The sequence below is a fragment of the Cytobacillus sp. FSL W7-1323 genome, assembly GCF_038595015.1.
Taxonomy (GTDB): domain Bacteria; phylum Bacillota; class Bacilli; order Bacillales; family Cytobacillaceae; genus Cytobacillus; species Cytobacillus kochii.
In genome coordinates, this window is sequence record NZ_CP151998.1 from 3,860,527 (window position 1) to 3,975,869 (window position 115,343).

110 protein-coding genes, 1 tRNA gene, 1 other RNA gene and 1 riboswitch (2 of these 113 only partly in view) are annotated in these 115,343 nt (G+C 38.0%); of the genes, 22 read left to right on the forward strand and 90 right to left on the reverse strand.

What is annotated here, in order from left to right:
- The 9 genes from MKX67_RS19680 to MKX67_RS19720 all read right to left on the reverse strand — a co-directional run.
- Positions 1-3,081: the 5' portion of an MMPL family transporter gene (locus MKX67_RS19680; RefSeq protein WP_342488628.1), read on the reverse strand. 24 nt of this gene lie to the left of the window's left edge; 3,081 of the gene's 3,105 nt are visible here — the first part of the coding sequence; its start codon is at positions 3,079-3,081; the stop codon falls past the left edge of the window.
- Between the two features lie 89 nt (positions 3,082-3,170).
- Entirely contained in the window at positions 3,171-3,746 is a 576-nt protein-coding gene (locus tag MKX67_RS19685; protein ID WP_095371956.1) for a TetR/AcrR family transcriptional regulator, read from the reverse strand.
- A gap of 207 nt (positions 3,747-3,953) precedes the next feature.
- Positions 3,954-4,244: a hypothetical protein gene (locus tag MKX67_RS19690; RefSeq protein WP_342488630.1), complete on the reverse strand. Its 291-nt coding sequence runs from the start codon at positions 4,242-4,244 to the stop codon at positions 3,954-3,956.
- A gap of 54 nt (positions 4,245-4,298) precedes the next feature.
- The gene (locus MKX67_RS19695) at positions 4,299-4,433 is read right to left on the reverse strand and encodes a hypothetical protein (RefSeq protein WP_322910475.1); all 135 of its coding nucleotides are present in this window, start codon (positions 4,431-4,433) and stop codon (positions 4,299-4,301) included.
- A 326-nt stretch (positions 4,434-4,759) separates the two neighbouring features.
- Positions 4,760-5,404, reverse strand: coding sequence for a 3-oxoacid CoA-transferase subunit B (locus MKX67_RS19700; protein WP_233435374.1), 645 nt, complete (start codon positions 5,402-5,404; stop codon positions 4,760-4,762).
- A gap of 12 nt (positions 5,405-5,416) precedes the next feature.
- Entirely contained in the window at positions 5,417-6,115 is a 699-nt protein-coding gene (locus tag MKX67_RS19705; RefSeq protein ID WP_095371954.1) for a CoA transferase subunit A, read from the reverse strand.
- Between the two features lie 39 nt (positions 6,116-6,154).
- Complete coding sequence (locus tag MKX67_RS19710) at positions 6,155-7,540, reverse strand: GntP family permease (protein ID WP_095371953.1); 1,386 nt, start codon at positions 7,538-7,540, stop codon at positions 6,155-6,157.
- Positions 7,541-8,236: 696 nt separating this feature from the next.
- The gene (locus tag MKX67_RS19715; protein ID WP_233435199.1) at positions 8,237-9,922 is read right to left on the reverse strand and encodes a sigma 54-interacting transcriptional regulator; all 1,686 of its coding nucleotides are present in this window, start codon (positions 9,920-9,922) and stop codon (positions 8,237-8,239) included.
- A gap of 127 nt (positions 9,923-10,049) precedes the next feature.
- Positions 10,050-10,979, reverse strand: a complete 930-nt coding sequence (locus MKX67_RS19720; RefSeq protein WP_307317731.1) for a 3-hydroxyacyl-CoA dehydrogenase family protein — start codon at positions 10,977-10,979, stop codon at positions 10,050-10,052.
- 185 nt (positions 10,980-11,164) lie between these two features.
- Here MKX67_RS19720 and MKX67_RS19725 point away from each other — a divergent pair, with 185 nt between their 5' ends.
- Entirely contained in the window at positions 11,165-11,941 is a 777-nt protein-coding gene (locus MKX67_RS19725; RefSeq protein ID WP_095371951.1) for a 3-hydroxybutyrate dehydrogenase, read from the forward strand.
- Between the two features lie 72 nt (positions 11,942-12,013).
- On the opposite strand, the gene MKX67_RS19730 is transcribed toward MKX67_RS19725, so the two are convergent.
- From MKX67_RS19730 to MKX67_RS19745, 4 genes are all read right to left on the reverse strand, one after another.
- Positions 12,014-12,298: a 3-isopropylmalate dehydrogenase gene (locus tag MKX67_RS19730; RefSeq protein WP_224937044.1), complete on the reverse strand. Its 285-nt coding sequence runs from the start codon at positions 12,296-12,298 to the stop codon at positions 12,014-12,016.
- Between the two features lie 25 nt (positions 12,299-12,323).
- The gene (locus MKX67_RS19735; protein WP_307317734.1) at positions 12,324-12,974 is read right to left on the reverse strand and encodes an alpha/beta hydrolase; all 651 of its coding nucleotides are present in this window, start codon (positions 12,972-12,974) and stop codon (positions 12,324-12,326) included.
- A gap of 94 nt (positions 12,975-13,068) precedes the next feature.
- Positions 13,069-13,578, reverse strand: a complete 510-nt coding sequence (locus MKX67_RS19740) for a GNAT family N-acetyltransferase (protein WP_307317736.1) — start codon at positions 13,576-13,578, stop codon at positions 13,069-13,071.
- A gap of 135 nt (positions 13,579-13,713) precedes the next feature.
- Positions 13,714-14,637 carry a helix-turn-helix transcriptional regulator gene (locus tag MKX67_RS19745; RefSeq protein ID WP_342488633.1) on the reverse strand — a complete coding sequence of 308 codons (924 nt, stop codon included), beginning with the start codon at positions 14,635-14,637 and terminating at the stop codon, positions 13,714-13,716.
- Positions 14,638-14,737: 100 nt separating this feature from the next.
- Here MKX67_RS19745 and MKX67_RS19750 point away from each other — a divergent pair, with 100 nt between their 5' ends.
- From MKX67_RS19750 to MKX67_RS19765, 4 genes are all read left to right on the forward strand, one after another.
- On the forward strand, positions 14,738-15,796 hold the full coding sequence (locus tag MKX67_RS19750) for an ABC transporter ATP-binding protein (RefSeq protein ID WP_342488635.1): 1,059 nt from the start codon (positions 14,738-14,740) through the stop codon (positions 15,794-15,796).
- A gap of 85 nt (positions 15,797-15,881) precedes the next feature.
- On the forward strand, positions 15,882-16,688 hold the full coding sequence (gene modA, locus MKX67_RS19755) for a molybdate ABC transporter substrate-binding protein (RefSeq protein WP_342488636.1): 807 nt from the start codon (positions 15,882-15,884) through the stop codon (positions 16,686-16,688).
- Positions 16,669-17,346, forward strand: a complete 678-nt coding sequence (gene modB, locus MKX67_RS19760; RefSeq protein WP_341105854.1) for a molybdate ABC transporter permease subunit — start codon at positions 16,669-16,671, stop codon at positions 17,344-17,346. The genes modA and modB overlap by 20 nt, the downstream gene beginning before the upstream one ends.
- A 163-nt stretch (positions 17,347-17,509) precedes the next feature.
- Positions 17,510-18,559: an NAD(P)/FAD-dependent oxidoreductase gene (locus MKX67_RS19765; RefSeq protein WP_341105852.1), complete on the forward strand. Its 1,050-nt coding sequence runs from the start codon at positions 17,510-17,512 to the stop codon at positions 18,557-18,559.
- Positions 18,560-18,702: 143 nt separating this feature from the next.
- On the opposite strand, the gene MKX67_RS19770 is transcribed toward MKX67_RS19765, so the two are convergent.
- Positions 18,703-19,143, reverse strand: a complete 441-nt coding sequence (locus tag MKX67_RS19770; protein WP_342488637.1) for an NUDIX domain-containing protein — start codon at positions 19,141-19,143, stop codon at positions 18,703-18,705.
- A gap of 118 nt (positions 19,144-19,261) precedes the next feature.
- Here MKX67_RS19770 and MKX67_RS19775 point away from each other — a divergent pair, with 118 nt between their 5' ends.
- Positions 19,262-19,456 (forward strand): helix-turn-helix transcriptional regulator, encoded by a 195-nt coding sequence (locus MKX67_RS19775; protein WP_224937052.1) that lies wholly within the window; start codon positions 19,262-19,264, stop codon positions 19,454-19,456.
- A gap of 41 nt (positions 19,457-19,497) precedes the next feature.
- Here the strand turns inward: MKX67_RS19775 and MKX67_RS19780 are convergent, their stop codons facing one another.
- Positions 19,498-21,831: a heavy metal translocating P-type ATPase gene (locus MKX67_RS19780; protein ID WP_342488638.1), complete on the reverse strand. Its 2,334-nt coding sequence runs from the start codon at positions 21,829-21,831 to the stop codon at positions 19,498-19,500.
- On the reverse strand, positions 21,828-22,208 hold the full coding sequence (locus MKX67_RS19785) for a metalloregulator ArsR/SmtB family transcription factor (protein ID WP_233435373.1): 381 nt from the start codon (positions 22,206-22,208) through the stop codon (positions 21,828-21,830). Before MKX67_RS19785 ends, MKX67_RS19780 begins: the two co-directional genes overlap by 4 nt.
- 247 nt (positions 22,209-22,455) lie before the next feature.
- Here MKX67_RS19785 and MKX67_RS19790 point away from each other — a divergent pair, with 247 nt between their 5' ends.
- Positions 22,456-22,692, forward strand: coding sequence for a 4Fe-4S binding protein (locus MKX67_RS19790; RefSeq protein ID WP_224937055.1), 237 nt, complete (start codon positions 22,456-22,458; stop codon positions 22,690-22,692).
- 337 nt (positions 22,693-23,029) lie between these two features.
- On the opposite strand, the gene MKX67_RS19795 is transcribed toward MKX67_RS19790, so the two are convergent.
- The 3 genes from MKX67_RS19795 to MKX67_RS19805 all read right to left on the reverse strand — a co-directional run bounded on the left by MKX67_RS19795 (position 23,030) and on the right by MKX67_RS19805 (position 25,304).
- Complete coding sequence (locus MKX67_RS19795) at positions 23,030-23,776, reverse strand: amino acid ABC transporter ATP-binding protein (protein ID WP_342488640.1); 747 nt, start codon at positions 23,774-23,776, stop codon at positions 23,030-23,032.
- A 15-nt stretch (positions 23,777-23,791) separates the two neighbouring features.
- A complete protein-coding gene (locus MKX67_RS19800; RefSeq protein WP_095371938.1) occupies positions 23,792-24,451 on the reverse strand; it encodes an amino acid ABC transporter permease in 660 nt (219 codons plus the stop codon).
- Between the two features lie 61 nt (positions 24,452-24,512).
- A complete protein-coding gene (locus MKX67_RS19805; RefSeq protein WP_342488642.1) occupies positions 24,513-25,304 on the reverse strand; it encodes an amino acid ABC transporter substrate-binding protein in 792 nt (263 codons plus the stop codon).
- Positions 25,305-25,542: 238 nt separating this feature from the next.
- Here MKX67_RS19805 and MKX67_RS19810 point away from each other — a divergent pair, with 238 nt between their 5' ends.
- On the forward strand, positions 25,543-26,058 hold the full coding sequence (locus MKX67_RS19810; protein ID WP_342488643.1) for a type 1 glutamine amidotransferase domain-containing protein: 516 nt from the start codon (positions 25,543-25,545) through the stop codon (positions 26,056-26,058).
- Positions 26,059-26,098: 40 nt separating this feature from the next.
- On the opposite strand, the gene MKX67_RS19815 is transcribed toward MKX67_RS19810, so the two are convergent.
- Positions 26,099-26,494 (reverse strand): helix-turn-helix domain-containing protein, encoded by a 396-nt coding sequence (locus MKX67_RS19815; RefSeq protein WP_095371935.1) that lies wholly within the window; start codon positions 26,492-26,494, stop codon positions 26,099-26,101.
- A gap of 229 nt (positions 26,495-26,723) precedes the next feature.
- On the opposite strand from MKX67_RS19815, the gene MKX67_RS19820 reads away from it, so the two are divergent.
- The 3 genes from MKX67_RS19820 to MKX67_RS19830 all read left to right on the forward strand — a co-directional run bounded on the left by MKX67_RS19820 (position 26,724) and on the right by MKX67_RS19830 (position 29,309).
- A complete protein-coding gene (locus MKX67_RS19820; protein ID WP_341105835.1) occupies positions 26,724-27,305 on the forward strand; it encodes a TetR/AcrR family transcriptional regulator in 582 nt (193 codons plus the stop codon).
- Positions 27,306-27,325: 20 nt separating this feature from the next.
- On the forward strand, positions 27,326-28,531 hold the full coding sequence (locus MKX67_RS19825) for an MFS transporter (RefSeq protein WP_342488644.1): 1,206 nt from the start codon (positions 27,326-27,328) through the stop codon (positions 28,529-28,531).
- A 142-nt stretch (positions 28,532-28,673) separates the two neighbouring features.
- Complete coding sequence (locus MKX67_RS19830) at positions 28,674-29,309, forward strand: VTT domain-containing protein (RefSeq protein ID WP_342488646.1); 636 nt, start codon at positions 28,674-28,676, stop codon at positions 29,307-29,309.
- 143 nt (positions 29,310-29,452) lie between these two features.
- On the opposite strand, the gene MKX67_RS19835 is transcribed toward MKX67_RS19830, so the two are convergent.
- From MKX67_RS19835 to MKX67_RS19895, 13 genes are all read right to left on the reverse strand, one after another.
- Positions 29,453-30,853 (reverse strand): MFS transporter, encoded by a 1,401-nt coding sequence (locus MKX67_RS19835; protein ID WP_251162065.1) that lies wholly within the window; start codon positions 30,851-30,853, stop codon positions 29,453-29,455.
- Positions 30,854-30,869: 16 nt separating this feature from the next.
- Positions 30,870-32,342, reverse strand: a complete 1,473-nt coding sequence (locus MKX67_RS19840) for an aldehyde dehydrogenase family protein (protein WP_342488648.1) — start codon at positions 32,340-32,342, stop codon at positions 30,870-30,872.
- Between the two features lie 23 nt (positions 32,343-32,365).
- The gene (locus MKX67_RS19845) at positions 32,366-33,499 is read right to left on the reverse strand and encodes an acyl-CoA dehydrogenase family protein (RefSeq protein ID WP_342488649.1); all 1,134 of its coding nucleotides are present in this window, start codon (positions 33,497-33,499) and stop codon (positions 32,366-32,368) included.
- 21 nt (positions 33,500-33,520) lie between these two features.
- Positions 33,521-34,717: an acyl-CoA dehydrogenase family protein gene (locus tag MKX67_RS19850; RefSeq protein ID WP_322910461.1), complete on the reverse strand. Its 1,197-nt coding sequence runs from the start codon at positions 34,715-34,717 to the stop codon at positions 33,521-33,523.
- Between the two features lie 18 nt (positions 34,718-34,735).
- Complete coding sequence (locus tag MKX67_RS19855; protein WP_095371927.1) at positions 34,736-35,146, reverse strand: OB-fold domain-containing protein; 411 nt, start codon at positions 35,144-35,146, stop codon at positions 34,736-34,738.
- Positions 35,147-35,157: 11 nt separating this feature from the next.
- Positions 35,158-36,321, reverse strand: coding sequence for a thiolase (locus MKX67_RS19860; protein ID WP_322910460.1), 1,164 nt, complete (start codon positions 36,319-36,321; stop codon positions 35,158-35,160).
- A 13-nt stretch (positions 36,322-36,334) separates the two neighbouring features.
- Entirely contained in the window at positions 36,335-36,754 is a 420-nt protein-coding gene (locus MKX67_RS19865; protein WP_307317766.1) for a MaoC/PaaZ C-terminal domain-containing protein, read from the reverse strand.
- Positions 36,755-36,774: 20 nt separating this feature from the next.
- Complete coding sequence (locus MKX67_RS19870) at positions 36,775-37,224, reverse strand: MaoC family dehydratase N-terminal domain-containing protein (RefSeq protein WP_095371924.1); 450 nt, start codon at positions 37,222-37,224, stop codon at positions 36,775-36,777.
- An 8-nt stretch (positions 37,225-37,232) separates the two neighbouring features.
- Positions 37,233-39,404 (reverse strand): acetate--CoA ligase family protein, encoded by a 2,172-nt coding sequence (locus MKX67_RS19875; protein ID WP_095371923.1) that lies wholly within the window; start codon positions 39,402-39,404, stop codon positions 37,233-37,235.
- Between the two features lie 268 nt (positions 39,405-39,672).
- Positions 39,673-41,574 carry a helix-turn-helix domain-containing protein gene (locus tag MKX67_RS19880; protein WP_322910459.1) on the reverse strand — a complete coding sequence of 634 codons (1,902 nt, stop codon included), beginning with the start codon at positions 41,572-41,574 and terminating at the stop codon, positions 39,673-39,675.
- A 161-nt stretch (positions 41,575-41,735) separates the two neighbouring features.
- On the reverse strand, positions 41,736-42,158 hold the full coding sequence (arsC, locus tag MKX67_RS19885) for an arsenate reductase (thioredoxin) (RefSeq protein ID WP_307317771.1): 423 nt from the start codon (positions 42,156-42,158) through the stop codon (positions 41,736-41,738).
- A 12-nt stretch (positions 42,159-42,170) separates the two neighbouring features.
- On the reverse strand, positions 42,171-43,472 hold the full coding sequence (locus MKX67_RS19890; protein WP_307317772.1) for an arsenic transporter: 1,302 nt from the start codon (positions 43,470-43,472) through the stop codon (positions 42,171-42,173).
- A 12-nt stretch (positions 43,473-43,484) separates the two neighbouring features.
- Positions 43,485-43,820, reverse strand: coding sequence for a metalloregulator ArsR/SmtB family transcription factor (locus MKX67_RS19895; RefSeq protein WP_307317773.1), 336 nt, complete (start codon positions 43,818-43,820; stop codon positions 43,485-43,487).
- Between the two features lie 186 nt (positions 43,821-44,006).
- On the opposite strand from MKX67_RS19895, the gene MKX67_RS19900 reads away from it, so the two are divergent.
- The 3 genes from MKX67_RS19900 to MKX67_RS19910 all read left to right on the forward strand — a co-directional run bounded on the left by MKX67_RS19900 (position 44,007) and on the right by MKX67_RS19910 (position 45,401).
- Positions 44,007-44,309, forward strand: a complete 303-nt coding sequence (locus MKX67_RS19900) for a metalloregulator ArsR/SmtB family transcription factor (RefSeq protein WP_095371917.1) — start codon at positions 44,007-44,009, stop codon at positions 44,307-44,309.
- A gap of 15 nt (positions 44,310-44,324) precedes the next feature.
- Entirely contained in the window at positions 44,325-44,726 is a 402-nt protein-coding gene (locus tag MKX67_RS19905) for an ArsI/CadI family heavy metal resistance metalloenzyme (protein ID WP_095371916.1), read from the forward strand.
- A 258-nt stretch (positions 44,727-44,984) separates the two neighbouring features.
- On the forward strand, positions 44,985-45,401 hold the full coding sequence (locus MKX67_RS19910; protein ID WP_341052141.1) for a hypothetical protein: 417 nt from the start codon (positions 44,985-44,987) through the stop codon (positions 45,399-45,401).
- Positions 45,402-45,469: 68 nt separating this feature from the next.
- Here the strand turns inward: MKX67_RS19910 and ssrA are convergent.
- The 18 genes from ssrA to MKX67_RS20000 all read right to left on the reverse strand — a co-directional run bounded on the left by ssrA (position 45,470) and on the right by MKX67_RS20000 (position 68,444).
- Positions 45,470-45,829: a transfer-messenger RNA gene (gene ssrA, locus MKX67_RS19915) on the reverse strand.
- A gap of 173 nt (positions 45,830-46,002) precedes the next feature.
- Positions 46,003-46,470, reverse strand: coding sequence for an SsrA-binding protein SmpB (smpB, locus tag MKX67_RS19920; RefSeq protein WP_095371914.1), 468 nt, complete (start codon positions 46,468-46,470; stop codon positions 46,003-46,005).
- 100 nt (positions 46,471-46,570) lie between these two features.
- Positions 46,571-48,898 (reverse strand): ribonuclease R, encoded by a 2,328-nt coding sequence (gene rnr, locus MKX67_RS19925; protein ID WP_342488651.1) that lies wholly within the window; start codon positions 48,896-48,898, stop codon positions 46,571-46,573.
- A gap of 32 nt (positions 48,899-48,930) precedes the next feature.
- Positions 48,931-49,677, reverse strand: a complete 747-nt coding sequence (locus MKX67_RS19930) for a carboxylesterase (protein WP_095371912.1) — start codon at positions 49,675-49,677, stop codon at positions 48,931-48,933.
- A 115-nt stretch (positions 49,678-49,792) separates the two neighbouring features.
- Positions 49,793-50,026, reverse strand: a complete 234-nt coding sequence (gene secG / locus MKX67_RS19935; protein WP_095371911.1) for a preprotein translocase subunit SecG — start codon at positions 50,024-50,026, stop codon at positions 49,793-49,795.
- Between the two features lie 693 nt (positions 50,027-50,719).
- Entirely contained in the window at positions 50,720-52,015 is a 1,296-nt protein-coding gene (eno, locus tag MKX67_RS19940) for a phosphopyruvate hydratase (RefSeq protein WP_342488655.1), read from the reverse strand.
- A gap of 90 nt (positions 52,016-52,105) precedes the next feature.
- Positions 52,106-53,638, reverse strand: a complete 1,533-nt coding sequence (gpmI, locus tag MKX67_RS19945; protein WP_322910454.1) for a 2,3-bisphosphoglycerate-independent phosphoglycerate mutase — start codon at positions 53,636-53,638, stop codon at positions 52,106-52,108.
- A complete protein-coding gene (tpiA, locus tag MKX67_RS19950) occupies positions 53,631-54,392 on the reverse strand; it encodes a triose-phosphate isomerase (protein WP_341052152.1) in 762 nt (253 codons plus the stop codon). The genes gpmI and tpiA overlap by 8 nt, the downstream gene beginning before the upstream one ends.
- Before the next feature lie 27 nt (positions 54,393-54,419).
- Positions 54,420-55,604: a phosphoglycerate kinase gene (locus tag MKX67_RS19955; RefSeq protein WP_307317798.1), complete on the reverse strand. Its 1,185-nt coding sequence runs from the start codon at positions 55,602-55,604 to the stop codon at positions 54,420-54,422.
- Between the two features lie 284 nt (positions 55,605-55,888).
- Entirely contained in the window at positions 55,889-56,896 is a 1,008-nt protein-coding gene (gap, locus tag MKX67_RS19960) for a type I glyceraldehyde-3-phosphate dehydrogenase (RefSeq protein ID WP_224937085.1), read from the reverse strand.
- 15 nt (positions 56,897-56,911) lie between these two features.
- Positions 56,912-57,940, reverse strand: a complete 1,029-nt coding sequence (locus tag MKX67_RS19965; RefSeq protein WP_322910453.1) for a sugar-binding domain-containing protein — start codon at positions 57,938-57,940, stop codon at positions 56,912-56,914.
- A gap of 194 nt (positions 57,941-58,134) precedes the next feature.
- Positions 58,135-58,383 (reverse strand): glutaredoxin family protein, encoded by a 249-nt coding sequence (locus MKX67_RS19970; protein ID WP_322910452.1) that lies wholly within the window; start codon positions 58,381-58,383, stop codon positions 58,135-58,137.
- Positions 58,384-58,403: 20 nt separating this feature from the next.
- Positions 58,404-59,738, reverse strand: coding sequence for an RNA polymerase factor sigma-54 (rpoN, locus tag MKX67_RS19975; RefSeq protein ID WP_307317805.1), 1,335 nt, complete (start codon positions 59,736-59,738; stop codon positions 58,404-58,406).
- A 226-nt stretch (positions 59,739-59,964) separates the two neighbouring features.
- Positions 59,965-60,050: riboswitch (cyclic di-GMP riboswitch) on the forward strand.
- A 367-nt stretch (positions 60,051-60,417) separates the two neighbouring features.
- Positions 60,418-60,885 (reverse strand): hypothetical protein, encoded by a 468-nt coding sequence (locus MKX67_RS19980; protein ID WP_095371903.1) that lies wholly within the window; start codon positions 60,883-60,885, stop codon positions 60,418-60,420.
- Between the two features lie 9 nt (positions 60,886-60,894).
- Positions 60,895-61,908 (reverse strand): DUF3231 family protein, encoded by a 1,014-nt coding sequence (locus tag MKX67_RS19985; protein ID WP_307317808.1) that lies wholly within the window; start codon positions 61,906-61,908, stop codon positions 60,895-60,897.
- Positions 61,909-61,991: 83 nt separating this feature from the next.
- The gene (locus MKX67_RS19990) at positions 61,992-63,224 is read right to left on the reverse strand and encodes a helix-turn-helix transcriptional regulator (RefSeq protein ID WP_322910450.1); all 1,233 of its coding nucleotides are present in this window, start codon (positions 63,222-63,224) and stop codon (positions 61,992-61,994) included.
- 353 nt (positions 63,225-63,577) lie between these two features.
- The gene (locus tag MKX67_RS19995) at positions 63,578-67,774 is read right to left on the reverse strand and encodes a S8 family serine peptidase (protein WP_342488657.1); all 4,197 of its coding nucleotides are present in this window, start codon (positions 67,772-67,774) and stop codon (positions 63,578-63,580) included.
- A 394-nt stretch (positions 67,775-68,168) separates the two neighbouring features.
- Positions 68,169-68,444 (reverse strand): hypothetical protein, encoded by a 276-nt coding sequence (locus tag MKX67_RS20000; RefSeq protein WP_095371899.1) that lies wholly within the window; start codon positions 68,442-68,444, stop codon positions 68,169-68,171.
- Positions 68,445-68,634: 190 nt separating this feature from the next.
- Between MKX67_RS20000 and MKX67_RS20005 the strand changes: the two genes are divergently transcribed.
- The 4 genes from MKX67_RS20005 (at position 68,635) to MKX67_RS20020 (ending at position 71,607) form a co-directional block, all read left to right on the forward strand.
- Positions 68,635-69,087 carry a hypothetical protein gene (locus MKX67_RS20005; protein WP_095371898.1) on the forward strand — a complete coding sequence of 151 codons (453 nt, stop codon included), beginning with the start codon at positions 68,635-68,637 and terminating at the stop codon, positions 69,085-69,087.
- A gap of 201 nt (positions 69,088-69,288) precedes the next feature.
- Positions 69,289-69,543, forward strand: a complete 255-nt coding sequence (locus MKX67_RS20010) for a YueH family protein (RefSeq protein ID WP_095371897.1) — start codon at positions 69,289-69,291, stop codon at positions 69,541-69,543.
- A 636-nt stretch (positions 69,544-70,179) separates the two neighbouring features.
- The gene (locus MKX67_RS20015; RefSeq protein ID WP_342488658.1) at positions 70,180-71,037 is read left to right on the forward strand and encodes a manganese catalase family protein; all 858 of its coding nucleotides are present in this window, start codon (positions 70,180-70,182) and stop codon (positions 71,035-71,037) included.
- A gap of 108 nt (positions 71,038-71,145) precedes the next feature.
- Entirely contained in the window at positions 71,146-71,607 is a 462-nt protein-coding gene (locus MKX67_RS20020; protein ID WP_342488659.1) for a hypothetical protein, read from the forward strand.
- A 441-nt stretch (positions 71,608-72,048) separates the two neighbouring features.
- On the opposite strand, the gene MKX67_RS20025 is transcribed toward MKX67_RS20020, so the two are convergent.
- Positions 72,049-72,120: transfer RNA gene (locus MKX67_RS20025), tRNA-Arg, on the reverse strand.
- Positions 72,121-72,408: 288 nt separating this feature from the next.
- On the opposite strand from MKX67_RS20025, the gene clpP reads away from it, so the two are divergent.
- Positions 72,409-73,008, forward strand: a complete 600-nt coding sequence (gene clpP / locus MKX67_RS20030; RefSeq protein ID WP_095371895.1) for an ATP-dependent Clp endopeptidase proteolytic subunit ClpP — start codon at positions 72,409-72,411, stop codon at positions 73,006-73,008.
- Positions 73,009-73,408: 400 nt separating this feature from the next.
- Here clpP and MKX67_RS20035 read toward each other — a convergent pair whose 3' ends face one another.
- The 21 genes from MKX67_RS20035 to hprK all read right to left on the reverse strand — a co-directional run bounded on the left by MKX67_RS20035 (position 73,409) and on the right by hprK (position 91,990).
- Positions 73,409-73,672, reverse strand: coding sequence for an HPr family phosphocarrier protein (locus MKX67_RS20035; RefSeq protein ID WP_095371893.1), 264 nt, complete (start codon positions 73,670-73,672; stop codon positions 73,409-73,411).
- A gap of 20 nt (positions 73,673-73,692) precedes the next feature.
- Positions 73,693-74,640, reverse strand: a complete 948-nt coding sequence (gene whiA, locus MKX67_RS20040; RefSeq protein ID WP_095371892.1) for a DNA-binding protein WhiA — start codon at positions 74,638-74,640, stop codon at positions 73,693-73,695.
- 27 nt (positions 74,641-74,667) lie between these two features.
- Complete coding sequence (locus tag MKX67_RS20045) at positions 74,668-75,636, reverse strand: YvcK family protein (protein ID WP_342488660.1); 969 nt, start codon at positions 75,634-75,636, stop codon at positions 74,668-74,670.
- Complete coding sequence (rapZ, locus tag MKX67_RS20050; RefSeq protein WP_095371890.1) at positions 75,633-76,523, reverse strand: RNase adapter RapZ; 891 nt, start codon at positions 76,521-76,523, stop codon at positions 75,633-75,635. Before rapZ ends, MKX67_RS20045 begins: the two co-directional genes overlap by 4 nt.
- Positions 76,524-76,548: 25 nt before the next feature.
- Positions 76,549-77,007: an 8-oxo-dGTP diphosphatase gene (locus tag MKX67_RS20055; protein ID WP_095371889.1), complete on the reverse strand. Its 459-nt coding sequence runs from the start codon at positions 77,005-77,007 to the stop codon at positions 76,549-76,551.
- 183 nt (positions 77,008-77,190) lie between these two features.
- A complete protein-coding gene (locus MKX67_RS20060) occupies positions 77,191-77,910 on the reverse strand; it encodes a hypothetical protein (RefSeq protein WP_342488661.1) in 720 nt (239 codons plus the stop codon).
- A gap of 185 nt (positions 77,911-78,095) precedes the next feature.
- Positions 78,096-79,049 (reverse strand): thioredoxin-disulfide reductase, encoded by a 954-nt coding sequence (trxB, locus tag MKX67_RS20065; RefSeq protein ID WP_224937097.1) that lies wholly within the window; start codon positions 79,047-79,049, stop codon positions 78,096-78,098.
- A 93-nt stretch (positions 79,050-79,142) separates the two neighbouring features.
- Positions 79,143-80,639 carry a tetratricopeptide repeat protein gene (locus MKX67_RS20070; RefSeq protein WP_224937098.1) on the reverse strand — a complete coding sequence of 499 codons (1,497 nt, stop codon included), beginning with the start codon at positions 80,637-80,639 and terminating at the stop codon, positions 79,143-79,145.
- A 414-nt stretch (positions 80,640-81,053) separates the two neighbouring features.
- Complete coding sequence (gene hisIE, locus MKX67_RS20075; RefSeq protein WP_224937099.1) at positions 81,054-81,692, reverse strand: bifunctional phosphoribosyl-AMP cyclohydrolase/phosphoribosyl-ATP diphosphatase HisIE; 639 nt, start codon at positions 81,690-81,692, stop codon at positions 81,054-81,056.
- Positions 81,689-82,447, reverse strand: a complete 759-nt coding sequence (hisF, locus tag MKX67_RS20080) for an imidazole glycerol phosphate synthase subunit HisF (protein WP_342488662.1) — start codon at positions 82,445-82,447, stop codon at positions 81,689-81,691. Before hisF ends, hisIE begins: the two co-directional genes overlap by 4 nt.
- Positions 82,437-83,168, reverse strand: coding sequence for a 1-(5-phosphoribosyl)-5-[(5-phosphoribosylamino)methylideneamino]imidazole-4-carboxamide isomerase (gene hisA / locus MKX67_RS20085; protein ID WP_342488663.1), 732 nt, complete (start codon positions 83,166-83,168; stop codon positions 82,437-82,439). Before hisA ends, hisF begins: the two co-directional genes overlap by 11 nt.
- On the reverse strand, positions 83,165-83,803 hold the full coding sequence (gene hisH / locus MKX67_RS20090) for an imidazole glycerol phosphate synthase subunit HisH (RefSeq protein ID WP_342488664.1): 639 nt from the start codon (positions 83,801-83,803) through the stop codon (positions 83,165-83,167). Before hisH ends, hisA begins: the two co-directional genes overlap by 4 nt.
- Entirely contained in the window at positions 83,804-84,391 is a 588-nt protein-coding gene (gene hisB / locus MKX67_RS20095) for an imidazoleglycerol-phosphate dehydratase HisB (RefSeq protein WP_095371881.1), read from the reverse strand.
- Complete coding sequence (gene hisD / locus MKX67_RS20100) at positions 84,388-85,677, reverse strand: histidinol dehydrogenase (protein WP_342488665.1); 1,290 nt, start codon at positions 85,675-85,677, stop codon at positions 84,388-84,390. The genes hisB and hisD overlap by 4 nt, the downstream gene beginning before the upstream one ends.
- Positions 85,678-86,322 carry an ATP phosphoribosyltransferase gene (gene hisG, locus MKX67_RS20105; protein WP_095371879.1) on the reverse strand — a complete coding sequence of 215 codons (645 nt, stop codon included), beginning with the start codon at positions 86,320-86,322 and terminating at the stop codon, positions 85,678-85,680. It lies immediately after the preceding gene.
- The gene (locus MKX67_RS20110) at positions 86,319-87,500 is read right to left on the reverse strand and encodes an ATP phosphoribosyltransferase regulatory subunit (RefSeq protein ID WP_095371878.1); all 1,182 of its coding nucleotides are present in this window, start codon (positions 87,498-87,500) and stop codon (positions 86,319-86,321) included. The genes hisG and MKX67_RS20110 overlap by 4 nt, the downstream gene beginning before the upstream one ends.
- A 574-nt stretch (positions 87,501-88,074) precedes the next feature.
- Positions 88,075-88,578 carry an acyltransferase gene (locus MKX67_RS20115; protein ID WP_224937107.1) on the reverse strand — a complete coding sequence of 168 codons (504 nt, stop codon included), beginning with the start codon at positions 88,576-88,578 and terminating at the stop codon, positions 88,075-88,077.
- A complete protein-coding gene (ppaX, locus tag MKX67_RS20120) occupies positions 88,575-89,225 on the reverse strand; it encodes a pyrophosphatase PpaX (protein WP_224937108.1) in 651 nt (216 codons plus the stop codon). The genes MKX67_RS20115 and ppaX overlap by 4 nt, the downstream gene beginning before the upstream one ends.
- Entirely contained in the window at positions 89,218-90,156 is a 939-nt protein-coding gene (locus MKX67_RS20125; RefSeq protein ID WP_224937302.1) for a nucleoside recognition domain-containing protein, read from the reverse strand. The genes ppaX and MKX67_RS20125 overlap by 8 nt, the downstream gene beginning before the upstream one ends.
- Positions 90,157-90,183: 27 nt before the next feature.
- Positions 90,184-91,020 carry a prolipoprotein diacylglyceryl transferase gene (lgt, locus tag MKX67_RS20130; RefSeq protein WP_095371875.1) on the reverse strand — a complete coding sequence of 279 codons (837 nt, stop codon included), beginning with the start codon at positions 91,018-91,020 and terminating at the stop codon, positions 90,184-90,186.
- A 34-nt stretch (positions 91,021-91,054) separates the two neighbouring features.
- Entirely contained in the window at positions 91,055-91,990 is a 936-nt protein-coding gene (gene hprK, locus MKX67_RS20135) for an HPr(Ser) kinase/phosphatase (protein ID WP_095371874.1), read from the reverse strand.
- Between the two features lie 238 nt (positions 91,991-92,228).
- Here hprK and nagA point away from each other — a divergent pair, with 238 nt between their 5' ends.
- Positions 92,229-93,386 (forward strand): N-acetylglucosamine-6-phosphate deacetylase, encoded by a 1,158-nt coding sequence (nagA, locus tag MKX67_RS20140; protein ID WP_342488666.1) that lies wholly within the window; start codon positions 92,229-92,231, stop codon positions 93,384-93,386.
- Between the two features lie 162 nt (positions 93,387-93,548).
- Here nagA and MKX67_RS20145 read toward each other — a convergent pair whose 3' ends face one another.
- Positions 93,549-94,331 carry an SDR family oxidoreductase gene (locus MKX67_RS20145; protein WP_224937111.1) on the reverse strand — a complete coding sequence of 261 codons (783 nt, stop codon included), beginning with the start codon at positions 94,329-94,331 and terminating at the stop codon, positions 93,549-93,551.
- Positions 94,332-94,488: 157 nt separating this feature from the next.
- Here MKX67_RS20145 and MKX67_RS20150 point away from each other — a divergent pair, with 157 nt between their 5' ends.
- Entirely contained in the window at positions 94,489-95,112 is a 624-nt protein-coding gene (locus MKX67_RS20150) for a TetR/AcrR family transcriptional regulator (RefSeq protein WP_342488667.1), read from the forward strand.
- A 20-nt stretch (positions 95,113-95,132) separates the two neighbouring features.
- Here the strand turns inward: MKX67_RS20150 and MKX67_RS20155 are convergent, their stop codons facing one another.
- The 5 genes from MKX67_RS20155 to uvrB all read right to left on the reverse strand — a co-directional run bounded on the left by MKX67_RS20155 (position 95,133) and on the right by uvrB (position 102,390).
- On the reverse strand, positions 95,133-95,477 hold the full coding sequence (locus tag MKX67_RS20155) for a phage holin family protein (RefSeq protein ID WP_095371870.1): 345 nt from the start codon (positions 95,475-95,477) through the stop codon (positions 95,133-95,135).
- A gap of 18 nt (positions 95,478-95,495) precedes the next feature.
- Positions 95,496-96,608: a DUF4097 domain-containing protein gene (locus MKX67_RS20160; protein WP_342488668.1), complete on the reverse strand. Its 1,113-nt coding sequence runs from the start codon at positions 96,606-96,608 to the stop codon at positions 95,496-95,498.
- 421 nt (positions 96,609-97,029) lie between these two features.
- Positions 97,030-97,374 (reverse strand): hypothetical protein, encoded by a 345-nt coding sequence (locus MKX67_RS20165; protein ID WP_342488669.1) that lies wholly within the window; start codon positions 97,372-97,374, stop codon positions 97,030-97,032.
- A gap of 147 nt (positions 97,375-97,521) precedes the next feature.
- Complete coding sequence (uvrA, locus tag MKX67_RS20170) at positions 97,522-100,401, reverse strand: excinuclease ABC subunit UvrA (protein ID WP_095371867.1); 2,880 nt, start codon at positions 100,399-100,401, stop codon at positions 97,522-97,524.
- A gap of 9 nt (positions 100,402-100,410) precedes the next feature.
- The gene (gene uvrB, locus MKX67_RS20175) at positions 100,411-102,390 is read right to left on the reverse strand and encodes an excinuclease ABC subunit UvrB (protein WP_095371866.1); all 1,980 of its coding nucleotides are present in this window, start codon (positions 102,388-102,390) and stop codon (positions 100,411-100,413) included.
- Positions 102,391-102,657: 267 nt separating this feature from the next.
- On the opposite strand from uvrB, the gene MKX67_RS20180 reads away from it, so the two are divergent.
- Positions 102,658-103,062, forward strand: a complete 405-nt coding sequence (locus MKX67_RS20180) for a hypothetical protein (RefSeq protein WP_095371865.1) — start codon at positions 102,658-102,660, stop codon at positions 103,060-103,062.
- Between the two features lie 295 nt (positions 103,063-103,357).
- Here the strand turns inward: MKX67_RS20180 and MKX67_RS20185 are convergent, their stop codons facing one another.
- The 11 genes from MKX67_RS20185 to MKX67_RS20235 form a co-directional block, all read right to left on the reverse strand.
- The gene (locus MKX67_RS20185) at positions 103,358-104,482 is read right to left on the reverse strand and encodes an AI-2E family transporter (RefSeq protein ID WP_095373600.1); all 1,125 of its coding nucleotides are present in this window, start codon (positions 104,480-104,482) and stop codon (positions 103,358-103,360) included.
- Between the two features lie 349 nt (positions 104,483-104,831).
- Positions 104,832-105,440, reverse strand: coding sequence for an NAD(P)H:quinone oxidoreductase (gene wrbA / locus MKX67_RS20190; RefSeq protein ID WP_095371864.1), 609 nt, complete (start codon positions 105,438-105,440; stop codon positions 104,832-104,834).
- Between the two features lie 73 nt (positions 105,441-105,513).
- Positions 105,514-106,116: an NADPH-dependent FMN reductase gene (locus MKX67_RS20195; protein WP_095371863.1), complete on the reverse strand. Its 603-nt coding sequence runs from the start codon at positions 106,114-106,116 to the stop codon at positions 105,514-105,516.
- A gap of 18 nt (positions 106,117-106,134) precedes the next feature.
- Positions 106,135-106,740: an alpha/beta hydrolase gene (locus tag MKX67_RS20200; RefSeq protein ID WP_095371862.1), complete on the reverse strand. Its 606-nt coding sequence runs from the start codon at positions 106,738-106,740 to the stop codon at positions 106,135-106,137.
- A gap of 14 nt (positions 106,741-106,754) precedes the next feature.
- Entirely contained in the window at positions 106,755-107,351 is a 597-nt protein-coding gene (locus MKX67_RS20205) for a flavin reductase family protein (RefSeq protein WP_322909690.1), read from the reverse strand.
- 22 nt (positions 107,352-107,373) lie between these two features.
- The gene (locus MKX67_RS20210) at positions 107,374-108,315 is read right to left on the reverse strand and encodes a ring-cleaving dioxygenase (RefSeq protein ID WP_157733894.1); all 942 of its coding nucleotides are present in this window, start codon (positions 108,313-108,315) and stop codon (positions 107,374-107,376) included.
- A gap of 42 nt (positions 108,316-108,357) precedes the next feature.
- The gene (locus MKX67_RS20215; RefSeq protein WP_322909691.1) at positions 108,358-108,792 is read right to left on the reverse strand and encodes a MarR family transcriptional regulator; all 435 of its coding nucleotides are present in this window, start codon (positions 108,790-108,792) and stop codon (positions 108,358-108,360) included.
- A 620-nt stretch (positions 108,793-109,412) separates the two neighbouring features.
- Positions 109,413-110,783, reverse strand: a complete 1,371-nt coding sequence (locus tag MKX67_RS20220) for an ATP-binding cassette domain-containing protein (RefSeq protein ID WP_342488676.1) — start codon at positions 110,781-110,783, stop codon at positions 109,413-109,415.
- 168 nt (positions 110,784-110,951) lie between these two features.
- Positions 110,952-112,145 (reverse strand): PDZ domain-containing protein, encoded by a 1,194-nt coding sequence (locus tag MKX67_RS20225; protein ID WP_341057591.1) that lies wholly within the window; start codon positions 112,143-112,145, stop codon positions 110,952-110,954.
- Between the two features lie 491 nt (positions 112,146-112,636).
- On the reverse strand, positions 112,637-114,073 hold the full coding sequence (locus MKX67_RS20230) for a S41 family peptidase (RefSeq protein WP_342488677.1): 1,437 nt from the start codon (positions 114,071-114,073) through the stop codon (positions 112,637-112,639).
- A 290-nt stretch (positions 114,074-114,363) separates the two neighbouring features.
- Positions 114,364-115,343 carry the 3' portion of a peptidoglycan DD-metalloendopeptidase family protein gene (locus MKX67_RS20235; protein WP_307318912.1) on the reverse strand. The gene runs 403 nt beyond the window's last position, so the window shows 980 of its 1,383 coding nt (coding positions 404-1,383); its start codon lies off the right edge, out of view; it ends in the stop codon at positions 114,364-114,366.

The window sequence follows — 115,343 nt, forward strand, 5'->3', positions numbered from 1 at the left end:
TAATTTCTCCCCAATGGCTAAAAATGATGGGACTAAGATTGGTAGCATAAGTAAGCTCAGCATGATTAGCCCAATTATCACAACTAGCGCCACTTCAATCAGTGTAATAACACCTGAAGGGATTAATGCAGCAAAGGTCCCTCCTAAAATAATAGCAGCCGATATCACTACTCCACCTATATTTTTCGCTGCCGTTAAGATCGCATTTACTGGATTACCATCCACTTCATTAAAACGCATCATAAGAAAGATACTATAATCGACCCCAAGAGCGATAATCATAATAAAGCCAAAAAACGGCACATTCCAAGCGAGTTCACCCACGCCAAGAATAGATTGACTCATCCATTCACTAATACCTAATGAAGTATAGTAGGCTAATAGAAGTGCAGCAATAATATATAATGGCTGCATAACAGAACGGGTAATGACCATTAGAACGACGCCAATGCCAATTAACATTATTGTTGCCGTTCGAGCGAAATCTTCTGTAGCAATATTTTGTAAATCTAGATTTTGCTGTGTTTGCCCACCGATTGCATATTCAGCATCTTGTAAAATGGTTGCCTTCAAGCTTGCCGGCACTTGACGATTGACTTCCTCCATTACCTTCATCGCTTCATTTGTATAAGGATTTTCTTCTAACACAATCGTCAACGTCGTCATTTTTTGATTATCTGATACATACATATCAAGTGCTTGCTGGAATTCCTCTCCATTTAACACTTCCTCTGGAATAAAGAATTTCTCTGAAGCTTTCGAGTCACTTAACCCGCTAAGATACTTATTTGCATCCTGTAAACCTTCTCCTACTTGATTTAATCCATCTGTACTTTCTACTAATCCCTTTTGTAACTCCACCATTTTCTCACTTAAATCATTTAAACCCGTTTGGAGCATGGTTTGTCCCTCATTAATCTGGGCTAAACCAGACGCTAATTCACCCGATTTTGTTGCCATTTCGTCTGATGCATTTGCACCATTTGCTAGCCCTGCTTGCAATTCATTTGCGCCTGACTCTAATGCAACTAAACCGTTATGCAGTTTTTCTAAACCAGCATCCACTTGCTCTAGTCCTGCATTCGCTTCTTCAAACTGCGTCATCGCTCTTTCATATTGCGGATGGACAGCTTCTAATTGCGTATTTAACCCCTCAACTTGTTGCTTCGCCTCCCCTGCTGTTCCTAATGCGAATTGCATATGTTCATCTGAAGCAACTTCGGGATTTTCTTCAATATAGTTTGTTAAAGATTGCTCAATTTGCGTAAATGCTAAAGTCATGCTTGTTACTGCAGTATTCATCTGTATAAATACATTGCCTGTATTCGAAAGACCTGTTTGCAGATCTGTATAGCCATTCAATAATGTGCCAGTTGCACCAGAAAGCTGTTCCACACTTGCCTTCACATCTGCAATCCCTTGATTTAACTCACTTGCCCCACTACTACCTGATTGAATTCCAGATGTTAATTCATTCAGTGCCTCAACTAAGGTCGACGCTCCGTTTTTAGCATTTGTTGTTCCATCAATGAGTGTTTGCACATCTTCTAATTGATTACTATTTTGATTGGCTGATAATTCTCCTTCAGCAGAAGATAAACCATCATGTATCGATCCTACCCCTTTGTTAGCATCCCCAATCCCTTGGTTTAATTGATCTGTTTGATCATTTAAATAGAGTTCTGGTATTTTTTCTCCAGCTGGTCTTGTTACAGATTGTACCTTGGATACGCCATCGACAGCTAATATTTTCTCTGTCAATTCATCTATCGCTTGCAATGACTCTTGTTGATTGAGTGATTGCTCATTTTTTATAACTAATGTTGCCGGTGCTGAGAACCCAGAAGGAAAATGGTCTTCTATCCGATTGATCCCCTGTTTTGATTCAAAAGAATCATCTACTTCAAGAAGGTCGTTATAGCTTAATTCTCCCGAGTATTTGAATACAAATGGTAAAGAGATAAGGAGGACAATAAATAATGAGAGAAAAGGACGCATTATTGAATGTCCTGATAGAAATCCCCAAAATTTACTGTCTGCATGACCATCAAATTTCTTAGATGGCCAAAACATTTTCTTCCCTAATACGTACATGAAAAATGGATTAAATGTATACAACACTCCGACAAGGACTGCTACACCAATAGCTACTGCCGAACTAGCTTGATACAAGCTAAATTGAGCAAACATTAATACAATAAAACCAATAAACACCGCTAAACCACTATATAAAACAGTAATTCCTGCCGTACGATAGGTAACTTTAAGTGCCTCTAAAATGGATTCCTGCTTACTCAGCTCTTCTTTAAACCTCGTAAAAAGTAAAATATTATAGTCCGTACCTATTCCAAATAAAATCACTACTAAGAATACTTGCGTAAAATTTGAAAATGGGTAATTAAATGATTCTACTAAGTTGGCAATAATAGACATAGAGACGATATAGGATACACCCACAGATAATAATGAGATAAACGGTATAATCGGTGAACGGAAAACAAGAATTAATACGAGTAGGATGAATACGACGGCAATTGCCTCGGTTTTCTTAATCCCATCCTGCGTCGCCTGAACAAAGTCTTCCATGACAAGTTCGTTGCCAGTAATAGAAACCTGGAGTGTTTCTGTTATGAGCTCACTTCTAAGAGAATTAGCGACTTCCTGTAATTCTCCTTGCTCTCGGTCAATAGAAATCTGCGCTAGTATGGTCGAACCATCTTCAGCTGTTAGAACCGAAGCTGCTTCTTCACCATCTAAATGCGTTGTCATCTCTTCGATACCAAGTGTTGATTGTCTGGCTTTTAATTCTGCAAGAAGTTTATCTAATTCCTCTTTCTCCTGATTAGACATTTTCTTGCCATCTTTTGATCCTATTACTGCTATAAAATCATACGTATTTGCATTCTCATTCATTTCCTCTAACATGTGTGACGCTTCTCTACTTAAGGCATTATCTGGTATGGTTATTTGCCCCTTTTCTCTAACAAGGTCATCCATATTCGGCATCCAAAGGAAACTTAATATTGAGATGACAACCCACCCGAAAAATAATAGGGTTCTTACATTTTTAAACTTTGACACGTTCTGGCTCCTTTCTCTTTTTTAAATCACGGAATGAATATTCATTCCTATTTATGTTCAGCTTGAAATCAACTTTCAAGCTAGCTTAACTAGTTGGCTTTAATCGCATTCCAACAACATTCCTCTAAGTTATCCATTAAAGGAGAACTACCATCAATCGTTCCTGCCCGCACCATTTTTAAAATTTGTACAATGGCACCATAAACAACACCTATCAAAGCCTCTGTTTGTAGAACAATAATTTCTCCTCTTTCTTGACCAACCCTAACAACATTGGAGATATACTCTATAAACGAATCAAAAAGTTCCTGACTCTCTTCTGTTAAAAACATTTCATTACAATGAGAATCAATGAAATGTAGCGCATGTGTATCTCCCATCGCAAAGTGGTGAATACTCTCAAAGATATGATGAAATTGTTCACGGATACTTGCATCAGTCGGATAATCCTTTAATAATTGTTCAAATAACGCATTTAGTTTTTCCTGGAAGAGCACATTAACTAAGTTCTCTTTATGATCAAAATAACGATAAATCGTTCCTGCCCCAACCTTTGCAGCATCAGCAATCATTGGTACCGTCGTCCCGTTATACCCCCTTTCTGCAAACAAAACAATCGCGGCATCCAATATATCTTGCCGCTTCGACTTTTTTGCGTCCGTCATATACTCGCTCCTCACTTTAGTCAATATATGATTCGGAATGAACATTCATTCCTTTTGGGAATAGAATAATATATTTTTTTATATTTTACAAGGGAAAAGAGAGAGGTATTTGGACTTTAAGCAAAAATGGCAGACTTGCCATTGACTATAGGAAGATGTACACAAACAACTATTTAACACACCATCTGCGTTTTTGTGAGTTTGGGTTTATATATGGGTTGCGCGCAGTTCTTTGTTGGCTACTCCTCGCTTTTGCGCGTATTTATGATTTGCGCGCAGTTCTTTGTTTGTTACTCCTCGCTTTTGCGCGTATTCATGGGTTGCGCGCAATTCTTTGTTTGCCACTCCTCGCTTTTGCGCGTATTCATCATTTGCGCGCAGTTCTTTGTTTGTTACTCCTCGCTTTTGCGCGTATTCATCATTTGCGCGCAATTCTTTGTTTGCCACTTCTCGCTTTTGCGCATATTTATGTTTTGCGTGCAGTTCTTTGTTTGCCACTTCTCACTTTTGCGCGTATTTATGTTTTGCGCGCAGTTCTTTGTTTGCCACTTCTCACTTTTGCGCGTATTCATGGGTTGCGCGCAGTTCTTTGTTGGCTACTCCTCGCTTTTGCGCGTATTTATGTTTTGCGCGCAGTTCTTTGTTGGCTACTCCTCGCTTTTGCGCGTATTCATCATTTGCGCGCAATTCTTTGTTTGCCACTTCTCGCTTTTGCGCGTATTCATCATTTGCGCGCAGTTCTTTGTTTGCTACTCCTCGCTTTTGCGCGTATTCATCATTTGCGTGCAGTTCTTTGGCTTCTCCCTACCACCTTTGCGCGTATACTTGAACTACACGCATTTCCCTGCCTTTTCCTTCCCACTTTTGTGTGTATTCATTACTTAAAGAACAACTCACCTAACGATGCCTGACTTGTTCACAAACTCCCACTTTATTTTACTTATCTTCCTAACCCCTCTTACATATAGCAAAAAGACTGACTCAAGAATAAAGTCAGTCTTTTTGCTACAAATTTATTTCACCGATTCACGTACAATAAAAGAAGCGGCAGTTGCCTCTTTTAATTCTTCTAAAGTCACGCCCTCTTGTAATTCTACAAGTTCCATGCCCTTTTCAGTGAATTCGAAGACTGCCATGTCCGTAATAAGTACATGAACAACTCCTTCACCAGTTAGTGGCAATTCACAACTCTTTTTCACTTTAGATTCACCATATTTATTACGATGGTCCATGATGACAACGATTCTTTTTGCTCCTTGAACAAGGTCCATGGCGCCACCCATACCTTTAACCATTTTTCCTGGTATCATCCAATTGGCTAAATCACCTGTTTCAGATACTTCCATACCACCAAGGATAGCAAGATCGATATGACCGCCACGAATCATAGAGAAGGATTCTGCGCTATCAAAATACGAAGCATTACGTTTAGCTGTCACTGTTTCTTTTCCAGCATTGATAAGATCAGCGTCTACTTCAGACTCTTTCGGGTAGCTACCAATGCCCAATAAACCATTTTCGGATTGAAGCATCACATCAAATTCTTCAGGGATGCGATCTGCAATTAAAGTAGGCATGCCAATACCAAGGTTTACACACATACCATCTTTAATTTCTTTTACTGCTCTATTGAGTATTTTTTCTCTTCCACTCATGATTATGTCCTCCTTTTAAGCTTCTTTTCTCGTTGTTAGTCTCTCTATTCTTTTCTCATAAGCTTTTCCTTCATATACATGTTGAACATATACGCCCGGTGTATGAATCTCATCTGCATCTAATTCTCCCGCACCAACTAACTCTTCTACTTCAACAATCGTTATTTTTCCTGCTGTCGCCACAGTTGGATTAAAATTACGAGCTGTTTTTCTAAAGACTAAGTTGCCAAATGGATCTGCTTTCCATGCTTTTACAAAAGCGAAATCCGCTACAATGCCTCTTTCTAAAATATATGTTTTTCCATCAAATTCTTTATGTTCTTTATCTTTAGCGACCTCTGTGCCTACACCAGTTGCAGTATAAAATCCTGGAATTCCAGCGCCACCAGCTCTTAACCTTTCAGCTAATGTACCTTGAGGAACGAGTTCAACTTCAAGCTCACCGCTTAAAAATTGTTTTTCAAATGTTTTATTTTCTCCTACATAAGAGGCGACCATTTTTTTGATTTGTTTATTTTGTAGAAGTAAGCCTAATCCCCAGTCATCCACACCACAGTTATTACTGTATACCGTTAGTTCCTTCGTTCCTTTTTCTTGCAGGGCTATAATTAGTTTCTCTGGAATACCGCATAAACCAAAACCACCTACTGCTATAGAAGCACCGTCCTGAACTTGTTCTAACACTTCATCTAAAGATGTAATTATTTTACTCATGGTATGACTCTCCTTCCATCTTCCTTATAAACTATTAAATTAAATAAATAGTGAAATAGCAAAAGCTAATGCAAATACAGTAATCGTTTTTAATATTGTCAACACAAAGATATCTCCATATGATTGTCTATGTGTTAAGCCAGTAATCGCTAATAATGTAATAACAGCACCGTTATGAGGAAGGGTATCCATTCCACCTGAAGCCATAGAAGCAATACGATGAAGTAACTCTGGCGAAATACCTAATGTTTGTGCCATCTGTAAATATTGTGCACCCATTACCTCTAATGCGATTGATAACCCACCTGAGGCAGACCCAGTTACCCCTGAGAGTACGTTTACAGCAATTGCTTCAGAGACTAACGGATTATTGCTTGCATTAAATACCCAGTCTTGAATCGCTGTAAAACCCGGTAGCGTTTTCACAACATTACCGAAGCCAACTTCAGAAGCAGTATTAAAGATTGCTAGTAATGAACCCATAGCAGCTGTCGTTAACCCTGCTGCCAAACCTGTTTTTATTTTTCTCACATTCGTGAGCATTGCGACAATTATTCCGATGGTTAATGCTGCAACGAGTGCCCATGTTGAAGTGACTGTGCTTGGATCAGCAATATTGTATTGTTCAGAAAGCTGCGATGCATCATACCAGAATTTCGCAGACCAACTTGTGCGGCTAAAAATAAAGTTTAATGCAATCACGACAACAAGTGGTAAGATTGCTAACCAAAAACTTGGTAACGTATTCGGGTCGACTTTTTCAGGCTCGTTTTTATGCCCTGTACCATAACCTTCGCCATTCGCAAGCGCTTTCCTTCTACGACGTTCTAACCAAATCATCCCGCCAGTGAAGATAATAATTGCTCCAATGATACCTACAAGAGGGGCAGCATAAGCATCTGTTCCAAAATAATTCGTTGGTATAATATTTTGAATTTGTGGCGTACCAGGTAGTGCGTCCATTGTATACGTGAATGCTCCTAATGCAATAGCGCCTGGAATTAAACGTTTAGGAATATCAGCTTCTTTGAAGATAGCTGCAGCAAACGGATAAACAGCAAATGCGACGACAAACAGGGAAACGCCTCCATATGTTAACGCAGAACATGCAAGTACAACAGCTAAAATAGCATGTTTTGATCCTAGCGAGGATACAATTGTCCTTGCAATGGCTGCTGCTGCTCCTGTCATTTCCATCACTTTTCCGAAAATCGCACCTAGTAGGAAGATTGGGAAAAATGATTTGATATAATTAGCTGCATTCGACATATACGTCTCTGTATAGCTTGGTAATAATAACCCTCCAGATATGACAACAGCTAATAACGTAACAATTGGGGCAATAATAATAACTGGATAACCACGATAAGCTAAGAAAATTAAAAGTCCTAATGCTAGTATAATAGCAAAAATCTCAATAAACAATGAAATCCCCCTTTATTTTCGCTAACAAGTCAAACTGACTTCTCCCCAGAGTCGTCCGATTGTTGCTTTTCTCCCCCTTTGTAACTCCCTCTTACTTTTACTTGTAGAAAACGTTTTCATTTCCATATACATCTCCCCAAAAATTTCTTTTGGAGTCATACTGACAATAAACCGTCTGTTAAAACTATGCAATGAACGTGCCAACTTAAAAATTCCCTCTATTCTTATTCTTTTTTATATTCATGCACATTTTTTTCGCAAAAACCGTTCAGAAAAACTGTCACTTTTAAAACACTGCGGTTATTCTGTATGGATTTACGCACACTCTAAGAATATCCACTCAGTTCTTGTACGGATTACTTAACAGATTTACGGAATATCGAATCATTTATCTTTTTTGCTTTTGTGAGAATAGGGGTTACAGATAATGTGGATAAACATTGATATCCACACTACTCTTGGGATTTCTACTCTTTTGTGTGGACAAATCGTAATTTATTACCCGCATTTCTTCTGGATTTTCCACTCTTTTGTGTGGGCAAACTCCAATTGCCTACACTCCTTCGAGTTTTTCCGTCTTTTTGTGTGGATAATTAACAATCATCATCTACAGTTGTACCGTTTTGGGTATCATACAAAAAAAATCCTACCAAACACTATAACAAGTATTTGGTAGAATCCCGTTCTAAACCTTGCTTACTCTTCTAGCAAATGATATTTGTTCATTTTTTCATACAATGTCGTACGGCTAATGCCGAGACGTTTGGCTGCTTCTGTTTTCTTGCCACCAACTGCTGTTAGACATTGAATAATGGTTTGTTTTTCTGTTTCTTCCATGACTTCTGCTAATGTACGTGTAGGTATTACTGTTTCTTGTAATTTAATATTTGCCGACAAGTGCTTCGGTTCAATAAAACAATTGAGATCAACCATATTCATCGCGCGCTCGATTACATTTTCAAGTTCTCGAATATTGCCTGGCCAATGGTAGTTTTTCAAGATATGGAGCGCCTTTTCGTCAATCCCCTTGACTGGTTTTGCCATCATTGTTGCGTATTTTTCTGTAAAATAATGAGACAGTCGTGAAACATCTTCTTTTCTATCTTTTAAAGAAGGAATGGTTATTTCCATCACCTTTAAGCGATAGTAAAGATCCAATCGGAATTCTCCTTTATCAACCATATCCTCTAGATTACGGTTAGTTGCTGCAATAATACGAACATCAATGGCTTTACTATTAGTTGAACCGACTCGTTCAACTTCTTTTTCTTGTAACACGCGTAATAACTTCACTTGCATATGAATGGGCAGCTCACCTATTTCATCTAAAAAAATTGTGCCTCCATCTGCTGTTTCAAACTTTCCTGCTTTGCCGCCTTTTCTTGCACCTGTAAACGCTCCCTCTTCATAGCCAAATAGTTCGGATTCAATTAATTCAGCTGGGATAGCAGCACAATTCACTTTTACAAACAGCCCCATTCCCCTACTGCTTGCCTGATGAATCGCATGTGCAAATAATTCCTTGCCTGTCCCGCTCTCACCTAAGAGCAACACATTAGAATCATTTTCGGCCACTTTGACTGCTTGGGCTTTTACTTGTTTAAAAGCAGGAGATTCACCAATTAAATGATGAAAAGAGTATGATGCTTTATTACTTTCTCTAAAATCACCCTTATATTTCTTCAACTCTTTTTCTAATGAGTGCAATCGTTTAAATAATGCGGAAAACTGACCAACATTTTTAAATAGGAGCTTTCCAACCGCACCTACTACTTTTCCATTTTTAAAAATAGGCGAACGAGTAGCAATCATATAGCCACCATTTACTTTCTGTAAAGAGGCTGCTTCTTGCTTACCTGTTTTTACAACGATATGCATTCTCGTATTTTCGATCACTTCTGTAACATGCTTACCTATTGAGCTTTTCTGATCGACCTTCAAAAATTCCGCATATGCTTGCGTCAACAGAACGACATAGCCTTTTGCATCAACAAGCACTAAGCCGTCATAAGCATATTCTAGAATGTCTTCTATTAGCATCTCATTCTCTTGCTGTCCTTGGCCGGTAGGTAGCAAATCTGCAATAGCTTCATTTGAAAGTGCACAAAGATACATATAGGCAGCGCCATTTATACCTTCTAACCGTTCACCCTTAATTAATAGCTCTTTTTTATTTATTTTCATCTTAACGATTGTACTGAGAAGGAAGTCTTGTTGGAGAAGATGAGTCATTTCGTTTTCATCGTCATCCATCATCCACAACAATCTTTGATTACAAAACAGTATCTCCTTTTGATGATTAAGTATCATCACCCCTAACGGCAGCTCATCTATGATTTTGTTAAATAACTGTTCATTCTGGATGGCATGACTGTTTTGCATCTTAGATCTCTCCTTACAATCTACTTTTTACAATCTGATAATTTTCATTATTATATCATAGCCAGGCAAAAGAAATTTTTTAATCACATAAAAGGTGTAGAACTTTTTGTCGTTCTACACCTACGCATTATTTTTTCATTTTTGCTAAGCGAATAAAGGAACGGTCTCTTTCTAATAGTTTATTAGAGACCATCTCTCCTTCATATTGGAAAATCCCTTCACCTGTCTTTACACCAAGCTTCTTCTCGGCTACTAAGTCAGAGATAATGGCTGGCGCTTCCTTTGTGTCATTTAATTCTGAAGCAACGTTATTAAATACTCTTTCCCAAGTATCTAATCCCCCGAAGTCAGCAATCTCAATCGGCCCTGTAAATGCCCAGCGGAAACCTGGCCCTGCGGTAATAGCCGTATCTATATCTTCAGCTGTTGCCACGCCTTCAGCCAATAATGAAAAAGCTTCTCTCATTAAGGCTGTTTGTAATCGATTAGCAATAAAGCCAGACTTTTCTTTTTGTAAAATAACAGGTGCTTTGCCGATTTCTTTCATAATGTTTCTCACTTCTTCAACAATTGCATCCGAAGTCTGTTCATGTTTAATAATTTCTACTAAGGGAACTAGATGTGCTGGGTTAAAGAAATGCATGATCACCATTTGATCAGCAAACGTGCACTTCTCCATTAATCTCGAAATAGGAAAAGTTGATGTATTTGAGGCAACGATCGCTGTTGGTTGCTTCATTTCTTCCAACTGTTTATATAAATCCCACTTCCATTCAATCACTTCTGGTATTGCTTCAATAATTAAATCTGCTTCTTGAACTGCTTGAGATAAGTTAGCAACATATCTAATAGCATTCAAGCTTGTATCCGCTTCCTTTTCTGATAACACTTCCTCTTCAACAAGTAATGCTACATCTGCAGCTACTCTTTTTTCTGCTTTATGTAATAATTCATCATTTAAATCATTCAGTATTACGTCGTATCCTTTAGTTGCAAACGATATCGCAATACCTGTCCCCATTACACCTGAACCAATCACAGTAATATTTCTTATCATCGTTGTAACCTCCTTTAACTTTTCAAAAATTAAAAATGCAATTACTGTGCCAAAAATAAAATAATTGCGAAAACCGTGAATCTATGTTACGATTTTTCCAGTTTTAACTCCCCAACTCCCTATTACTGACTTTACACATCTTCATACTGGAATAAGCCACTAGATTGATATGGAGGAATGTCAAAATGGTATCTAATAAAGTGGCAATTATAACAGGTTCAGCACGAGGCATTGGTTATGAGATTGGCAAAATTTTTGCCGAAAACGGAGCCAAGGTCGTTCTTTCCGATATTAATGAAGAGGAAGTCAAAAATTCTGCGCAATCTCTTCAAGAAAAAGGGCTAGAAGTGTCTGGCCTGAAAGCTGATGTAACAAAAGAAGAAGACATTATCAGCTTGATTGAAGAAACAAAGAAAACACATGGAAGAATCGATATCTTTATTAATAATGCCGGTTTGCAACATGTGGCACCCATTGAAGATTTCCCTACTGAGAAATTTGAGCTGATGATTAAAATCATGCTTACAGCACCATTTATTTCACTCAAACACGTATTACCAATTATGAAAGAACAACAATTTGGTCGTATCTTAAATATTGCATCCATTAACGGATTAATTGGATTTGCCAACAAAGCAGCCTACAATAGTGCGAAACATGGTGTAATCGGCTTAACAAAAGTGGCCGCACTAGAGTCCGCAGCAGATGGCATTACAGTCAATGCCCTTTGCCCTGGTTATGTTGACACACCACTTGTGCAAAACCAATTACAAGACTTAGCAACAACAAGAAATGTGCCATTAGAAAATGTCCTTGAAGAAGTCATCTATCCACTCGTTCCACAAAAACGCTTACTACAAGTAAAAGAAATTGCTGACTATGCCATGTTCCTAGCCAGTGATTTAGCTGGTGGCGTAACAGGCCAGGCGATTGTGATGGATGGTGGGTATACGGCGCAATAAGTGACAAAAAGAGAAAACTAGAATCAAACTAAAAGAAGTGCTGTTCCTTAACAGTACTTCTTTTGATTATATTTACATCATTTTGAGTACTTTTTGTAAGCAACTTACTATCACGGCGATAAATAATACTATCCCACTATTAACAAGCAACATATAGCCTATTTGCAGACCATAAAAAACGGTAAACGGATCGCGGATTATAGAGATAGCTATTAAACTCCCCATACCGCCAAATACAGGGGCAAATGCTAGAATAATGAGTGCTCCCTTGTATACACTTCTTTTTTTAAAAACTACAAATGCCCCTGCTATATTGGCAATGGCAATAAAAACAATCATCAAAATTGAAAGAATCACCATTTATCCTCCTTAGTAAAATCGCTTATTTTAAATTCGTATTCACTAAGAAAGTTTCCACTTCCTCTGCAAACTGTTGCGGCATTTGTGTATTCAGTTCATGGCTACCATTATTTATGATTTGTAATTGCGCATGTGGGATCAAATTTGCCAATTCTTTTGCAGTAGGCATATTTATACGGTCTTTAGAACCAACCAATACTAAGGTCGGAATATTTATTTGATGCAATGAATGAGATAAATCATAACTTTCCATAGATTGATAAAGGGGAATAATTGTTGACTTTTCTATCCCTTGCTTCCTCCATACTTTTGTTGGTATGAGCTTAAATATATATTTTTGCAGCTGAAATATGCTTTTAATCTTCCATCCATTTACTAATGAGTATGGCGTTCCCGATAATACCATCCCTTTTAAATGAGGGTTCGTGATAAGGGATTGATGTAATGCAAAGCATCCTCCTAATGATAGTCCAATGATGATAAACGGACCATCTATTGTATGAAGCACATTAGTTAAAGATTTAGATAACTGATTGAAAGTAATAGATTCAGATGTTTTCACTAATTCATCTATAGAGATGAACCTAGCATCGTATCCGTCCCCCATAAACTTCTTAACCTTTATCCAACTATCATTGGTCTGGCCTAATCCATGCAAAAAAACTAGTTTCATCCGTTTCTCACCACCGATATTTAATTGTGCCCTGTAGCTTAGTTACTTTGTTTAGTGAATACAACGAGCTAAATTTCACCAACTCTTTTTCCTACTAAATATCCCGCGCATATCGCAAAGTTTTATATTCATCTTGCCCCTTGTTATACCAACCTTTCTGTTCATGTTGCAAAACGAAACCTTTTGCCTCATAAAAGGGAATGCCCATTCTATTTCCCTTTTGAACAGATACCCATTGTTCTTTTACACCGTAGATTTCTTTTTGTTGTTTCGTAATAGCATGTAATAGTTTTGTGCCGATACCTTCGTTTTTCCTAGCTGGATCAAGGTATAAAACAAATATTTCCCCGATTCCTTCACCAGTCAATCCACCGCCACCTGCACCAATAACACGCTCATTATCTACTGCTACAAAGTAACCTCCCCATTGGCGATTCCTCGTTTCAACTTCTGCTGAAACTCTAGCAACATTGTAAAAATCACTGATCACGCTCTCAATATATTCCTTCGTATATAAATCCTTATAGGTCGCCCGATATCCATTTGAACACACCTTAATAATCCCATTAATATGGGTTGAATTAGCTTGAATGATTTGTATCATATTTATCCCCTATTCATGGAAAAATCAGAATTTTATTACTCTAATTTTACCATAGAAAGAAGTGATGGATGGCAAGACTTGTTATCCTCAACAAAAAACCTACTGTCTTTTTCAGACAATAGGTTTTTCCTTCTCTTATGATTCATAAATAACTTCCCCACACTTACGTAAATCATAGCCGTATAGCTGTTCGATTTCCTTTTTATAACTTTGGGAATTAACCGTTTCTTTCAACAATTGTACAAGTTCTTCATTTTCTTTAAGAATGATAAGGTCATACTGCTCAGATATTAATGGAATAAAGTCAACATTGACCATTTTTGTTACATTTTCAATACCTATACCAATATCCGCCTGACCACTCGCGACAGCTGAAGCCACAGAGTAATGGCTTGTTAACACATGGTCATACCCATTAAGCTTGCTCGCATTGAATCCATGAACTCTAAGTTGTTCATCCAATAACACTCTTGCGCCAGAGCCAACTTCCCTATTCATGATGGTAACATCCGCACGCCCAAGATCTGCCCATCCTTGAATATGCAGAGGGTTTCCTTTTTGTACGTAGATACCTGCCGTACGGTAAACAAGATTCAGTTGGATAAACGGTTGACTGACAAGAATTTTCTTCACATAAGACGTATTATATTCTCCTGTATCACCATCAAACAAATGACAACTAACGACATTACATTCTCCACGATACATCGAAAATAAACTATTCAAGCTACCACTATACATTCTTAATGGTGGTTGTCCTTTTTCATTTTCTATATGTTTAGCTAGTATATCTAAAACAATATCTTGTCCACTTATAATCACATGACCATCATCAACTGAATGAACTTTCTCTTTTACTTCTTTCACAGCTTTATTCTTGGTGATACCTGTTTTACTCTTGGATTTGTAACGCTCCAAGTCGACGGCATCAATTCTCATTTGCCTCCCTACACGATAAGCAGGAAGTTGATCCTTTTTAATAAGATCATATACTGTTAACTTTGAAACCTTTAATAATTGTGAAACTTCTTCTATTGTATAAGATGCATCGTTCGTCAAAAGTATCACCTCCAGGATATTTCAAAAAGGATTCGTTTTTTGTTTATGTTTTTATTATAATTAACAATAACTAATTATAACTAATTAAAAGGTGAGCAAAATGACACAATTAATCTTTGAACATATTTCTAAATCTTATCATTCAGGTGAACCGGTCATAAAAGATTTCCACTTTGAAACAAAAGAACAAGAGTTTATTGTCTTTGTTGGTCCATCTGGTTGTGGAAAATCAACGATCCTAAAAATGATAGCCGGCTTAGAAAACATCACTTCTGGAAGATTAATAATTGATGGGAAAGAAATGAATAACGTCCCTACTAGAGAACGTAATCTATCAATGGTCTTTCAAAATTATGCATTATATCCTCATATGACAGTATATCAAAATATCGCTTTCGGTTTAAAGATGAGGAAAGAAAAGAAAACTGATATTAAGAAAAAAGTGTTGAAAGCCGCAGAGATTACTGGCTTAACAGGTTTATTAACAAGAAAACCGACAGATCTATCGGGCGGACAAAGGCAGCGGGTTGCCCTTGCTAGGGCAATCGTTTGCGATAATCCCGTTTTTCTAATGGATGAACCACTTTCTAACCTGGATGCCAAGCTGCGTACACAAATGCGCAGAGAAATTACACTTTTGCATAAAAGGCTAGCAACTACGACCATTTACGTCACACATGATCAAACAGAGGCAATGACAATGGCTGATCGTATTATCGTACTAAAAGATGGAAGTATTCAACAAGTGGGTACACCACATGAAATTTATGAAACGCCAGCTAATCTCTTTGTCGCCAGCTTTATTGGATCACCAGCTATCAATGTTTTAGAAGGAAAAGTCGAATCCAATGTCATTACAATTGACGGAATTCCGACTCATTTTTCACGTGAAAATTTAAAAAATACTAATGAGGCACTAATCGGTGTTCGTCCAGAGCATTTAATCATAGATGAATATAATCCACTCTTGACCGCCACCGTTGAAGACTTAGAAACTCTTGGTGCAGATACTATTATTTATGCAAAACACAACCGCATTCATTTATCGATAAAAGCACCTGGATTATTATCCTTCAGTAAAGGTGACCCATTACCTTTATCACTCACTGGTGAACATCTCCTCCTATTTGATAAAGAGTCAAAAAAAGTGATCCTTTAGTATAAAAAGTATTTTATTTCATAACTAGTTATAATAAGATATAAAAAGATATAATTAATTAGAAGAAAGATGGAGATGATTCAACTTGTTAAAACATTTAAAGCTGATTTGTTTATTGCTCTTAGTTACTTTATTTACCGTAGCGTGTTCTTCAAATGAAGGAGAAACTGCCCTAAAAGAAACGAATAATAAAGAAAAAGAACCGGTAGAATTAACCATTTCTGCTGCTGCTAGTTTGCAAGATGCCATGTCAGAAATAGATGAAATGTACGCAGAACAACACCCTGAGACAAAACTCACATTCAATTTCGGTGGATCAGGTTCTCTCCAACAGCAAATATCCCAGGGGGCACCCGTTGACCTCTTCTTCTCAGCTGCAGAAGATAAATTCGATATTTTAGTAGAAGAAGGAAATATTGCAAAAGAAGATGGTGTTGATTTATTAGGGAATAGCTTAGTGTTAATCACTCCAGCCGATGAAAAAAATCTAACAGGTTTTACAGATTTAACAAAAAAGGAAGTTGAACAAATTTCACTTGGCACACCTGAATCTGTTCCTGCTGGTGCTTACGGTGTCGAATCACTTGAAAATATGGGCTTATGGAACGAACTAGAAGCTAAAACTGTTTACGCAAAAGATGTAAGACAAGTTCTTTCTTATGTGGAAACTGGCAACGTAAATGCAGGCATTGTTTATAAAACAGATGCACTCGCTTCTGATAAGGTTGAAATTATTGATACAGCAGGTGCTGATACACATACACCAATTATTTACCCTGTTGGTATCGTAAAAGACACGAAAAATTACGATGCAGCGAAAGAATTCTATACCTTCTTACAATCTGATGAAGCATTAAAGGTCTTTGAGGAATATGGATTCACTGCTCAATAATATTACCAGTTCAACCTTTCTAAGTCCCATATGGATTTCATTAAAAATTGCCATTCTCGCTGGAATAATCGTCGTTATAATTGGAACAATTGCTGGCTATTATCTCGCAAGGAGGTCTTTTAAAGGCAAAGCAGTCGTCGAAACGATTTTAATGTTGCCAATGGTACTGCCACCGACTGTCGTTGGCTTCTTATTAATTGTCATCTTTGGTAAAAATAGTTGGGCTGGTCAAGCCATAACTTGGCTATTCGACCGGCCCATTATTTTCACTTGGTGGGCTGCAGTCCTTGCCGCCATCGTTGTCTCTTTCCCTTTAATGTATCAATCAGCTAAATCTGGCTTTCTCAGTATTGATCGTGATATCGAGGATGCAGCACGTGTGGATGGTGCAAATGATTGGAAAGTATTTTGGCTAATATCTGTTCCATTAGCTTCTAAGGCGCTCATTTCTGGCGCTATTTTAAGCTTTGCCAGAGCACTAGGCGAATTTGGCGCAACATTGATGTTTGCAGGTAATATTCCTGGTGAAACACAAACGATCCCTATTGCTATCTATCTAGCCATCGATTCCGGACAAATGACCATGGCTTGGCTATGGGTAGGGGCTATGATTATTATTTCATTTATCATCCTTTTAACAATTAGAGTAAAGGAATAAAAAAATCGTAGAGATATCCACACACTCTGCGATTTTTTTGTTAAATCCATTGGCCTATTTATCTTATAATGAAAAAGTAGGAAGTTTCTCTTGCAGAAAAGGGAAATAAGCGTTATCCTTTAATGAGAATGATAATCAATTGCGGAATTTAGGAGGGATCAAGATGGAACAGCATGAGTTATTTGATGTGACAGTTATTGGTGGAGGTCCAGCAGGCTTGTATTCTACTTTTTATAGTGGGTTACGTTCCATGAAGACCAAGATTATTGAATTTCAACCACAGCTTGGCGGGAAAATCCATGTGTACCCAGAGAAGATGATTTGGGACGTAGGTGGCCTAGCTCCTGTACCTGGTGAGAAACTAATCGAACAACTCATTACTCAAGGCTTAACATTTGATCCCACTGTTGTATTAAATGAAAAAATTGTAAAAATCGACCAAGATGACAACCGTATCTTTCATCTACATACCGCATCAGGACAAATACATTATTCCAAAACGGTCATTGTCGCTGTAGGTGGGGGTATTTTAAAACCACAGAAGCTTCAAATCGAAGGTGCAGAAAAATATGAAGTATCAAATCTTCACTATACAGTTAAATCCATTCAAAGCTTCCGTGATAAAACGGTTGTGATATCAGGTGGAGGAAACTCAGCTGTCGATTGGGCAAATGAACTTGTTCCTTATGCAAAAAAAGTTTATTTGACTTACCGTAAAGGTGAACTCAGCGGACATGAGGCACAAGTAGAACAACTTAAGAATAGCTCAGCTGAGGTCATTTTCCACTCTTCTATTACTAAGCTTGTTGCTGGTGATGGACAGGACCGTATTGAGTATGTGGAGTTAACTAATCATGAGTCGGGTGAGGTATCAACCCTTGCGATAGATGATGTAATTATCAACCATGGATACGAAAGAGACTCAGCACTCCTCAATAATTGTGATATGCAAATTGACATGATTGATGATTTTTATATTGCAGGTAGTAGCAGAAGTGAATCATCTATCCCTGGGTTATATGCTGCAGGAGATATTCTGAAGCATGATGGTAAAGTTCATCTCATTGCCGGCGCCTTCCAAGACGCTGCCAATGCTGTTAACCATGCGAAGACATACATCGATCCAGAAGCCAATGGATTCGGAATGGTTTCTTCACATAACGAATTGTTTAGTGAGCGAAATAAAGAATTAAAGAAGAAAATCTATAAATAATTTCACGTTATAAATAGATCCTATATGGAGAAAGTGTAAAATATTTGCTTGCAGTAATGGTCAAAAGTATGGATACTTTTGACCATTTTTCTATATAGGCATGGCAGTTAGACAAATTGATTTAAGTACTACATTCTTTTATCTTAGTTCACATCCCCAAGATAGACAGGTGAATGATTATCGAGTATGTATTTTGTTAGCTCTTGCGGATAGATCCGAATTGTCTCAAGGCTTTTTATTGGTATCCACTCTATCCCCACTTGGTGATCATCTGCCAGTATAGCATCATTCTGGTCTACCAGATGACAGGTGAAGAAGAATTCAACTTGATGTACATTCTTATGTTGCGATGAAAATTCATGATTTCCCCCTATATATTCGCGAATATAACGAAGGTTTCCTACTTTTATAATAGCTCCAGTTTCTTCTAAACACTCTCTTTTCACTGTTTCTTCAAGGGTTTCCCCGTGATTTTGTCCTCCTCCCGGAAAAACATAAAAAATGCCTAATTCATCCATACATTTAACTAATAACAAGCGCTCATCTTCTATCATGATCGCTCTACTCGCATTTCTTATTTCCATCTATTATCCACCTTTTCTCCTATTAGCACAGTGTAAATGCACAATAATACTGAAAAAACCCATTTTTTATGGTACTATATAACCAGTTAATTATACCCATAAAACATAAGGAGCCTCTATGTCTAAACAATTAGGATTCAACTTAAAAGTAGAAAGATTAAAGAAGCATATGACGCAAAAGGAATTAAGTGAGCACATCGGCATTAGTGCCCGTACGATTTCACGGTATGAATTGAATCAAGCAAATCCAAAGGAAAAAACTTTAATGAAGTTTGCAGAATTTTTCGGAAAAACAATAGAGCAACTGAAATAATATTCTCCTATTCAAGCAAAAAGGAGGCTTTACGCCTCCCCCTACTCTTTCACTTTCATTAAGCGCATACTATTTAAGGCTACAATTAAAGTAGCACCAATATCTGCTACAATTGCAATCCATAAAGTTAACCAACTTGGGACAACAAGTAGTAGAGCAATGAGTTTAATCGTAAGTGAGAAGGTAATGTTTCCTTTTATAATTCTCATGGTTTTTCTACTTAACTTAATCGCAAATGGGAGCTTTGATAAATCGTCACCCATGAGAGCAATATCCGCCGTTTCTAAGGCAGCATCTGTACCTGCTCCTCCCATCGCAATTCCCACTTGTGCAGAAGCAAGAGCAGGGGCATCATTTACGCCATCACCGACCATTGCCACATGTCCTGACTCTTTTTGTAGTCTTTTTACCAGTGCCAATTTTTCTTCCGGTAATAATTCTGCATACACTTTCGATACCCCAGCTAATTCCCCGATTCTACTGGCTGCCTTATGATGGTCTCCTGTTAACATCACCGTTTGTTTCATCCCTAATTGGTGTAGCTTTTCTACTACTGCTTTGCTTATTTGACGGATTTCATCAGCAATGGCCATTGTCACGAGTATCTTTTTTTCCGTTCCAAAAACAATGACTGTTTTTCCTTCGCTTTGTTGTCTTCCAATCATTTCACCTATAGTCTCAGGCATTACTTGTAATTGTGTAAAAAGTTGTGGGTTTCCAATATAATATTTTTCTCCATTTATCTTTGCCTGGACCCCTTTACCTGTTAGTGAAGCAAAGTCTGTTACTTCAAAGTCTTTACCTTTTAGCCCTTTTTCATCTGCTAAATGAATAACTGCAGAAGCTAATGGATGTTGGGAAAGTTTTTCAATACTAGCAATCATTCGTAGCCATTCATCACTTTCTTTCTCATCATCATGCACATTAAAATCAGTAACAACCGGTTCTCCTTTTGTTAACGTCCCTGTTTTATCAAAAGCTACTGTTTGTATATGCGACAACTCTTCTAAATAGATACCACCTTTAATGAGAACGCCGTGTCTAGCTGCATTACCGATTGCTGAAACGAGTGCAATTGGTGTCGAAATGACAAGGGCACAAGGACAACCAACAACCAAAACAGCTAATGCTTGGTAAACCCAAGATTCCCAGCTCCCATCTAAAAATAATGGCGGGATGATGGCAATGAGGACAGCTATTAACATAATAACTGGTGTGTAGTATCTCGCAAAACGATCGATGAAAGCTTGTGCAGGTGCTTTTTCACCCTGTGCTTCCTCTACTAAATGAATGATTTTGGCAATTGTCGTATCACCGACCAATTTCGTAATTTTCACTTCTAAATAACCGTCTTGATTCAATGTACCTGCAAATACCTCATCATCTATACCTTTTTCAACTGGAATGGACTCACCAGTAATCGATGCCTGATTGATGGATGATATACCTTTAACAATCATGCCATCCATGGCAATTTTTTGTCCTGGTTTTACTAACATAATATCGCCAACTAGAATTTCTTCAACAGACACAACCTGCTCTATACCGCTCCTTCTAATTATTGCCTTCTTCGGAGCAATTCTCATGAGCGAGCGAATAGACTGTCTGGCTTTTTCCATCGAATAACGCTCAAGTTCTTCACTTATAGCAAACAAAATGACAACAACAGCTACTTCTCCCCACTCGCCAATGATTGCCCCGCCAATGACGGCTACAGTCATTAATGTTTTCATATCAAAATCTAGCTTTATTAGATTCTTTACCCCTATTTTTAATAAATCTAAGCCACCAATAATTATTGAGAAAAGAAACATTGAAACCGTAAGATAATGGCTCTCTCCAAACCCAATCCAAGATAGATAGCCAAACAGAACAAACAAACTAGCAATAAGCACACGACTGTATTTTTTTATAAAAGAGGTTGGTTCCTTTTCATTTAATCCGACATAGGCATTCTCTTCGGCTACCTTTAGATTTTCAAAAGCGCCTGCTTGTTCTAACTCTGCAATCGATACCTCCCCCTGTACAGAGAGTTTACTTGCACCAAAATTCACATGGGCATCTTGTACACCAGACAAATTCTTTACATTTCTTTCAAACTTAGCAGCACAATTTGCACAGGAAAATCCTTGTACACGATAAGTCTTTTCATTTATTTTTTGTTCAGGAATGACTTTAAGTTTTTCAAACGCACCCGCTTTTTCAATGTCGCTAAGAGAGGCATCTCCTACAATTGAAAGTTTAGAAGCACCAAAATTCACATGCGCTACTTTCACTCCAGGTATGTTTTGTACGTTTTTCTCAAATTTTCCCGCACAATGAGCGCATGAAAATCCTTCAATCCGATAGTTCTGTTTAGCTTCACCTTCACTCATTGATTTGGCCGCCCTTCTTGATGATGGATATAGGCAATCTGAATTAGTTGTTTGACATGGTGATCATCTAAAGAATAATAAACAAGCTTTCCTTCTTTACGAAATTTCGCTAACCCAATATTTTTTAATAATCTTAAATGATGGGAGGCTGTTGCCATTGAACAATCAATGATTGTTGCAACATCACATACACAAAGTTCTTCTTCTATTGTGAGAGCATAAGCAATTTTTATACGTGTAGCATCAGATAAAGCTTTAAAGATTAGCTCAAGGCCTGTTATATCGCTCATTTCTTGTTTGACTCGACTAACCTTCTCTTCATCATTACAAATAACTTCACAAACCTCAGCATCTAGCTTAATCTTGGAAACCAAAATAAAAGCACCTCATTCAAACGAATATTTGATTATAACTTCAGTCTATGTAATGGAAGTGGTTATTGTCAAAGGAAAATGAAGAATATTTGAAAAATAATAGCACTTCCTTAATACTCCATACTAATTACCAAAAATAGGTTTAAATGCTGGAGAAAAGAGGAATACAGATAAAAATATTTAATTATACAATAGACACACATTTGTGAAGAAAACACTTCAGATATAAACGTTGGGAGGGAAGATAAAAATGGCGTATGTAATTACATCTCCTTGTATTGATGAACAAGCTGCTGATTGCCTTGACTCATGCCCAGTCGATTGCATTGAAAAAGGGGAAGATCAATATTTGATTGACCCTTCAATTTGTATTGATTGCGGAGCATGTGAAGCTGTTTGTCCAGTAGATGCTATCTTCTATGAAGAAGATGTACCTGATGAGGAAGAGTCTTTTATTGCGAAGGCAAAAGCCTATTTTGATGCCTAATGAAAATGTGAACAGAGTGTACAAACAATGGCACTCCGTTCTCATTTTTGTATTTAGACTATAGCTGGTGATAATCCGTTTGTTTCGGTAAAACAGGTTTCTTTTTTTGCGAAGCACTTGACTTTTTTTTATTCGTTTCCTAAAAATGGAAATTTCCTTAGTTTCTTAGTGGACCTGGTCTAATTAGTTTCAAATCGGGACAGCCTGCTAACTCTTTACTTATTCTGTCTCGTTTAACATTGGTTCGAAGGAAACTTCTTTTATTCTTGCTCCCCTTCTGAATCGTTTAAGGCAGCACAGTAACACCCTCTACCTATTAGATAGAGGGTGTTACACTTTATTTCAGATTTCTCTTTAGAAACGCTTTTGTTCTCTCATGTTGAGGTGAAGTAAATAATTGATCTGGCTTACCTTCTTCAACGACTTCACCTTGATCCATAAATATGGTTTTTGTTGAGACTTCTTTGGCGAAGCCCATTTCATGGGTAACGACGATCATCGTCATTTTTTCTTTCGCTAAATCTTTCATTACTTGTAATACTTCAACGGTTAGCTCAGGGTCCAATGCTGAGGTTGGTTCATCGAACAACAGAATTTCTGGTTCCATCATTAAAGCTCTTGCAATGGCCACCCGTTGCTTTTGCCCACCGGATAAATTACCAGGAAAGGCATCCATCCATTCGCTTAATCCTACCTTAGCTAATAAAGTCTCGCTTCGTTGTCTGATTTCCGCTTTTGTCCCCATTTTAGCCATTTTCGGTGCGATTTCTAAGTTCTCTCGGACGGTTAAATGTGGGAATAAATTAAAGTGTTGAAACACCATACCCATTTTTGCGATCATATTTTTCACATTTTGAGGTTTAGCATACTTTCCATCTTCGACTAATGCCTCCCCATCAATCATGATAGAACCGCTGTTGATTTCTTCTAATTTAATCATACTGCGAAGTAGCGTACTTTTTCCTGAACCTGAAGGACCGATAATTGACACAACTTCATTTTTCTTAATATTAAGGTTGATTCCTTTTAATACTTCTGTTTTACCGAATGACTTTTTTAAATCAACCACAGAAATAACTGTCATACTAAGCGCTCCTTCCTATGCGTATCTAAATCTTCTTTCAATCCATTTAAAAATAAACGAGAGTACAAGTGTCATCAATAGATAAATGATGCCCGCTAAGAAGAATGGCATGATAGTAAAATCACGATTGACTGCCGTTTGAGCAAAGTGTAAAAGTTCCGGAACAGCGACTGCATATAATAACGCTGTATCCTTTACTAACGTAATTGATTCATTCGCAATCGCTGGTAATGCTACTCGGATCATTTGAGGAATGATGATACGTGTCATTGTTTGCCAACGATTTAACCCTAGTACATGCGCAGCTTCATATTGACCCTTATCTACTGAAATTAGGCCCCCGCGAAATATCTCAGCAAAATAAGCAGCATAATTCAAGATGAACCCTAAAGATGCGGCAACAAACCGATCAAGGACTAAATATTCACCTACGACTGGAAGCATTGGTAACCCGAAACAAATAAATAATAATTGTAGTAGTAATGGTGTTCCCCGCATCACATAAATATACGTATGGGCAAACCAAGATAAAGGCTTTATCTTACTACGAGCTGCTAGTGTTAATAAAAATCCAAGTGGAATTGAGGCAATAATGGCAATGATAAAGAGTAACACTGTAATTTGCGCGCCTTCTAGCATAGGCTTAAGTAACGTCATAATATAATCAAGTGACATCGTTCATCCTCCAAAAACAAAACAGGGTTTCCTCCAATTAGGAAAACCTGCTGTTATTCATTTACTTCAATAATAAATCTTCACCAAACCATTTCTCGGAAATATCTGCCGCTGTACCATCAGCAATCAATTCATCTAATGCTGTTTGTAAATCTGCTAGCAATTCATCGTTTCCTTTTTTTACACCAATACCATACTCTTCTGGCGCCAGTGATTCCTCAAGAACTTTAAAGTTTTCATTTTCTTTTGTCATATAATAATCAATGACGATTTCATCAATGACTACTGCTTCGACGCGACCATTTCTCAAGTCCGCTAATGCTAACACATTATCAGAGAACTCTGTAACCTCTTTTACTTTTTCACTAATTTCATTTCCACTTAAGGCATCAGCAGCCGATGATAATGATTGTAAACCTACTACTTTTCCTTCTAAATCATTAATCGTTTGAATATTAGAATCTGCCTGTGTCACAACCACTTGTGCATTACTTAAATATGGCTTAGTAAATAAGACCTTCTCTTTTCTTTCATCTGTAATCGTATAACCATTCCATATGAGGTCGATACGACCACTACTTAATTCAGACTCCTTTGTTTTCCAATCAATCGGTTGAAAGACAGAGGTTGCACCCATTTTTTCTACTGCCGCTTTTGCTAAATCAATGTCAAAACCGACAATCTCATTATTTTCATCTCTGAACCCCATTGGTGCAAACTTATCATCTATTCCGATAACGATTTCCTTTCCTTCTTCTGAACCGTTTTCCTCACTAGATGTTGTTGAGCCGCAAGCAGCTAAAAACCCGACTACTAAAAGTGATAAAACAAAAAGCGTAAATTTTTTTCCCATGATTAAGCCCCCAATTTATAATAAATACTTTAGTATGCTAATATATTAGAGTGATAAAATAAATCTATCATATGAGTCAAATCTATGTCAATCATTATTTTAATATATGCAAATCAAGTGTATATTCTGATATTTTATAGTTACTTTAATGTAACTATGTGTAACGAAAGTGCGTTCTTCACATTTGTTGTTTAACCATTTACGATAAGAATAGATGACAAAGAAGGAGTGATATGGAATGGGTAAAAAAATTGCCGCACTTGTAACAGATATGGTGGAAGAAATTGAATTCACTGATCCCGCTGAGAAAATGAGAGAAGCTGGCCACACGGTTTCCATTGTAAATGCTGAAGCAGGAAAAGAAATCAGAGGAAAAAATGGTCAAAATTTCACTGTGGATAAAGGGCTTGATGAAGTTAGTCCAGAAGACTTTGACGCTTTGCTTATTCCTGGAGGGTTTTCTCCGGATTTATTAAGAATTAATCCTGACCACGCCAGTTTTGCCAAACATTTTATCGCAGAAGGCAAACCGGTATTCGCTATTTGCCATGGACCTCAATTTTTAATTGATACAGATTTATTAGAAGGAAAAAGGGTGACGAGCTTCATTTCTGTACGTAAAGACTTAATTAATGCTGGGGCTCAATTTGTCGATGAAGAAGTAGTTGTTGATCAGCAACTTGTAACAAGTCGTACACCAGATGACTTACCCGCTTTTAATCGTGAAGCATTAAGATTATTATTAAATAACTAATAAGGCCAAAGCATAACTAACATTAAAAACCAGCTTAGGATTACTTCTCCTCAAAGCTGGTTTTTAATATGCCTTCTTCTTGTAGCTGTTGGATGCGGTTCGTACCCCATTCATACATCATTTCAATAATAGGTAATAGCGAATAACCTAATTCCGTCATAGAATACTCCACTTTCGGCGGCATCTCTGGATACACTTTTCTACTGATTATCCCATCTTCTACTAACTCTTTTAATTGATTAGATAGCGTTTTATGCGATACACCATCAAAAAGCTTTTGTAGGCCATTAAAACGGTAAGGACCTTCTATACCTAAATGCCAAAGGATAACAACTTTGTACTTGCCACTTATCACTGATAAAGTGAACTCCTTCGCACAGTGGTAATAACCACTTTCTAGCTTTTCTTTTATATCTTCCCGAAGAGACTCACACATGCTTATCCACCTCCCTCGCACCTATCCATCCTTTAAGAGTTTATTTTAACATATCAAACCCCGTGTATATCTAATGGTTTCTATCACATCATCTACAGATTCTAAGTAATGTAATTTCACTTATTATAGCTACTGATATTGCTGAAATTTGCCAACTAATTTTTATTGCTTTTACTTAAACCCTCTGATAAGATAACTTACGAACGTTCGTTAATCAGGGGTGAGTGAAATGAAAAGTGATGATATAAAGGAAGCAGCTTTGAAATATTTTACGATTCATGGATATGAAGGTGCTTCCCTTTCCCAAATAGCAGAAGAAGTGGGCATGAAGAAACAGTCATTATATGCGCATTTTCGCGGTAAAGATGATTTATTTCTTCAAGTGTTACATGATGCCAAAGAAACTGAACTACTAAGCAAATTACAATATTTTAGCAACATACGAAGCTCGCAACCAGAAAAAGATTTATATGGATTTTTACAACTAATTGTAGATCTCTTTCAACAAAATGAGCAATTGAAGTTCTGGCTAAGAATGTCATTCTTCCCACCAGCTCATCTACAAAAAGAGGTTGACCTTGAAGTCATTGATATAGAAGAAAAAACGCAAGCCTTATTACAGGAAAAATTTCAGCAATGGATAAATGAAGGGCTATTGCATGTAGAACATCCACGCATACCTACACTCGCATTCTTTGGTGTTGTCGATAGCATCATGCTTGAGCTTGTCTATATGAGTGATACAAAACGATTACAAGAAAAACTAGAAGCCTCATGGAAAGTATTCTGGAGAGGCATCTCGATACGTTGAGAAAAAAAGAGGTGTTTCAAATGGAACAAAAACCGTTAAAAGAACAAAAAGCTGTCTTACTTATTTTATTAAGTAATATTTTCATTGCCTTTTTAGGCATTGGACTAATTATTCCGGTCATGCCTTCATTTATGAATATTATGCATTTATCTGGTAGTACAATGGGCTATTTAGTCGCTGTCTTTGCTTTCGCTCAATTGATTACTTCCCCATTTGCAGGTAGATTCGTTGACCGATTTGGCCGAAAAAGAATCATTACAATCGGGTTATTTCTATTCGCTATCAGTGAATTGGTTTTTGGATTAGGTACTCATATTTATGCTTTATATCTATCAAGAATTTTAGGCGGAATCAGTGCAGCTTTCATTATGCCTGGGGTAACAGCTTATGTAGCCGACATCACTACATTAAAAGAGCGACCAAAGGCAATGGGTTACGTGTCAGCAGCTATTAGCACTGGATTCATCATAGGCCCAGGAATCGGTGGCTTTATCGCCGAGTATGGTATTCGTCTGCCTTTCTTCTTTGCAGCGGGTATTGCCTTCTTTGCCTGTATTTTATCTATCTTTATATTAAAAGAACCACTAACAAAAGAGCAGATGAAAGAGCTTTCTGAAAATGCAACGAAAAGCAGTTTTATCGCAGATTTTAAACGCTCGTTCAATCCGTTATACTTTATTGCGTTTATCATCGTCTTTATCCTAGCGTTCGGTCTATCTGCCTATGAAACAGTATTTAGCTTATTCTCAGACCATAAATTTGGCTTTACACCGCAAGATATTGCGATTATTATAACCATCAGCTCGATATTCGGCGTCATCGTCCAAATTTTCTTATTCGGAAAAATGGTCGAGAAACTCGGAGAGAAAAAAGTGATTCAGGCCTGTTTAATCATGGGTGTTGTCTTAGCATTTGCCTCAACAGTCATATCTGGATTTTGGATGGTACTATTAGTGACGGCCTTCATCTTCTTAGCATTTGATTTACTACGTCCGGCACTTACCACTTTCCTTTCCCGATCAGCGGGGAAAGAACAAGGCTTTGTCGCTGGAATGAACTCAACTTACACAAGTCTCGGTAACATTGCCGGACCAGCAGTTGCAGGCATTCTATTCGATGTAAATATCCATTATCCTTACCTATTTGCAGGTGTAGTCATGCTACTGGGCTTAGGGATAACATATATATGGCGTGAGAAGGAGTTTGTTGAAAGCACGGCAGAATAATTGAAAGAGTCATTATGTGTCACCGTTAAGGAACACATATGACTCTTTTTCTATATAACAAAAAAGGGCGAATTCCTTATTTCTTTCTTCACCTTGGATGAATATGATGCCTCTAATGAGTCTACTATCAGGGGCGGGTATAATGGGAACATTCTTTTACACGATGAGCACGTTTGATAAACAACTGGGGGAGTTCCTTACTTCTTATGGATTATATATATATGTACTGTTATTTTTGCTTGTTTATTTAAAAACTGCCTTCGTGGTACTTACATTTATTCCAGGGGACTCACTTGTATTTGCTAGTGGTGCTCTTGCAGCAGTGGGTAGCTTGAATATCGAAACACTAGCCATTGTTTTCTTTCTTGCTACCATCTGTGGAGATAACCAAAACTTCTCTATTGGAAGATTAATCAAAGGCTGGAATAGTAAAAGATTAAAGCCAATTTTATTAAAAGAAACACAACTCCAACGGGCTGAGCAATTTATGACCCGTTACGGTAAAATATCTATTATCACCGCTAGATTTATTCCACTTATGCGTACAACTGTCCCGTTAGCAAGTGCAATAATGAATTATTCCTATCGATCTTTCTTTAGACATAATGCCCTTGGCGGATTCCTCTGGGTGTTTTTTTGGTTACTAACAGGGCTCTTATTGGGGCAAATGCCCATTGTAGAACAACATCTTGTTGCCTCACTTTTGGTACTTTCGCTTATTCCTTTTAGTATTCCGGTTGTTTTTTTCCTCATGAAAAGAAAAATAAACAAGAAGTAAATTTAAGCATTGTACATGGTAGTAACCCAACCTTATTAATAATTTCATTTATTACTATTTAAAGGATGACTATTTCTTAACATCGTCCATAATCTTAGACAAAAAAACACTCCCATTAGGAAGTGCAACAATGCTAAATCTATCTATTTTTCTATCGTTTGTTTTTGAGAAACAGATGCGGGGGCTTCTTTTTCTTCCCCTTTAGGCATGAGAAAGATGAAAAAAAGACTCAAAGTCGTAAAGATTGTCAGTAAAACTGCGGTTGATGATAATCCTTTCGCGCCATTTCCTCCAGCAGCAAAGATTGCGAAAGTAACTAAAGCAAACGATGCCCCTACACGAGAAGCGACATTTTCTATCGTTAAATAAGTAAAGGAGACCACGCCAACCCTTGTAACAGGTGCCCGAGAGACAACGAGTGCTTTTACGATTGGTCCTACTGTCCCAATTGCAGAACCTATAAGACTCATAGAAATAAATAAATAGACAAAAGAGGTATCCTCATTAGCAAAAATCAACATGCTAACCCCACCATTCAGCAAGAAAATACTGCAGAGAATTAAATGCACTGGTTGGGTTTTACTCATTAAACGCCCACTAATGAGGTTGCATATAGCCATAGTTAGGAATAATGGAAATTGCAATAACCCTACCACCGTAGACGAATGGCCTTGAACACTTTGCACGAAGAACGTTAATAAATACATCACACTACTAAAAGACATGTACATGATAATAGCAATGATAGATGGAACCCAAAAATGACGTGTCTTTGCATAGTCAATATCCAGTAACGGTTGCTTAGTCCTCTTTTCAACGATAATTAAAAAGATGAATGAAACAACAGCAACTACTAATGCTGGTGACCACATCCATGATGTCACACCATACTGATTGATAAATGTTGGAATCGTAAGTAGACCTGCTAAAAGAAGAAAGACAAATATTACGCCTAACCAATCAATTGTGCTCTTCTTGCTTCTTTGTACAGAAGGTACGCCAAAAGTAAACAGCAGGAAAGCAATAATACCAAAGACTGAGCAGAGCCAAAAGATAGACGACCAACCGATGCGATCCACGAGAACCCCACTTAATATAGGACCAATGAGACCACCTACAACCGTATAAAATCCATACACACCCATCATTTTACCACGCATACTATCGGTATATACGGTACCGACAAAGTTCACGCCGGCAGGAATCACAGCCGCTCCGGCGAAGCCTTTTAAAAATAAACCGAACACCAACAACCAAAAAGATGGAGCAATGGCCACCATAATCGAACCGATTGTTAGTAATCCAGAACCGATCAATATGACTATTTTTTGGCCAAACGAATCAGACAACCAGCCCATCATCGGTTGAAAGCCTGTTAATCCTAAAGCAAACCCTAGCTGCATATAGACAGAATAGCCTGCAGTTAAATCGAAATGTTCGAGCATTTTTGGATAAGCTGGGATGTGTGTTGCCTCTGCAAACACGACAAGTAAAATGCCGATGCAAAGAATATGAAACGAACGATTAACAGACTTTTCCTCCACTCCATTCCCTCCTTAATTACCCGATATGGATCACGCACGCCTTTTCACGGGTGTTCTCTAATAAGGAATCTTTACCAAATCCACTCTCCTTAAATCCACCAAACGGTAATTCTGGTCCTACTCTTCGATACGTGTTGACCCAAACATTTCCACTATCAATTTTCTTCATCATACGATGGGCTCTCCCTAAATTGTTTGTCCATATGCCCGCTCCGAGGCCAAAGCTTGTATCATTGGCAAAACGCAGGGCATCTTCTTCATTATCGAATGGCAAGACGACCGCCACCGGACCAAAAACCTCTTCCTGACAGATTCGTAGAGAAGAATCCTTCACTAGTAGCAGCGTTGGTTCCACCCAGTATCCTTTTTGAAGATCTGCTTGATCGTCAAAGAAGCTCTCCCCACCGTAATTTCCTCCAAAGATGACTTCTCCCCCCTCCTGCTTTCCTAATTCAATAAAGTCGCAAACCTTTTTATATTGGACATTGTTCGCAATTGGTCCCATCGATGTCGCTAGATTCATAGGATCACCAAAATGAATTGACTCTTCAATGGACTTTTTCATTAAAGGAAGAAAATCGGGTAAGATGTCTTTTTGTACAAGAATGCGAGAGCCGCCGACACAAATTTGTCCAGCATTCCCCGTGAAAATACCATTTAATGTGACGCCTTCTGCCGCTTTCTTTACATCCGCATCAGCGAACACAATATTGGGGGATTTCCCTCCAAGTTCAAAAGTGACAGGCTTTGGCGATTGTGCCAGCTTCTTTGTAATCGCACGAGCAGTTTGACCTGATCCCGTTAACGTCACCCGATCAACATCTCTATGACCGACCAAGTACGAACCTGTAGAACCATCTCCTGAGATGACGTTTAATATTCCCGGAGGAAGAATTTGATTAAGCAGTTCTGTATATTTTAAGCTCGATACACTCGCATGCTCGGAAGGTTTGATAATCACGGCATTGCCTGCTGCAAGGGCATACGCCGCTTTAATCGTAAAGGTAAATAATGGGGCATTCCATGGAAGAATACCAACAACAATGCCTAACGGTTCCCTAAGCGTGTACCCGATTGTTTCCTCATCAAGTTGGACCGTTTCACCTTTATTGACATGTGACGCCGCTCCTGCTGCGTCTAACCAAATACTCACTAATGATGGAATGAGACCGTGCAATGTTTCCCGATAAACCCACCCATTATCCTTCGTTTCTAACATCGCTAACTCTTCGCCATACTTTTCAACCTGTAACGCAATTTCTCTTAAATATTTTGCACGTTCCATTGCTGATAATTGCGACCAAGCTGGGACGGCCTGTTTGGCATGCTTGATTGCTAAGTCAATATCTTCTTCTGTACTACAGGGGATTGTCGCCCATACCTTGCCATTTGCAGGGTTTATACTTGTTAATTGTTTTCCTTGAGTAGCTGGCAATTGCTTTCCATTGATTACATTTAAATAATGTTCGATTTCATTTATGGTCTGCATTACAATCACTCCCCTTTTTTCTTTTACCATCCTAAAGCTGCTGCTGCCTTTTCATAATAGCTCTCTCTACTACCTAGATAGTGTTCATAATAGCGCGCTCTTTTCACATATAAATGACAATCTAATTCTTCAGTAAATCCAATCCCGCCATGTATTTGTACATTGGCTGCTGCTGCTTTTTGCAGGGCGTTATGAATAAAAATACGCGCCGCAAATATGGATTCCTGACGATCTTCAGCTGCTGTATCGTAAGCCCAATTGGCATAATAGGATAGTGACCTTGACAGTTCTAAATCCACTTTCATATTGGCAATCGCATGTTTAATGGCTTGGAAACGGCCAATCGGTTGCCCGAATTGTTCCCGTATCTTTGCGTATTCTGCTGCCATATCCACAATCGCAGCCATACAACCCACCATAATGGCGCAAATTGATGCATTAAAAGATAGCAGTCCTTCTTCGAGAATGTTATCACCTTGGTTTAGCTCTCCTAGTAATTGCTCTTTATTAACGATTACATCTTCAAAGTGAATTTGCGATAGCTTCCGTGTTTCATCAATACTTTGCTGCTGTGTAACGTTTTTTATCATTGCCTTATCCACTAGAAAAAGTGAAATTCCCTCTTCATGGCTAGATGAAGTGGTTCGAATCGGAACGAGAAAAGTATCAGCTAGTTCGACATCTACTACTAACGATTTTACGCCGTTAAGAACAAAATCATCACCTTTTTCTACCCCACTTACTTGGATCGACGACGCCTTGTAACTTCCTTTTGGCTCTATCCAAGCAACCGAAATCTGCAGGGAACCATCGGCAATTGCAGGTAGATACTTTTGCTTTTGTTTCTCTGTACCATATTTTTCGATAAGTGGTACAGAGAAACTATTCGTTTCCAAAAACAGCCCCGGCAGGACACTTCTCCCCATCTCCTCAAGTGGTAATACCATGTCTAATAAACCTAAGCCCATTCCCGCATAGTCTTCTGACACATTGATACTTGGATAGCCTAATTCAACTAATCCTTGAAATGCTTGATTAAATCTTTGTCCATCACCATCAATAAAAGCACGGGCAATATTGGTTGTACCTTGCTCAGTTAAATACTTCCTTACATAACTACCGAATAATTCCTGTTCTTTATTTAATGCGAAATCCATTCTTTTTCACCTCCAACAATGTTAACGTCCTAGATCCTTAGGTAGTCCTAGTATTCTTTCTGCAATAGTATTTCTTTGTACCTCACTTGTTCCCCCGCCAATTGTCATACCAAAGGAATAAAGATACTGTTTCTGCCAATACGAATCACCAATTGCCGCATCCTGCTTCCAAAGAATCCCGTGTGGACCTTGAATAGATACGGATAAGGCAAAGAGTTCTTGTGTCGCCTCACTTACTATCAGTTTATCTAAAGAGCCCTCAGAGCCCGGTTGACCATTCTTCAATGTTTTCGTTAAATTACGATAATAGTTCAACAAAGATCCCCTAGATTTTGCATATAAATCAACTAATGCATTTCTTACACTTTCCTTTTTTATGACAGGCTGCCCGTCCTCCGTCCATTCCTTAGCCATCGTTACTAAATCTTGAAATTGCTGCTCTAATGTAAATACTTGACCACCAATACCCGTACGTTCATGCATAAGTAAAGCAATCATTACTTGCCAGCCACAATCGATCTCACCAACAATATCACTATCATAAGCAATCGCATCATTTAAATAGACTTCATTAAAGTCATGTTCCCCATCCATCTGGATAATAGGCCTAGTCTCTACACCTTCTTGATGCATATCCAAAAGGAAAACGGTAATACCATGATGTTTCTTCTCCCCTTTTGAAGTACGCGCTAATAGGAAACAGCGATCTGCTAAATGACCAAAACTCGTCCAAACCTTCTGCCCATTAATCACCCAACGATCACCTTTTTTTACTGCAGTTGTCTGAATAGCTGTTAAGTCTGAGCCCGCATTTGGTTCAGAATATCCTTGGCACCAAACCTCTTCTCCAGAAATGATTTTAGTAATATAAGCTGATTTCTGTTCGTCACTTCCCATTTGCATAAGCAAAGGGGCAACCATATGGATGCCGACATAATTTACTAGAGGCGGTGCACTAACGCGAACCATTTCTTGTTGATAGATGATTTCTTCAATTAAACTAGCTTCTCTTCCTCCGTACGCTTTTGGCCAAGCAATTGCCCCCCAGCTACCTTCATAAAGCTTGCGCTGCCAATCTCTTAAGAAGCGAGAATACTCATTCATATCTTCTGGTAATTTTCTGTCTCCATGCAACCACCCTTCTGGCAAGTTTTCCTTGAGCCATGTACGTAATTCATGTCTAAACTTTTCTTCTTTTTTTGAAAATGAAAAGTCCATCTTTTCTCTCCTCCCATCCTATTCCCATTGTGGTAGGGCACGCTCATCATTGATCTTCTGCCACGTCATTTCTACTTCCATCCCGATATGGATGTCTTCTATCGCATGATCCAAAATGTTACCGATCATTTTCACTTCTGGATAGGCAGCCAATTCAATAACGGCAATGACAAGTGGCGTATCATTGTGAAATCCTGGCAAGAAAGGGCGGTGGGAAATGACGTAAGAATACACACGTCCTTTAATATTTGTGCCTAAGTTCTCCCATGTCAGATCACTGCTGCTACACTTTGCACATGCCGGTCCAGGTGGATGGGCGAACTGTTGGCATGTATGACATTTTTGCAAAAAAAGTTCATGGCGGTCAGCCGCATCCCAAAAGGGGGCATTATCTTCATTTTTTAACGGTATCGGTTTCTCATAGCTCATTCGTATTCCTCCTAATTCCTTAATATCATCGCACCAGCAATATCTGGACCTGCCCAGCCCGTACATAAACCAACTTCACAATCCTTCACTTGTCGGTCTGATCCCTCATAGTCGTGACGAATCTGTCGCACAATTTCAATCACATTATTCATTCCATGTGTGTATCCTTCTGAAAGCATGCCACCAGCTGTATTACTCGGCAGCTTCCCACCCATCTTGAGATGTCCATCGGCAACAAAGTCTCCCACTTCGCCTCTTTTCGCTATCTCATATGCCTCTAACTGCCGCAACACAACCCAACTATAGCAGTCATAAATAGATGCGACATCGAGGTCCTTTGCGGTAACCCCTGCCTTCTTGTATACATCCTTAGCAACATAGTCTGAAGCGACTTCATCTACATTGTTCCAATAATGTGCGTGTGAAACACATTGTCTAGCGGCGATTCCCATAATATAAGCGGGCTGCTTCGGTAATTGTTCAGCTCGTTTGGCGGATGTAACAATGATTGCATTTGCTTCGTCTGACTCTAAGCAGAAATCATGCTTATTAAATGGGAAGCTTAAATCAGGCGTATCATGATAAGCTTTCATTGTTAATGGCTTTCCATAAAAGAAGGCTTTCGGATTTCTTTGTGCATGCTCATAAAAACTCACACAAACATGACCTAGATGCTCCTTCGTTAACCCTGTTTCATGCATATGACGTGTGGCAAATAAGCCAAACCATTGCCCAGGACTACCTGCTCCATATGGGATGAGAAAGCTACCGCCATCCATCGCATTTTGCAGCATGTTCACATCCCAGCCACCACCGCCCATTCTTACGCCTGATCTGCCATTCATAGATCGATAAATAAGGACGGTATTTACTTGACCTGTTTCAATCAGACCAATCGCGTCAGCAATTAACATTTCTGTACTGCTTCCGCCACCCATAATATCTTTTACATATTTCGGTCTCACGCCTAAATAGGTAGATAATTGATGTGCCGTACATGAATCGTTTTCACTGTAACTCATAAATCCATCAATCTCTTTTGTCTCAAGTCCAGCATCAGCAATAGCTGCTCGCGCTGCATCTAACGCCAAATGTAACGGGGTTGTACCCGACTTTTTTGAACGTTCGCTTTCTCCAACTCCGACGATTGCATATTTGTTTTTAATGTTTTCCATCGTCAACTCCTCCTTATTCAAAGAATTCCAACAATGCAGAACCTGATCCAACGATTTCTTTTATTGATTTAGCCGCTTGCAACTCAAATTCCACATATTTCTTTCCTTCGTCCTCGTATACGCGTTTTACAGTAGCTGCGCAAGTAATCTCATCCCCCGGTTTAGTCATCGCTCCAAAACGCATGTTAAACTTCGCTACTCTCGCAGTCACACCAGCTAATTGTTGGATATATTCTCCTAAGAATCCCATGACTAACATGCCATGTGCGATGGCTCCTGGTAATCCCATACTTCTAGCAAAAGCATCGTCGGTATGCAATAAGTTGTAATCTCCTGATGCTCCCGCGTATTTGACGAGTTGAACCTTCGATACCGCAGGCTTCACTAATGGTTTTAACTCTTGACCGTCTACCAAATCGGCAAATCTTAGCATTGTCATTCCTCCTCGTATCGTTATACTGCCTGGACTGGAGGCTGGGTATAGATGATATTCATGCGACTTGTAACCACTAAATCCCCCTCTGTGTCTCTCATTTCGGTATCCAGAATAATAAATTGCATCTTTCCTTTTTTTCCTTCTTTTTCATAAAGGTCTGCTACTTTTATTTGGCAAGTAAGAGACTCGCCTACTTTTAGTGGGCGATGATAAATAAAGGACTGCTCACCATGAAGCATTCTCTTTTTATCTAAATCTAGCTCTATTCCTTCACCCTCTACCCCTGCTACCACCGGAAAAGTAGGTGGCGCAATCAGCCCATTATAGGGACTCTGATTAGCATAAGTTGGTTCCGTATATAATGGATTGTCATCACCTATAGCTTGAGCAAATTGTTTAACATGTCTTTTATCCACTTCAAACATGAACGTTGACCCAGTCTTACCGATAATTGTCTGATCGAGCATCGATACCACTACCTCCTAGCGAGCATATTTTCTGTTTGTGCAGCGCTTGTTACAATTAGTGCATCTACCGCTTTTGCGCACTTTTCAGTCACAATGATTGGATTTAAATCTAGCTCTTCAATGTCATAATCTTGTACAAGTGAGGATACACGCAGTAAGATGTCGACAATGCCCTCTACATCAAGCGCTTCTTCACCTCGTACACCGTCGAAAATGGCTTTTCCTTTAATCTCATTTATCATTTCAAGCGCATCTTGTCTTGTGATCGGTGCAACCCGGAAAGCAATATCTTTGAACACTTCAACAAAAATGCCGCCTAAACCAAACATAATCACCGGTCCAAAGCTGGCATCTCTCGTCACACCAACGATAACTTCCGTCCCCTTTGCCACCATTTCCTGCACCATCACCCCATTAATGTGGGCATCAGGATGATATTTGTGAGCGGACAGAAGAATGTCATCGAATGCTTGCTTTACTTGCTCTGCATTTTGCAAGGAAAGACGTATACCACCTGCTTCTGTTTTATGCAAAATGTCTTTTGAATCAATTTTTAATACAACAGGATAACCAATACTGTTCGCTTGCTGAACCGCTTCATCCACGGTAGTTGCTAAGCTCTTTTTTGTAGTGGGAATTTCGTAAGCCTGTAGCACTTTGCTTGCATCCCATTCGCTTAAAATTTGATTCTCTTGCAGTAAATACGCTACGTTCTCTTTCTTCTGAATAGATGCCCGTTCTCGAACACTCTCTTTTTGATACGCACGATATTTTTCGCTATATTCGACTAACTTTGCGAGCGCAGATATCGCTTGTAAGTTACCCGGTATCACTGGAACACCATGGTCGACCATATATTGTTGCCCTTTAGGTATACTCATTCCTTCTAACGGAAATGTACTTACAAACACAAATTTATTCGTGTTTTTACACATCTCAACAAATTCTTGTAATTCCTTCGTCTCTTCATCCCAAAATAAGGGGAACTCTGTAAGAATGATATTGTCTACATCCGGATCCTCCATTAAGGCTTTTAATGGCGCAGTAAATAGCTCTGGTGCCGATACAGAAGCCGCTGCAGTTAGATCAATTGGGTTGGCTGCACTAGCAAAGGAAGGAATCACTTGTTTGATTTTCCGTTGAGTTTCCTCATTTAATTTTGGAATCAACAAGCCATTAGCTTCACAACGATCGGCTTCGTTAATCCCTCTGCCACCCGAGCTTGTAATAATTACGGTATTTCTCCCTGTTGGCAGTTTGCCAGATAAGAATAATTTCGAGAATGAAATAATTTCATCATAATCATTGGCTCTAATCATGCCAGTTTGTTTAAAAAATGCGTCATAAATATCGTTCGAGCCGGCTAATGAACCCGTATGAGAAGCGGCTGCTCTTTTTCCTGCAGTTCCTCGCCCTGCCTTCATAACGATAATCGGTTTCCCTTTTTCAAGCGCCTCGTATGCCAATCCCCTTAATTTTTTAGGTTTTTTCGCACCTTCCAAATAACCGCTGATCACTTTCGTTTGCTTTTCATGAACCATATACTCAACTACATCTTCAAAACTGGTATCCATTTCATTTCCAACACTCACAAAATAATTGAACGTTAATCCATGTTGGGCAGCAGCCATATACGTAAGCACACCAAAGGCGCCGCTTTGCGATACATACCCAACTGCGCGTTGTTCACTAAGAGGATAGCTCATAACAGCAGGAGAAAATGTACCGACCAGACCATTCAGCGTATTAACAAGGCCGACACAATTTGGACCAAGTAAACGGAGACCATGCTTTTTTGCATAATCCGCTATTTGTTTTTGTTGTTTTTCTCCCGACTCTCCAGTTTCAGAAAATCCTGAAGCAAAAATAATCGCTGCCTTCACTTTCTTTTCTACACATTGCTCTAGCCCTTGCTGAATCTGGTGAGCACTTAAACAAAAGATGACTAAATCAACTGCATGTGAAACCGCTTGTAAGGATGAGTAGCACTTCACTCCATGAATTGCATTTGAAGTAGGATGAATAGGAAAAATATCTCCTTGAAAGCCCCCATCTAATAATGCCTTCACCTGGATATTGCCAAGCTTCTTCGGGTTTTCAGATGCACCTAACACGGCTACTGATTGCGGATAAAAAAAAGAATGTAGCTCATCCTTTGCGGAAACGTTTTCATTTATCATTACATTCACCTCACTAAATAAAAATCAATTTCTTTCTATCGATAGCTTACAAAATGAACGCTAATGGATCAGGCGTAAAGAAAACATTAAACATTTAATTATTAGGTAGTAAAAAAAAGTAAATATCAACTAAACCTTTACTTACCGTAGGCAGAAACTTTCACAATTATTTTTTTACGTACTATATCATCTCGACTATGACACAAGATCACCTCGACAATGGCAAGGGATTACCACGAAAAAAAGACAATGATCACACAACTTGTGCTCATTGCCTCTTTTCCATTATCTCTATCCAGCGTAATAACTTACCTTCCACCCGTTTAGATGGGACTTTAATTCCTCGTTCTATCGTACTGATATAAGCTTGTGACACCTCAACTTCTTGCGCTAATTGTGATAACGACAAGCCATTTGTCACTCTTACTTCTCTTACACGTTTACCTAAAAGGACGTGATCTGTTAACGATTGATGGTCTTTCACTTTCACTTCAAAAGTCGTTTTCTTCAATTGAGCATACCTTTCAACAACTTCCTCAGGTGGCTGAATAATAATCTTTGCTTGCTTCCAAGTATTCCCCCAGCCTTTACTATCCACAATGGATTCTTCCCATGCTTCGTAATACCATGCAGAGAGTAAACCATCCTCTTGTAGCGTATCAAGCGCGCTCTCAAATCGTTCTCTTGTCCTTGAAGGCAATCTTATATTTAATGATTCACCTATCGCTGCGAGTAATGTTGAAATATAATGTGGTTTTAAATAATCGCCCTTCTTTGCCTGGACTCTCCAACGCCAATGCATATATCTCCCTAACCTCTTCTCCCAAGACCTTCTGTAAGGATCATACTGCAATATTTTAAGTGGTAGATGTATAACCTGCCTACCGGATCCATATAGAAATGGGGAAAATATAGGACCCATTTTATATTTCAACACTTGCTGTGATTCATTTTGGTCATACACGTCAAAAGCATTACCCATTAACCTTTTCTCGACTGGTTTTCCTTTTTGATATACCACAGTCTCTATATCGATCCAAAGATTTTTTATGATTGTAAGCGATTTCATAATTCTTAGACGTTGACTCCGCTCATACCCTCCGCGTCTCCCTTCTCCACCGCGTTTAGGTAACAAGCCCCTCATCCGAAGCAGTTCATCCACCTCTATCGTAATAACATCTTCATGATGCTTGGCGATAGCAAGAAAGTTGGCACATAACATATCGAGTACATCAACATCCAAATCTGTTAACGTAAAGCGATCTACATTTTGATCTTCTACTATCTCGTTAATCATCAATAAGCCTTGCACATGACCTTTCTGGATTCTTCTACAATACCTTTCTTTCTCTTGATCCCAATGAAAAACTTGATATAGCGCCTCTCGTACCGCTTGATAAGGGGCATTATTCATTACACAAATATTCTCTCTCTGAGAAGGGACTAGAGATGAATTTCTCCAATCTACTCCATGAGCGATAGCCTTTTCTAATTCCTGTACAGTGCATTTACTATATTTAAAAAGTTGATTGATCCATTTATCAGCATAATCATTTACGATTATCGTGAACATAGAAAGAAATTCTTTACTGTTCAGCAAAAAATTAGACAGGTATTGATAGAAGAGCTGATTTAATTCAGCTTTCTTTAGTTGACTGAGGTGCTCCATCCCAAGTTCGTCAGCCATTACATCTAATACCCACTCTGCGATTCCCCGCTGAAACCACTGACAAAACTCTTCCCAAGCAGCTTCCTCATTTAAAAAGGTATCCGCCCTTAGCCTATTTTCAATTGCTGAAATGGCAAGTCCCCTTAGTTGATGATCTAAAAAAACCATTGTAAATAGGGAGGAATAATTTTTGTTTTTCTCGATAAGAAAATGCACGATATGATCTGCCAATTGATGAATAAAGCGATCTCTTGCGATTTGTCTTAACGAATTAAAAACAGCCGGATTTTCTTGATATGCCTTTTCCCAAATCATAAAAGATTTGACACCTGAGATATAATAAATAGGTGCCTTCTCTTTTTCAATCGACTCTTGTTTGGCAATTGCTTCTTTTTGCTGTTCATAAATACATAGAATTAAAAAATTATCAATTTCATTTGTCAATTGTCTAGCTTTGCCTTCATTACGCTTCCCATTCCTACGAACAACTTTTTTAGTCATAAACCGTCTATTCCCTCCTACCCTTATTTCATTGAGTGACTTAGACAATGTTGGTCGTTATTTATTACAAGTGTAGCATAACAAAAGTTTAATTAACTATATATTTTAACTATTCAGAATAAAAATACCCGCCATGGAGGTACTTCCATGACGGTGTATGACTACTTTTCACCAGCATCAGCAAACCGCTTCAACCGCTCGCCTATCTCATCTCTTACACGAGTAAACGTTTGCCACTTTTCCTCTTCCGTGCCAATTGCTTTGGCAGGATCATCAAATCCCCAATGTTCTCGTTTCACTTCTTTCGGTGTTATAGGACATTTATCAGCAGCATCGCCACATAAGGTGACAACCAAATCCGCTTGATTTAAGATGTCGGTATTTATCACATCCGAAGTTTGCTGTGAGATATCTATCCCTGCTTCTTTCATCGCTTCTACAGCTTTTGGATTGAGTCCATGTGCTTCAATGCCTGCACTATAGACTTGCCAATCTTCGTTTAAATAATGCTTTGCCCAACCTTCAGCCATTTGACTTCTGCAAGAATTCCCTGTGCAAAGAAAATAAATGATTTTTTTCGTCATATGAACACTCCTTTAATGAATAATTAATAACCATATATAAAGACCTAATAAGGTGATAAATAAGGTGGGAATCGTTAGAATGATACCTGTTTTAAAGTAGGTACCCCAAGAAATCTTCACCCCTTTACGCGATAACACATGTAACCATAATAAAGTAGCAAGTGAACCAATTGGCGTGATTTTTGGACCAAGGTCAGAACCGATGACATTGGCATAAATCAAAGCATCTTTCATCATACCTGTTGCATTCGTATCTGCAATGGCTAACGCATCAATCATCACTGTCGGCATGTTATTCATGACCGAAGACAAAATGGCGGCAATAAAGCCCATGCCCATTGTTGCGGCAAACAATCCTTGATCAACGGTCAATTGAAGAACATCTGTTAACAAGCTCGTTAGCCCAACATTCCGCAAACCATACACAACAACATACATACCGACTGAGAAGAAAACAATATTCCACGGAGCCCCCTTCATAACGGTTTTCACATCAACTGCATCACTTCTTCTAGAGATCATAAGAAAAATAAAAGCAATGATACTAGCAATAATCGATACAGGCACACCAACAAACTCACTTGCAAAATAACCAACTAGTAATATCGCCAAAATCCACCATGAGTACTTGAATAATCGTGGATCCTTTATCGCTACACGTGGCTCCCGCAATTGTGTACCATCATAACGACCGGGTATGCTTTTTCTAAAAAACAAATAGAGAACCAAAATACTTGCCGCAACAGAAAATAAATTCGGTACAATCATGACAGTGAAAAATTCCACAAATCCGATGCCAAAGAAATCGGCCGATACAATATTAACAAGATTACTAACCACAAGGGGTAATGACGCTGTATCAGCGATAAAACCACTTGCAATAATGAACGGAAAGACCATTTTCTCATTAAAATTCAAGTTCCTTACCATCGAAAGAACAATCGGCGTCAAAATCAAGGCAGCCCCATCATTCGCAAACAGAGCAGATACAATCGCTCCAAGCAAAATCACGTAGACAAACATTTTTACACCATGCCCTTTTGCCGCTCTCGCCATATGCAAGGCAGACCATTCAAAGAAACCGATCTCATCTAAAATTAAAGAAATAATAATAATAGCGATAAATGTTAACGTTGCATTCCATACAATCGACGTTACATCCAAAACATCTTGGAAATCTACCACACCAACTAGTAAAGCCAATATCGCTCCACCACAGGCAGACCAACCAATAGACAACTCTTTAGGTTGCCAGATGACTAAAATAAGTGTGATTAAAAAAATCACTGATGCCAAAACCACTGACGTTGTCATACCCATTCCTCCTTAATCACACAATACGCGCAAACCTTGTTTTTCAAGACTTTCAAGTAGCCCCTGTTGACTTGGAAGCTGATTTAATAAAGTACAAACGAAGGGAAAGTTCTCATATTGTCTATTTAAACCGTAATAAACCCATTGACCCCTTCTTGATTCAAAGATCAAACCAACATCACGTAACTTACGTAAATGCTGACTAATAGCTGGCTGGCTCATATCAAATAAATGAACAAGCTCACAAACACAGCATTCCCTTGATTCAAGAATCTTCACCATCTTTAGCCTTGTTTTATCGCCTAACAGCTTTAACACAAGCGCAACTTCCTCAATTGTACTTTTCATTAAGGTACTCCTTCATCGTATAAGTAAATGCTTATATCCTTATGCTATTTTATAGATAAATCTATAGTTAAGCAATCCCTGTTAGAAAAAAACGCATCAAATTTTTTTGATTTATTTCTTGATTTTCCAATTATAGTTAAAGTATACTGATAACACACCAAAAAAATTTGATAGGAAGTGCAAACCATGAAACCATTCATTGAATATGAAAAACAATTTAAAGCATTAGCCGACCAAAAGAGACTAGAAATTATGTATGAGCTATGCCAACGGGGACAGACATGCGTTTGTGATTTATCCGAGATTTTCTCTCTTCCGCAATCGAAATTATCCTATCATTTAAAGATTTTGCTCGATGCTGGTTTAATTACAAAAGAGACAAAAGGAAAATGGAATTACTATGAATTAAATGAGCAATCCGTTAACCATCTCTTATCAGAAGAACTTTGTTGTATCTTTAGAAAATCAAGTAATTCTTGTTGCAATTAAAAGGAGGCATTTCAAATGAAATATGTGCATATCGGCATTAACGTAACCAATTTAGAAGCATCTATCGCCTTTTATTCAAAAGTATTTGGTGTTTCTCCAATCAAGGTCGAACCCACTTACAGTAAGTTTTTACTAGAACAACCTGGACTCAACTTTACCCTTAATGTTAAAGACGAAGTAAACGGTAATCAAGTGAATCACTTTGGTTTCCAAGTAGAAACACAAGAAGAAATCGATCACCATAAACAACGATTAGAACAAGAAGGATTCTTCGCACGTGAAGAACGGGATACCACTTGCTGCTACGCTCTGCAAGACAAGTTTTGGATCACCGATCCAGATGGGAATGAGTGGGAGTTTTTTTATACGAAGGCGGATAGTGAAGTTCAGAGTGAGGGATGCTGTGTAGATATTTAAGGGATATTTCTTTCATTTCCTAAAATAACAAGTAATTTAAAAAACATAAATACTAATCAGTGCCTTGTTTTTAACTTACTATAATCCTCCACATGGAGCATAAAGTGAAATATAACTACCTTTAGTATTAATATGTTTGCTTAACAACAATACTGTACTTCTTAGTGCCTCTCAAATCCTGCTTATTATGTACATAATATTCCTAATTTTCAATTATAATATGATGTGTAGTAGGAGAAAAAGGAGGGGTAAACCCTAATGAAAAAAAGATACTATAAAATATTTGCCTTATTAATTCTGCTAGGTGTCATTACTTTTTTGATTTATAACTATATAAACAATTATAGATTTGCTAGTGAAGTTTATTCTTTTAGGGGTGAAGGACAAAACTGGGTTGTTACCTCTAAATATACATCTATTCATCAGGATAACTATAGGCATGAGATAAAAATAGAATATACTGGTGATGACAAAAATGTATTAGTTGACCATTGGTATTTTCATTCTTCACTATTTGGCACCGGCGGCGGTGGGGAAACGCTTGATGATAATAACCAGCTTAGTAAAAGAGAGGATGGGACATTCATGTTTACGCCAAATAAAATGCATACATTCGAAATAGAATGGAATGGCAATAAAGAGACGTTTGATGTTAACCTATTCGAGGATTATTAATTTTTGTGAATAGCTTGGTTTTATATGTTATTGGTTTTAACCAAATAAAAAACCACCAAATATGTATTTGGTGGAGACGGAGGGAGTCGAACCCTCGTCCAAAGATATTGGCACTTAAGCTTCTACGAGTGTAGTCGATATATTCGTGTTTCGCTGCTCCTTATGCCTATCGACGGGCGTCCGGGCAGCTAGTCTGGTTGTTCTCTTCCTTCATCCTCAGACGGTGGAATCCGGCGTAGCCCACTAAATTTGAGTCCCTTACCCTACCACATGGGCGATGGAGGGAGGAACCGCTAAAGGCCTATTAGGCAGCTAAAGCGAAGTTGTTTTGTTGTTTGCCAGTTATAGGCTTTGACGTTTTAACGAGGACGATCCCCTCGACTCGCAACCTAAGCTCAAACTATCCCTGTCGAATCCGTAGCGTCCCCATTGGATAGTAGCAGTTTTTTAAAGCTGCTAACTGTATTAGGTGCGCAACTGAGTCGTTGCAGCATACGGAATGCTCGATAAACTTTGAGCAAAGATTGTGCACTTCTATTTGAAGTGACAATTACTATTATAGCACAAACAAACGAAATATCAATTGTAAGCTTTTGGTATATTACATTTTTTGTCTTTCGCGGAAGGCACGCTCAACTTCTCGTTTCGCTTCTTTTCGTTTTAAGTCTTCACGCTTATCATATTTCTTTTTACCCTTCGCTAATCCAACTAAAACCTTTGCGAAGCCATTTTTTAAATATAGTTTTAATGGAACAAGGGCATAGCCGCTTTCTTTTGACTCACCTATTAGTTTGTTAATTTCTTTCCGGTGTAGTAAAAGTTTTCTCGTTCTTAATGGGTCGTGGTTATGAATATTCCCTTGCTCGTAAGGACTAATATGCATACCAATTATGAATAATTCATTATTAACAATTCGTGCATAGGCATCTTTTAGGTTCACACGTCCGTTACGAATGGATTTAATCTCAGTTCCTTGTAAAACAATACCCGCTTCATATGTTTCTTCGACAGTATAATCATGATAGGCTTTTTTATTTTGGGCGATTGTTTTCCCTGCACCTTTTGGCATCTCTTTCTCATCTCCCTTAAATCACAGCAGTTTTATTTATTTTAGCAAAAACAAAGGAAAGAAGGAAGAAAGCCTTACAAAAAAGGCTTCCTCCATTAGACTATTTACGTTTCTTTTTTCGTTTTGCTTTCGGTGCATTCTCATAGAATTTGCGTTTTTTCTTCTTCTTACCATCTGGCTTACCAGATTTTTCACCTCGTTCTGGCGCAGCAGATTTCCTTGGCTTTCTTTCTGAACTACCTGTTTTAAACACTTTTGTTTCTTGTCGGCGTTCTCTTCTAGGCGTGCCTTTCATTCCGACAATCTCAAAGTCGATCGCACGTTCATCTTTATTGACATTAATGACACGAACGGTAATTTCATCCCCAATGCGGAATACATTCCCTGTACGTTCGCCGATCATTGCCATTTGTCGTTCTTCATAGCGATAATAATCATCGGTCATATAGCTGACATGGATTAAACCTTCTATCGTGTTTGGTAGTTCGACAAACATCCCAAAATTCGTAACAGAGCTAATCATACCATCATATTCTTCACCAATTTTATCAAGCATGTATTCTGCTTTTTTCAATTCATCGGTTTCACGTTCGGCATCGACTGCTCTGCGCTCCATTTCAGAAGCATGATCCGCGATTTCAGGTAACATCGCATTCCATTTTTCTTGGGTGCGATCGTCTATCTTACCTTCGATCAAATACGTACGAATGAGACGGTGAACAATCGTATCTGGATATCGACGAATTGGCGAGGTGAAGTGTGTATAAAACTCTGTTGATAGTCCGAAGTGACCCAAGCTTTCTGGATCGTACTTCGCTTGTTGCATGGAACGAAGCATCATTGTGGAGATCACCATTTCCTCTGGTGTCCCCTGTACTTCTTCTATAATATCCTGTAATGCACGCGGATGAACAGCGTTGGCTGTTCCTTTCACAATATAACCAAAGTTTGTAATAAACTCAAAGAATCTTCTGAGCTTATCTTCTTTCGGGTCTTCATGAATACGGTAAATAAACGGTACTTCCATCCAATGAAAATGCTCTGCAACCGTTTCATTCGCTGCTAGCATAAATTCCTCAATGAGTCTTTCTGCTACTGAACGTTCGCGAATGACGACATCTTTTGGGTCACCCTCTTCATTCACTAACACTTTCGCTTCTTTAAAGTCAAAATCAATGGCGCCACGATGCATACGCTTTTTACGAAGAATCGCAGCTAATTCTTCCATTCGCTTAAACATTGGTACGAGTGGCTCATAGCGTTCAATTAATTGTTCATCGTTATCTTCCAAAACTTTATTCACATCCGAATAAGTCATTCTTTCGGTTGTTTTAATGACGCTTTGGAAAATCTCATGATTGACCACTTCACCATCAGGAGTAATTTCCATCTCACATGAAAGTGTGAGACGATCTACTTTTGGATTTAAAGAACAAATTCCATTCGATAGGCGATGGGGAATCATAGGTATTACACGATCGACTAAGTACACACTAGTTGCTCGTTCCTCTGCTTCTACATCAATTGGTGATCCTTCAGTTACGTAATAAGATACATCAGCAATATGCACACCTAATTTATAATGACCATTATCAAGTTGCGTCACAGTAACAGCATCATCTAAATCTTTCGCATCTGCACCATCAATCGTCACAATCGTTTCGCCTCTTAAATCTCGACGATTTTCAATTTCTTTTTCATCAATCTCATCAGGCGTTTCTTCTGCCTGCTTTAACACATCATCAGGGAATTCCATCGGTAACCCATGTTTATGAATAATGGAAAGAATATCAACGCCTGGATCGTTTTTATGACCCAGAATTTCCATTACTTCACCTTCCGCACTCTTTCTTCCTTCAGGATAAGTTGTGAGCTTAACAACAACTTTATGTCCTTCTACTGCCCCTTTAGAAGCAGCTTTTGGGATAAAGATATCACTGGCAAACTTTTTATCATCTGGAATAACAAAGCCAAAATGCTTACTCTCAGTGTATGTACCAACGATTTGTTGCACACCACGTTCCAAAATGCGGACGATGGTTCCTTCTTTTCTTTGACCAGCGCTTTCTGCTGCTACACGGGCTAAGACAATATCACCGTGCATGGCATTATTTGTTTCATTTGGTGGGATAAATAAATCATCGAGTCCTGGTTCATCTGGAATAACAAAGGCAAATCCTTTGGCATGACCAGATAATTTCCCGCGCACAAGATTCATTTTTTCAGGTAATCCATAGCGATTACTCCTTGTACGCACAACTAAGCCTTGTTCCTCCATAATGACTAAAGTCTTTACAAAATCCTTAAATTGGGTGGAGTCTTCTATCCCAAAGGCCTCCTCCATTTCTTGTACTGTTAGAGGCTTGTACGCCTCGTCCTTCATATAATTTAATAGTTTATCGACCAGCTCTTTTTTGTGGTTATCCACGATTGACAACACTCCTCAAACTTCGATCCAACTTACACTTGCCAATCAAGCTGCTCTAAGAATTGATACACATCTTCATGCAGCTGATCTCTTTCCTTATCAAGTGTAATGACATGACCGGATTCTTCATACCATTTAATCTGTTTTTGATCATTTTCTACTTCATTGTATATAATATTCGCGCTTTCAGTATTAATCATATGATCTTCTCTTGATTGCACAACAAAAGTCGGAGAATAAATCATATCCACATTATGACGAACATCTGCAATTAATGCTTGTAATGCCTTTAATGTGTTCATTGGTGTTTCTTTAAACTTAGCTACTTCTTCTTCGATTTGTTCGGGTGATTTTCCTTCTAGCTTCTTATATTGTCGGGCATAATCAACGACATTATCGTACATCACTTCTTCAGATTTAATATGCATAGGTGCACACATGGTTATAATACCCTTTACAGGTACAGTGTAACCTAATTTCAAGGAAAATACCCCACCAAGAGATAAGCCGGCAATCGCGATTTCTTCATGCCCCATTTCCTTTAGGTGTTGATAACCATTCATGACGTCTTGCCACCAATCTTCTGGTCCCGTATGGACAAGTTCTTCCGGCGGGACGCCATGGCCTTTATATAATGGCGCATGACAAGTATAACCTTTCCCTTCTAGGAATCTTGCCATCATGCGAACATCTGCTGTATTACCAGTAAACCCATGTAATAATAATACTGCTCGTTTACCGTCTCCAAATGTGAATGGTTTGGGTTGAACTACTTTCATTATGTATACTTCCTTTCAATCAAACGTTTGTTTAACATGATTAGTTTTCCCTGTAATAGGCAAAATAAAAACCCGACCTTTCGTTGAGGCCAGGCATTGCATTGTTCGTCTCTATTTATAGAGCAAAATAAGAAACTGCGATTGTTAAAATAAAGAATAAAACAGCTAAAACAATCGTCAAACGATGTAAAATCAAATCTAAGCCGCGTGCTTTTTGTTTACCAAAAAGTTGCTCCGCTCCACCAGAAATCGCACCTGAAAGACCTGCACTTTTTCCTGATTGAAGTAAAACAACGGCAATTAAACCGATAGACACAATGACTAGCAATGTAATTAAAAGTGTATGCATGTGGGCACCTCCATATCAACCATTTACGTACAATAATAATACTCAAATTTTAGCATATTTACTATGTACAGACAAGTTAATCTATCATGAAATGTCAAGTTCATGCCCGCATGCCTATTTGCGCATCTACAAATTATTAACAAAAATGGTAATCTCATTATTGTATGATGTGATTAGCCGCTTTTTAGGAAAGACTCTATTATATATATTTCTGTATTTTTGATTTTTCTTTTCAAAGTAGTATACAAAGAAGTGGTTTTAGAAATTTGACGCCATTCCTTGATAAATGAGTCAACATTCGTAGTGAATCCGAAAATTTGACGTGATTCCATGATAAACGAGTCAGAATCCTTAGTGATTCCGAAAATTTGACGCGGTTCCTTGATTAATGAGTCAAAATCCGTAGTGAATCCAAAAATTTGACGCAGTTCCATGATTAACGAGTCAGATTCCGTAGTGGATTCAAAAATTTGACGCGGTTCCTTGATTAATGAGTCAAAATCCGTAGTGAATCCAAAAATTTGACGCGTTTCTATGATAAACGAGTCAGGGCTTTTGGTTTTGACATTTCTTTATTTATCTCGCCATGTATTTACGCGTATTTTCCACTACGGAGATCGGCATCCCTTAAAACCTAAAATAGCCAAAAAAAACAAACACCATTTACAAAATGATGTTTGTTTTTTTAAGACATTATTTACTCAAGTTATAAAAAGATTTCAATCCGTCATACACAGCTAAATCACCAAGCTCGTCTTCGATGCGAAGTAGTTGGTTGTATTTTGCAATACGATCTGTACGGCTCATTGAACCTGTTTTGATTTGACCAGCATTCGTAGCTACAGCGATATCAGCGATTGTTGCGTCTTCTGATTCGCCAGAACGGTGAGAAACGACTGCTGTGTAACCAGCACGTTTCGCCATTTCGATCGCTTCAAATGTTTCAGTTAATGTACCGATTTGGTTTACTTTAATAAGGATTGAGTTTCCTACACCTTGTTCAATTCCTTGTGCTAGCTTTTTCGTGTTTGTAACGAATAGGTCGTCCCCTACTAATTGAACTTTACCACCGATGCGTTCAGTTAATAATTTGTGGCCTTCCCAGTCGTTTTCATCTAATCCATCTTCAATCGAGATGATTGGGAATTCAGAAACAAGCTCCTCGTAGAAAGAAACCATTTCTTCTGAAGATAATCCAAGACGACCTTCTCCAGTTAAATCATATTTGCCGGTTTCTTTGTTAAAGAATTCAGATGAAGCAACGTCCATTGCAAGGTAAATATCTTTACCTGCTTCGTAACCTGCATTGCTAATCGCTTCAATGATGACTTCTAGCGCTTCACGGTTTGACCCAAGGTTTGGGGCGAAGCCACCCTCGTCACCTACTGCCGTGTTTAAGCTTTTAGATGAAAGAACTTTTTTCAATGAATGGAAAACTTCAGCACCCATACGGATCGCTTCTTTGAATGTAGGAGCGCCAATAGGCATAATCATGAATTCTTGGAAATCAACATTGTTATCCGCATGAGAACCACCATTAATGATATTCATCATTGGTGTTGGTAATTGTTTCGCATTGAAACCACCAAGATAGCGGTATAATGGTAAACCAACAGACTCTGCTGCTGCATGCGCACAAGCCATAGAAACACCAAGAATTGCGTTTGCACCTAATTTGCCCTTATTTTCTGTGCCATCAAGCGCGATCATTGTACGGTCAATACCTACTTGATCAGTTACGTCAAAACCAATAATTGCTTCAGAAATTAAGTTATTCACATTATCTACTGCTTTTTGAACACCTTTACCTAAGTAACGATCCTTGTCTCCGTCGCGAAGTTCAACGGCTTCATATTCACCAGTTGATGCACCAGATGGTACAATCGCACGGCCGAAGAAGCCAGACTCGGTTAATACTTCTACTTCTACTGTTGGATTTCCACGTGAATCTAATACTTCACGAGCATATACATGTTGGATAAATGGCATGATAATCTCTCCTTTTTCATTGGCTGTCATCTTGTCAAACTTCATTTATATGTAAGGCACGGATGTTCACAAAAAAGTGAACACCGGCACTTATTTAATTAATGTAGAACCAGTCATTTCTTCAGGTTGAGACACTTTTAATAAATCAAGTATAGTTGGAGCTAAATCTCCTAATATACCATCTTCACGTAATATTAGACCTTTTTCCGTTACAATAACAGGTACTGGATTAGTTGTATGAGCTGTCATTGGATGATCATCAAGAGTAATGACCTCATCCGCATTGCCGTGGTCAGCGGTGATAATCGCTTTTCCACCTTTAGCAATAATGGCGTCAATCACTTTTCCAAGACATTCATCAACCGTTTCAACAGCTTTAATTGTTGGTTCTAGCATTCCTGAGTGCCCCACCATATCAGGGTTAGCAAAATTTAATATAATGGCATCATGCTTATCTTGACTAATTTCATCAAGCAAAGCATCTGTTACTTCGTAGGCGCTCATTTCAGGCTTTAAATCATAAGTAGCAACTTTAGGTGAGTTAATCAAAATCCGTTCTTCACCAGGAAATTTTGCTTCTCTTCCTCCACTCATAAAGAATGTAACATGAGGATACTTCTCTGTTTCTGCAATTCTCAGTTGCGTTAAGTGATTTTGTGAAAGTACTTCTCCAAGAGTATTATCTAGGTTTGTCGGTTTAAATGCAACATACCCGTCAACTGTTTCACTAAAATGGGTTAAACAAACAAAGAATAAAGTCTTTGGATGGCCTATACCACGATCAAATGAACGGAAGTCTTTGTTTGTAAACGTATTTGAAATCTGAATCGCGCGGTCAGGTCTAAAGTTGTAAAAAATCATAGCATCATTATTACTAACTTTTCCAACAGGTGATCCATCTTCCTTCACAATAACAGAAGGAATAACAAATTCGTCATAAATACCGTTCGCATAACTATCTTCGACTAATTCATGGGCACTATGATAAGCAGGACCTTCGCCATACACCATCGAACGATAAGATTTCTCCACACGTTCCCAACGATTGTCACGATCCATTGAGTAATAACGACCTGAAATAGAGGCGAATTCACCTACACCAATTTCTTTCATTTTCGCTTCTGCCGCTTGAATATATCCTCTAGCTGTCTGCGGACCAACATCGCGGCCATCAAGAAAACCATGGACATAGACCTTTTTTAATCCTTCGTCACTAGCTAGCTGAAGGAGGGCATACAAGTGGTTAATGTGACTATGCACACCACCGTCTGACAATAATCCCATCAGATGAAGGCTTGTATTGTTTTTCTTCGCATGATTAATCGCTGCAAGGAATGTTTCATTCTGCTCAAAGTGCCCCTCACGAATAGCCACATTTACTCTTGTTAAGCTTTGATAAACAATGCGTCCGGCCCCGATATTCATATGACCGACTTCGGAGTTCCCCATTTGTCCTTGTGGTAAACCAACCGCTTCTCCACTTGCTGTTAAATAAGCGTGTGGATACTCATTCCATAACCGATCAAAATTCGGTTTTTTCGCTTGAGCAACAGCATTGCCTTTGACTTCTTCTCTATGGGCAAAGCCATCAAGAATAATCAAAGCAACAGGTGATTTACTCATACTTACCCGCCTCCAATAATTGCAGGAAGGAAGAGGGCTCAAGACTTGCGCCACCGACAAGTGCACCGTCAATATCCGCTTGACTCATATATTCTTTAATGTTTGCCGGTTTCACACTACCACCATATTGAATGCGAAGAGCTTCGGCGATTTCCTCAGAAAACTGTTTACTAACGACAGAACGAATATGGGCACATACTTCGTTTGCATCTTCTGCTGAAGATGACTTTCCTGTACCAATAGCCCATATCGGTTCATAAGCGATGACAGCCTGTTTTAATTGCCCATCAGATAATCCCGACAACGCTGCTTCAACTTGATGTCCAACAAAACTCATTGTTTCATTGTTTTCTCTTTGTTCAAGTGTTTCACCTACGCAAATGATGGGAGTGAGGTTATGTGCAAATGCTGACTTCGCTTTTTTATTCACAGTCTCATCAGTTTCATTGAACATTTCGCGACGTTCTGAATGACCAATGATGACATATGATACACCTAAGTCTTGAAGTGCAACAGGGCTGATTTCGCCAGTAAATGCGCCATTATCTTCAAAATGCATGTTTTGTGCACCAATGGCAACAGGTGAACCTTCCACACCATCTACAAGACGCTCTAAAAATAGGGCTGGAGCACACACGATTGTATCCATATCCATTTCATCTGGAACAAGACCATTAATCTCTTCAATAAAGGACTTCGCCTCATTCATTGTTTTATGCATTTTCCAGTTACCTGCAATAATCGGCTTACGCATACTATCTCGTCCTTTCCTTTTTATTACTTATTTATCATTTAAAGCGACAACACCTGGAAGGGCTTTTCCTTCCATAAATTCTAATGATGCACCGCCACCTGTTGAAATATGACTCATACGATCAGCAAAATGGAATTTCTCGACTGCTGCTGCAGAATCACCACCACCGATAACAGAGTATGTGTCATTTGCTTCCGCTAATGCTTCTGCTACTGCTTTTGTTCCACCAGCAAACTGATCCATTTCAAATACACCCATCGGTCCATTCCAAATGACTAGCTTACTATCTGCAATTACTTCACTATATAAATTAGCCGTTTCAGGACCAATATCTAATGCCATCCAATCTCCTGGAATCTCGTTAATAGCCACTATTTTACTATCTGCGTCTTCAGCAAAACGATCGGCAACGACAGCATCAATTGGCATTAGAAATTTCACGCCTTTTTCTTCCGCTTTTTTCATAAACGTTTTCGCTAATTCTAATTTATCTTCTTCTAATAGAGAATTGCCAATATCATGGCCTTGTGCTTTTACAAACGTAAAGGCTAGACCGCCACCGATAATTAAATTATCTACTTTATCTAATAGATTATCAATTACATCGATTTTATCTTTTACCTTTGCACCACCAATGATAGCTGTAAATGGTCTGTCAGGGTTTGACAATGCCTTGCCTAACACTTCTAATTCTTTTTCCATTAGCAAACCAGAAACCGCTGGGATATGGTGGGCAATTCCTTCTGTCGATGCATGTGCACGATGTGCTGCACCAAAAGCATCATTTACATAAACATCTGCTAATTGGGCAAAAGCTTTAGCAAGTTCAGGATCATTCTTCTCTTCACCTGGGTAAAAGCGAACATTCTCTAGTAATAGAACATCGCCCTCTTCTAAACCATCTACTGCCTGTTCTACTTTTTCTCCGTACGCCTCATCTGCATAGGCAACATTTTTTCCTAGCAAGGCAGATAATCTTTCTGCAACAGGAGTTAACCTTAACTCTTCTACTACTTGTCCTTTTGGACGCCCTAAATGAGAAGCTAAAATCACTTTCGCTCCTTGGTCAATTAGATAGTTAATTGTCGGAATTGCTGCGCGGATACGTGTTTCATCCGTGATTTGTCCCTCTTTCATTGGCACATTAAAGTCTACACGACAAAATACGCGTTTTCCTTTTAGTTCTACATCTTTTACGCTCTTTTTGTTCATAGTAAAAGGCCCTCCTAAACATAATAATAGACTATTTTCTAGTTAGCTGCTTGTACTACAAGAAAGGCGAATGTTCATTCATTTATATGTATAAAAATCACCGTTTTCTTTCTTACTCGCGCAAGAAAAGCGCGAAAACGTATAGAAAAAGTCAAAATAAAAGGGAGAGGTATGGTCCCTTTCTCCCTTCACCATTTATCATTATAGACGTTCATTCATCTAATATCCATAAAGATGTGAGTTTGTAAGCAAAATTTTATTTTTAATGTTTACCAAACCTACATTTATAATCCTTTTTCAGCCATATATTCCATTAAATCAATCACTCTGTGAGAATAACCACTTTCATTGTCATACCATGATATGACTTTGACCATATTGCCTTCCATAACCATTGTAGATAATCCATCAACGGTTGATGATGCAGGATTTCCATTGTAATCACCTGAAACTAATGGTTCCTCACTAAAGCTAAGAATATCCTTTAACTCTCCATTTGCGGCAGATTTCAATGCTTCATTCACTTCATCGACTGTGACATCTTTATCAAGCTCGGCAACTAAATCAACTAGAGAAACATTCGGTGTTGGAACACGAATGGCACCACCATTTAATTTCCCTTTTAATTCTGGTAGAACAAGAGAAACGGCTTTTGCTGCTCCAGTTGTTGTTGGAATAATATTTTCTGCAGCTGCTCTTGCTCGACGATAATCTTTATGAGGCAAATCAAGAATTTGCTGGTCATTTGTATAGGAGTGGACAGTTGTCATCATTCCTCGTTTAATTGTAAATGAATCATGTAAAACTTTCGCCAACGGTGCTAAGCAATTCGTCGTACAAGAAGCATTTGATACGATATGATGGTTGTCAGGATCATATGACTCATGATTCACACCCATTACAATCGTTAAATCTTCATCGGTTGCCGGAGCAGATATAACCACTTTCTTCGCACCTGCTTCTAAGTGCTTCGCTGCATCTGCTCGTTTTGTAAAGCGGCCTGTAGATTCAACAACTAACTCAACACCTAAATCACCCCAACCAATATCAGCTGGATTTCTTTCTGCTAACACTTTAACCTTTTTGCCACCTACGATTAAGTTATCGCCGTCTACCTTTACCTCGTGCGGAAATGCTCCATGAATGGAGTCGTATTTTAATAAATGAGCTAGCATATTCGCATCTGTTAAGTCATTTATCGCAACGATTTCTACATTTTCCTTTTCAAAGCTCGCACGAAATACGTTTCTGCCAATTCTTCCAAATCCGTTTATTCCCACTTTAATTGTCATATTATGAAACCTCCGTTAATTAATTGTTTTTAGTAATTCCTCTGCCACAATCTCATCTGTGACAAGTATTGTTTGTTTCGGTGCTTGTTTCATGTAGGCAGCAATCGCTTTAGCCTTTGTTGATCCACCTGCAACGGCAATCACATATTCTGCATGTTGCAAATCTTCTAGTTGTAGTCCTACTGTTTGCAAACGATGGACCACTTTACCCTCTTCATTAAAGTAATACCCGAATGCTTCAGCAATCGCACCTGATTCTGTTAATTCCTTTATATTTCCCTTATGGGTACCACGTCTTTCTGCCATCTCAAGTGCATTGCCAATACCGTGAATAACGATATTCGCCTTTTTTATCACTTTCAGCACTTGCTTTATTTCTGGTTCCTTGATGATGGATTGATACATTTCTTCACCGACGACATCTGGGACATACAATGTTTGGTATGTGCCGCCCGATTCTTCTGCCATTCGCGCCGCTAATGTATTGGCTTGGAATCTCATATCTGTGCCGACGCCTCCACGGGCTGGAACAAATAAGACATCCACCATATGTTGCTGTTTCCTTAGCGCTTCAGCTACAGTTGAAATTGTGGATCCACCCGTCACTGCAATGGTCATCCCTCCATTAGCTATCGCCTGAACAAGGCGGGCTACTTCTTTTCCTAACTCTGACTTTACTGTTTCATCCTTATCAGTATCCCCATAAGTAAGTAGCACCTTTTCTATTTGAAGCATATTTGTCAAGTTTATTTCTTTATCATTTAATCCCGACCATTCTTTAATTACCTCGTGGAGATCTACAAGGAGATGCTTTCCAGCCTCCGATAGTTTCGTTCCTTGTGCATCTACAATAATTAAGCCTTGTTCTCTTAAAAAATCGAGTTCTCCGCGTAATACTCTTTCGGTCATCCCTACTTTTGTCGCTAAACTCCTTCTTCCTACAGGCTCCATTAAAGAGGTTTGTTGCAAAATTTCATATCGTCTTTTCATTATTTCCATCAAGTCTGGAATTACTTTTTGAGTAACATTCATCCACTTATTCAATTTTTTACTCCTTTATATGGACATTATATGTCCACGCAAGACATTTTGTGTCCCACGAGAATAAAAATATATAATGAAGTCAAAACTTCATTTTTTTCTTCTTTATTCTTATACCCTTTTTACAATAATTTAATCATCAATCTTTAAAAATAACCCTACAACTTTATATTAGCAGGGTTATTTTTATTTTTCAATCATTTATCACTTTCCCAACTTAACTTCTCAGAAAGAGTGACATAATCTACTTGTCCATATTGAAGGATCTCACCGTCTACCTCAATAACTGGAATCATTAAACCAAAGCGTTCTGTTAGATCATCACTTGTTTCAATATCAATGGCTTCATATTGAAATAGACTTTCTTCTTGAACCATCTCAATGACAAGCTCAGCTTGCTCACATAAAGGGCATCTTTTTCTTGTATACAGTTTAACAATCTGCAATAATCATCCACCCCACTCTTTTATTCGTATCTTTTTCTTTTTGAAGAAGATGGAATTTTTAATTGATCACGATATTTTGCAACTGTTCTTCTTGATATCACAATACCTTTTTCCTCTTCTAATCGCTTGACTATCACTTGATCTGAAAGAGGTTTTTTCTTATCTTCACTTTTGACCATGTCACTTATTGCGTTTTTCGCCTGCTCAGATGATGCATTCTCAAACGACGTCGTCTTAATCGTACTAGAAAAAAAGGATCGCAATTCAATCGTTCCAAATGGCGTTTGCGCATATTTTTCACGGACCGCACGACTGACAGTTGATTCATGTATCTCTAATTCATCGGCTATCTCTTTCATTGTCATCGGTTGCAAATAATTTGGGCCCTTCCAGAAGTATTCAGGCTGTTTTTCAACAATTTTTAATGCTACTTTTAATAATGTTTCTTTTCTTTGTTCTATACTTCTAGCAATCCAATGAAAGTCCGTTTTTTTCTCTTGCAAAAAACGATTCACTTCTTGATCTCCATCTGCTTGAAACTTACGAAAATAGCTCTCATTAAAGCGAATCTTTGGTAGCACATCATCATATATACTTACAGAAAAAGTCCCATCTTCCCACTGAATAACGACTTCTGGTGTAATATATGGTGCTAACTCATTTTGGAAGGATGCAGCTGGTCTTGGATTTAGTGTTTGCACAAGATCAAAAACTTCTTGGATTTCTTTTAGTTCTACTTTCAGGTTTTTCGCTATTTCTTTCCATTTCTTATCAGCAAAAAGAAGAAAATAATCACTAATGACTTTCTCAGCGATTTCATTATAAGGGTGAAGTCTCTCTAATTGTAACCATAGACACTCCTGTAAGTCTCTCGCCGCTACTCCTGCAGGTTCTAAACTTTGAATCTCTATCAACGCTTCATTCATATCCTCTTCACTTACGTTGAATTTTTCCGCAACAGTTTGTATGTCTGTCTGTAAGTAACCGTTTTCATCTAAACATCCAATGAGATAGGAAATGAGTTTATATTCCATATGATTTAATTCTGCGATCGCTAACTGCGAATGTAAGTATTCTTGTAATGTTGTATGGTTTTTTGAACCGATTTGTTCAATCCAGTCCTGTTTATTGTCATCTACTTTTTGTTTTGATGGTTTCATTCGGTCAAATCTCGAATCGGCTGCTTGTGCAGGACTCGCTTCAATTTGCATAAGGGGATTCTCTAACGCCTTACTTTCCAAAAAGGCAGACAATTCTTGTGTATTATATTGTAACAGCGCAATCGCTTGTGTAAGCTCTTGTGTCATGGTCAATTTTAATGTTTGCTGTTGCCACAACCCTGCTTTCAAGTTCATTCTAAAAACCCCCCTTATTCTCATTCTACAATAATCACCTGAAATAGTGTATAGAAATAAATTGGTAGCTCACTACATAACTATTCAGATTGTAGAGTAAATATCATCAAAAAAGAAAAAGGAAGATTTGTGGAAACTAAACAATTATTAGATTTTTCAGTTATTTTTCCCTTTAGTTACAAAAAGGACGTTTGTCGACCATACTCTATGAATATGTGATAGAATCTATCATATTGGGCAAATTTTACGAAAGTAAAAGACGCAAAGCCACGGGCCTAAAGCATATATTGTCATGGCAGCCGGGTTGCAGATGTGTGAGGTGATTATTTCCGCTTGAATCACCCTTACCTGTTATGGACTTTCTAAAGGTCTCCTATATAAAAACCTTTCTAATTTTGCCTAAATTTCCCACAAAAAAGAAAGGTGTGTCTTATGATCTATCCAACCGTTCAAAGCGATGAAACCCATTTAACCCACATTGTAAAAGACAAACACTCTTGTATATGCGGTTTCCGCTATAATGTTTTTGCTACATTTACGAGGAAAGATTTGAAGAAAATCCAATTTAGATCGAATGAAAAAATTACTTGTCCCGTATGCAAAGCAACAGTAAATGAGGATTAATTGTATACATACCAAATTTAAAAGCCAACCATATAATCATGCGAAGGGTTGGCTTTTATGATGAAGTTGAAAATTTAATGATGACAAATCGAATGAGCCAACCAATTATGACACCAGGAATGACAGCTATCATTGGTAACCATACAGGCCCAAAAAACACGCCAAATATTGATACCTCTGTTGAATACATAAGACCAACCGTTACAAAATAAGCACAAAATACAAATGGTAAGAATGAATATTTACTCCCTTCACCCCCAGCATCCTTATAAGCATCCCAAATAGCGAAGAAGTATAAACACGGATAGAACATTAACCATCCATAATTAGCTGCTTCAGCAGCTTGATGAACTTTCCCTTGAAAGCTTAACATAATAATTTCGTTAAAATTACCCATGACATTAAATAAAATTTCTAAAACTAAAAATACAGTACCTTTAAACAATTTACCATTTAAATATTGACCAAAACCGGGAAAAGCAATCGACCAAAACAATTTCTCAATCGGGTTATTTTTTCTCACAGAACATCCCTATTTCCTTTTCTTTTTAGAAATATTTCTATGGTCTACTGATTGAGGGGCTTGTTCAAGCCAACCGTATTTAATTAATAAACTTGCCGATTGATTGCCTAAGTCTAATGTTTCGGTCATTATCTTTGCATACATTACCGTTAAATCCCGTCTTGTAGTCGTACCTAATGCTGTCCCATAATAGCCGGATAACGTAGCAATAAATATTACTACTTGGTATAGCATTAGCTTTTCTGAAAAAGGTGGTGTGGTAGAATTAAGCACTTCTGAGTCCCAAGTCGGTGAAACAGAAATGCTATCCTTAATTAAAGTATTAGCAAATTCTTGGACATTTTCATCGAACAAATCAAGACCTTTCCGCAAAAATTTCTTGATATCATTGGAAGTAACAGTTTGACAAAGACCTAAAAACAGGGCCTTTCCTAAAGCATTTCTTTGCATATCGTTGTACACATTCATAATCTCAACGACTGATAATGCTCGCTGTTCACTTATAAAGCCGTTTAAATAACTATTTTTTTCAGCGATTTCAATTTTTTCTGGGATTGGAATAGACGGTGAGGGGTGAAAAACACCCTTTTCTTGCTGCAATTTAATTGCCCTTCTATATAATTGTGAACCTTTTTCCAATGCTTTTGTGAAAACTTGATCCACATCTTCATGAATTGCAATAGCTAATGCAGTTCCATAACCAATAATGCCATAACGAGTCATATCATGCATATACGCAAGAATAAACACATCTGAGTAAAGCTTTGGAGCAGTTACATTGACATCTTCTTCTTCACTAAAGGCTTTCGGCAATGGATGGTTGTTCTTATTATAGATCGTCGTAATATCAAAAATAATTTCATCACACATCTCGATAGCCGTCTCAATAAATTCCTTAATCTCTCCTTTATCAGCTTTTTCATAAAAATATTGCAGGACGCATTTATACATTTTATTATTCATATAGGCATTCCATAGCTGTGCTAACTCAGATGCCGTTAACCTTTGATCTTTCTCCGCCATATTAACCCTCCCATTGAAAGATTATCTATAGCGTGTCCTTAACCTTAAGGAAACATTCCCAGTTTTTTTACATCCATATACAATTAAACTAATGTCGGTGAAGCAATTAAACTTTTTGCCAATTTAAACGCGCTTTCAACGTCACCAATCTTCCTATAATAAGCAAATAAACGTTGTTCGTATTTTTCTATCATAAGCGTATCACCCGACTGACGATAATAAGGTAATAATTTATTTTCTATTATGGCGTATGCTTCCTCTTCTCTGCCCTCAATTAAGAAGGAGTAAAACTCAAATGTAAAAAGCCCACTCCATTGGTAAGTCTTTGCTAATTCAATCCCTTTTCTTACTTCTTGTAACAATTCCTTTTTATGTACTAACCCACTAATAAAACCATTATGAATATAATTTTCTAAAAACATGGCGTATAATGGAGAGTTTTCGCAAGCAATTTCTAATGCTTTCAAATAGTAATAGTGTGCTTCAGTGTATTTTTTCCTTTTATGAAGGTCATAAGCGAAGTTGTTATATACCTTTGCTTTTCTCTCTACTTCGCCACACTCTTCACATAAACGAAAAAGAGCCTCATACCTATCTTTCGTCTCTTTAAAATCATGAGCACCTTTCGCATTTAACTGCACAAGTAATAATGTTTCCGAATCTATCATGCGATTAACATTCATCGTTGAATGAAAATAATCAGCAGCTTTTTTACCATAATAATAGGCTTGTACGTTCTGATTAGCAGCATAATAAGCGAGTGCTAGATGGTAATAATATTCATTTTGATGATAGCTATCATGGTCAATAGAACTTAATTCTCGAATACAGTCTTTATTTCTCCCCGTTAAAAAATAATATATCCCTAATTGATGCTTTAATGAATTCTCTTCAAAAGAGGTTAGCTCTATCACTTCCTTTTGAAGTTGGTTGATAAAGTAATAAGCTTCTGTCACTTTCATCTTATATAAGAAGTACCTCGCCATTGTTAGAAAGTAACTCGCTTGAAAATCTGGTACTTTTCTTAACGAGTTTGCTGTTAACTCTTTCTTTAATTGCTCAATTCTCTCATCATCTTGAATAATAATTTGCTTTTGGAGGTCAGTCATCTTTCGCTTAAATTGCTGAAATCGTTCAATTTCATCTTCCATGTTAATTTCCAACCGTTCACAAAGCATATAAATAATTTCACTGGAGTATTGAGTAGACTCTCTTTCAATTTTACTTAAATGGGTGATAGAGCAAATGCCTTGTACAATCTCCTTCTGTGTAAGCTTCTTTGCTTCTCGATAGTATTTGATGATTTTTCCTTCCATCCTTGAACCTCCCAATAAGTGAAAAGTTAATCATGTCTCTTTTTGGCTATTATAGCAGAGAAAAATGATGGAGAAAGGCAAGGAAATCCTATTTAACCGTCTTACACATGACGGAAAAGTAATAGACAAACTAGGAGGACCATGTTTTATACGGTAGAGTAAACCATGAAACTTTTTTCGAAAAAAATAACCTAATAAGGGGCAAAACAGAAACGATTAAGCGGCCTTAGCCCTAAAGAATATAGAGCTAAAGCCGCTTAGACTGTTTTTATTATTTCCACTGACTATTTAACAGGGGGCAGTTCAATTAGTTCGTATCGATAGGATTCGTATCTATCTGTCGTAAGCTATAACTATTCAATTGGTGTTAAACCAATTAATCGAAGGAAATATTCAAGGTCTTTGTTACCGATTTTTTCTTTTGGTTGTTTCGATTCAGCATCAGGACCTTTCGTTAAGAAATTCTTTTCTGTTATTCTTATGTCTAATTCATCGACAATTCCGTCTTGATTAATATCTTCTTTCTTCTTCGAGGTATCTTCATCTCCATATGCATCAACAATTTTTCGAATGTCTTTTATATCAATGACCTTATCGCCATTCACATCACCGGCTAATCCTAGTTTTGGACGGATGGTTTGATGTTGACCAAAGAGTTCGCCATCGATTTTCTTACCAGGCACAAAAGTTGTGGCGCTCTTTAGGTGGCCTGGTGCTTCAATAACTAACGTATAATCCTGACTGCTCGCTGGAATTCCTTTTACAGTGAATTGTCCATGATCATCCAGCGTACCTTTATAATTCTTACCTGAACGTGTTTGAGCATACACTTTAATACCTAAATCGTTTGCTTCTCCAACGCGGTTAAAATATCCTTCCTCACTATTAAAAGCTTCTAAGTTCACTGAGCCTGCAACAGTCGTATGTTTAGAAATCACATCAAATGAATCGACACTATAATAAGGAATATCAACTTGTTGCTCGTCTTTTGGTGTATACTTTCCATTTACTACTTCAAAGCTACTTGTTTTACCATAATAAGCATCATCTTTCAACTTAAATGTCACATCAATTAATGGCATATCCCCATCTAGCCCATCAAAAGCTTTTCCAGATAGAGCACTACTTAATGTAACCGTACTATTCCAAATATCACTTTTTTCTACTACCGGTTTAGCTAAATCCACTTTAATGCCCTTTTGTTTTGTGTATTGCTCTATCTCTTTCGTCAAATTTGCCTTTTTGAAATCATATAAGTCATGTTGGAAACTCACTTGCCATTCCCCTGACATCATATCTTGAACATTGTTTAGCGAAAGAGTCATTGTAATATTGTCTTTTTTCTTTATCGCTTCCTTATCATAACTAGCGGAAACATATGGAGTTCCTTCCTTCACAAAAATATAGTTCTCCATCTTAACAGCTGTCGCTAAATCGGAAGTGGCTAACCGTAAATATAACTCTTGATTTTCAATATCACTTTTTTCAATGCCAAATTTCACATTTCCTTCTGCATCAATCGGGAATGTCCTTGCAAAATAAGCGTATTTAGAAGTGTCAAAATACATCGTATTAGATGATTGATCATACGGTAAACCTTTTTCATTTAATAGTCCGATTGTTTCATCTTCTACTTTACCATGAACATAAAATGCCTCTTCCCCATCCTCGACTGTAAACATCGAGTCATTCAGTTCATACACACCGGGCTCGTGATCCCACTCAATCTCAGGTGCGGTATTGTCAATGATTGCTGGTGCGTCAACTGTATACGTTTTTCCACTATCATCCTTCGCTAAAATGACTATTTCATAGTCTCCCTCTGGTAATTTTACGTATTCTTCAGCAATTGGCTGATTAGGGTCCTTCGTAAATGGCAACATTGCTCCTGTAAACATATACAGCAAGAAATATTCTCGATCTGGCATCATATTCTCAGCATTTAACGAACCAATATATCCGAGTGCCTCACCTGACTGACTATCTTTCACGATCACGTCGATGCTTTCCATTGGACTTTTCAAAGTAAATAATCCGTTAATAATTGGATAGTAGTTTTGCCAAAACCCAACATCATTCGCTAGTGTTGGTCGGTCCGTTTCAAAAGAATCAATTCCTTTATCTGTAACAAAGATGGAAAAAGGAATTTGATATTTCTCTTGGGCATCCGCTTGATTATTTATACGAATATAGCCTTCATATGCACCCGGCTTCGCATTCGCTGGTACATTGATGGTGGCGTTTAGCGTTTTTTCTTTCCCTTTACCGACTGTAACAGACTTCTTCGTTTTTAAAGTGACCTTATTTTCTTTTGCATTTTCAACCCCATCAATCGATTGATTAAACTCTACTGTAAGGTCATAAGATTTTTTCTTACCGCTATTTTTGATTACTATATCTTTAGAGTGGTTAATCGCTTCACCATCATCACGTAAATAATCCCTACCAAATGCTATAGAAGCTGTCTCTTCATCTATAACAACGGTACCTTCTCCCTCCATCATTTCCGTTTCATCAAGTACTTTAATTGTCGTTTCAGCATGTACAGATGCATAGGCATTGATTCTTCCTGCTCCAACTTCATTCACTGAATAATCGCCATTCAGGTCGACTGAGTTATTCATCAATACTTCCTTCACTTCGAAAGGGTCATAAGCTTCATTTTCTTGAAGAATCAATGCTGCTACACCTGCTACATGAGGTGTTGCCATCGACGTTCCTTGCATTCTAGCATAGGCATTGTCATATGCGACTCCTTCTTCAGGACTATTGATATACTCTGGAATCGTCGAAAATATCGCTACCCCTGGCGCCACAACGTCTGGTTTAATATCATAGTTTCCATTCACCGGACCTCTTGAACTAAAGTCAGCTAAATGATCTCCCTCTGTTGTCGTTTCATCAAGATTTGTTAAAGTGATTTTATTGACTCCACTCGCTTTCAATTTCTCTCCATCTTCTTTTGACAGGCGGAAAGATGGGAGATATTCACTTCCTTCTCCCAAGTAGGATGGGATTTGCCCTTCTTCATTGTTATAGATAATAACAGCTATTGCTCCTGCATCTTTCGCATGTTTAATTTTCTCATCAAAGGTCAAAGTGCCTCTTTCAATTAATGCGATTTTCCCTTTCACATCTAACCCTTGGTAATCCGTCTCTTGGCCAATCCCAGCTTCAACAATCGGTAACTCTTTACCTTCTAATAATGCCAACTTATCAGAAAAATTCTTCGCTAGTAACATTAAGGATAGTTTTTGGCCTTTAACGGTTACATCTAAAGTCGGGATACTCATATCGGAGTCACTTGCCCCTACAGTAATACCTAAAGCAGCTGTACCAGGTGAACCGAGTGTTTTTTCATCTGGACCTGCATTTCCTGCAGCCACTACCGCAACAACCCCAGAAAGCATCGCTTGGTTTATCGCAATAGAGGTCGGGTCTAGTGGGTCATTGACAGAAGTTCCGAGTGATAAATTCATTACATCCATTTCATCTGCAACTGCTTTATCAATACCAGCCATAACATCTTCGTTACTTCCAGATCCGTATGGACCTAGCACTCTATAATTATATAAGTCAACTTCTGGTGCTACCCCAGTTACAGCATAATCTACAGTGTTATCAGGGTTTGCTGCTATCGTTCCTGATACGTGAGTGCCATGAGATGTATAATAAGTCGCTCCACCGTATTCTTCAGGATACCCTTCATCATTTCCAACCCAATCTTCATAGGTTGTTTCCATTGGGTCAGCATCATTATCAACAAAATCCCAGCCTTTAACTGAAGATGGCTCTACCTCAGCAGGATTCTCGCCATCGGTATAGCGATATCCTTTATAAGCATCCATTAAATCAGGATGGTTATAATCAATTCCTGTATCGATTACACCGACTTTAATGCCTTCTCCCTTAATCTTTTCATCATGCAATTGATCAACCCCAATTTGAGGTACACTATCAGCCATTTTCGGACTAACCTTCTCATCTTCACTAGGTAAATCTAATTTGATTTCTTTGTTACTCCATATTCTTTTTACTTCATCAGAGGCAAGTAATGATTGAACAGCCGTACCAGGTAAAGTCATTGATACCCCATTAAAAGCGTGTTTGTATTCATGAATGATCTCAAGCTTATTGGCATCAAACTTATCAATAGATTTTTTCTTTTTCATTGAGGATATAAATGTTGAAAAGGATTTATGAGAAGCCTCAACTTGCTGTTCTGCATTATTAACCGCTTTTTGCTTACCTAATAAAAGTTGCTGTTTAACAGCCACTTTTGCTGGAAGTGTTTTAAATTCAACAATAACAGAAACTAATTCTGCACTATCCTGCTTAATATCTGGAGAAATTGTAAATGTTGGTGACGCATTTAATTCATTCAAAGTCGCTCTTTCTTCTTTGGATAAACCACTGAGCATAGATTCAATCTGTTTCATATTGAACTTATCATTCTCAGCTGCCATTGAATGACTAGGTACACTGAACGAAAATATCATACCAGCAGCCATCGTCAACGTAAGTAACGGCTTTAGCTTTTTAAACTTCATAACTCCACCCCTATTTTTTGAAAATTTATTATTTTTATAATTTAATGATAGGTTGTGAAGTTATTACTTGTAAATTGGGGTAATATTTTTAGGTACTTCGGTACAAAAAAGCGAAGAATTTGTCGAAAAAAGAAAACAAACGGACCATTTTCGGTTATTTTTTTGCGGCTCCTTGCGTTTTTTAGTGAGATGTTTGACGGAATTACCCCAACACAAAAAAACACATCTAACTTGAGATATGCTAGTTGTAGTTTTTATGAAGATGTATACATGAGAATTGCTAAAGACAGCTGAAAAGGAACAGTTTCAGCTTTACTATAACTTTCCGGCGCTAAATGGCTGTATGATTGTTTTTTGTTTTCTAGTACTTATCTTATTAAGATTATTTTGTGCTTTATATTGAGTTATATCTTTCAATCGCTTCTACAATCAATTTATTTCCTTTTTCCACTTCCTCCTTTGAAAGAGCATTGTCTTTTTTTGCTTCAATTAAATTGAATTTCATACTTTCAATTGCGACTAATGATGTCATTTTTTTGTATTGGTTTTTGGAGTATCCGAGGTTTAAGTAATCAATTAACTCTGGAACACCATCTAGTGTAGGAATATATTCAAACAAATTTTCTTCATATCTATCAGGAAGTTGAATACTTAATAATTTTTCTCTCATACAATCACCTCTTTTTAAATTTTTTATTATAAAATTTAGAAACCTATTTTTATTGTTTGCAGAACAAATTATTCGAGAATTTTTCTCATCTCAACTCATTTAAGGGTTCCGGCGATTCCCGACTTTTTATGCATAGACTAAGGTGTTATCGGTAAGAGTATAATTATCTACTTATTGGAGGTATAGTTGAATGTTTACCCATATTTTCTTGTGGACTATGTTGATTCTACCTTGGTTCTTTCTCCTTTTTTTAGATACTAAAAGGGTAAAGTCCTTCATTCCCGGTGGATTAGTAAGTGCCCTGCTTTTAACAATAGTATTTCAACTATATCAAAGATATCATCTAGTTGAAGTTGTGCAAACCATTTTCCCATTAACTAATACAACTCCTTTTGTCTACGGCTTATACATAGTCTTACCTACTATATTTCTATACTTTACATTTGGTAACTTTTGGATTTATATAACAATTAATACAATTAGCGATGCAGTCTTTTCTTTTGGTATCATGAACCTTTATGAATATTTCGGGATTTATAAAATGGATGATTCTATCCATATCATCATTTTTATCACTTGTATTATTTGTGCTTCACTCATTTACTTATTTCAAAAGTGGCAGTATATTGATCCATACAAATGAGAAGTTAATCAAGGTTTATAGAGCCCATCGGCTCTTCTTTTATTAATTCATACTGAAGAAGTTAACGATTCCCATTATTGTAGACTTTTTCCCTAGAGCCTTTAGTCTCCTTTTCAGTGTTTCTAATAGATATTGCTTTCTTTGTCTCCTTTTCATTTATATAATACTTTTAATAAATGGAGAAGTTGAGGTGTAGAATAGATGAAATATCTTCAAGAAAAAATGCATTTATTAGGAGAAAGACACTCAAATGTATACATTATTAAAACTCCAGAAGAAAAATATATTGTCTCTATTCCTGATCTCCATTGGTCAGCACAAATAGGCTGTTTAGAGGAATTCCAACAAAAAGTGGAATACCTCAATGATTCACTCTCATTTCACCTTTATGAAGGCAATTCATACGAGCTAGCCTATAGACTGTCCAAGCTTACTGAATTAAACATATTTCGTTAACCTTCGTATAAAAATTTATCAATTAAATACACTAAGTAGAAAATTGTCTGTAGGTGATTATTTTCTTCTATTCAAATGAAATATTCGGCATGCTCATTTTCGGGGGATTACTAGCCCCAACTTCATTATTCCTTTTTAAAAAAATTCATTATGGCATAGTTATAGCAGCCATGTACATAAATATCTTTGTTGTAATGTTTCTCTTCAGCGTTCTTATAGATTTATAAATGAATTTTTTAACCTTTTTGATGAAACATCATTATTTAATCCAGCATTAAAATGATTGAACATAAAATATAATGGTTACATTGGTTTGCCAACCAATGATCTCTTCAAAGAGTGCATCCCTCACGCTCGCTGTTCTTTTCTTTACTCATCCTTTCTGCATGATAAAATCGCATAATAAGAGTAGTTTCATCGGAATTTCATTTAAAGAAGAGTCAATGCATGACTCTTCTTTTTTGTTCACATTTTGTGTTTTTTTTGGTTAGTTTTTTAAAAAATGTGGGCTAAAGCCTTAATTTCACAAAGAAAGATTTCTCCCCAGATGCGCTTTTTAAATGGATAAAACGATTTTTTTAACACAAAATAGATTTATTATTAGAATTTACAACTCAAAAACGGAGGAATACATTCATGTATTTTTACAAAGAAGATTTAATTAATATGATTGTTCCTGATAAACCAGATCCACATGCAGCCAAGGTGCTTCAAGAAGCGCTAGGTGGACAATTTGGAGAAATACGTACAATGATGCAATATTCATTTCAAAGTGCCAACTTCAGAGGAAAAGCAAAAAAATATCGAGACCTATTAAGAGGGGTATTTATAGAAGAGCTTAGTCATATAGAATTAGTACAATCGACAATAAATCAACTTTTAAATGGTGCTGGTGGTTCTAGCCCAGGTAACCAAGCATTTGATAATGCTCCGTTAGATGATGTTATTCAAGATGGCGCAAATCCCCATCATTTCATTATAGGTGCTAAAGCATCCTTACCAGTTGATGCAGGAGGTAACCCTTGGAATGGTTCCTGGGTTTATGACCACGGTAACTTAGTAGCAAATTTAATCAATAATGTTTCTTTAGAATCAACTGGTGTACTTCAAAAATCAAGAATTTATGAGATGAGCAGTAATAAAACTCTAAGAGAAACAGTAGCTTTTCTTATGGTTAGAGATAATTCGCATCAAAATGCTTTTGCAAAGGCATTAGAAACATTAGGAGTTGATTGGGGAAAAGTCTTCCCTGTTCCTAACTACGACTTGAATAAATATCCTGAATGTAAGAAATATGTTGATATGGGCTTTCACAACGCTCAATTTAATTTCCGTTTAGATGATACACTTATTGGGGAAGTATTCACTGGAACAACACCTAGTAGAAATGGTGGGGACCTTTCAGTGACTGAACCACCTAAAGGGTTTCCCGTGCCAACAATGCCGGATATGCCAAATGAACATGCACCAGGTTTATATGATTTAGATAATTAGGGCCTTTTAGGCTCTATTTATTTGTTTTCGATAATTTCGTTCAAAACACTAAACCTGTATAAATTAGTTAACACCCACATAATCTAAAGGAAAATAGAGGTGAAGTGAATGCTTGCTAATTTTTTTAGAATATTTAATGCAATTGTATTATGGGCAATCGTTATTATTTTTCTACCTAAAAATTCGTTTAAAAGATTTTTACCAGTGACATTATTTTGCTCACTTCTTTTACTCATTGTCGAAATGTTAAGTCCAATATTTAATTGGTGGAAAGTAAAAGGTGGTTATAAATTTATGTTATTTGATGCATTAGCATTTATTTTAGGACCATTCTTCACGATAAATTTATGGGTGTTTCACTTTACTTATGGCAAATTCCCCTTATATGCTACTATTAATTTAATTATGGATGTTATTTTTGCCTATCTCTTAACTCCTCTTTTCGAAAAGATTGGGCACTTTAAACTCAAAAAATTCACACGAACTGGAATACTTATCCTTTACTATTTCCTTGCTCTTTTGAATTATGGCTTCCAAAAATACATTGAGGTAGAACCAATGGAAAATTAAGGATTTAGTATAAGGCTATTGCACACTTTTTCATCGTAGCTTAAATAATTAGTTATTACATGATTGTATTTTATTTAGATAAACATGCCATGGGGCTCTTTCCCTTTTGACCATCTTTTTTCTGGTAGTTAGCTTATGTATAACTTCATTCTTTAACTTTGAGAATTGCTCCTGAGATTGGTGACTTCTAGAAAACATATTGTAATGACTCTTAAACTTTCCTTTCCTTCAATTATCTTTTTTTCACCTCAAATATTAAAACTAACCTTCTTTTAAGCATTAGCGATAATCTATATGTAGGAATATTAAGAATAATTAAGGGATAATCGATTTATGAACTTCCGATTAGGGTAAATAAAATAGGAGATTTTTAACTTCGTCGGACAAAAGTCGAACTAAAATTAAAAATCTCCCATCATTTCTTATATTTTAAACATGTAGCGCCCTCGGAGGGAATCGAACCCCCATTTTAAGAACCGGAATCTTACGTGCTATCCGTTGCACCACGAGGGCATTTTTTATTATGTAGGAACACGTTTTTCTTGGTGTTACGAATATTAATTATATGGGAAAAACCCTTTATATGCAAGCATTCGTTGTTTAAAAGCAAAAATATGTGGGTATCATGGATACGAGGAAATCAACTTAGAAAAAAATGTCGAATAATTCTCTTGAAATAATCAAGCGATTCGTTTGACCTTAATTGACCAACCATGTATGATGAAACTACATACATTTACCAATGGCGAGGTATAAAATACCTTTCCAAAACTTTTTTGACCTTTAAAGGAGGAATTGGAAATGAACTTAATCCCTACAGTAATCGAACAAACAAACCGAGGGGAACGCGCTTATGACATTTACTCTCGCCTATTAAAAGATCGCATTATCATGTTAGGCAGTGCGATTGACGATAATGTGGCAAACTCAATCGTGGCTCAGCTATTATTCTTAGAAGCAGATAATCCTGAAAAGGACATCACGCTTTATATTAATAGCCCAGGTGGAAGTATCACTGCTGGTATGGCTATCTATGATACGATGCAATACATCAAACCAAATGTTTCAACAATCTGTACTGGTATGGCTGCATCAATGGGTGCATTCTTACTAGCAGCTGGTGAAAAAGGGAAACGTTTTGCGCTTCCAAACAGTGAAGTCATGATTCACCAACCACTAGGTGGCGCTCAAGGGCAAGCAACTGAAATCGAGATTGCTGCTAAACGCATCCTATTCTTACGTGAAAAATTGAACCAAATTCTAGCTGAACGCACTGGTCAACCTTTAGATGTTATTTCTAAAGACACAGATCGTGATAACTTCATGACTGCAGAAAGAGCACTAGAATATGGTCTTATCGACAAAATCATTACAAACAATACACCAGAAGAGAAAAAATAAGCATCACAAATAACAAAAGCCATCAGCATTTCATTTGCTGATGGCTTTTTGTTTGCTATGAATTAATGGTTGTTAGATCGACTGGGAGGTGAACGAAAAACGGTGAGATAAAAAAAGTAGAAATAGGGTGATTTGTAGAGTGGCAATTTCGCATTAGTTTTGAGTGGCAATCGTAACCGATATATGAGGAAAAATTGATCTGTTCGGTCTTCTTTTGTGATTTTCTATCTAGTTAGCTGCACAATTCCTCTTTGCTCCGGCTTCTTTGTGTTTTTCCATCTCAACCAAACCACTTGCCCCTATCATATCGATGCAAGTTGGTTGAGGACAATGAAACGCACCCCCATTGGTAGAAGCATCTAGCAATGGGGGTGCGCAGGTTATTCGTGTATTATACAGATTATGAAACAATGTCCTCTTGTAGGAGTGCAGTCAGTTTATTTAAGGCTTCGGTTTCATCGCTGCCTTCAGCGAGGAGGGTTACGGTGGAACCAGCACTTAGAGATAGGCTCATTAATCCCATGATACTTTTGGCATTTACTTTTTTTCCGCCTTTTTCGATAAAGAGATCTGCTGTGAAGCGATTGGCTTCCTGCACTAACTTTGCAGCAGGGCGCGCCTGTAAGCCTGATTTAATTTTGACTTCCACTTGTCTTTCTACCATGTCCTAACCTCCAAAAAACTTTAAGATTCCTTCCATTGCCCTGTTTTAATTTTTTCTGCAATTTCATCAATTTTTCTTAGGCGATGATTGATACCCGATTTGCTTATCGTGCCACCAGAGACCATTTCTCCAAGTTCCTTTAAAGTCACATCTTGATACGTAACACGCAATTCAGCAATTTCGCGTAATTTCTCTGGTAACACCTTTAGTCCAACGGTACTCTCAATATATCTTATGTTTTCAACTTGTCTTAAGGCAGCACCAATTGTTTTATTTAAATTGGCTGTTTCACAATTGACCAAGCGATTAACTGAATTTCGCATATCTCTAACAATGCGGATATCTTCAAATCGTAAAAGCGCGCTATGAGCCCCAATAATATTAAGGAATTCTGTAATTTTTTCCGCCTCTTTTAAGTAGGTAATAAAACCTTTCTTTCTTTCCAATGTTTTACTATTCAACCCAAAAGTATTCATTAATTTTGACAAGGCGTCATTATGCTCCTTATACATTGAAGCAATTTCTAAATGATAGGAAGAGGTTTCAGGGTTATTGACAGATCCCCCTGCTAAAAAAGCCCCTCTTAGATAAGCACGTTTGCAGCATTTCTTTTTAATTAAATCCATTGAGATATCATGGATAAATTGAAAGCCAGCACTAATAATATGCAGATCATCAAGAATCTTTTGTGCTTGCTCCATTAGTCTAACAATATACACGTTATTTTTCTTAAGTCTCATTTTCTTTCGAACAAGCAGCTCAACTTGCACATCATAATTCCTTTTGATCAGCGTATAGATTCTTCTGGCAATCGCTGCATTCTCCGTTTGAATATCTACAATTAACATTTTATTTGAAAAAGAGAGAGATCCGTTCATACGAATCAAAGCGGATAATTCTGCCTTTCCGCAACAATCCTTTGTCTCCAAGTTCGTTAATTCTTTTTTTGTTTCCGAAGCAAAAGACATACCTTCTCCCCCCTAACCAGACAAATACTAGTTTTTCATTATATCATTTACAATTAATTGATAAATCTTTTTAGCGACTTCATTCGTGTTATGACGAATTGCCCCTTTTTCAAGGCTAACAATCTCACCCTGTAGCACTTCCAAGCCTTGTTCGACTAATCGATCACGGTCATAATAGACAGGCTTCGCTCGTTCCTCTTCATAACGCTCTTGAATATCTTCTGGAATTTCTTCATGATTGACAAGAATCAAATCTAAACATGGCTCAGCCATATGATCAAATATTGCCTGTACGTGGTCACTCGCACGATAGTCCAAAGTTTCCCCTGCCTGCGTCATTAAATTACAGATATACAGTTTTTTTGCATGAGAACGGCACACTTCCTTACCTACAGACGGTACAAGTAGATTAGGAAGTATGCTTGTGTACAGGCTACCAGGACCAATGATAATGAGATCAGCATCTCGAATAGCTTCAATCGTTTCCGAAAGCGGACTTACCTTCTCAGGAGTCAAAAATACTTTCTTAATCTTCTTGCCAGAGTAAGGGATTTTGGATTCTCCTGATACAATACTGCCATCTTCCATTTCTGCATGTAATACAACACTCTTTTCAGCTGCAGGTAAGACTCTCCCATTAACATTTAATACTTTACTCATCTCTTGAATCGCATGAACAAAGTCACCAGTAATAGAAGTCATCGCTGCTAGAATCAGATTACCTAAAGAATGACCCGATAATTCATTGGACGTTTTAAAACGATGCTGGAACATTTCTTCTACAAGGGGTTCCACATCTGATAACGCTGCCAAAACATTACGAATATCTCCTGGAGGTGGGATATTTAATTCTTCTCTCAACCTACCAGAGCTACCACCATCATCAGCAACTGTGACAATGGCTGTTAAATCAAGGGGATATTTTTTTAATCCTCTTAATAAAACTGGCAACCCTGTTCCACCGCCAATGATGACGACCCTCGGCTTTCTATTCATGTTGTTTGCCTTCTCCTCTCAATGTCACGGTGAGTGATGCGAGTGTTGTAGTCTTCCTTAAAATGGTTAGCGATATACTCGGTTAGTGCTACTGATCGATGCTGTCCACCCGTACATCCAATCGCGATAACAAGTTGTGATTTTCCTTCACGCTTATAATGCGGGAGCATAAATGCTAGTAAATCCGTGACCTTTTCTAAAAATTTATTTGTTTCGTTCCATTTCAAAACATAGTTAGACACTTCTTCATCCAAGCCTGTCTTCGGACGCATATGCTCAATATAATGCGGATTTGGCAAGAAGCGAACATCAAATACAAGATCGGCATCAATTGGTAATCCATGTTTAAAACCAAATGACATCACATTTACAGTGAAAATGGATTGTTTATTAACAGAAAACTCGTGGAGTATCTTTTCTCTTAATTCACGCGGCTTCATATTAGATGTCTTATAGATAATCTGCGCTCTACCCTTTAGATCATCTAATAATTCTCTTTCCAACTTGATGCCTTCCATTGGCAAACCTGATGGCGCTAATGGATGAGAGCGACGCGTTTCTTTATATCTACTTACAAGGGTCGCATCGTCCGCATCAAGAAAAAGAATTTCTGGTGTGACCCATGACGTATCTGCTAAATCATCTAACGCCTTGAAAAGATGCTCAAAAAACTCACGGCCACGTAAATCCATCACAAGCGCAACCTTATTCATCTTATTCCCTGAATCCTTCATCAGTTCAAGAAATTTCGGTAATAAGGTCGGTGGTAAATTATCTACACAAAAAAAGCCTAAATCTTCGAAGCTTTGAATCGCCACTGTTTTACCTGCGCCAGACATCCCCGTAATAATGACCATTTGTGTTTCTTTTGCTGCAACCGAACTCATTTCTCGCTTCCCCCTGTATTCATTTTTAGCTTGGATCTAAGCGGTAACTAATTAATTCAAAGTCAGGTGTATAAGTAAATGTACCGTAAATCATGCGATTGCCATTAATCATATATTCAAGAATATGATGATCTCCTGCAGCCATTGGTAAATCCTTCACTTTGTCCACTTCGACCCATCGCAATTTTCCTTCTTCTGACTCATCTACATTTAATCCGTCCGCATCTGTAGCAAAAAAGGTAAACATCATCCATTCAGAAAGTACTTGATCTCCATCCTTCATAATGAAAGTAAATATCCCTTTTATGTTTGGATTCCTTAAGTAAATCCCTGTTTCTTCTCTATATTCTCTGATACAAGAGTCACGCACCGATTCACCTGGCTCCATCTTTCCGCCCGGTGCAACCCACCATCCTCGGCGTGGCTTTTGTAACAACAATACTTGATCATCTTTTAATAATACGCAGTTTGTGACCCGCTGCATCCTATTCACCTCTTACTTCGTGCCACTCATTATTAGAGAACAGATGAACCTAGATACTCTAATGAATGAAAGCATAGTATTTATCATTATATTATACTATTTTTGTCATAGCGCTACAACGATACAGGTTGAACATGATTCTTCGTCCTAAGCAAATTGCCTAGACTTCTTTATAGTAAGTGTCTATCCATTATTATAATATCCAACCGGTGTGCTACATTCGATCTGTGGAAAAAAGAATTTTGCTTTGTTCTTACTTCTTTTTCTCATTCTGAGTGATGTGCAAATCTCTTTTGCTTCGCTCTCACTTCTTTTTCTCATTCTGAGTGATGCGCAATTCACTTTTGCTTCGCTCTCATTCGTGATTTTCATCCTGAGTGACTCGCAAATCTCTTTTACTTCGCCCTCATTCGTGATTTTCATTCTGAGTGACTCGCTAATCCACTTTGCTTCGCTCTCATTCGTGATTTCCATTCTGAGTGACTCGCTAACCCACTTTGCTTCGCTCTCACTTCTTTTTCTCCTTCTGAGTGACGTGCAAATCTCTTTTGCTTCGCTCTCATTCGTGATTTTCATTCTGAATGACTCGCTAACCCACTTTGCTTCGCTCTCACTTCTTTTTCTCATTCTGAGTGACTCGCTAACCCACTTTGCTTCGCTCTCGTTCGTGATTTCCATTCTGAGTGACTCGCTAACCCACTTTGCTTCGCTCTCACTTCTTTTTCTCCTTCTGAGTGACTCGCAAATCACTTTTGCTTCGCTCTCATTCGTGATTTTCATTCTGAGTGACTCGCTAACCCACTTTGCTTCGCTCTCACTTCTTTTTCTCCTTCTGAGTGACGTGCAAATCTCTTTTACTCCGCTCTCATTCGTGATTTCATTCTGAGTGAACCATTTCCTCATTTGCTCAAAAACCAAAAAAAAGAGCACAGGAGCTACCTGTGCTGTAAAAGGAATATATCTTTAAAAGGGGGTCAATTTCTATTATTATCATAACCGAAATTTGTTTCACCCAGGTTACAGTAGAGTTAAAACGAAATGACTTTTTGTAAATGATGAATAAAGTTGGATTATGATCCCCTTTTTCGTTAATTTGTAGCTGTTTTTAGACTTTCTTGCAGCTCTTCAATATAGTGCTGAGCAGCTTGAGCGGCAATGCTACCATCGCCTGTTGCGGTAACGATTTGACGCAATGTTTTTTCACGAATATCTCCAGCAGCGAAGATACCAGGAACATTCGTTTCCATTTGGTCATTGGTTACGATATAGCCTTCTTCATTCGTAATACCAAGGCTTGCAAATGGTTTCGATAGTGGATTCATACCGATGTAAACGAACACGCCATCCGCTTTGAATTCTTTTTCTTCACCTGTTTCTGTTGATACAATCGTGACACTGCCTACTTTTCCGTCCTTATCGTTGACTTCTTTCACTGTATGGTTCCAAATGAAATCAATTTTATCATTATCAAAGGCACGTTGTTGTAAGATTTGTTGTGCACGTAATTTATCACGACGGTGAATGATGGTTACTTTACTTGCAAATCGTGTTAAGTAAACACCTTCTTCAACAGCAGAGTCGCCTCCACCAATAACTACTAGTTCTCTTTCTTTAAAGAATGCACCGTCACAAACCGCGCAATAAGAAACACCGCGGCCGCCTAACTCTTTTTCACCAGGAATACCTAGTTTTTTATATTCTGCACCTGTTGTAATAATAACCGCACGTGCTTTGTATTCTTTAGAACCAGCAATGACTGTTTTATATTCCTTGCCATCGATGATTTCTTTAATATCTCCATATGCATATTCCGCACCAAATTTTTTCGCATGATCGAACATTTTTGTAGAAAGTTCAGGTCCAAGAATATGATCAAATCCTGGATAGTTCTCCACTTCTTCTGTATTCGCCATTTGTCCGCCTGGTACCCCGCGTTCAAGCATTAATGTTGATAAATTTGCACGAGATGTATATACTGCCGCGGTCATTCCTGCTGGACCTGCTCCTGCAATAATGACATCGTAAATTTTTTCTTCAGCCATCATTCCCACTCCTTTGTCTTGAAGCCTTCTGTTCTATTATGACCTTCTTGGTTTTATCCTATAAAATTTATAGGAAAACGTCCAAGTTTTTGCTCAACGAAGGTATTCATTCAATAATCGCAAATATTTTCTTAAAGTTGATGTAGAGATTCCGAAATTTTTTGCGATTGTTGCTTGAGATACAGTCTCATTTCTTAGCTTATGCCAAGAGTAAGTGATTGCACCGGCATATGCATGAGGGTTTTTAATCGTCACCCCAGCTTGGGTTAACTGTAAATACGCAGAAAACCACATTAAATACAAACTTGCTTCTTTTGCCCCAACAGGTGAGTAATTTTCATAAAGCAATCCAGCTATATCATGTGCTGTAGACGTATCTTGAGATGCCTCACCAAATTTTAGATAAGCTACATAATCCCTCTCTAACGCAGAGAACTTCCTATTTCCTTTTAAACGGTCAGATTCTAATAATTGTTCTTTTTTACCTGAAACTGCTGTTAAAAACAAGGCAAACAATCGTTCTTCTGGATAGTCACTATCTAGCCTTTGTTGAATAGAAGAAACATGATCTTCGAACCCTTGAGCACTTTTTGACGTATCGCTCCAAGGCTCCAATCCTTCTTTTTCCGGATTTAATTCAACAGCCCTTCTCCACGCCACTTGAGCCACTGACTCTTTACCAGTATGGTAGGCAGCGTATGCGAGCCAGTAGTAAAAAGAAGCGTCCCCGTTAAACCCTAGTTTATAGAGACGACCGAGCCATGCATATGCTTTATCATATTCCCCTATAAGTGCTAACGTTGCCCCTAATTTAAATTGATGCTCAACAGAGATGGGATGTACTTTTAATAAAGCATCCTTTAGCGCTCGCACCTCTTTAAAGTCGTTTTCGTAAAAAGCAAAAACAAGCTTATTACAAAGGGCATGCAAATTCCCCGGATTGTCTTTAAATACTTGTTTCAACACATCCGAGGCTTTATCTGTTTCGCCTAGATAAAAATAAGCTAGGGCTAGATTATTATAAGCCGACCAATATTCTGGGTACTCTTCAATGACACCATTGAGTAGTTCCACAGCTTTTGGAAAATAACCGGTCTCAAGTAACTCCCTTGCTTGTTCCTGTTTGACCATTAAGTCGTCCTGCTCATATAGATGTTCGTTTAGATCGTCATCCTCTAACGTAAGGAGCTCCAACAACTCTTCTGTATCTTCAACAAACTCGCCTTCTGGATCTAGTTCTATATATAATGTAGCATGATGGTATGCGTCTTTGAAAAAACCTAAATGTGCATAGTTATTAGCTAAAAAATAGTGACACTCAACCATCTCTTCATCTAATTCCTCTAATATTAATCGGAGTAGCTGATTAGAATCTTGATATTCTCCCATTTCGGCATGCACCACTGCCAACTGACAAACAATCATCGGTTCGCCTGGTTCTAAATGCATCGCACGTTGGAGGTACTTCTTCGCTCTATGAAAATCCCTGCGGTGGTAAGCTTTAATGCCTTTTGAAAAATAATACTCACCCGTAGGGATAAATGATAAAATTTTTCCTTTATGATCTCTTGCTTTAGAGTCTTTACGCATGGAATCCTCCATAAAATATATTAACTAATTGAGTATAACATACGAATAATCGCTCGAGAAGGGGGTGACAAGATAAGGAAAAAAGTGAAGATAGCATGATTATCTAACTCAGCTTAAAAAATCAACACTTTCAAAAATGTGACTATTTTATGATTTTTTTATTAAGAAAGTGTAACATGCTAATAAAGCGCACGGATTTCTCGAACATCACTCTTTAGTTAGCATTCATATAAATTGAACGAGAAGGTAATAAGAGTACAGAATAAGTTTTGTATGTGCATATCATTGACGGTAGTTAACAAGGTATATCTTGATAATAATTTAAAAGTGCAAAAGTACGATTAAACTAATCTTAAAAAATCGTGCACTCAAAAAGGACGATTTCTACTTACAGAAATCGTCCCATTCAACCATTTATGAAACTGGCTTTTTCTCTTCATGCCTTTTATTCAAGACGTTTAATACTTCGGCAAATGGCAGTTCTTGTTCACGTAAAAGCACCATTAAATGGTAAAGCAAATCAGCAGATTCCCATTTTAGTTCTTCACGATCACGATTTTTAGCTGCGATGATTACTTCTGCTGATTCTTCGCCGACTTTCTTCAATATTTTGTCGACACCACTCTCGAATAAATAGGTCGTATAAGCTCCTTCGGGACGTGCATGCTCGCGCTCAGCAATAACTTCTTCCAACCGTTTTAGAATTTGATAATCTGCAATTACAGCTTTTTCTTTCCCCGTATAAATCGTTTCATGAAAACAGCTAATTTCGCCTTTATGGCAGGCAACACCATTTGGTAAGACCTGTACTAAAATAGCATCCTGATCACAATCCCACTTCATTTCTACGACCTTTTGCGTGTGACCACTGGTTTCCCCTTTATGCCAAAGTTCATTGCGTGAACGGCTGAAAAACCAAGTTTCCCCTGTTTCAATCGTCTTTGCTAAAGATTCTTTATTCATGTACGCAAGCGTTAGGACTTCTTTCGTTTCACTATCTTGGATAATTGCTGGCACAAGGCCTTGATCATTAAATTGCACTTGATCAATCATCTTACATACACTCCCTTATCTTTTATATATGCCTTCACTTCTGCGACGGAAGTTTCTTTATAATGAAAAATAGAAGCAGCTAGGGCTGCATCTGCCTTCCCTTCAAGGAATATATCAGAAAAATGACTAGCTCCCCCTGCTCCTCCTGAAGCAATGACAGGAACGGTTACTGCCGTACTTACAGCTTTTGTTAAGGCAATATCAAAGCCTTTCTTTTCACCATCACAGTCCATGCTTGTGAGAAGAATTTCACCAGCACCTCTTCGCACGGCTTCTTTAACCCACTCAAGCACTTTCCACTCTGTTTTTACTCTTCCACCATGTGTATACACAACCCATGTACCGCAATCTTGATCGTACTTAGCATCTACAGCGACAACCATACATTGTGCCCCGAAGAAATCAGCACCTTCTGTAATTAACTCTGGCCGATTGACAGCTGCGGTATTTAATGAAACTTTATCTGCACCCGCTCGAAGAATCTTCTTCATATCATCAAGTGTATGAATACCACCACCAACTGTAAAAGGGATGGCTAGTTCTGCCGCTACTGCTTGAACAACATCAACCATTGTTTTTCTTCCCTCATGTGAAGCAGAGATATCAAGAAATACAAGCTCATCTGCTCCTTGCTCGTCATAAAAACGTGCTAATTCCACTGGGTCACCTGCATCTCTTAATTGAACAAATTGGATACCCTTTACGACCCTGCCTTCTTTTACATCGAGACAAGGAATAATTCGTTTAGTAAGCACGAAAAGGCCCCCCTTCCAATGCTTCCTTCACAGTAAAACGCCCCTCATAGATGGCTTTACCGACAATAGCTCCAGGAATACCTGCTTGGTTAATTAATTTGAGATCAGCAAGAGAACTGACTCCACCAGAAGCAATGACCTCTTTTCCTGTCGCTTGTGCTAATTGGACAGTTGCTGTAATATTCGGCCCAGATAACGTACCATCTGTAGCAATATCTGTAAAAATAAACGTTTCAGCACCGACGTCCGCGAATTGTTTGCCCACCTCAACAGCTGTTGCTTGTGATGTATTCAACCAGCCATTTGTTGCCACAAAACCGTTTTTAGCATCTAAACCAATTACAATACGCTCTTTATACTTCCTAATCATTTCAATAGCAAATTTAGGGTTTGAAATGGCTACACTGCCGATAATTACTCTTGATACCCCAGCATCTAGATAAAAATGTATATCTTCCTCGGTCCGAATACCGCCACCTATTTGGATATTTGCATTTAACTGCTTTGCTGCTTGAATGACATAACGATCGTTCTCCGGCTTACCGGCTTTTGCTCCGTCGAGGTCCACCATATGCACCCAGCTAGCCCCATCTTCTACAAAGGTTTTTGCCATATCAAAAGGAGAGTCCCCGTATACCGTTTCCTTATCGTACTCGCCTTGTAATAAACGTACACATTTCCCGCCCCGCATATCAATCGCAGGATAGATGGTCAGACTCATTTTACACTCACCCCTTCTGATACAAGCACTGTAAAGTTTTCTAGGATTTTCATGCCAGTCATACTGCTTTTTTCCGGATGAAATTGAGTACCAAAGACATTATTTTTTCCTACAACTGCTGGGACACAAACATCATATAAGCTATCGGCCAAAATAATTTCATCTGTCTCTGTCGTTACATAATAAGAATGAACAAAATATGCAAATCCCTCTTCGACATCCTTTAAAATCGCTGATTGTCGTCGTAACTGTAATAAGTTCCAGCCCATATGCGGGACTTTATACATTTCACCTTGAGTTGTTACACCAGGTATTTTCACAACCGTTCCAGGAAGCAATCCCAATCCACGGCATCCACCGTTTTCTTCACTTGCTTCAAACAGTAATTGCATCCCTAGGCAAATGCCTAATATTGGTTTACCACTAGCCGCATAGTCTCTGAGGACATCTGCTATACCCGTCTCATTTAAAAGTCGCATGGCATCACTAATGGCTCCAACTCCAGGGACAATCACACCATCGGCTAAAAGGATCTCATCCTTTTTATTTGTAATAAGAAAAGGTTCGCCTAACCTTTCCAGTGCTTTACTGACACTGAATAAATTCCCCATTCCATAATCAATGATCGCAATCATTTATAACATCCCTTTCGTGGAAGGAATGCCTTTTATTCTTGGATCAATCGTTGTTGCTTCATCTAGGGCCCGACCAAGTGCCTTAAAGACTGCTTCAATCATATGATGGGTATTCTGACCATAGTGAACGATCACATGAAGATTCATTCTCGCCTCAAGGGCGAATTTCCATAAGAATTCATGCACTAGTTCGGTATCAAATGTACCTACCTTTTGATTAGGAAAGATAGCACGCATTTCTAAATGTGGTCGATTACTTAAGTCGACAACCACTTGTGCTAGTGCTTCATCCATCGGAACAAAGGCATTGCCGTATCTTTTAATTCCTCTTTTTTCACCAAGGCTCTCTCGCAATGCCTGTCCGAGACAAATCCCTATGTCCTCTGTCGTGTGGTGATCATCAATTTCGACATCGCCTTTTGCATCAATCGTTAAATCGAATTGCCCATGCTTAGCAAATAAATCAAGCATATGTGTCATAAAAGGAACGCCTGTCTCCAAATCACTTGTTCCTTCTCCATCAATATTGAGTGATAGTTGAATTTCTGTTTCATTAGTCTTTCTTTGCAACTCAGCCGTTCTTGTCATTTCCCTTCTTTCCTTTCACTTTGGAGTCTTTTTTCAATCGATCTTGCATGAGCTTCTAAACCTTCTAGTCTTGCAAATGAAGCGATTTTTTCCGCATTTGCTGTAAATCTACTTTCACTGTAGTAAATAATGCTCGATTTTTTTCGAAAATCATCCACATTCAACGGGCTTGAAAATCTTGCTGTGCCGTTAGTTGGTAAGACATGATTAGGACCAGCAAAATAATCACCAACAGGCTCAGGGCTATATCTACCTAAGAATATTGCACCCGCATGGCGGATAGCTCCTAAAAGTGATAATGGATTGACTGTTAAAACCTCCAAATGTTCAGGAGCAATTGTATTAATCACTGCAATCGATTCTTCTATCGTCTCTGTCACATAAATACGACCAAATTGTTGAATCGATTGGCTGGCAATATCGTATTTTGGTAGAGTAGCTAACTGTTCTTCCACCTCGATGGCAACTTCGTTAGCGAGTTGTTCGCTATTCGTAACAAGGATGCTACAAGCCATTTCATCATGTTCTGCTTGTGATAATAAGTCCGCTGCTACTTCGGTTGGAATTGCTGATTCATCAGCAAGAATAGCAATTTCACTTGGTCCAGCAATCATATCGATATCGACCTCACCATACACTTCTCTCTTCGCCAATGCGACGTAAATATTACCTGGGCCTGTTATTTTATCCACTGGTGCGATTGTCTCTGTACCATAGGCAAGTGCAGCTACCGCTTGAGCTCCACCTACTTTATATATATCTGTTACCCCGGCAATATTCGCTGCAACAAGGACAGCAGATGGTATTTTTCCTGTTTTGCGCTCTACAGGAGAAACCATCACAATTCTTTCTACTCCTGCTACTTTTGCCGGCAAAACATTCATTAACACAGAAGATGGATAAGCCGCTTTCCCACCAGGCACGTATACACCAACAGAATCAATCGGCGTTATTTTTTGTCCGAGCAAGGTGCCATCGACTTCAGTCGTCATCCATGAATTTTGCAATTGCTTCATATGATAGTTTCTTATATTTTCTGCTGCTTCTTTTATAATTGAAATGGTTTCCTTAGATAATTCTCTATAAGCTTGGTCTATTTCTGCTGCTTTCACTTGATAATCATCTAATAGAATCCCATCAAATTTTTCTGTATAACGAATGATCGCTTGATCACCTTCTTGACGTACAGCTGCTATGATTTCCTTTACTGTTTGCCTTTGTTCTTCTGTCCCACCGTCAATGGAACGCTTGATAGAAAGGTCGTTTGTTACTTTTAATATGTCCACTTACTTAACCACCTTTTCCTGCTCGATCACTTCTGTCAGTCTCTCAACCACATCACTTATACGTGCGTCTTTCATGCGGTAACTAACCGGATTGACGATGAGCCTTGATGTAATATTGACGATGTCTTCATATTCTATTAATCCATTTTCTTTTAATGTTCTTCCTGTAGAAACAATATCAACAATACGATCAGCTAAACCAATAAGCGGTGCCAATTCAATCGAACCGTTTAATTTAATAATCTCGACTTGCTCACCTTGTTCACGGAAATAAGCCGCTGCTACATTCGGGTATTTCGTAGCGATTTTCGGTGCGACATCATTCATTTGCGTATGAGGCAAGCCAGCAACAGCTAAATAGCAAGCACTAATCTGTAGATCAAGCAATTCATATACATCACGTTCTTCTTCAAGCATGACATCTTTCCCGGCTATTCCAAGATCGGCAACACCATATTCCACATATGTTGGCACATCCATCGGTTTAGCTAAAATAAAGCGGAAACACTCTTCAGGTACATCAATAATTAATTTCCGCGAATCATCGAATTCAGGTGGCAACTCGAAGCCAGCCATTCTCAACATCTCCACTGCTTCAGTAAAAATTCTTCCTTTTGGCATCGCAACTGTTAACCAATCTTTCATCGCGACCCCTCCTTCTGTTTACCAACTAAATAAGTGATATCTTCATAAAGTGCTGAACAAGCATCAATATCTTCTACGCCATTAATATCTTGCAAAACGACTTTCTTCCCTTCAAGTCGTTGCTGTTCAGCTAACATAAAAGCTTCTTTTCTTCTTTCTAAACTAAACACAATACAGGAAAGAGGTGGTTGTTCAAATGGTTTGTCTAACGATTCAAGTAAATGATCTAATCGAATGGCAAAGCCAGTTGCACTTTTGGCTTTCCCAAACTTTTCTAGTAATAAATCATACCGCCCACCGCTGCCAATTGGAAAACCAACATTACCTGCATACACTTCATAAACAATACCTGTGTAATAACTCATATGACTGACTAATGTTAGGTCCAATTTTATGAGGGCATCCTGTTGATAGTCAGCTATAATTCCCCATAAGGTTTTCAATTCATTTAACGCTTCGACGCCTGCATTGCACTCTAATAGGTCTTCCGCTTCCTTAATGACTTCTGGTCCGCCTCTTAATTTTAGAAACTGTTTTAACCTTTGTTTATCAATAGATGACAATGATAGCTGATCTACATGTACACGATAACCAACATAATTTTTCTCATAGAGGAATCGCATCAATTGCTCCACTCTTTCATCTGTACCGAGTATCTCTTGGAAAAAACTCCTTACAAAGGCAATATGACCAACGGAAATCTGGAACTGCTCCAATCCTGTTTTCATTAGAGCGGAGGATATTAATCCTAAGCACTCTCCATCCGCACTAACTGTTGGATCACCAATACATTCGACACCGATTTGCTCAAATTCTGCCGGCCGTCCACCTTCTCGCTGTTGTGCCCGAAACACATTAGCCGAATAAGCTAAACGCTGTGGCAACTTTTCCTTTAATAACTTAGACGCAGCCACACGAGCAATAGGGGCTGTCATATCTGGTCTTAGTACAAGTGTATGTCCCTCATGATCCAGCAGTTTAAACAATTGTGTATCGAGAATAGCTGAAGCCGTACCAACTGTCTCGTAATATTCCAACGTAGGCGTTTCAATAAATTGATAGCCCCAGCGTTTCATTTCATTGGCCATTGTCACCCGTACTTCTTCTTTCATCATATATAGATTAGGCAATGTATCCCTCATGCCTAAAGGCTTTTCAAACATAAATAACCGACTCAACTCGTTCACCTCATTTTTACTTTAGTTCGCTACCATGCTAATAAATTGAAGTTACTTAGTAGTGTACGCTTCTCACCTCTAAACGTCAACCCTAAACACTTAATTTTGAGAAAAATGAAAGAAATTCACAACAAAGGGATGTAATCTAAAATATTCTAATGGGGGATGTAATGATCCCGCTTGTTGCCATAGTCTCAACTTCAGGGCGTTTACGATAATGGAGGGTTCTACTTTTGTTCAACGTTCTTATCTTTAAGGGGGCAGGTGTGAGAAAACAAAACAGGAGGAGTGCAAAAGCTTGTTTCATTGCTAAAAAGGGGACGAGGGAGTCAGGTCCTTATTTACGATAATCTAAACGGGCAGTAGGAATTTCTCCTTTGCGCTGCTATCCGCTTCGAGCGACCTCACGAAACTGGTGAATCTTCATGTCATGTGAGGGCATGGACCCTTGGCGCCAAATCTCTCTGTAAAAATCTTTTTACGTACCTCAGTCTTTTTTTCTTGTTAACCTTCATCCGTAACAAAAAAACATCCGCTGTCCCCCTTTCTTTTCGAAAGTGAAGTTAGCAGATGCTTATGACCGTTGTTCCATTTCTTCTTTTGTAAATATGATTTGCATTGGGTTACCACCTACGAAAGCACCAGCGGGTACGTCTTTATGTACAAGTGTACCAGCGGAAACGATCGCACCATCTCCGATTACTATTCCTGGAAGAATCGTGCAGTTGGCACCAATCATGACTTCGTTACCGATTTCTACAGTTCCCAGACGATATTCTTTAATCAAATATTCATGGGCTAAAATAGTAGTATTGTATCCAATCACACTATTGCGCCCCACACTGATTTTCTCTGGGAACATGACATCGAGCATTACCATAAGCGCAAATGAAGTCTGTTCACCGATTTTCATCCGTAAAAAGGTACGATAAAGCCAGCTTTTCACCCCTAAGAACGGGGTGTAACGTGCCAGCTGAATCACAACAAAGTTCTTTACTACTTTCAAAAAAGGGACCGTTTTATACACATGCCAAAGGGAGTTCGCTCCTTCAACAGGATAGCGTTCGGTTCTCCTCATCTGTTTAATTCCTCTAAAATCGTTAATAAGTCCGGCATTGTCTCTAACATATAGTCAGGATCAAATTGAAGAAGATGATCCCTTCCTTTACTTGACCAAGCAACACCTGCTGTCACCGTACCTGCATTTCTGCCACCTATAATATCATGATGATTATCACCAATCATGATGGCTTCTTGTGGTTCTGAGTCCAATAGTGATAATGCTTTTAAAACAGGCTCAGCATCCGGTTTCGGCTTTTCTACATGATCAAGGGCAACAATCACTTCAAAAAATTCATCCAGCTTTGTTAAGCGTAAACCCTTTTCAACAACGTCTAGCATCTTTGTTGTTACGATGCCCAATTTATAACCCGATTCCTTTAGTGTGCGGACCGTCTCATACACGCCTGAAAACTCTTTCACTAATACATCATGGTTTTCTTTATTAAATGTACGATACATATGAACCATCTCATCCGCACGGTCCCTATCAATTGATGTAAATGTCTCGACTAATGTTGGACCCATAAAAGGTAGTACATCCTGACGCTGATAGCTATCTGGATAATAATGATTTAATGTATGCAAAAATGAAGAGATAATTAGTTCATTCGTATCTATTAACGTTCCATCTAAATCGAATAATATTGTATCAATTTTAGCCATAATACGCTTCCTTTCTCGGTGTTGCTTCAAGCTTCCTCCAAATCATCCCGACAATCATTGTTAAAATCACAGCGACTACGATGCGAATAAGAAGAAGTGGTAACACAGGTATTCCTAAAGGTATAAAGATAAGAGTATCCTCCACAACCGCATGACAAGCTACTAAGAAAATAAACGCTAAAGTGACATCTTTTTGACTAACGCCATCCTCTTCTACTGCTTGAATCATCACACCGGCTCCAAATGCTAAGCCAAACAATAATCCTGATGCTAAAGTTGTCGATGTATTTTCTCTCATCCCTAGCTTTCTTGTTAATGGGGCCATCCATTTAGAAAATACTGCAAGCCATTTACGGTCTTTCATAATCTGTACAATTACCATTAATGGAATGACAATAATCGCTAATTGAAAAATACCGAGACCTGCTTTTTCTACTGCATTCCATACAATCGGCCATATGCCTTCAATCGTTTCTTCGCTTGCTCCAACAAAACCATACTCTGCCATCTCAGAACCGCCATTCCAAACGAGATTAATAATAATCCCCGATAGAAAGGCTAAACCGAGCCGAACAGCGAGCACAATCCATAGTTTAACGCCTACTTTCATGGCTACACTTGTTTCAATCAGTAAGTTATGAGAAAACGAAAGCATGACTGCTAGTATAAATACTTCTTTTACCGTTAAATCCAACGTGAGAATCGCACCAATACCAGCATAAACATTCAAGAAGTTTCCTAAAACTAAAGGAATGGCCGCATCCCCCGATAGACCAAATATTCCCATAATAGGTGCGATTAATTCAATCACCCATGGTAAAACTGGCGTATGTTGCAATAACGCCACAATTAACGTAACAGGAAAGATAATTTTCCCCAATGTCCAAGTCGTCTTAAAACCAACCTTTAATCCTGCTTTAACAGAATGTATCACCTGCTACTCCCCCTCTGCTGACCCTTACTTTGCTTTTGCTTGTTTCTGTGGAGGATCTAAATACCTCTCTTTTGCATTCCCACTTACTCTTCTATATATAATAATTACGATAGCCCCAACTATTAATATGATCGATAGCATTTGTGCTGCTCTTAACATTTCAGTCACCATTAAGCTATCGGTTCTCATTCCCTCGATAAAGTATCTACCGATAGAGTACCAAATCACGTAACTAAGGAATAATTCCCCTCTTTTTAAATTAGCACGTCTTAGTAGTAGTAGCAGTGCAAATCCAGCGAAATTCCAAACTGACTCATATAAAAATGTCGGATGATAATAAGCCCCATTAATATACATCCCGTTAATAATGAATTCTGGTAGATGCATGTTTTCTAAGAATTGTCGACTTACTTCACTACCATGCGCCTCTTGGTTGACGAAATTCCCCCAACGTCCAATGGCTTGGCCGAGGATGATACTAGGTGCAGCAATATCCGCTAATTGCCAAAAGGATACACCACGCTTCTTTGCAAAAATAATCGCAGTGACAACTGCTCCGATTAATGCACCGTGAATGGCGATGCCTCCGTTCCAAATTTTAATGATTTCACCTGGATACTGAGAATAGTAGTCCCATTCAAAGATCACATAATAAATCCTTGCACAAATAATCGAAATCGGAATAGCCCATAACAATAAATCAGCAAATAAATCCTTACCTAGTCCTCTTTTCTCTGACTCTCTCATCGCCAAAATAAGACCGAGTGCAATGCCGATACCGATGATTAAGCCATACCATCTAACAGACAATGGCCCTAAACTAAAGGCAACCGGATCAATTGGCGCCACTGTTAACAACATAGTCATATCTCCTTTAATTATGTATTAATAAATCTCAACGATCTTCATGATCGCCATCTTCAATTACATCCGTTAAACGATTTGTAAATTGCTCTGCTGCATTTACACCCATACGTTTTAATCTAAAATTCATTGCCGCTACCTCAATAATGACCGCTAAGTTTCGACCTGGGCGGACAGGAATGGTCATTTTAATTAACTCCGTATCAATAATCTTCATCTTTTCTTCTTCTAAACCTAAACGATCATACTGTTTTTGAGCATCCCATATTTCTAAGTCCATCACAAGGGAAATCTTTTTAAATCGGCGAATGGCACCTGCACCAAATAAAGTCATGACATTAATAATACCGAGTCCACGAATTTCTAATAAATGCTCAATGAGTTCTGGTGCACTACCGACTAATGTGTCCTCATCTTCTTGTCTAATTTCTACACAATCGTCCGCTACTAAGCGATGTCCTCTTTTGACAAGTTCTAATGCCGTCTCACTCTTACCGACACCACTCTTTCCTGTAATGAGGACTCCCACGCCATATATATCGACTAACACTCCATGGATGGCAGTCGTAGGGGCTAACTTACTTTCTAGGAAATTCGTCAAAAGGCTAGAAAAACGCGTGGTTTTTTGCTTTGTTCTTAAAATCGGTACGGCTTCTCTCTCAGCCGCTTCAAGTAATTCTTCTGGTACTTCTAGCTCTCTCGTAATAATGATTGCTGGAGTAATGTCAGAGCATAGCATCTCCAGTCTTGCTTCTCTCTCTTCGTCATTTAGTTTTTCAGCAAATGACAGTTCTGTTTTCCCTAATAATTGTATGCGTTCTGCCGGAAAATAATCAAAATAGCCAGCCAATTCAAGACCTGGTCGAGAAATATCACTCGTAACAATCGGACGGTTGATACCTTCTTCACCGCTTAGTAATTCTAACCCGAATTTTTCGATAACATCCTTTGTGCGAACCTTTGCCACTCTTACCCCTCCTTATCCTGTAGTGATCTATTCTTCTTTCATCCATTCTCATCTGATACGTTTTTTATTTTAGCACTTTTTACGCGAGAACCAAACGCTTTAAATTGAAACTGTCATTGTATACGAAAAAACCCGTTCCATATCATTGTCGACTCTCGTTGTTTATTATACACTGAAACGAAATAAATGGAGAGAATGACTAATCAATACATTGAACAAAAGGGAGGGATTTTAGTTAATGGATAAGAAGACCCTTTTTATTAATGCCGATATTATTTTTCAACATTATGTTTCACCAAACAGTTATCTGACATTAAATGGCCATCTGATTGAAGATTTCGGTGAAATGGCTTCATGTCCACAGACTACTCGCTACGATTACATATATGATTTAAAAAACAGTAGCTATATTAGTCCTGGCTTTATTGATCTCCATATACATGGTGTGGCTGGTGCCGATGCGATGGATGGTACAGCCACTGCCTTAAAGACCATTTCACAGATATTACCTAAAGAAGGAACAACAAGTTTCTTAGCAACAACCATTACTTCTCCAACAAAAAAAATAACTCAAGCCATTGAAAATATCGCCCGTTTTCATGCTTATAAAGGGGCAAAAGTACTTGGCATACATCTAGAGGGCCCTTTTATCAATCTACATCAGGCAGGTGCACAGCCAAAAGCAGATATACAAGAGTCCAATCCCCATTTATTTTCCTACTGGCAATCACTGGCTCAAGGTCAAATAAAACTGGTTACGTATGCACCCGAAATGGATCCACACCAAAGGTTATTACACCCAATAATTGCAGACGGAGCCATCCCATCAATTGGTCATTCAGAAGCTACTTACGAACAAGTCGAAACCGTTCATTCTTACGGCGTCTCTCATATGACTCACCTCTTCAATGGTATGCTTGGCATACATCATCGCGAAATTGGGACAGCAGGTGCCGCACTTTTACTTGATTCCTTTACTGCTGAAATCATTGCCGATGGTCTACATATTAGCCCAGAAATGATTCAACTGCTGTTGAAGGTTAAAGGATATCAAAGCCTGATATTAATTACTGACAGTATAAGGGCAAAGCATATGGAAGATGGGGAATATGAGTTAGGTGGACAAACAGTTCATCTGCAATCAGGTGTAGCCACATTAGTCGATGGAACGCTTGCCGGAAGTATACTAACGATGAATGAAGCGATTAAAAATATGATACATTTTACTGATATCGCTTTGCATGAAGCCATCCATATGGCTACCGTCAACCCAGCAAAGAAAATCGGCCAGTTTCATTGCATCGGTAGTATCGATCGTGGCAAGGAAGCTGATTTAGTGATTTTAAATAGGGAATTAAATGTAATAGATACCTTTTGTAAAGGTGAAAGGATGTAATTAAGGCATTCTGCCCGGGGATTCAAAGACTATTCTATATTGTACGGTGATTTATAGTCTCTTTGGTAGTCGACGTGGTTTTTGCTTGAATCGAAGGTGTTATTAGATTTTAAGCTCAAAAAAGCAGGAAAATGTCTCATCTCCCTGCTTCATTCATCATTATTAATATTTATAAGATTGTCCACCATCGATCGGTACAACCGTTGCATTAATAAAGTCTGCTTGGTTTGATAGTAAGAATGCTACTAGGTAGCCGACTTCTTCTGGTTTACCAAAGCGTTTCATTGGATTGACGCTAACAAATTCTTTTCCTGCTTCTTCCCAATTGTCTCCGCCCATTTGTTTCAATGATCCTTCAACCATCGGCGTCATAATCGCACCAGGAGCGATTGCTTTAATACTTACACCAAATTGGCCATATTCGATTCCAGAGTTTCTTGTTAAGCCTACTACACCATGTTTACTTGCAGCATACCCTGATTGATTACCAACTCCACGGATCCCACCAACGGAAGCGGTATTAACAATTGAACCATGACCTTGTTCTTTCATCACTTTTAACACATGCTTCATACCGTAAAATACACCGTTTAAGTTAATATCAACTACACGTTGGAATTCTTCGATACCGAAGTCTTCTGTTAAGTTTTGTTTCCCTTCGATGCCTGCATTATTGAAGAAGCCATCGATTTTACCAAATTTCTCAACAGCAAACGCCACGTATTTTTTTACATCTTCTTCATTCGCTACGTTCGCTTCGATTGTTTCTATCTCTGCTTGAGGTGCTGCTGTAAGTATTTCTTGTTTACTTTCCTCTAAGCCTTTTGCATTTAAATCTACTAAAACAAGTTTACCGCCTTCTACTGCTACTTGATTTGCTGCCGCTCTACCAAGTCCAGATCCCCCACCTGTAATGATAACGACTTTATCTTCAAAACGATTCATATAAAACTACCCCTTTCATATGCGTTGTGGTACTATTTTCACAACTTCTCTTTTAGTGTAAACGGATTCATAATTAGCAACAATCAGTAATTCTTTTGAATTTGTCGATAGAATCTACACATTACTATAATGTGTTTATTTTAGGAGGAAAAATACATTGGTTGAGTATAAAAGTAGTATCTCTAAGCAAAGTGAGCGGACGAAATCCTCTTTCAAAAAAGCTTTCATTGACCTTATTCATGAAAAAGGCTATAGCCATGTAATAGTGACGGATATTATTAAGCGAGCCGATTATAATCGCACGACGTTTTATCTTCATTTTCAAGATAAGCAATGCCTAACGGATGAATTGCAAAGAGAAATGTTCAAACAAGTAAAAGAAAAAAGCATGAATAAATATGAAAAAGGCAAAGCCATCAGTATTACCGAGATGGATCCAAAATCATTTGAACTAACACACTTCATATACTCTGAGCAAGCTTATTTCAATCTTTTATTAAAAAACGATACCATCCCAGGATTGCATCGAGATCTACCTAAAGCGATTTATGAAGTATTGGAGGAGAGTTTTATCTTATCAGCGATTAATCAACTAGATATTAACTACTCGGTCCATAAACTCTATATGGCCCATGGGACAGCAGGACTACTCGTCAACTGGATTGAAAATGGTTATGATGTCAGCCCTGATGACATGAGTCTGCGCTTGATTCAAATATTACATTCATTTGCTAAGGAGTTTTCAATTGCAACTAAAAGCAAAAACACACCACCCATTTAAAAAAGGCGGTGTGTTTTTACTTAATCCCAGAGAACCTTTTGTATAATCAAATTTGCTACTGACATAATAATTGCCACCAGAATAGCTGTGCCAAAGCCGGCAATCTCAAAAGTATCTCCCATTAATCCACTCGTAATCATTAAGGTTACTGCATTGATAACGAATAAAAATAACCCTAACGAAATGACCGTAATTGGTAATGTCAATAAAATCAATATCGGTCTAACAATTATATTAAGAATGGATAGGATAAAACTAGCTAACAAGGCAGATCCGAAACCTGATAAATAAAAAGAATCTCCTATAAAGCCAGATAAAGCAATAAATAATATGGCATTAATGACAATACCAATTAACCATTTCATACATATGACACCTTTCCATTAGAAAACTGAGCTAGATTTTTTTACTGTGACAGACCCTGTTTTTGTATCTGCATTTAACCTTAAACCACCTTGAGGATCTTTAATAGAGCGGAAACGAAGCACCTTCTGAATAACATCACTCTTTTCCTCTAATATCTCAATTCCCTCAATATGAATATCAAAACTTCCTAAATTCGTTTTAAGTTCACCACTTACTTCTGCAAATGGGGGAAGCGTTACTTCTACATTTCCAGTTGTTGCTTTTGCTTCAATCGATTCACAGCGGGAACCCCCAACAGCACAACCTACATTCCCATTAAAAGAATGTGCATTCACTCTCTCATAATCTCCATCTACATGTACAGCACCGTTTATCGTCTCTGCTTCAAGTATATCAACCGTGCCATTTTCAACATGGATTTTTCCATGAACGGTTTCTAACTCTGCATGTTTACTTTGTAATTGCTTTGCTGTAATTTTACCGTTTGCCGTTTTTGCCTTAAAGGTTTTCGCTTTTAGCTTTTCACTTTCAATCGGTCCATTAAAGGTACGAAGTTTTAATTTATTATATTCCTTCTCAGGTACATATAGTATCGCATCTAACTTTATCCATTTTTGTTGAGTAGAGAACTTCAGCTTATCATCTACAACGGTAAATACAGCATCCTCCAAGAATTTTTTCCGAGCCTCATCTTGAGACTCCGCACGATACACTTTTACTTCACACTCTGCTCTTACATCAGTCTGTGACCACGGTACAACTTTGATAGCTCCGTTTGCGACATCTACTTCAATTTCATTAAAGGTACCGTCAGATTGATGGAAAATATGGGATATACTATGTGACTGTCCGAAGTTAAAGTCTAAATCGACATCTTTAATCTTTTTAAATGCAGAGTCGACAAAATCAATGATCTTATCTTTTGCTGAATTAAATTTATAATTAAAAGGTTCTTCTTTTTTCTCTTCTTCAAATTTTACTGCTGTAGACAATTCTTTAATAATTTCTTCTTGCTTTTGCTCAGCCGTATCTTCGGCTTTTTCTAATTTCTCTAATAAAGTTAAAGCTTCTTCAACAGATAATTTTCCATCCTCCACCATTTTTAAAATGCGTTTTCTTTCTTCCTTCATTCTATTCCCTCCATAAGGTTCATTTTGTCTATGCCCTATTATCCTTTTTATCTTAGGCTAAATAAGTATCAATATCTAATAAGTATGCTTAGGACAATCTCCAGCATGATTAGTATTGAAAAATGAAAGTTGGTTATATTTCATTTTTACCCCTAATCAGCGAAAATTAGGCTTATACTTCAATTTTTCTTTACTCAATTGTACGATAGTCAGGGGCAAAAGTTTCACTTAAATAAAAAAACCAGTCTCAAGTCTGACTGGGATTTATGTCATGAGGTCTAGATTTGAAGGTGTTTCCTGTGGTATAGGGAAAATGAAGAGTAAAGAAGGTAAATCGTTGCTAATTAAATTTTAGTAAAACCCAAACAGGTCCTGGATATTTATGACCTAGGACCTGCTTAAGCTATGTACCTTTAAAAATTTATTGATAGGCCGCCAAGTCAGTTGTGCGAGGAGATTCCTTACGCTTAACCTCATCAATCTTGTTAACGAACATTTGAAATACTTTTCTTTTTTCTTCCAAATCTTTTGCATGCTCTTTCAAATCATTATACTTCTCTTCAAACGGTCTGTGATAACGTTCTCTTATACTTTCAATAATCTCATCGTTGACAGTAGATTGAATGACTTGTTTAGTTATTCCATATTTATAGGAGTAAAGTTTTAGCTCAAGCTTAATTTGATCATATTCCTCATTAATTTGACTAAGCACTTCAGAGATATCTTCATTCCATTCCTCTAATGATTTAGCTAAATAATCTTCCATAATCGTATAGTCACCCTCTCCCCTTATAATACTATGATTATAACGAAGGATAGTTACATCCCTTTTGCTATAGAGTTACAAATCTTTATCTTTTTTAATAGGAAATACCACGAGCCGATAGACCCGTGGTATTTTCTATTAAAACCATTAAGCATTCGTTACACTTGCTTCTTTATGCTCAATTTGCTCTTTCATTCTTTTGCGATCACGTTCAAGAATCGGTTTTAAATATTTTCCTGTATAAGACTCGGCTGTTTCTGCAATCACTTCAGGGGTACCTGTAGCTAGGATTGTACCCCCCTTAAGTCCACCTTCAGGACCTAAATCAATTAAATGGTCAGCAGCTTTAATTACATCTAGATTATGTTCTATCACGAGCACAGTATCCCCATTTTCAACAAGACGCTGCAAGACATTAAGTAAACGAGCGATATCATCCACATGCAAGCCCGTTGTTGGTTCATCTAATATATAAAATGATTTACCATTAGAACGACGATGTAGTTCAGAAGCCAGTTTTACCCTTTGTGCTTCTCCACCTGATAAGGTTGTCGCTGGTTGGCCCAATTTGACATAACTCAATCCAACATCATAGATGGTTTGCAACTTACGACGAATTTTAGGAATATTTTCAAAGAAGGTAAGTGCATCTTCCACTGTCATTTCTAAGATTTCTGCAATACTCTTCCCTTTATATTTTACTTCTAACGTCTCGCGATTATAACGTTTTCCATGGCAGACTTCACATGGCACATATACATCAGGAAGAAAATGCATTTCGATTTTAATAATCCCATCTCCACGACAGGCCTCACAACGGCCACCTTTGACGTTAAAACTAAAGCGCCCCTTCTTATAGCCCCTAACTTTTGCTTCATTTGTAGAAGCATACACATCACGAATGTCATCGAATACTCCTGTATAGGTAGCCGGATTAGAACGTGGCGTTCTTCCGATAGGCGATTGATCAATATCTATGACTTTGTCTAATTGATCAATTCCTTTCACTTCCTTATGTGCACCCGGCTTACTTTTCGCTCGATGTAGTTTTTGCGCTAAGCTTTTATGGAGAATCTCATTGATTAACGTACTCTTCCCTGAGCCTGAGACACCAGTCACAGCCGTGAAAGTACCAAGAGGGAACTTGACGTTCACATTCTTCAAGTTATTCTCTTTAGCCCCTTTAATCTCAATAAAACGACCGTCACCTTTTCTTCTTTCTATCGGCAGTGGGATAAATCTTTTCCCTGATAAATATTGACCGGTTAAAGAGTAATCATCTTTCATTACTTCTTCTGGTGTACCTTTGGAAACTATTTCACCACCATGCACCCCTGCACCTGGACCCACATCAATTAAATAATCCGCTGCAAGCATCGTATCTTCATCATGCTCTACCACAATTAACGTATTACCGATATCACGCATGTTCTTTAACGTTTCGATTAATCGGTCATTATCCCTTTGATGCAATCCAATAGAAGGTTCATCAAGAATATACAACACTCCAGTCAACCGTGAACCAATTTGGGTGGCTAAACGAATTCGTTGGGCTTCCCCACCTGAGAGAGTTCCAGCAGCCCGGCTCAGCGTTAAATAATCCAAGCCAACATTAATAAGAAATCCAAGACGTTCTTTAATTTCTCTCATGATCAAATTAGCAATTTTCATTTCTTTTTCTGTTAAGTGTAATTGCCCAAAAAAGTCATAAGCTTCTTCAACAGATAAATCTGTAAGCTTCCCAACATGATGACCATCAATCAAGACTGCTAAGCTTTCTTTCTTAAGACGGTAGCCTTTACACGTAGGACATTTATGTTCCCCCATGTACTTCTCCATCTGTTCACGAATATAATCAGAGCTTGTCTCCTTATATCTTCTCTTGATATTATTCATCACACCTTCAAAGACAATATGTGATTCACGCACTTGGCCATAATCATTTTCATATTTAAAATATATTTTTTCCTTACCAGAACCATAAAGGATTTTATCTATTTGTTCATCTGGAATAGCTGATACGGGGATATCCATATCAATGCCATAGTGCGTACATACTGCTTCCAAAAGCTGCGGGTAGTATTGTGAGCTATTCGGTTCCCAAGGTGCAATCGCATGCTGCTTCAATGTGAGATCTTTATTAGGGATGACTAAATCCGGATCTACTTCTAACTTTACACCTAAGCCATCACAATCGGGACAGGCACCGAAAGGACTATTAAAAGAGAACATTCTTGGTTCAAGTTCTCCAATTGAAAAACCACAAATAGGACATGCATGATTTTCACTGAATAATAATTCCTCTTCTCCAATCACATCAACTATGACTTTTCCTTCTCCCATTTTCAGTGCTGTTTCGAGCGAGTCAGCTAATCTGGCCTCCACGCCTTCCTTCACAACAATTCTGTCAATAACCACTTCAATAGAATGTTTTTTATTTTTCTCAAGCTCGATTTCTTCTCCTAAATCGAGCATATCACCATCAACCCGAACACGAACAAACCCTTGTTTCTTTACCTCTTCTAATACCTTTACATGTGTTCCTTTTCTACCAGAAACAACAGGTCCCAGTACTTGCAATCTTGTTCTTTCCGGATATTCCATAATACGATCTACCATTTGTTCAACAGTTTGAGAAGAAATTTCTATATTATGATTAGGGCAGGTTGGGTGTCCTACTCTCGCAAATAATAGACGCAAATAATCATAGATTTCTGTTACAGTTCCTACCGTTGAACGAGGGTTTTTACTAGTTGTTTTCTGGTCTATAGAAATCGCAGGAGATAAACCTTCAATCGTATCCACATCCGGCTTATCCATTTGTCCTAAGAACTGTCTTGCATAGGCAGAGAGGGATTCAACATAACGGCGCTGTCCTTCTGCATAAATCGTATCAAACGCTAAGGACGATTTTCCCGATCCTGATAATCCCGTTAAGACAACAAGCTTATCCCTTGGGATTGTTACATCGACATTTTTTAAATTATGTGCCCTTGCACCTTTAACAATCAATTTCTCCATTGCCATTTCCGTTCATCATCCTTCCGCCTTCAGTTCAAGAATAAGATCACGAAGCTCTGCCGCTCGTTCGAAATTTAAATCCTTTGCTGCAGTCTTCATCTCTTTCTCCATATCTGCTATTAATTTTTGACGTTCTTTTTTATTTAATTGACTTAATTTATCAGCACTATTATACTCCTCTGGCGTTTCCGCTGCTTGTGTCGCTCTAATCACATCACGAATTTCTTTTTGTATCGTCTGTGGCGTGATACCGTGTTCTGTGTTGTAATCTTCTTGAATGCTACGGCGGCGTTTTGTTTCACTTATAGCTTTTGTCATGGAGTCTGTCATTCGGTCAGCATACATTATAACTTGACCATTTGCATTACGAGCAGCACGCCCAATCGTTTGGATAAGTGAACGTTCTGAACGTAAAAATCCTTCTTTGTCGGCATCAAGAATCGCTACGAGTGAAACTTCTGGAATATCAAGCCCTTCTCGCAACAAATTAATACCTATTAACACATCATAGGTACCCATACGAAGCTCCCTAATAATCTCGATTCTCTCAAGGGTTTTCACTTCGGAATGTAGGTATTGAACCTTCATACCAATTTCCTTTAAATAATCCGTTAAATCCTCAGACATTTTTTTCGTTAAAGTGGTAATGAGTACACGTTCATTTTTCTCAATTCTATCATTAATTTCACCAATTAAATCATCAATCTGTCCCTCTATCGGTCGGACATCAATAATAGGATCTAACAATCCAGTAGGTCTAATGATTTGTTCAATCATTTCAGGTGTTTGTTCTAATTCATACGGACCAGGAGTCGCAGAAACATAAACAATCTGGCTAATATGATCTTCAAACTCAGAAAAAGTAAGAGGACGGTTATCCATTGCAGAAGGAAGACGAAAACCATGTTCTACTAATACATTCTTACGGGCTTGGTCACCATTATACATCCCTCTTATTTGCGGCAATGTCACATGAGATTCATCAATAACAAGTAAGAAGTCCTTTGGGAAGTAATCAAGTAAAGTATAAGGAGTCGAACCAGCTGGACGAAGAGTTAAATGACGGGAGTAGTTTTCAATCCCTGAACAAAAACCCATCTCTCTCATCATTTCTAGATCATATCGCGTTCTTTGTTCTAGGCGTTGTGCCTGTAATAAATGGCCTTCTTCATGTAAGGTAGCCAGCCTTTCTTCTAATTCTTTTTCAATATTTTCGATGGCTACACGCATTTTCTCTTCTCTGGTAACGAAGTGAGATGCCGGGAAAATGGCTACATGATCACGATCACCTAAAATTTCACCGGTCAAAGCATCGACTTCACGAATCCGATCTATTTCATCTCCAAAAAACTCCACACGTAAACAATGCTCGTCTCTCGAAGCAGGGAATATCTCTACGACATCACCGCGTACACGAAATGTCCCACGTATAAAGTTCATATCATTGCGCTCATATTGTATGTCGACTAGCTTCCTTAATAATTGATTTCGCTCTATTTCCATTCCCGTCCTTAAACTTAAGACAAGCTCTCTATATTCCTCAGGAGATCCCAAACCATAGATGCAAGAAACACTGGCGATGATGATAACATCATTTCTTTCAAATAATGAGGAGGTAGCTGAATGGCGGAGCTTATCTATTTCATCATTAATACTCGCATCTTTCTCAATAAATGTGTCAGTGGATGGTACATATGCTTCTGGTTGATAGTAGTCATAGTAACTAACAAAATACTCTACCGCATTATTGGGAAAGAACTCTTTAAATTCACTATATAATTGACCTGCTAACGTCTTATTATGAGCAATTACTAACGTTGGTTTATTCACTTCTTTAATGACGTTAGAAACAGTGAACGTTTTCCCGGTTCCAGTTGCACCTAGTAATGTCTGATGCTTTTTCCCCTCTTGAATCCCATTTACAAGCTCTTTAATAGCTGCAGGTTGATCACCTTGTGGGGAATATTTTGAAACTAACTCAAATGTTTGATCCAAATCAGAAACCTCCTCTATGTAAAAAGTAAAGCGTGTCTAATCATTATTACATTCCGATTTTCTATATCCTCATTCTACCACAAATCCTCTTATCTAAACCACAAAAAAGCGAACAAATATTCGATATCCATTCGACAAAGAGATGAAAAGAAGGTTAGGATTAAAATAAACGGGTATGAAGGTACAAATTAACTTTTCATTTATTTTGAAACTTTATTCTATATAAAATCGTCTTTTGTTATATGGCGAAATAGACGAGGTGATTTTTTGTTTGGTTTTATTTTTGCATTTGCGTGGCTAGCCGTTTTTATTTATGCCCTAAAAACCATTAAAGATTATATAAACAGTAATGACGAGGAAAAAGCATATGAAAAAGACTTCGTCATTAAAATTGTTGGTGCTGTATGCCTTTCGGGGCTTTTTGTTATAGCAGAAATACTTCGTGTCACAAACTTGGGCTTCGTTGATATGAAATGGCTCTTTCTCATTACATTTCTACTGCTTTTCGTTGTCAGTTACGTCTTTTTCACCTACAGGATACTCTTCTCTAAAAACACCTTTGACCGTAAAAAAGGAGATTATACTTTTAGTTATAAATATCGAAAATGGCTTATCCCTGTCTTTCTTCTATTCCCAATAGGTGTATTTAGTATTTGGATTTGGGTTAGCTAAATGAAATTTCCTTCTACATAAATGAGTTATAGAATTAGTCCATAGTTGGGGGCATCTAGTAAATTTGAATAGATAAACAGGTTTAATTGAACACATACAATGATTGAATCAAGGAGTTATACAAGTCAATTACACCTACCCACTAAAACCCTTCTTATTAATCAACAACACGCACGTCAGCTCATATTTCTCATTCTAATTAGTTAACCTTTCTTTTTATTAAAAACTTTAAAAACTAAACGCTTTTCCCTAAGAAAAGTAGAACCCCATCTCACTTTGATGGGGTTCTACTCATTTATATATCTGCTGGATGCGGACCTTTTTCAGCTTCCATCTCTTTTGCCATTTTCCTTGCTTTTATAAATTGAACACCGCTTAATACAATGGTTTTCCCAACGGCGTATGTTGGTACAGCAAGTAACATGCCTAATATACCAGCTAAGTTTCCTGCTACCAATAAGATAATAATGATTGTTGCTGGATGGGTATTTAATGTTTTCCCTAAAATTAATGGTGAAATTAAATTACCTTCTAATTGTTGTGCGGCGACGATGACTATTATTGCTAAAATCGCCATCGTAGGTGATTCAAATAGCCCAACTATAACCGCCGGTGCACCACCAATAAATGGTCCAACATAAGGAATAATATTCGTTACTGAAATAATTAATGCCAAAACAATTGCGTATGGTAGGTCAATAATTAAGAAACCGATAAAAGACGCTGTCCCGACGAATAATGCGACCGTAATCTGACCTTGAATATAGGAAGAAAGAGTTTTACCTGTTTCTTTTAATGTATCAATTGCTTCAGCACGATAACTTTTGGGAACAAACTTCCCTAGTGCAGGTGGGAACTTCTCCCCGTCTTTTAACATAAAGAATAAAAGGAATGGTACAGTAATAATCGTAATGGCTATATTTGCAACTAATCCAACTAAATCGCTGAGACCATTCGTAATCCTTTGTGGAAGTTGATTAGCATAATCAACTAAATAACCCATTATTTCTTCTTGTGTTACATAATCTTGATTCATTAACCAGCGATAACCCTCAGATTGCGAGAAGTTGTTAAAGAACTGTTCTGTTTGTTTAACATAGGTAGGTAGTTCATTTAATAACCCTGCCAATTGGGCTGAAATTTTTGGTACAAAAATACTAACGACAAGCACCAGCAATCCAGCAACAATTGCAAATAGTAATATGATCGATAATATCTTAGGAATTTTTGCTTTTTCAATTAAATGCACAAATGGATTTAAAATGAAGAATAAGAACCCCGAGATAATAATAGGGAAGAACAACGTGGAAAAAAAGATTCCAATCGGTTCAAATAAAAAAGAAATTTTTGAAGCTACAAAAATGACGGATACAATAATTAGAATTTGAAGAGACCAGTACTGGAATTTCTTCTTGTTCACATTCTCACCTTTTCCCAAAAAATAAATTTTTCTCTATAGACTACATTTTCATTCGTAGTTCCCTTTTTCCAAAAAAGTAAAACCACTAGGATTTATTTGTATGTATTATTGTAATGCATTCCACCACAAAATGTCGCCTCATAAGGATATTTTCCGTGAATTTTTTTCGACAAATATTTCCTTTTGGTTATTTTAACCAACAGATATTTATATAATCAGCCATGTGTTAAGGAAATCCTTTTATCCATTCACACAACGACATGGCAACTAGATAGAAAATTTCACTTATATCCCCAAGTTAAAAAAAGGTATCTTAGGAGTCTCCCTAAAATACCTTTTTAAAGCATGATTATTCTTGGCCTTTTTGAATCCATTCAGCAACAGTTGCCGTACGTTTGGCTTGATGTTTAACTGCTGCTTCATTATCTTCAACGATTTTACCATCTTGTCCTTGAGTTGAACTTGCGCCGTAAGGATTTCCGCCACCAGCAAATATGCTTGGGTCAGTGAAGCCCGGTGCGGCAACAATCGCGCCCCAATGGAACATAGTTGTATAAAATGAAAGAAGGGTTGCTTCTTGACCTCCGTGAGGATTAGAAGCAGAGCTCATTGCACTCACTACTTTGTTCGCAAGTTTGCCTTGTGCCCAAAGGCCCCCAGCAGTATCAATAAAAGCTTGCACTTGTGAAGCAATGTTACCAAAACGAGTTGGGAAACTAAAAACAATCGCGTCTGCCCATTCAAGGTCAGCAAGTGTAACTTCTGGTACATCTTTCGTAGCATCAGCATTGGCACGCCATGCAGGATTGGAATCGATGGCTGCTTCAGGTGCTGTTTCAGGAATCTTTAACAACTTCACTTCAGCGCCGGCTTCTTTTGCCCCTTGTTCTGCCCACTGTGCCATTTGGTAGTTGGTACCTGTTGAACTATAATAAATGACTGCTAATTTAATACTCATTTGAATAGAATCCTCCTTGATATCTCACATACATCTATATTGTTTCTATTCCTTTCAGCTCTATACATTAAACTTATCTTAATGTTTTTAATGCACCGCTCCATGCTAGCACTTGATCAAGCATCATTTTCATATTTGCTTGGTGTAAGTCCTGAGGCTTAAATTCATTACCATTTACGAAATCAGTAAAAAGGGAAAGTGTTGGATGTGTGCGTACATCTGCGACTTGTAGCTCGCCTAAAATGCCACGTAGATGTTCTGCCGCACGGGCACCACCAGTAGATCCATAACTGACAATACCTGCTGCTTTATTCGCCCATTGATCGCGAGCAAAGTCGATCGCATTTTTCAAAGCACCACTAATACTATGGTTGTATTCCTGTACGATAAACACAAACCCATCCATACTATCTAATTTATCTCCCCATGCTGCAATACCAGGCTCTGTGCCATCTGTTGTACCAAGGAACGGAAGATGAAAGTCAGCAATATCAATAATTTCATAATTTGCATCCCCACGTGCATCAGCTATTTCTTTCACCCATTGACCTACTTGTGGACTTACACGACCTTCTCTTGTACTTCCTAAAATAATACCGATATTTAATTTTTCCATTTTCATTTCCTCCTTAGGATGTGGATTATTTTTATTGAATAATTTATTTAAAAAGCCCATATTGTTTCTCCCCATTTCTTAGATGCTGGCTTTAAACCATTTTGCTGCTTCTTCAACTTCTTTGAATGAAAGCTGATGTCCCATATGTTCCCAATGAAGATGAACATCGGCTCCCGCCTTTTCTAATAATCTCTTTAACTCTTCAGATTCTTCGGGTGAACAAATCGGATCATTTGTCCCTGCTCCAATGAACACCTTTTGTCCTGTTAAATCAGGCAATTCTATACCTCTTCTTGGTACCATTGGATGGTGTAAGATTGCTGCTTTCACAGCATCTTTATAATGGAACATCATACTGGCCGCAATATTAGCACCATTTGAATATCCTAAAGCGACGATATTATGGCGGTCAAAACCATATTTGTCAGCTGCTTCATCTAAAAATTGATAAAGCTCTTTCGTACGAAAGATTAAATCCTCCTCATCAAAGACCCCTTCTGCTAACCTTCTAAAAAAGCGCGGCATTCCATTTTCAAGCACATTACCTCGAACGCTTAGGACTGATGCACTTTCATCTATTTTGCCAGCTAACGGTAGAAGGTCTAGCTCATTTCCCCCTGTACCATGAAGTAATAATAGGGTTGGTTTTGATGCGTCACTACCCTTTTCAAAAATATGTTTCATGTAAATCCCCTCCATTATTTCGGTCGAACCATTGTAAATACTTCTCCTACTTTCGCATAATCATTTCCAGCCAAGCGACTGATTGCCCCTAAATTCTCAGCGTTGATTTTGCCCGCTTCATAAATTTCATTATCGAAATGGAAGTAGACAACTTTACCGATAAGAAGATCAGCATTCCCTTCAAGTTCAATATGATGAGCAAGCTGACATTCCATCCTCACTTTCGCTTTCACGATTCCTGGTACATTGACAACTGTACTTGAAATTGTCTCTAATCCACTGAGCTTTAATTCATCCACATTTGGTGAGACAGTAGCCGCTGTTTCATTAATTTGCGTAACATTTGACTCATCAACAATATGAACGACAAACTCCTTCGTATCACACACATTTTTAGCAGTATCTTTCATCTCACCCGCTCTTCTTGCTACTGAAACAGCAATCATTGGCGGATTAGAAGACACGATATTAAAGAAACTAAATGGTGCACCATTCATCACACCAGTGTTTGATTGTGAAGTGACGAAGGCAATCGGCCTCGGGATAATACTTCCGATCAATAATTTGTAATTCTCCCTCTCGGTTTGCGCGTTCGGATCAATACTTACCATTGCGTAACTCCTCCTTTTGCAATTACACTTCCCTCACATCAATCGGAATTAACCTTCTCTGTAATTGTCCACGGTATTTTTCATATTGCTCAGGAAGCATTAATTCTGTTCCCATCGTTTCCTGACTTTCATCATGAGCAAAACCTGGCGGATCAGTAGCAATTTCAAAAAGAATGTCGCCGTATTCTCTGAAGTAAATCGCATTAAAATAGTTTCTGTCTTGCACGGGTGTGACACCATAACCAAAGCTTTCAATATATTTCTTCCAATCTAATTGGTCAGCATCATCTGCTGCGCGCCATGCAATGTGGTGGACAGTTCCTACACCCATTCTTCCTTTTCCAGAGCTTGTTATCTTTACATCGACAATATTACCTATGTCGCTTTTTGATTGATATCTGACGAATACTCCTTCTTCAGCGACTTTGGTTAAACCCATTGTTTCAATTAGCTCACCTGTTTTTCCACCATTGCTAGAATAAAGAACAGCCCCGGCGAAACCTTTAATCGCCACATCCGGAGTTATCCCATTAAATGTCCAAGTATTCTCGTCCCCAGCTTCTCTTTCAACAAGCTCTAAATGTAAGCCATGTGGATCATCGAAGCTTAGTACTTGTTCGCCAAAACGTACTTGTTTTTCAAAAGAAATGCCTTTACTCGTTAAGCGTTCCTCCCAAAATGGTAGGGCGCCAGATGGAACAGCATATGCAGTAATTCCCACTTGCCCATCACCAATGATGCCAGGGTAAGCATCTGCCCATGGGAAGAAAGTAATAATTGTACCTGGTTTACCTCCCTCATCACCGAAATAAAGATGATACGTTCCTGGGTCATCAAAGTTAACTGTTTTTTTAACAAGACGTAAACCTAAAATACCAGCATAAAAATCAACATTTTCCTGTGGATGGCCGACAATAGCTGTAATGTGATGAATTCCCATCGTTTGTTTTTCCATTTTGAACATCCTTCCATGTCCCTAACCTTCAAGTATCTCGAAATTGAGATATTAGGTGTGAGTTAGTTTATTTTGTGTTATTTTATGAAGAATATGAATTAATAATTGTTGTTCTTCTTCAGTTGTTTGTTGAAATAAGGTTGAAATCTGTTCTAATAAGTATGGACTGATTAGATCCATTAATTCCTTCCCCGCATTTGTTATAGTTACAAAAACAACCCGGCGATCCTCTTTGCAATCACTTCTAGATAAATAGCCCTTTTCTTGCAAGCGGTCAATCACATAAGTCATACTGCCGCTCGTTAACCAAACGCTTTTACTAATTTGCTGGACCGATTGTCTCCCCTTTTGATGCAGCACTTGGAGTACGGAATACTCTGTAAAGGTGAGCTTATATTTGTGTAACCAGTCTTTCATCTGATCTTGCATGTATCTGTTGGTTTGCATTAAGCAAGCGAATGAATCTAATGTCTTCTTATGAACCATTTTCATCGCCTCACTTTTTATCTTTAATTTAATTATCTTGAATATGAGATAATAATATCTCGAATTCAAACTAATGTCAATCCCATTTTCAACTTTTTTTAAATTTCTAACCATAGTGTTCATTCTAGGGGCACTTGCTCTTCTAATATAGGTAGAAAAAACTAAATAACTAAGTCGTTTTACTGCTTTTAGAATAGGTAGCATCCTTATCTTCTAGCAAAGTTTTCAATAGGTAAAGGACGCCTACTCATATTGCTGGTGCATCATTTTCAAATGACTTTCTCTACATTTTAAGATCCGGTTTTTACCTTGTGAAAACAGAGACATTTTTCTTCACCCCGACTGGCCTAGACAACAAACATATTCCGTTTGAATAAAAAGAAATATTGCTAACTTCTATTAATACATACGATATAAACGATTCGCTGTCGATAGATAAATAGCAATAACTGCATTGTTTTTTTCCTATCCGCTTCTTCTCTTGATAATATATTCCCTATAACATGATGCAAGAACCTCTATTCGTAGGGAATTAATGATATCGTCTTTGTTGCAATTGCATTTATGTAAGATTCATTATGATCAACTGCAATCATCGTCGGCTGATACACCTTAATCGTCTAAACTAATTGCTGAATGACAAATATGTCTAAGTAATTGGTGACTTCATCCCATATAAATAAATTATTTTCCCCTAATAAAGCATGAGCTAAAAATACTTTCTTCTGCTCGCCAGCACTCCAATGCTGACTAGATGTATCAGTGAAACTGTGTCTATCTATGCCTAACTGATACAGCAAATGCCAAAAAGCTTGTTTTTCTTCTTTTATAGTCAATTGTTGTAAATAAGAAGCATAATCTACATCTTGCTCATTTTTTTGATTTAAAATGGATATCTTTCGCGGTAAATGAATGCGATACTCCCCTACTGTCTCTAAATACTTTACCCCTAATATAAATTGGAGTAGTGTTGACTTCCCGACACCATTACTCCCTTCAATAAATAAGCGATCATTAGGATACATATCGATGGAAATTGGTTGGAATAAGGGGGTTCCGTCTCTTAATATCGAAAAATCACGGAAGTATAAAACTTGCTTTTCAGGTTGTTTCACAAGCATTTTCAATTGTGAGACCCTCTCCCGATTATCGATAAGTCCTTCTTTTTCAGAAACCATCGCTTCTGTGCGTTTTTTTATTGCCTTCGCCCTTTTCATTTGTTTCTCGGCTAAACGTCTTTCCGACGCATCCTTTGTGCTGTTTTCTCGCTTCATTCCCCATTGGTTTACCTTACCAGATACTTCATTTAACCGTTTGATTTCTGACTTTAACTTACTATTTCTAGATTCCGCAAGCTGATCCGCATTCTCTTTCTCTCTTCGCCACACATCCACATTTCCCTTAATTAAGGTGAGCGACTGCTTTTCAATTGCTAACACATGATCGACGAATTGGTTTAAAAAGGATTCATCATGACTAATTACAATAAACCCTTCTTTCATTCTCAAATAATTCCCAATCATGTTACGTCCCTCTTTATCAAGATTATTTGTCGGTTCATCAATTAAAGGAAAAGCATCCTCATTTAAGAATAGCTCTACAAGTAACACTCTCACTTGTTCCCCACCACTTAATTGATGAAACTTTCTTTGACTAATATGAGGTGGTAATCCGATGAGTGATAATTCATAATCAATTCTCCACCGGTCAACATTAGGGTTTTCTTTAAGCAATAACTCTAATACTGTTAAATTCTCCTCTTGTAGTGGAAAGGCAGGGAAATATTTAAATGTCAGTGGCGTTTGAATCGTCCCTCTATATTGAAGTTTATTTGTTAAAATGTTCATAAATGTCGTTTTTCCGCGACCATTACGCCCTAGCAGCGCAAGCTTCCAGTGCTCATCAATACTTACATTCACATCACTAAAAATCCTTTTATCCATTGAATGATACTGAAAAGACATATTTTTAATTAAAATCGAATGGGTCAATGAAATACCTCCTTTTGATTAACTTAACACAAGTTATCTGAATTTTGTTATATTTTATATTAATTTCCTCAAATTAGGAATATAAATAGAATGAATCAAGGACATGTTCTTTTCACAATCTATTGAATAAAAAAACCGATTGCCCCATAGAGACAACCGGTAAAAATATTAAACTGCTTGGTGACTTTTCTTAAATTCCTCTTTAATAAAGAGAATACCTAATTCATGATGATCTGTTTTATAAAGTGCCCTTTGCACAAATCGGTTTTCATTATTGGTGTCAATGACTTCAAGTTTGCAATGAGCTGCATTTTTTTGCAATGCTTGATAAAATCCCTTTTCGTCATTCACTTGCAAACCATTCACTTTAAGAACAGTTTCTCCTACTTTTAATCCCATTTTGTCTGCTGGTGAATGAGGAACAACACCAATAATCATTAAACCATCATTCTTTTTAGCAAAGTAAAACGCCGCCTTTGCATCTACAGATCGTTGGCGATAATTTAACCACTCTCTCCCTACTATTGCTAGTACTGGTATCGCTAAGCTTACAATTGGATAAACAAATGCGCCACTGGCAATAATGAGCAGCAATGCACCAAAGAAGATTACTTTTTTTCCATAAGCTGCGACGGCTACAGCCGGAAATTTGCTTTGGATTTGTTGTTGAAAACCAATAGCGAAAGGAACAGCTACTAAAGCATAAGATTGATCTCCAATTGAAAATAATGGCCACCATGTTGAGTCCAAACTAATGGCGTCACCAGGTATTAGTAAAAACAGTGGTAAAAGCCACATTCTTTTTGCTTCATGCATACCCACAACCTGACCACGGCGACTCTTCATTAGTCTTGGAGACGTCCCTTTTGGACCATTGATGGTGATCATTATTCCTTCAGCAATCACAAGCAAGGCAATGATCATTGCGGCAGCTGGCAGTAGGTACTCTACGCCTTCCACTTGTGATGAGATGAAGGCAGGCAGTGGCCAGTTCTGTTCTAATGCAAAGAAAGTAAGAATAAAACCAATACTTACCGTATAAGCCGGTGTCGCCCATCTTGCTTTTGGAGTCAGCATCAAGATAATTGTTGCAACCGTTGCAAAAACAAGTAACTCAATAGGAACAGTTAAACCAGCTAGTACGGTAATAAGGGAAAGAGAAACACCAAGAATGAACCCTAAAGGCAATAATTGCTTCAGCTCAAAATAGGCATTTTCAGCACGGACTAAGAAATGCTGTCTTTCCCTGTTGACTCTTTGTATACCGTAATAAGCAGCTGCTAGAAATACTAAATAAAAGACCGGGTTTAGAAATAACCTTCCTAACCCCTTGAATAACTCTATTGCCCAAGCCTCAGCCAAGCTTCCCACCAACCTCTACCATTAATCTAATCTACTAATCTGACTATATTCTACCAAATATCCCTTTAAAAACATAGCCAACCCATTGTCTTCTTCCTACTTGTAAATACATTTTCTTATAATAGAAGTGATGACAAGGAATAGGTGTCCGATATTCAAAATATAGACAAATAGTGAGAGAAAATCTCTTTCCGCTAGAATTTACTTTCGTATGGGAGAAGGGTTTCTTCTATCGCGCAGTTTCCGAGCTGTTTCTCGTTTCTGTTTTTTAACTTGAAGACACGCTAACGCTATTACCTTTTTATATTTGAGTAATTCGCAATTCCCAAAAAGCGATGATTTTCGCTTTCGTTTATCCACCATATACAGGCACTTCTATATTTGCTACATTTCCCCTATTTTACCATTTATTCCGGAGCCTTTTCATCAACCTCACATTAAAAAGCCGAACAAACATTGAGTTTGTCCGGCTTTGATATATAGAGTAAACACTATTGGTTTGCCATAATACGCAAGCCTGTTTGTAATTGCATATCATTGTCCTGGTTATTTCTTTGCTTAATGACTTCTTTCTCAAGAGATTCGGCTGTTTTTTCATCAATTTGTCCGTTTGCTGTTAGTCCGGCCGCATGTTGAAACGCTCTAACTGCTGTTGCAGTTGCAGCACTATAATAGCCATCCTCTCGACCAGGTGCATAACCTAAGCTTTTTAATATGAATTGCGCATTCTTCACTTGATTATTATTCATGTCCGTTTTTAACGTTTTCTCCACTTGGATCGGGTGAGTCTCATACAGTTCAGATTGTTTTACTTCATAAGTAGGTGCGACACCTTTTTTATGAATCCAATTTCCGTCAGGTGTAAGCCATTTATATAAGGTCAATTTAATATTACTGCCATCCCCCATTGGAACAGGTTGTTGAACTGTTCCTTTACCAAATGTTTGTGTACCAATTAACGGATAATCACCTGCTTCTTTGAGGGCTGCTGCTAATATTTCTGAGGCAGATGCACTACCCTTATCAATAAGAACGCCGATAGGATACGATTTCTTCTCTTCTAAAGGAGAGAAATTCATCATTCTTTCACCGTTTCTTTGTTCTATCTGCACATATGGTTTATCCTTCGTAACCAACTCTTCCAATATTTCGTCAACTACTTTTAATAGTCCACCAGGGTTATTTCGTACATCAATTAACAAACTGTCCATTCCCTGTTCTTCTAGGCCCTTGAGAGCAATCTTAAATTCCTTAGCTGTATCTGTTGCAAAAGAAGTAATCTCAACATAGCCAACTTTTTCATTGTCGTGCATTATAACTTCAGAATTAACTGTAATATGAGGTATTTCTGCCCGAACAATTTCTATTTCTAACGGGTTTTGCAAACCTTCTCTCATAATGGTCAATTTGACTTTTGTCCCTTTTTTTCCTTTTATCTTTAAGGTCGCTTGCAATAAATTAAAGCCTTCAACACTTTCATCATCAATCTTGATGATTTGGTCATTTGGTTTCAAACCAGCTTGCTCTGCTGGTGAATTTTTTACTGGAGATACAATAATGATCTTACCATCTACTAAACTAACCTCGGCTCCAATTCCTTCAAATGAAGAATCGAGTGTTTCACTAAATTGTTTTGCTGTACTTTCATCCATATAAACGGAATAATCATCATTTAACGTGGTAAGCATCCCTTGAATCGCGCCTTCTGTTAACTTATGTGCATCAACTTCTTCAACATAATTTTTGTAAATGAGCTGATAAGCAGCGTTCATTTTCTCCAAATCAGATGCAAGCTGTTGACTACCTCCCATTTCTTCTAGCTGTTTTGTTTGCGATATATTTAACTTTAATTGAAAGCCTGCATAGGAACCTATCGCGCCCACAAGTAATGATATGACCATTAATATGACTACTTTCTTTTTGCCCACTTAACCGCCGTCCCTTCTTTAAGCAACTGTGGCTCTTTCATCAATATATGAATGAATAGGACGAGTTATGATTGTGAAATTGTTTAACCATAAAGTTAGCCAAGAAAGCTCGATGTCATATCCTACCTGTTCTTAAAAAAGGCAACACAAGTCTTTAAATATCCAAAAAAGTGAAAAATGACTCTTTTTCACCTCGATCGAGGTATCAAAAGAGCCATTTTTATGCTAAAATTGTTTTATATATCGTACGATGGGTAAAAGAAAAAAGAGAAGCTTTAAAAGCTCCTCTCTTACAATGGTACAATTCCAACTGGGTTAATTGCGTTGGATTTCGATTGGTTCCAACCACCTTTATGCAATTCAAAGTGTAAATGTTGTCCTGTCGATTGTCCTGTATTACCCATTAAACCAATTTGTTGACCTTGTGAAACCGTTTGGCCATTACTAACAGATCTTGAGCCACTTCTCATATGTGCATAAACCGTTGTATACGTTTGTCCATTAATAGAATGTGCAATAAACACGACTTCACCATAGCTAGATGAATGGTAAGATTGAATGACCACACCATCAGCTGCGGCATAAATAGGCACTGTTCCTGCAGCTGCTAGATCAATTCCAGCATGGTATGAGCCCCATCTTTGTCCTAAACCTGAAGTTAATACACCTGCTGAAGGACGAATCCAATCTCCACTTGACGGAGGTGGTGTTTGTACTTGTTCTTGTCCACCACTAGATTCTGAAGAACTATCGGAACCACTGTTGCCGGAACTGCTAGTTGTACCTGCATTTTGTTTTGCTGATTTGGCTGCTTCAGCTGCTTTTTTTGCTTCCGCCTGTCTTGCGAGTTCGGCTTGTCTCGCTTCTTCAGCTTTTCGTGCTGCTTCAGCTTGACGATCTTTTTCTGCCTGTATTGCTTTTGCAACAGCTTTCTCTTGTGCAGCTAATAATTCTTTTTCTTCTTCACCACTTATTTTTTCAGCGTGATGATGGTCCTCTTCTTCTTTTAAGATTGTAATAAGATTAGCCTTCTCTTTTTTCTGGTTATCAAGATTTGCTTTCATTTTTTCTAATTCTTTACGCATACCTTCAAGCGAAGCTAAATCTTCTTTTACTTTTGCTTGTTTTTGTTCTAGTGATTTCTTATCTTCTTCTTGCTGTCTTACAATCTCTTGGTCAGCTTCAACAATTGTTGCTACTGCACCAACTCGTCCAATAAAATCACTGAAACTTTGTGCGCCAAGTAATACGTCTATGTAATTAACTGTTC

Bases quoted from the DNA above. Each gene is read 5' to 3' on its own strand.
- modB (WP_341105854.1), top strand. From the start codon at position 16,669: ATGGATTCACTGCTCAATAATATTACCAGTTCAACCTTTCTAAGTCCC.
- MKX67_RS19770 (WP_342488637.1), bottom strand. From the start codon at position 19,143: ATGGAAATAAGAAATGCGAGTAGAGCGATCATGATAGAAGATGAGCGC.
- MKX67_RS19855 (WP_095371927.1), bottom strand. From the start codon at position 35,146: ATGAGCTATGAGAAACCGATACCGTTAAAAAATGAAGATAATGCCCCC.
- wrbA (WP_095371864.1), bottom strand. From the start codon at position 105,440: ATGAGTATTAAATTAGCAGTCATTTATTATAGTTCAACAGGTACCAAC.
- MKX67_RS19805 (WP_342488642.1), bottom strand. From the start codon at position 25,304: ATGGGAAAAAAATTTACGCTTTTTGTTTTATCACTTTTAGTAGTCGGG.
- smpB (WP_095371914.1), bottom strand. From the start codon at position 46,470: ATGCCAAAAGGTGCAGGGAAAACAATCGCCCAAAATAAAAAAGCCTAT.
- MKX67_RS19790 (WP_224937055.1), top strand. From the start codon at position 22,456: ATGGCGTATGTAATTACATCTCCTTGTATTGATGAACAAGCTGCTGAT.
- MKX67_RS19825 (WP_342488644.1), top strand. From the start codon at position 27,326: ATGGAACAAAAACCGTTAAAAGAACAAAAAGCTGTCTTACTTATTTTA.
- hisA (WP_342488663.1), bottom strand. From the start codon at position 83,168: ATGAGTCTGACCATCTATCCTGCGATTGATATGCGGGGCGGGAAATGT.
- MKX67_RS20035 (WP_095371893.1), bottom strand. From the start codon at position 73,672: ATGGTAGAAAGACAAGTGGAAGTCAAAATTAAATCAGGCTTACAGGCG.
- MKX67_RS19930 (WP_095371912.1), bottom strand. From the start codon at position 49,677: ATGAAAGTAGTTCAACCCAAACCATTCACATTTGGAGACGGTAAACGA.
- MKX67_RS19840 (WP_342488648.1), bottom strand. From the start codon at position 32,342: ATGCAGACCATAAATGAAATCGAACATTATTTAAATGTAATCAATGGA.
- MKX67_RS19845 (WP_342488649.1), bottom strand. From the start codon at position 33,499: ATGGATTTCGCATTAAATAAAGAACAGGAATTATTCGGTAGTTATGTA.
- MKX67_RS19740 (WP_307317736.1), bottom strand. From the start codon at position 13,578: ATGATACAAATCATTCAAGCTAATTCAACCCATATTAATGGGATTATT.
- MKX67_RS19750 (WP_342488635.1), top strand. From the start codon at position 14,738: ATGACACAATTAATCTTTGAACATATTTCTAAATCTTATCATTCAGGT.
- hisH (WP_342488664.1), bottom strand. From the start codon at position 83,803: ATGATTGCGATCATTGATTATGGAATGGGGAATTTATTCAGTGTCAGT.
- MKX67_RS19800 (WP_095371938.1), bottom strand. From the start codon at position 24,451: ATGTCACTTGATTATATTATGACGTTACTTAAGCCTATGCTAGAAGGC.
- MKX67_RS19685 (WP_095371956.1), bottom strand. From the start codon at position 3,746: ATGACGGACGCAAAAAAGTCGAAGCGGCAAGATATATTGGATGCCGCG.
- MKX67_RS19780 (WP_342488638.1), bottom strand. From the start codon at position 21,831: ATGAGTGAAGGTGAAGCTAAACAGAACTATCGGATTGAAGGATTTTCA.
- secG (WP_095371911.1), bottom strand. From the start codon at position 50,026: ATGCATACACTTTTAATTACATTGCTAGTCATTGTGTCTATCGGTTTA.
- nagA (WP_342488666.1), top strand. From the start codon at position 92,229: ATGGATAAGAAGACCCTTTTTATTAATGCCGATATTATTTTTCAACAT.
- MKX67_RS20045 (WP_342488660.1), bottom strand. From the start codon at position 75,636: ATGAATAGAAAGCCGAGGGTCGTCATCATTGGCGGTGGAACAGGGTTG.
- MKX67_RS20160 (WP_342488668.1), bottom strand. From the start codon at position 96,608: ATGAAGGAAGAAAGAAAACGCATTTTAAAAATGGTGGAGGATGGAAAA.
- MKX67_RS19985 (WP_307317808.1), bottom strand. From the start codon at position 61,908: ATGGCGGAGAAAGATCAAAGGTTAACGGCATCTGAGTTAGCACAGCTA.
- rapZ (WP_095371890.1), bottom strand. From the start codon at position 76,523: ATGAGTTCGGTTGCAGCAAAAGAAACACAAATGGTCATTATTACGGGG.
- MKX67_RS19865 (WP_307317766.1), bottom strand. From the start codon at position 36,754: ATGCTAAGATTTGCCGATTTGGTAGACGGTCAAGAGTTAAAACCATTA.
- ppaX (WP_224937108.1), bottom strand. From the start codon at position 89,225: ATGGCTAAAATTGATACAATATTATTCGATTTAGATGGAACGTTAATA.
- MKX67_RS19990 (WP_322910450.1), bottom strand. From the start codon at position 63,224: ATGGAAGGAAAAATCATCAAATACTATCGAGAAGCAAAGAAGCTTACA.
- MKX67_RS19795 (WP_342488640.1), bottom strand. From the start codon at position 23,776: ATGACAGTTATTTCTGTGGTTGATTTAAAAAAGTCATTCGGTAAAACA.
- lgt (WP_095371875.1), bottom strand. From the start codon at position 91,020: ATGTTGTTAACAGTGGCGCCAATTGATCCGGTTGCCTTTAGTTTAGGG.
- MKX67_RS19875 (WP_095371923.1), bottom strand. From the start codon at position 39,404: ATGATAAATGAAAACGTTTCCGCAAAGGATGAGCTACATTCTTTTTTT.
- MKX67_RS19895 (WP_307317773.1), bottom strand. From the start codon at position 43,820: ATGAAAAGTACAATTGAGGAAGTTGCGCTTGTGTTAAAGCTGTTAGGC.
- MKX67_RS19870 (WP_095371924.1), bottom strand. From the start codon at position 37,224: ATGCTCGATCAGACAATTATCGGTAAGACTGGGTCAACGTTCATGTTT.
- MKX67_RS19705 (WP_095371954.1), bottom strand. From the start codon at position 6,115: ATGAGTAAAATAATTACATCTTTAGATGAAGTGTTAGAACAAGTTCAG.
- clpP (WP_095371895.1), top strand. From the start codon at position 72,409: ATGAACTTAATCCCTACAGTAATCGAACAAACAAACCGAGGGGAACGC.
- MKX67_RS19890 (WP_307317772.1), bottom strand. From the start codon at position 43,472: ATGACAACGTCAGTGGTTTTGGCATCAGTGATTTTTTTAATCACACTT.
- trxB (WP_224937097.1), bottom strand. From the start codon at position 79,049: ATGGCTGAAGAAAAAATTTACGATGTCATTATTGCAGGAGCAGGTCCA.
- MKX67_RS20205 (WP_322909690.1), bottom strand. From the start codon at position 107,351: ATGGTAAGTATTGATCCGAACGCGCAAACCGAGAGGGAGAATTACAAA.
- MKX67_RS19905 (WP_095371916.1), top strand. From the start codon at position 44,325: ATGAAATATGTGCATATCGGCATTAACGTAACCAATTTAGAAGCATCT.
- whiA (WP_095371892.1), bottom strand. From the start codon at position 74,640: ATGTCTTTTGCTTCGGAAACAAAAAAAGAATTAACGAACTTGGAGACA.
- MKX67_RS19725 (WP_095371951.1), top strand. From the start codon at position 11,165: ATGGTATCTAATAAAGTGGCAATTATAACAGGTTCAGCACGAGGCATT.
- MKX67_RS20155 (WP_095371870.1), bottom strand. From the start codon at position 95,477: ATGAAATGGTTAATTGGTATTGTCATTAATGCCATATTATTTATTGCT.
- MKX67_RS20210 (WP_157733894.1), bottom strand. From the start codon at position 108,315: ATGTTCAAAATGGAAAAACAAACGATGGGAATTCATCACATTACAGCT.
- MKX67_RS20195 (WP_095371863.1), bottom strand. From the start codon at position 106,116: ATGGGCTTTTTAAATAAATTATTCAATAAAAATAATCCACATCCTAAG.
- MKX67_RS19810 (WP_342488643.1), top strand. From the start codon at position 25,543: ATGGGTAAAAAAATTGCCGCACTTGTAACAGATATGGTGGAAGAAATT.
- MKX67_RS19720 (WP_307317731.1), bottom strand. From the start codon at position 10,979: ATGATAAGAAATATTACTGTGATTGGTTCAGGTGTAATGGGGACAGGT.
- MKX67_RS19910 (WP_341052141.1), top strand. From the start codon at position 44,985: ATGAAAAAAAGATACTATAAAATATTTGCCTTATTAATTCTGCTAGGT.
- MKX67_RS20200 (WP_095371862.1), bottom strand. From the start codon at position 106,740: ATGAAACATATTTTTGAAAAGGGTAGTGACGCATCAAAACCAACCCTA.
- hisG (WP_095371879.1), bottom strand. From the start codon at position 86,322: ATGAAAGATTGGTTAACAGTTGCGATGCCAAAAGGAAGAATTTTTACT.
- MKX67_RS20115 (WP_224937107.1), bottom strand. From the start codon at position 88,578: ATGAGGAGAACCGAACGCTATCCTGTTGAAGGAGCGAACTCCCTTTGG.
- MKX67_RS19820 (WP_341105835.1), top strand. From the start codon at position 26,724: ATGAAAAGTGATGATATAAAGGAAGCAGCTTTGAAATATTTTACGATT.
- arsC (WP_307317771.1), bottom strand. From the start codon at position 42,158: ATGACGAAAAAAATCATTTATTTTCTTTGCACAGGGAATTCTTGCAGA.
- MKX67_RS19775 (WP_224937052.1), top strand. From the start codon at position 19,262: ATGTCTAAACAATTAGGATTCAACTTAAAAGTAGAAAGATTAAAGAAG.
- gpmI (WP_322910454.1), bottom strand. From the start codon at position 53,638: ATGAGTAAATCACCTGTTGCTTTGATTATTCTTGATGGCTTTGCCCAT.
- MKX67_RS20010 (WP_095371897.1), top strand. From the start codon at position 69,289: ATGAAATATCTTCAAGAAAAAATGCATTTATTAGGAGAAAGACACTCA.
- MKX67_RS20055 (WP_095371889.1), bottom strand. From the start codon at position 77,007: ATGCAGCGGGTCACAAACTGCGTATTATTAAAAGATGATCAAGTATTG.
- MKX67_RS19715 (WP_233435199.1), bottom strand. From the start codon at position 9,922: ATGCAAAACAGTCATGCCATCCAGAATGAACAGTTATTTAACAAAATC.
- MKX67_RS20215 (WP_322909691.1), bottom strand. From the start codon at position 108,792: ATGGTTCATAAGAAGACATTAGATTCATTCGCTTGCTTAATGCAAACC.
- eno (WP_342488655.1), bottom strand. From the start codon at position 52,015: ATGCCATTTATCCAACATGTATATGCTCGTGAAGTATTAGATTCACGT.
- gap (WP_224937085.1), bottom strand. From the start codon at position 56,896: ATGACAATTAAAGTGGGAATAAACGGATTTGGAAGAATTGGCAGAAAC.
- MKX67_RS20005 (WP_095371898.1), top strand. From the start codon at position 68,635: ATGTTTACCCATATTTTCTTGTGGACTATGTTGATTCTACCTTGGTTC.
- hisIE (WP_224937099.1), bottom strand. From the start codon at position 81,692: ATGATTGATCAAGTGCAATTTAATGATCAAGGCCTTGTGCCAGCAATT.
- MKX67_RS19830 (WP_342488646.1), top strand. From the start codon at position 28,674: ATGGGAACATTCTTTTACACGATGAGCACGTTTGATAAACAACTGGGG.
- MKX67_RS20145 (WP_224937111.1), bottom strand. From the start codon at position 94,331: ATGAATCGTTTTGAAGATAAAGTCGTTATCATTACAGGTGGGGGATCT.
- MKX67_RS20070 (WP_224937098.1), bottom strand. From the start codon at position 80,639: ATGCGTAAAGACTCTAAAGCAAGAGATCATAAAGGAAAAATTTTATCA.
- MKX67_RS20000 (WP_095371899.1), bottom strand. From the start codon at position 68,444: ATGAGAGAAAAATTATTAAGTATTCAACTTCCTGATAGATATGAAGAA.
- MKX67_RS19955 (WP_307317798.1), bottom strand. From the start codon at position 55,604: ATGAACAAAAAGAGCGTAAAAGATGTAGAACTAAAAGGAAAACGCGTA.
- MKX67_RS19995 (WP_342488657.1), bottom strand. From the start codon at position 67,774: ATGAAGTTTAAAAAGCTAAAGCCGTTACTTACGTTGACGATGGCTGCT.
- MKX67_RS19765 (WP_341105852.1), top strand. From the start codon at position 17,510: ATGGAACAGCATGAGTTATTTGATGTGACAGTTATTGGTGGAGGTCCA.
- MKX67_RS19880 (WP_322910459.1), bottom strand. From the start codon at position 41,574: ATGACTAAAAAAGTTGTTCGTAGGAATGGGAAGCGTAATGAAGGCAAA.
- MKX67_RS20060 (WP_342488661.1), bottom strand. From the start codon at position 77,910: ATGAGGAAATGGTTCACTCAGAATGAAATCACGAATGAGAGCGGAGTA.
- uvrA (WP_095371867.1), bottom strand. From the start codon at position 100,401: ATGGCAATGGAGAAATTGATTGTTAAAGGTGCAAGGGCACATAATTTA.
- MKX67_RS19850 (WP_322910461.1), bottom strand. From the start codon at position 34,717: ATGGACTTTTCATTTTCAAAAAAAGAAGAAAAGTTTAGACATGAATTA.
- MKX67_RS19860 (WP_322910460.1), bottom strand. From the start codon at position 36,321: ATGGAAAACATTAAAAACAAATATGCAATCGTCGGAGTTGGAGAAAGC.
- MKX67_RS20020 (WP_342488659.1), top strand. From the start codon at position 71,146: ATGCTTGCTAATTTTTTTAGAATATTTAATGCAATTGTATTATGGGCA.
- MKX67_RS20015 (WP_342488658.1), top strand. From the start codon at position 70,180: ATGTATTTTTACAAAGAAGATTTAATTAATATGATTGTTCCTGATAAA.
- MKX67_RS19815 (WP_095371935.1), bottom strand. From the start codon at position 26,494: ATGTGTGAGTCTCTTCGGGAAGATATAAAAGAAAAGCTAGAAAGTGGT.
- rpoN (WP_307317805.1), bottom strand. From the start codon at position 59,738: ATGAACTTGAAAGCAGGGTTGTGGCAACAGCAAACATTAAAATTGACC.
- MKX67_RS20165 (WP_342488669.1), bottom strand. From the start codon at position 97,374: ATGGAAGATTATTTAGCTAAATCATTAGAGGAATGGAATGAAGATATC.
- MKX67_RS19735 (WP_307317734.1), bottom strand. From the start codon at position 12,974: ATGAAACTAGTTTTTTTGCATGGATTAGGCCAGACCAATGATAGTTGG.
- hisB (WP_095371881.1), bottom strand. From the start codon at position 84,391: ATGACAAGAACGGCTGAGTTGCAAAGAAAGACTAATGAAACAGAAATT.
- MKX67_RS19900 (WP_095371917.1), top strand. From the start codon at position 44,007: ATGAAACCATTCATTGAATATGAAAAACAATTTAAAGCATTAGCCGAC.
- tpiA (WP_341052152.1), bottom strand. From the start codon at position 54,392: ATGCGTAAGCCGATTATTGCAGGTAACTGGAAAATGCATAAAACAATG.